General features: G+C 68.9%; 121 protein-coding genes (1 of these 121 only partly in view). 67 read left to right on the top strand and 54 right to left on the bottom strand.

Features of this window, described 5'->3' with window-relative positions:
* Both HYZ11_09185 and HYZ11_09180 read right to left on the bottom strand, forming a co-directional pair.
* A protein-coding gene (locus HYZ11_09185; GenBank protein ID MBI3127763.1) for a HAMP domain-containing protein crosses the window boundary here: on the bottom strand, positions 1-1,253 show its 5' portion. 559 nt of this gene lie to the left of the window's left edge; only the first 1,253 of its 1,812 coding nucleotides appear in the window; the start codon lies at positions 1,251-1,253; its stop codon lies beyond the left edge, outside the window.
* A 252-nt stretch (positions 1,254-1,505) separates the two neighbouring features.
* Entirely contained in the window at positions 1,506-2,384 is an 879-nt protein-coding gene (locus tag HYZ11_09180; protein MBI3127762.1) for a carbon-nitrogen hydrolase, read from the bottom strand.
* A 148-nt stretch (positions 2,385-2,532) separates the two neighbouring features.
* On the opposite strand from HYZ11_09180, the gene HYZ11_09175 reads away from it, so the two are divergent.
* Positions 2,533-3,483, top strand: coding sequence for a DUF3800 domain-containing protein (locus tag HYZ11_09175; protein ID MBI3127761.1), 951 nt, complete (start codon positions 2,533-2,535; stop codon positions 3,481-3,483).
* 136 nt (positions 3,484-3,619) lie between these two features.
* On the opposite strand, the gene HYZ11_09170 is transcribed toward HYZ11_09175, so the two are convergent.
* From HYZ11_09170 to mnmG, 7 genes are all read right to left on the bottom strand, one after another.
* The gene (locus tag HYZ11_09170) at positions 3,620-4,495 is read right to left on the bottom strand and encodes an SUMF1/EgtB/PvdO family nonheme iron enzyme (GenBank protein ID MBI3127760.1); all 876 of its coding nucleotides are present in this window, start codon (positions 4,493-4,495) and stop codon (positions 3,620-3,622) included.
* Positions 4,492-4,722 (bottom strand): hypothetical protein, encoded by a 231-nt coding sequence (locus HYZ11_09165; protein ID MBI3127759.1) that lies wholly within the window; start codon positions 4,720-4,722, stop codon positions 4,492-4,494. The genes HYZ11_09170 and HYZ11_09165 overlap by 4 nt, the downstream gene beginning before the upstream one ends.
* Positions 4,723-4,734: 12 nt before the next feature.
* The gene (locus HYZ11_09160) at positions 4,735-5,313 is read right to left on the bottom strand and encodes a hypothetical protein (protein ID MBI3127758.1); all 579 of its coding nucleotides are present in this window, start codon (positions 5,311-5,313) and stop codon (positions 4,735-4,737) included.
* Between the two features lie 2 nt (positions 5,314-5,315).
* Positions 5,316-5,708 carry a polymer-forming cytoskeletal protein gene (locus HYZ11_09155; GenBank protein ID MBI3127757.1) on the bottom strand — a complete coding sequence of 131 codons (393 nt, stop codon included), beginning with the start codon at positions 5,706-5,708 and terminating at the stop codon, positions 5,316-5,318.
* Between the two features lie 44 nt (positions 5,709-5,752).
* Complete coding sequence (locus HYZ11_09150) at positions 5,753-6,676, bottom strand: ParB/RepB/Spo0J family partition protein (protein ID MBI3127756.1); 924 nt, start codon at positions 6,674-6,676, stop codon at positions 5,753-5,755.
* A 3-nt stretch (positions 6,677-6,679) separates the two neighbouring features.
* Positions 6,680-7,525 (bottom strand): ParA family protein, encoded by an 846-nt coding sequence (locus tag HYZ11_09145; protein ID MBI3127755.1) that lies wholly within the window; start codon positions 7,523-7,525, stop codon positions 6,680-6,682.
* A gap of 181 nt (positions 7,526-7,706) precedes the next feature.
* Positions 7,707-9,620 (bottom strand): tRNA uridine-5-carboxymethylaminomethyl(34) synthesis enzyme MnmG, encoded by a 1,914-nt coding sequence (mnmG, locus tag HYZ11_09140; protein ID MBI3127754.1) that lies wholly within the window; start codon positions 9,618-9,620, stop codon positions 7,707-7,709.
* A gap of 152 nt (positions 9,621-9,772) precedes the next feature.
* On the opposite strand from mnmG, the gene HYZ11_09135 reads away from it, so the two are divergent.
* A complete protein-coding gene (locus HYZ11_09135; GenBank protein MBI3127753.1) occupies positions 9,773-10,198 on the top strand; it encodes a VOC family protein in 426 nt (141 codons plus the stop codon).
* 49 nt (positions 10,199-10,247) lie between these two features.
* On the opposite strand, the gene HYZ11_09130 is transcribed toward HYZ11_09135, so the two are convergent.
* Both HYZ11_09130 and mnmE read right to left on the bottom strand, forming a co-directional pair.
* Positions 10,248-11,393 (bottom strand): Fic family protein, encoded by a 1,146-nt coding sequence (locus tag HYZ11_09130; protein ID MBI3127752.1) that lies wholly within the window; start codon positions 11,391-11,393, stop codon positions 10,248-10,250.
* Between the two features lie 344 nt (positions 11,394-11,737).
* Entirely contained in the window at positions 11,738-13,129 is a 1,392-nt protein-coding gene (gene mnmE / locus HYZ11_09125; protein ID MBI3127751.1) for a tRNA uridine-5-carboxymethylaminomethyl(34) synthesis GTPase MnmE, read from the bottom strand.
* Between the two features lie 43 nt (positions 13,130-13,172).
* Between mnmE and HYZ11_09120 the strand changes: the two genes are divergently transcribed.
* Positions 13,173-14,171 carry a hypothetical protein gene (locus HYZ11_09120; GenBank protein MBI3127750.1) on the top strand — a complete coding sequence of 333 codons (999 nt, stop codon included), beginning with the start codon at positions 13,173-13,175 and terminating at the stop codon, positions 14,169-14,171.
* Positions 14,172-14,232: 61 nt separating this feature from the next.
* Here the strand turns inward: HYZ11_09120 and HYZ11_09115 are convergent, their stop codons facing one another.
* From HYZ11_09115 to rpmH, 10 genes are all read right to left on the bottom strand, one after another.
* On the bottom strand, positions 14,233-14,994 hold the full coding sequence (locus HYZ11_09115; protein ID MBI3127749.1) for an SDR family oxidoreductase: 762 nt from the start codon (positions 14,992-14,994) through the stop codon (positions 14,233-14,235).
* A gap of 135 nt (positions 14,995-15,129) precedes the next feature.
* Positions 15,130-15,891, bottom strand: coding sequence for an SDR family oxidoreductase (locus HYZ11_09110; GenBank protein ID MBI3127748.1), 762 nt, complete (start codon positions 15,889-15,891; stop codon positions 15,130-15,132).
* A 93-nt stretch (positions 15,892-15,984) separates the two neighbouring features.
* Positions 15,985-17,079 carry a hypothetical protein gene (locus tag HYZ11_09105; protein ID MBI3127747.1) on the bottom strand — a complete coding sequence of 365 codons (1,095 nt, stop codon included), beginning with the start codon at positions 17,077-17,079 and terminating at the stop codon, positions 15,985-15,987.
* Between the two features lies 1 nt (position 17,080).
* The gene (locus HYZ11_09100; GenBank protein MBI3127746.1) at positions 17,081-17,560 is read right to left on the bottom strand and encodes a DoxX family membrane protein; all 480 of its coding nucleotides are present in this window, start codon (positions 17,558-17,560) and stop codon (positions 17,081-17,083) included.
* Positions 17,557-17,994, bottom strand: coding sequence for a thioredoxin domain-containing protein (locus HYZ11_09095; GenBank protein MBI3127745.1), 438 nt, complete (start codon positions 17,992-17,994; stop codon positions 17,557-17,559). The genes HYZ11_09100 and HYZ11_09095 overlap by 4 nt, the downstream gene beginning before the upstream one ends.
* Positions 17,995-18,009: 15 nt before the next feature.
* Positions 18,010-18,225 (bottom strand): hypothetical protein, encoded by a 216-nt coding sequence (locus HYZ11_09090; GenBank protein MBI3127744.1) that lies wholly within the window; start codon positions 18,223-18,225, stop codon positions 18,010-18,012.
* Positions 18,226-18,229: 4 nt separating this feature from the next.
* Positions 18,230-19,846, bottom strand: coding sequence for a membrane protein insertase YidC (gene yidC, locus HYZ11_09085; GenBank protein ID MBI3127743.1), 1,617 nt, complete (start codon positions 19,844-19,846; stop codon positions 18,230-18,232).
* Between the two features lie 23 nt (positions 19,847-19,869).
* A complete protein-coding gene (gene yidD / locus HYZ11_09080) occupies positions 19,870-20,154 on the bottom strand; it encodes a membrane protein insertion efficiency factor YidD (GenBank protein MBI3127742.1) in 285 nt (94 codons plus the stop codon).
* Positions 20,108-20,449, bottom strand: coding sequence for a ribonuclease P protein component (rnpA, locus tag HYZ11_09075; GenBank protein MBI3127741.1), 342 nt, complete (start codon positions 20,447-20,449; stop codon positions 20,108-20,110). Before rnpA ends, yidD begins: the two co-directional genes overlap by 47 nt.
* A gap of 32 nt (positions 20,450-20,481) precedes the next feature.
* Positions 20,482-20,622: a 50S ribosomal protein L34 gene (rpmH, locus tag HYZ11_09070; GenBank protein ID MBI3127740.1), complete on the bottom strand. Its 141-nt coding sequence runs from the start codon at positions 20,620-20,622 to the stop codon at positions 20,482-20,484.
* A 364-nt stretch (positions 20,623-20,986) separates the two neighbouring features.
* On the opposite strand from rpmH, the gene dnaA reads away from it, so the two are divergent.
* From dnaA to HYZ11_09050, 4 genes are all read left to right on the top strand, one after another.
* On the top strand, positions 20,987-22,330 hold the full coding sequence (gene dnaA / locus HYZ11_09065) for a chromosomal replication initiator protein DnaA (protein MBI3127739.1): 1,344 nt from the start codon (positions 20,987-20,989) through the stop codon (positions 22,328-22,330).
* A 227-nt stretch (positions 22,331-22,557) separates the two neighbouring features.
* Positions 22,558-23,703 (top strand): DNA replication and repair protein RecF, encoded by a 1,146-nt coding sequence (recF, locus tag HYZ11_09060; GenBank protein ID MBI3127738.1) that lies wholly within the window; start codon positions 22,558-22,560, stop codon positions 23,701-23,703.
* Between the two features lie 32 nt (positions 23,704-23,735).
* Complete coding sequence (gene gyrB, locus HYZ11_09055; protein ID MBI3127737.1) at positions 23,736-26,282, top strand: DNA topoisomerase (ATP-hydrolyzing) subunit B; 2,547 nt, start codon at positions 23,736-23,738, stop codon at positions 26,280-26,282.
* Positions 26,283-26,384: 102 nt separating this feature from the next.
* Positions 26,385-27,095 carry a cytidylate kinase-like family protein gene (locus HYZ11_09050; protein MBI3127736.1) on the top strand — a complete coding sequence of 237 codons (711 nt, stop codon included), beginning with the start codon at positions 26,385-26,387 and terminating at the stop codon, positions 27,093-27,095.
* A gap of 175 nt (positions 27,096-27,270) precedes the next feature.
* On the opposite strand, the gene HYZ11_09045 is transcribed toward HYZ11_09050, so the two are convergent.
* A complete protein-coding gene (locus HYZ11_09045) occupies positions 27,271-27,702 on the bottom strand; it encodes a cytochrome c (GenBank protein ID MBI3127735.1) in 432 nt (143 codons plus the stop codon).
* A 196-nt stretch (positions 27,703-27,898) separates the two neighbouring features.
* On the opposite strand from HYZ11_09045, the gene gyrA reads away from it, so the two are divergent.
* The 4 genes from gyrA (at position 27,899) to HYZ11_09025 (ending at position 33,577) form a co-directional block, all read left to right on the top strand.
* Positions 27,899-30,343 carry a DNA gyrase subunit A gene (gene gyrA, locus HYZ11_09040; GenBank protein MBI3127734.1) on the top strand — a complete coding sequence of 815 codons (2,445 nt, stop codon included), beginning with the start codon at positions 27,899-27,901 and terminating at the stop codon, positions 30,341-30,343.
* A gap of 3 nt (positions 30,344-30,346) precedes the next feature.
* Positions 30,347-31,669 carry an SUMF1/EgtB/PvdO family nonheme iron enzyme gene (locus HYZ11_09035; protein ID MBI3127733.1) on the top strand — a complete coding sequence of 441 codons (1,323 nt, stop codon included), beginning with the start codon at positions 30,347-30,349 and terminating at the stop codon, positions 31,667-31,669.
* Positions 31,670-31,934: 265 nt separating this feature from the next.
* Positions 31,935-32,828, top strand: coding sequence for a sulfurtransferase (locus HYZ11_09030; protein ID MBI3127732.1), 894 nt, complete (start codon positions 31,935-31,937; stop codon positions 32,826-32,828).
* Positions 32,829-32,836: 8 nt separating this feature from the next.
* A complete protein-coding gene (locus tag HYZ11_09025) occupies positions 32,837-33,577 on the top strand; it encodes a DUF3800 domain-containing protein (GenBank protein MBI3127731.1) in 741 nt (246 codons plus the stop codon).
* A 150-nt stretch (positions 33,578-33,727) separates the two neighbouring features.
* Here HYZ11_09025 and HYZ11_09020 read toward each other — a convergent pair whose 3' ends face one another.
* The 3 genes from HYZ11_09020 to HYZ11_09010 are packed head-to-tail and all read right to left on the bottom strand — an operon-like array spanning position 33,728 to position 35,548.
* On the bottom strand, positions 33,728-34,351 hold the full coding sequence (locus tag HYZ11_09020; GenBank protein MBI3127730.1) for a hypothetical protein: 624 nt from the start codon (positions 34,349-34,351) through the stop codon (positions 33,728-33,730).
* A gap of 39 nt (positions 34,352-34,390) precedes the next feature.
* Positions 34,391-35,008 carry a hypothetical protein gene (locus HYZ11_09015; GenBank protein MBI3127729.1) on the bottom strand — a complete coding sequence of 206 codons (618 nt, stop codon included), beginning with the start codon at positions 35,006-35,008 and terminating at the stop codon, positions 34,391-34,393.
* A gap of 27 nt (positions 35,009-35,035) precedes the next feature.
* A complete protein-coding gene (locus HYZ11_09010) occupies positions 35,036-35,548 on the bottom strand; it encodes a hypothetical protein (GenBank protein ID MBI3127728.1) in 513 nt (170 codons plus the stop codon).
* A gap of 203 nt (positions 35,549-35,751) precedes the next feature.
* Between HYZ11_09010 and truD the strand changes: the two genes are divergently transcribed.
* The 4 genes from truD to HYZ11_08990 all read left to right on the top strand — a co-directional run bounded on the left by truD (position 35,752) and on the right by HYZ11_08990 (position 39,988).
* Positions 35,752-37,086 carry a tRNA pseudouridine(13) synthase TruD gene (truD, locus tag HYZ11_09005; GenBank protein ID MBI3127727.1) on the top strand — a complete coding sequence of 445 codons (1,335 nt, stop codon included), beginning with the start codon at positions 35,752-35,754 and terminating at the stop codon, positions 37,084-37,086.
* A complete protein-coding gene (locus tag HYZ11_09000) occupies positions 37,083-37,988 on the top strand; it encodes a complex I NDUFA9 subunit family protein (protein ID MBI3127726.1) in 906 nt (301 codons plus the stop codon). Before truD ends, HYZ11_09000 begins: the two co-directional genes overlap by 4 nt.
* Before the next feature lie 191 nt (positions 37,989-38,179).
* A complete protein-coding gene (locus tag HYZ11_08995) occupies positions 38,180-38,605 on the top strand; it encodes an arsenate reductase ArsC (protein ID MBI3127725.1) in 426 nt (141 codons plus the stop codon).
* Positions 38,606-38,707: 102 nt separating this feature from the next.
* A complete protein-coding gene (locus tag HYZ11_08990) occupies positions 38,708-39,988 on the top strand; it encodes a GAF domain-containing protein (GenBank protein MBI3127724.1) in 1,281 nt (426 codons plus the stop codon).
* Here HYZ11_08990 and HYZ11_08985 read toward each other — a convergent pair.
* Complete coding sequence (locus tag HYZ11_08985; protein ID MBI3127723.1) at positions 39,985-41,070, bottom strand: A/G-specific adenine glycosylase; 1,086 nt, start codon at positions 41,068-41,070, stop codon at positions 39,985-39,987. The genes HYZ11_08990 and HYZ11_08985 overlap by 4 nt on opposite strands.
* A 165-nt stretch (positions 41,071-41,235) precedes the next feature.
* On the opposite strand from HYZ11_08985, the gene HYZ11_08980 reads away from it, so the two are divergent.
* The 11 genes from HYZ11_08980 (at position 41,236) to HYZ11_08930 (ending at position 49,908) form a co-directional block, all read left to right on the top strand.
* On the top strand, positions 41,236-42,432 hold the full coding sequence (locus tag HYZ11_08980) for an ABC transporter substrate-binding protein (GenBank protein MBI3127722.1): 1,197 nt from the start codon (positions 41,236-41,238) through the stop codon (positions 42,430-42,432).
* Positions 42,433-42,641: 209 nt separating this feature from the next.
* Complete coding sequence (locus tag HYZ11_08975; GenBank protein ID MBI3127721.1) at positions 42,642-43,088, top strand: Rrf2 family transcriptional regulator; 447 nt, start codon at positions 42,642-42,644, stop codon at positions 43,086-43,088.
* Between the two features lie 2 nt (positions 43,089-43,090).
* The gene (locus HYZ11_08970) at positions 43,091-44,305 is read left to right on the top strand and encodes an IscS subfamily cysteine desulfurase (protein ID MBI3127720.1); all 1,215 of its coding nucleotides are present in this window, start codon (positions 43,091-43,093) and stop codon (positions 44,303-44,305) included.
* Between the two features lie 76 nt (positions 44,306-44,381).
* Complete coding sequence (iscU, locus tag HYZ11_08965) at positions 44,382-44,789, top strand: Fe-S cluster assembly scaffold IscU (GenBank protein MBI3127719.1); 408 nt, start codon at positions 44,382-44,384, stop codon at positions 44,787-44,789.
* A gap of 16 nt (positions 44,790-44,805) precedes the next feature.
* Positions 44,806-45,171 carry an iron-sulfur cluster assembly accessory protein gene (locus HYZ11_08960; GenBank protein MBI3127718.1) on the top strand — a complete coding sequence of 122 codons (366 nt, stop codon included), beginning with the start codon at positions 44,806-44,808 and terminating at the stop codon, positions 45,169-45,171.
* Positions 45,172-45,247: 76 nt separating this feature from the next.
* Complete coding sequence (hscB, locus tag HYZ11_08955; GenBank protein MBI3127717.1) at positions 45,248-45,904, top strand: Fe-S protein assembly co-chaperone HscB; 657 nt, start codon at positions 45,248-45,250, stop codon at positions 45,902-45,904.
* Entirely contained in the window at positions 45,901-47,736 is a 1,836-nt protein-coding gene (gene hscA, locus HYZ11_08950; protein MBI3127716.1) for a Fe-S protein assembly chaperone HscA, read from the top strand. The genes hscB and hscA overlap by 4 nt, the downstream gene beginning before the upstream one ends.
* Positions 47,737-48,176: 440 nt before the next feature.
* Entirely contained in the window at positions 48,177-48,524 is a 348-nt protein-coding gene (locus HYZ11_08945; protein ID MBI3127715.1) for a 2Fe-2S iron-sulfur cluster binding domain-containing protein, read from the top strand.
* Positions 48,525-48,558: 34 nt separating this feature from the next.
* A complete protein-coding gene (gene iscX, locus HYZ11_08940) occupies positions 48,559-48,777 on the top strand; it encodes a Fe-S cluster assembly protein IscX (protein MBI3127714.1) in 219 nt (72 codons plus the stop codon).
* Between the two features lie 2 nt (positions 48,778-48,779).
* A complete protein-coding gene (locus tag HYZ11_08935; protein ID MBI3127713.1) occupies positions 48,780-49,301 on the top strand; it encodes a response regulator in 522 nt (173 codons plus the stop codon).
* 91 nt (positions 49,302-49,392) lie between these two features.
* Positions 49,393-49,908: a response regulator gene (locus HYZ11_08930; GenBank protein ID MBI3127712.1), complete on the top strand. Its 516-nt coding sequence runs from the start codon at positions 49,393-49,395 to the stop codon at positions 49,906-49,908.
* 365 nt (positions 49,909-50,273) lie between these two features.
* On the opposite strand, the gene HYZ11_08925 is transcribed toward HYZ11_08930, so the two are convergent.
* The 6 genes from HYZ11_08925 to HYZ11_08900 all read right to left on the bottom strand — a co-directional run bounded on the left by HYZ11_08925 (position 50,274) and on the right by HYZ11_08900 (position 55,903).
* A complete protein-coding gene (locus HYZ11_08925; GenBank protein ID MBI3127711.1) occupies positions 50,274-51,287 on the bottom strand; it encodes a TIM barrel protein in 1,014 nt (337 codons plus the stop codon).
* Between the two features lie 319 nt (positions 51,288-51,606).
* A complete protein-coding gene (locus HYZ11_08920; GenBank protein ID MBI3127710.1) occupies positions 51,607-52,233 on the bottom strand; it encodes a YihA family ribosome biogenesis GTP-binding protein in 627 nt (208 codons plus the stop codon).
* 4 nt (positions 52,234-52,237) lie between these two features.
* The gene (locus tag HYZ11_08915; GenBank protein ID MBI3127709.1) at positions 52,238-53,539 is read right to left on the bottom strand and encodes a DUF1015 domain-containing protein; all 1,302 of its coding nucleotides are present in this window, start codon (positions 53,537-53,539) and stop codon (positions 52,238-52,240) included.
* 171 nt (positions 53,540-53,710) lie between these two features.
* A complete protein-coding gene (locus HYZ11_08910) occupies positions 53,711-55,234 on the bottom strand; it encodes a hypothetical protein (GenBank protein MBI3127708.1) in 1,524 nt (507 codons plus the stop codon).
* Between the two features lie 78 nt (positions 55,235-55,312).
* The gene (locus HYZ11_08905; protein MBI3127707.1) at positions 55,313-55,546 is read right to left on the bottom strand and encodes a hypothetical protein; all 234 of its coding nucleotides are present in this window, start codon (positions 55,544-55,546) and stop codon (positions 55,313-55,315) included.
* Between the two features lie 93 nt (positions 55,547-55,639).
* Entirely contained in the window at positions 55,640-55,903 is a 264-nt protein-coding gene (locus HYZ11_08900; protein ID MBI3127706.1) for a hypothetical protein, read from the bottom strand.
* A 229-nt stretch (positions 55,904-56,132) separates the two neighbouring features.
* Between HYZ11_08900 and HYZ11_08895 the strand changes: the two genes are divergently transcribed.
* Positions 56,133-57,092: an LLM class flavin-dependent oxidoreductase gene (locus HYZ11_08895; protein ID MBI3127705.1), complete on the top strand. Its 960-nt coding sequence runs from the start codon at positions 56,133-56,135 to the stop codon at positions 57,090-57,092.
* Entirely contained in the window at positions 57,089-57,463 is a 375-nt protein-coding gene (locus HYZ11_08890) for a hypothetical protein (protein ID MBI3127704.1), read from the top strand. The genes HYZ11_08895 and HYZ11_08890 overlap by 4 nt, the downstream gene beginning before the upstream one ends.
* On the opposite strand, the gene HYZ11_08885 is transcribed toward HYZ11_08890, so the two are convergent.
* A complete protein-coding gene (locus tag HYZ11_08885; GenBank protein ID MBI3127703.1) occupies positions 57,460-58,098 on the bottom strand; it encodes a hypothetical protein in 639 nt (212 codons plus the stop codon). The two genes, HYZ11_08890 and HYZ11_08885, sit on opposite strands and share 4 nt — an antisense overlap.
* A 9-nt stretch (positions 58,099-58,107) precedes the next feature.
* A complete protein-coding gene (locus HYZ11_08880; GenBank protein ID MBI3127702.1) occupies positions 58,108-59,175 on the bottom strand; it encodes a Tim44 domain-containing protein in 1,068 nt (355 codons plus the stop codon).
* Positions 59,176-59,356: 181 nt separating this feature from the next.
* Between HYZ11_08880 and HYZ11_08875 the strand changes: the two genes are divergently transcribed.
* The 4 genes from HYZ11_08875 to HYZ11_08860 all read left to right on the top strand — a co-directional run bounded on the left by HYZ11_08875 (position 59,357) and on the right by HYZ11_08860 (position 63,632).
* Entirely contained in the window at positions 59,357-60,511 is a 1,155-nt protein-coding gene (locus tag HYZ11_08875; protein ID MBI3127701.1) for a transporter, read from the top strand.
* An 86-nt stretch (positions 60,512-60,597) separates the two neighbouring features.
* The gene (locus tag HYZ11_08870) at positions 60,598-61,797 is read left to right on the top strand and encodes a CoA transferase (protein ID MBI3127700.1); all 1,200 of its coding nucleotides are present in this window, start codon (positions 60,598-60,600) and stop codon (positions 61,795-61,797) included.
* A gap of 186 nt (positions 61,798-61,983) precedes the next feature.
* Positions 61,984-62,892: a histone deacetylase gene (locus HYZ11_08865; protein MBI3127699.1), complete on the top strand. Its 909-nt coding sequence runs from the start codon at positions 61,984-61,986 to the stop codon at positions 62,890-62,892.
* A gap of 128 nt (positions 62,893-63,020) precedes the next feature.
* Positions 63,021-63,632: a GAF domain-containing protein gene (locus HYZ11_08860; GenBank protein MBI3127698.1), complete on the top strand. Its 612-nt coding sequence runs from the start codon at positions 63,021-63,023 to the stop codon at positions 63,630-63,632.
* 116 nt (positions 63,633-63,748) lie between these two features.
* On the opposite strand, the gene HYZ11_08855 is transcribed toward HYZ11_08860, so the two are convergent.
* Positions 63,749-64,501: an SDR family oxidoreductase gene (locus HYZ11_08855; GenBank protein MBI3127697.1), complete on the bottom strand. Its 753-nt coding sequence runs from the start codon at positions 64,499-64,501 to the stop codon at positions 63,749-63,751.
* Positions 64,502-64,742: 241 nt separating this feature from the next.
* Between HYZ11_08855 and HYZ11_08850 the strand changes: the two genes are divergently transcribed.
* Positions 64,743-66,044, top strand: coding sequence for an MFS transporter (locus HYZ11_08850; GenBank protein ID MBI3127696.1), 1,302 nt, complete (start codon positions 64,743-64,745; stop codon positions 66,042-66,044).
* Between the two features lie 99 nt (positions 66,045-66,143).
* Here the strand turns inward: HYZ11_08850 and rsmI are convergent, their stop codons facing one another.
* From rsmI to HYZ11_08830, 4 genes are all read right to left on the bottom strand, one after another.
* The gene (gene rsmI, locus HYZ11_08845) at positions 66,144-66,890 is read right to left on the bottom strand and encodes a 16S rRNA (cytidine(1402)-2'-O)-methyltransferase (protein MBI3127695.1); all 747 of its coding nucleotides are present in this window, start codon (positions 66,888-66,890) and stop codon (positions 66,144-66,146) included.
* A 279-nt stretch (positions 66,891-67,169) separates the two neighbouring features.
* Positions 67,170-68,372: a CoA transferase gene (locus HYZ11_08840; protein ID MBI3127694.1), complete on the bottom strand. Its 1,203-nt coding sequence runs from the start codon at positions 68,370-68,372 to the stop codon at positions 67,170-67,172.
* 150 nt (positions 68,373-68,522) lie between these two features.
* The gene (locus HYZ11_08835; GenBank protein MBI3127693.1) at positions 68,523-69,242 is read right to left on the bottom strand and encodes an enoyl-CoA hydratase/isomerase family protein; all 720 of its coding nucleotides are present in this window, start codon (positions 69,240-69,242) and stop codon (positions 68,523-68,525) included.
* Positions 69,243-69,816: 574 nt separating this feature from the next.
* Entirely contained in the window at positions 69,817-71,040 is a 1,224-nt protein-coding gene (locus tag HYZ11_08830; protein ID MBI3127692.1) for a Fic family protein, read from the bottom strand.
* 238 nt (positions 71,041-71,278) lie between these two features.
* Between HYZ11_08830 and HYZ11_08825 the strand changes: the two genes are divergently transcribed.
* From HYZ11_08825 to HYZ11_08745, 17 genes are all read left to right on the top strand, one after another.
* Entirely contained in the window at positions 71,279-72,646 is a 1,368-nt protein-coding gene (locus HYZ11_08825) for an MmgE/PrpD family protein (protein ID MBI3127691.1), read from the top strand.
* A gap of 312 nt (positions 72,647-72,958) precedes the next feature.
* Positions 72,959-73,285, top strand: a complete 327-nt coding sequence (locus HYZ11_08820) for a YnfA family protein (GenBank protein MBI3127690.1) — start codon at positions 72,959-72,961, stop codon at positions 73,283-73,285.
* Between the two features lie 196 nt (positions 73,286-73,481).
* Entirely contained in the window at positions 73,482-73,643 is a 162-nt protein-coding gene (locus HYZ11_08815) for a glutaredoxin family protein (GenBank protein ID MBI3127689.1), read from the top strand.
* The gene (locus tag HYZ11_08810) at positions 73,640-73,930 is read left to right on the top strand and encodes a hypothetical protein (GenBank protein ID MBI3127688.1); all 291 of its coding nucleotides are present in this window, start codon (positions 73,640-73,642) and stop codon (positions 73,928-73,930) included. Before HYZ11_08815 ends, HYZ11_08810 begins: the two co-directional genes overlap by 4 nt.
* The gene (merF, locus tag HYZ11_08805; GenBank protein MBI3127687.1) at positions 73,927-74,175 is read left to right on the top strand and encodes a mercury resistance system transport protein MerF; all 249 of its coding nucleotides are present in this window, start codon (positions 73,927-73,929) and stop codon (positions 74,173-74,175) included. Before HYZ11_08810 ends, merF begins: the two co-directional genes overlap by 4 nt.
* On the top strand, positions 74,172-74,630 hold the full coding sequence (locus HYZ11_08800) for a (2Fe-2S)-binding protein (protein ID MBI3127686.1): 459 nt from the start codon (positions 74,172-74,174) through the stop codon (positions 74,628-74,630). Before merF ends, HYZ11_08800 begins: the two co-directional genes overlap by 4 nt.
* Before the next feature lie 21 nt (positions 74,631-74,651).
* Entirely contained in the window at positions 74,652-75,086 is a 435-nt protein-coding gene (locus HYZ11_08795) for a hypothetical protein (protein MBI3127685.1), read from the top strand.
* 51 nt (positions 75,087-75,137) lie between these two features.
* Positions 75,138-75,275 carry a hypothetical protein gene (locus HYZ11_08790; protein ID MBI3127684.1) on the top strand — a complete coding sequence of 46 codons (138 nt, stop codon included), beginning with the start codon at positions 75,138-75,140 and terminating at the stop codon, positions 75,273-75,275.
* Positions 75,272-75,487 (top strand): mercury resistance protein, encoded by a 216-nt coding sequence (locus tag HYZ11_08785; protein MBI3127683.1) that lies wholly within the window; start codon positions 75,272-75,274, stop codon positions 75,485-75,487. Before HYZ11_08790 ends, HYZ11_08785 begins: the two co-directional genes overlap by 4 nt.
* 200 nt (positions 75,488-75,687) lie before the next feature.
* Positions 75,688-75,825, top strand: coding sequence for a hypothetical protein (locus HYZ11_08780; protein ID MBI3127682.1), 138 nt, complete (start codon positions 75,688-75,690; stop codon positions 75,823-75,825).
* Positions 75,826-75,894: 69 nt separating this feature from the next.
* The gene (locus HYZ11_08775) at positions 75,895-77,241 is read left to right on the top strand and encodes an NAD(P)/FAD-dependent oxidoreductase (protein MBI3127681.1); all 1,347 of its coding nucleotides are present in this window, start codon (positions 75,895-75,897) and stop codon (positions 77,239-77,241) included.
* A gap of 158 nt (positions 77,242-77,399) precedes the next feature.
* A complete protein-coding gene (locus HYZ11_08770; GenBank protein ID MBI3127680.1) occupies positions 77,400-77,828 on the top strand; it encodes a heavy metal-responsive transcriptional regulator in 429 nt (142 codons plus the stop codon).
* A gap of 98 nt (positions 77,829-77,926) precedes the next feature.
* Positions 77,927-78,247: an SHOCT domain-containing protein gene (locus HYZ11_08765; GenBank protein ID MBI3127679.1), complete on the top strand. Its 321-nt coding sequence runs from the start codon at positions 77,927-77,929 to the stop codon at positions 78,245-78,247.
* Positions 78,248-78,347: 100 nt separating this feature from the next.
* Positions 78,348-79,316 carry a thioredoxin-disulfide reductase gene (gene trxB, locus HYZ11_08760; GenBank protein ID MBI3127678.1) on the top strand — a complete coding sequence of 323 codons (969 nt, stop codon included), beginning with the start codon at positions 78,348-78,350 and terminating at the stop codon, positions 79,314-79,316.
* A gap of 60 nt (positions 79,317-79,376) precedes the next feature.
* Positions 79,377-79,922: an NADH-quinone oxidoreductase subunit I gene (locus HYZ11_08755; GenBank protein ID MBI3127677.1), complete on the top strand. Its 546-nt coding sequence runs from the start codon at positions 79,377-79,379 to the stop codon at positions 79,920-79,922.
* A gap of 26 nt (positions 79,923-79,948) precedes the next feature.
* Positions 79,949-81,121 carry a nicotinate phosphoribosyltransferase gene (locus HYZ11_08750; GenBank protein MBI3127676.1) on the top strand — a complete coding sequence of 391 codons (1,173 nt, stop codon included), beginning with the start codon at positions 79,949-79,951 and terminating at the stop codon, positions 81,119-81,121.
* On the top strand, positions 81,118-82,140 hold the full coding sequence (locus HYZ11_08745) for a DHH family phosphoesterase (GenBank protein ID MBI3127675.1): 1,023 nt from the start codon (positions 81,118-81,120) through the stop codon (positions 82,138-82,140). The genes HYZ11_08750 and HYZ11_08745 overlap by 4 nt, the downstream gene beginning before the upstream one ends.
* A 263-nt stretch (positions 82,141-82,403) precedes the next feature.
* Here the strand turns inward: HYZ11_08745 and HYZ11_08740 are convergent, their stop codons facing one another.
* Together HYZ11_08740 and HYZ11_08735 are read right to left on the bottom strand one after the other, a co-directional pair.
* On the bottom strand, positions 82,404-82,781 hold the full coding sequence (locus HYZ11_08740; GenBank protein ID MBI3127674.1) for a carboxymuconolactone decarboxylase family protein: 378 nt from the start codon (positions 82,779-82,781) through the stop codon (positions 82,404-82,406).
* A 308-nt stretch (positions 82,782-83,089) separates the two neighbouring features.
* The gene (locus HYZ11_08735) at positions 83,090-83,467 is read right to left on the bottom strand and encodes a carboxymuconolactone decarboxylase family protein (protein MBI3127673.1); all 378 of its coding nucleotides are present in this window, start codon (positions 83,465-83,467) and stop codon (positions 83,090-83,092) included.
* A gap of 171 nt (positions 83,468-83,638) precedes the next feature.
* On the opposite strand from HYZ11_08735, the gene HYZ11_08730 reads away from it, so the two are divergent.
* On the top strand, positions 83,639-83,890 hold the full coding sequence (locus tag HYZ11_08730; GenBank protein ID MBI3127672.1) for a hypothetical protein: 252 nt from the start codon (positions 83,639-83,641) through the stop codon (positions 83,888-83,890).
* Positions 83,891-83,899: 9 nt separating this feature from the next.
* Complete coding sequence (locus HYZ11_08725; protein ID MBI3127671.1) at positions 83,900-84,154, top strand: hypothetical protein; 255 nt, start codon at positions 83,900-83,902, stop codon at positions 84,152-84,154.
* Here HYZ11_08725 and HYZ11_08720 read toward each other — a convergent pair.
* Complete coding sequence (locus tag HYZ11_08720; protein ID MBI3127670.1) at positions 84,147-84,611, bottom strand: hypothetical protein; 465 nt, start codon at positions 84,609-84,611, stop codon at positions 84,147-84,149. The two genes, HYZ11_08725 and HYZ11_08720, sit on opposite strands and share 8 nt — an antisense overlap.
* A 62-nt stretch (positions 84,612-84,673) precedes the next feature.
* On the opposite strand from HYZ11_08720, the gene HYZ11_08715 reads away from it, so the two are divergent.
* Positions 84,674-85,819 carry an endonuclease/exonuclease/phosphatase family protein gene (locus tag HYZ11_08715; protein MBI3127669.1) on the top strand — a complete coding sequence of 382 codons (1,146 nt, stop codon included), beginning with the start codon at positions 84,674-84,676 and terminating at the stop codon, positions 85,817-85,819.
* A 95-nt stretch (positions 85,820-85,914) separates the two neighbouring features.
* Entirely contained in the window at positions 85,915-86,742 is an 828-nt protein-coding gene (locus HYZ11_08710; protein MBI3127668.1) for an SUMF1/EgtB/PvdO family nonheme iron enzyme, read from the top strand.
* On the opposite strand, the gene HYZ11_08705 is transcribed toward HYZ11_08710, so the two are convergent.
* Both HYZ11_08705 and HYZ11_08700 read right to left on the bottom strand, forming a co-directional pair.
* Positions 86,717-87,079 (bottom strand): hypothetical protein, encoded by a 363-nt coding sequence (locus HYZ11_08705; GenBank protein MBI3127667.1) that lies wholly within the window; start codon positions 87,077-87,079, stop codon positions 86,717-86,719. The two genes, HYZ11_08710 and HYZ11_08705, sit on opposite strands and share 26 nt — an antisense overlap.
* Before the next feature lie 14 nt (positions 87,080-87,093).
* Positions 87,094-87,501 (bottom strand): VOC family protein, encoded by a 408-nt coding sequence (locus HYZ11_08700; GenBank protein ID MBI3127666.1) that lies wholly within the window; start codon positions 87,499-87,501, stop codon positions 87,094-87,096.
* A gap of 108 nt (positions 87,502-87,609) precedes the next feature.
* Here HYZ11_08700 and HYZ11_08695 point away from each other — a divergent pair, with 108 nt between their 5' ends.
* Positions 87,610-88,026, top strand: coding sequence for a hypothetical protein (locus HYZ11_08695; GenBank protein MBI3127665.1), 417 nt, complete (start codon positions 87,610-87,612; stop codon positions 88,024-88,026).
* Between the two features lie 19 nt (positions 88,027-88,045).
* Here the strand turns inward: HYZ11_08695 and HYZ11_08690 are convergent, their stop codons facing one another.
* The 3 genes from HYZ11_08690 to HYZ11_08680 form a co-directional block, all read right to left on the bottom strand.
* Entirely contained in the window at positions 88,046-89,314 is a 1,269-nt protein-coding gene (locus HYZ11_08690) for a Glu/Leu/Phe/Val dehydrogenase (protein ID MBI3127664.1), read from the bottom strand.
* Positions 89,315-89,334: 20 nt separating this feature from the next.
* Positions 89,335-90,120, bottom strand: coding sequence for an enoyl-CoA hydratase/isomerase family protein (locus tag HYZ11_08685; GenBank protein ID MBI3127663.1), 786 nt, complete (start codon positions 90,118-90,120; stop codon positions 89,335-89,337).
* A 261-nt stretch (positions 90,121-90,381) separates the two neighbouring features.
* The gene (locus HYZ11_08680) at positions 90,382-90,546 is read right to left on the bottom strand and encodes a hypothetical protein (GenBank protein MBI3127662.1); all 165 of its coding nucleotides are present in this window, start codon (positions 90,544-90,546) and stop codon (positions 90,382-90,384) included.
* Between the two features lie 116 nt (positions 90,547-90,662).
* Between HYZ11_08680 and HYZ11_08675 the strand changes: the two genes are divergently transcribed.
* The 4 genes from HYZ11_08675 (at position 90,663) to HYZ11_08660 (ending at position 93,376) form a co-directional block, all read left to right on the top strand.
* The gene (locus HYZ11_08675; GenBank protein ID MBI3127661.1) at positions 90,663-91,220 is read left to right on the top strand and encodes a DUF1643 domain-containing protein; all 558 of its coding nucleotides are present in this window, start codon (positions 90,663-90,665) and stop codon (positions 91,218-91,220) included.
* A 72-nt stretch (positions 91,221-91,292) separates the two neighbouring features.
* Entirely contained in the window at positions 91,293-92,048 is a 756-nt protein-coding gene (locus HYZ11_08670) for a phage Gp37/Gp68 family protein (GenBank protein MBI3127660.1), read from the top strand.
* A complete protein-coding gene (tcmP, locus tag HYZ11_08665; protein MBI3127659.1) occupies positions 92,038-93,165 on the top strand; it encodes a three-Cys-motif partner protein TcmP in 1,128 nt (375 codons plus the stop codon). The genes HYZ11_08670 and tcmP overlap by 11 nt, the downstream gene beginning before the upstream one ends.
* Before the next feature lie 4 nt (positions 93,166-93,169).
* Positions 93,170-93,376: a hypothetical protein gene (locus HYZ11_08660; GenBank protein ID MBI3127658.1), complete on the top strand. Its 207-nt coding sequence runs from the start codon at positions 93,170-93,172 to the stop codon at positions 93,374-93,376.
* A 13-nt stretch (positions 93,377-93,389) separates the two neighbouring features.
* Here HYZ11_08660 and HYZ11_08655 read toward each other — a convergent pair whose 3' ends face one another.
* Together HYZ11_08655 and HYZ11_08650 are read right to left on the bottom strand one after the other, a co-directional pair.
* Positions 93,390-94,622 (bottom strand): aminopeptidase P family protein, encoded by a 1,233-nt coding sequence (locus HYZ11_08655; protein ID MBI3127657.1) that lies wholly within the window; start codon positions 94,620-94,622, stop codon positions 93,390-93,392.
* A gap of 279 nt (positions 94,623-94,901) precedes the next feature.
* Positions 94,902-95,900, bottom strand: coding sequence for a fumarylacetoacetate hydrolase family protein (locus HYZ11_08650; protein ID MBI3127656.1), 999 nt, complete (start codon positions 95,898-95,900; stop codon positions 94,902-94,904).
* Positions 95,901-96,646: 746 nt separating this feature from the next.
* Here HYZ11_08650 and HYZ11_08645 point away from each other — a divergent pair.
* The 8 genes from HYZ11_08645 (at position 96,647) to HYZ11_08610 (ending at position 103,418) form a co-directional block, all read left to right on the top strand.
* The gene (locus tag HYZ11_08645; protein ID MBI3127655.1) at positions 96,647-97,219 is read left to right on the top strand and encodes a hypothetical protein; all 573 of its coding nucleotides are present in this window, start codon (positions 96,647-96,649) and stop codon (positions 97,217-97,219) included.
* Positions 97,219-97,830 (top strand): ATP synthase F0 subunit B, encoded by a 612-nt coding sequence (locus HYZ11_08640; protein MBI3127654.1) that lies wholly within the window; start codon positions 97,219-97,221, stop codon positions 97,828-97,830. The genes HYZ11_08645 and HYZ11_08640 overlap by 1 nt, the downstream gene beginning before the upstream one ends.
* Positions 97,827-98,369 carry an ATP synthase F1 subunit delta gene (gene atpH / locus HYZ11_08635; GenBank protein ID MBI3127653.1) on the top strand — a complete coding sequence of 181 codons (543 nt, stop codon included), beginning with the start codon at positions 97,827-97,829 and terminating at the stop codon, positions 98,367-98,369. Before HYZ11_08640 ends, atpH begins: the two co-directional genes overlap by 4 nt.
* Positions 98,370-98,402: 33 nt before the next feature.
* On the top strand, positions 98,403-99,941 hold the full coding sequence (locus HYZ11_08630) for a F0F1 ATP synthase subunit alpha (GenBank protein MBI3127652.1): 1,539 nt from the start codon (positions 98,403-98,405) through the stop codon (positions 99,939-99,941).
* A 9-nt stretch (positions 99,942-99,950) separates the two neighbouring features.
* On the top strand, positions 99,951-100,841 hold the full coding sequence (gene atpG / locus HYZ11_08625; GenBank protein MBI3127651.1) for an ATP synthase F1 subunit gamma: 891 nt from the start codon (positions 99,951-99,953) through the stop codon (positions 100,839-100,841).
* Positions 100,842-100,915: 74 nt separating this feature from the next.
* Positions 100,916-102,337, top strand: a complete 1,422-nt coding sequence (gene atpD / locus HYZ11_08620) for a F0F1 ATP synthase subunit beta (GenBank protein ID MBI3127650.1) — start codon at positions 100,916-100,918, stop codon at positions 102,335-102,337.
* A gap of 4 nt (positions 102,338-102,341) precedes the next feature.
* Positions 102,342-102,761: a F0F1 ATP synthase subunit epsilon gene (locus HYZ11_08615; protein MBI3127649.1), complete on the top strand. Its 420-nt coding sequence runs from the start codon at positions 102,342-102,344 to the stop codon at positions 102,759-102,761.
* Positions 102,762-102,971: 210 nt separating this feature from the next.
* Entirely contained in the window at positions 102,972-103,418 is a 447-nt protein-coding gene (locus HYZ11_08610; protein MBI3127648.1) for a tetratricopeptide repeat protein, read from the top strand.
* Between the two features lie 108 nt (positions 103,419-103,526).
* Here HYZ11_08610 and HYZ11_08605 read toward each other — a convergent pair whose 3' ends face one another.
* The 5 genes from HYZ11_08605 to HYZ11_08585 all read right to left on the bottom strand — a co-directional run.
* The gene (locus tag HYZ11_08605) at positions 103,527-103,817 is read right to left on the bottom strand and encodes a hypothetical protein (GenBank protein MBI3127647.1); all 291 of its coding nucleotides are present in this window, start codon (positions 103,815-103,817) and stop codon (positions 103,527-103,529) included.
* Between the two features lie 17 nt (positions 103,818-103,834).
* Positions 103,835-104,011 (bottom strand): hypothetical protein, encoded by a 177-nt coding sequence (locus tag HYZ11_08600; protein ID MBI3127646.1) that lies wholly within the window; start codon positions 104,009-104,011, stop codon positions 103,835-103,837.
* Positions 104,012-104,350: 339 nt separating this feature from the next.
* Entirely contained in the window at positions 104,351-105,541 is a 1,191-nt protein-coding gene (locus tag HYZ11_08595; GenBank protein ID MBI3127645.1) for an aminopeptidase P family protein, read from the bottom strand.
* A gap of 126 nt (positions 105,542-105,667) precedes the next feature.
* Complete coding sequence (locus HYZ11_08590) at positions 105,668-107,203, bottom strand: hypothetical protein (protein ID MBI3127644.1); 1,536 nt, start codon at positions 107,201-107,203, stop codon at positions 105,668-105,670.
* A gap of 223 nt (positions 107,204-107,426) precedes the next feature.
* Positions 107,427-108,798 (bottom strand): hypothetical protein (locus tag HYZ11_08585; GenBank protein MBI3127643.1); only part of this gene is annotated, 1,372 nt, incomplete at its 5' end.

The following is a 108,798-nucleotide window of genomic DNA, read 5'->3' as shown; positions in this document are numbered from 1 at the left end:
TCCATGCTTCCCTCCGCGTTGTCCCGGATGAGCCGCTGGGCGTGCAGGCCGATGATGTTCGCCGGGTTCAGTATCTCATGGGTCGCCCCCGCCAGCAGCACCCCCATGGTGGAGAGTTTTTCGGATCGGAAGACGATATCCTGGTTCCGCTGGTTCTCCTTTGCCGACGCCTCAAGGGAATCAGCCATGCGGTCGAAGGCCCCGGCCAGGCGGTTCAGCTCGGTGCCCTCGTGGGGGAGCCCGGTGCGCGCCTTCAGGTCGCCCGCCGCCATGCGGCGGGCGCCGGCGAGGAGGCTGCCGATCGGCCGGCGGACGAACCACTCCCCTCCGGCCCAAGCGGCCGCGAAGGCGAGGAGGGCGATGAAGCCCAGGGCCAGGAGGCTGCGCAGGAAGACCCGGTTCGCCTCCTCCAGCGCGGCGGGCAGCGGGATGTCCACCACAGCGTAGATTCCGTCGATCCGCGCCCCCGTCCTCGCGAGGGCGGTGAGCCAGCGGACGCCGTCTTTGCCCGTCCGCTCGGCGACGGTCCTTCCCTCCGCCGCCATCCGCTGGATGAAGGGAGCGTGGGCGAGCCTCTCGCCGACCTGGGTTTCGGGGATGCGCGCCAGGGCCCGCCCCTCCCGATCCACCAGGGCGAACTGGCCGCCCGGAGGAAGGAGCACCCGGTCCGCCGCCCCCGCCAGCCACGCCAGATCCAGGGCGGCGAACATCACGCCCTCGATGCCCGGCGAGGCGCCGTAGTACGCCTGGCCGAAATTGATGGAGGGCCTCTGCGTGATGGTGCCGATCTGGTATCCCCCGGAGGCGAAGCCTCCCGTAGCCATGGCCCTGCGGAAATACTCCCGGTGGGAGGCGTCCACCGGCTGCGCCATCGGGAGGCCGCTGCACCAGATGAGGCCGTCCGGCCCGGCCACGCCGAGGTTGAGGTAGCGGGGGAAGCGCTTGATGAGGCCGGCGAAGAGGGCGGAGCAGGCCGGGGCGTCCTTGCCTCGGACCTCGGGGAGCCGGGACAGCATGTCCAGGAGAAGGCGGGTTTGGAGGATCGCCTCCTCGTGTCCGGCGGAAACCGCCCGGACGAGGTGGCTGGCGCGCTCCCGGGCGCCGGCGATCTCGGTGGCGCGGTGCTTGAGCCCGCTGTAGAGGATGACGCCCAGGGCCGGGACGAGGGCGGCCCCCACCAGCATCAGGAGGCGGGCGCGGAGGCCTAGGCGGGCGAACCGCTGCGTCGCCCGCTCCCCCAGCAATGGTGGCACCCCTCCGTCCCTCCGATCCGGCCGCGGCCCTGCCGGGCAAGGCCAAATCAGACTGCCCGGTCCTCGAACTTGCATCCGCTTTTTTGTCTAGCAAAGATAACGTAACATTAAATCTATGCCGGGCGGAGCCTCCGAAATGTGATCCAGATCACATTTCGTGAAAAAATCACGCACATTCTCAATTTGATTGAGGCGGATTAATAAATAAACAAATAATCCTGCCTGAGCCGGCGGTTTCTACCGGGCGCGGAGCTACTCTTTTCGGGCTTCGATGCGGCGGAGCTCGCGGAGGACGAGGATCGGGTTCTCGTCGCGCAGGGTGGGGGAGGCGACGCGGGAGCGGCGCACCTCGGCCGTGTCCACCCCTGCGAGGAGGAGGTGGGGCTTCCCGAGGGGGGCCGAGGCGGCGGCCTCGCCCGAGGGGGCGATGACCTCCGAGCCCCCCCAGAAGTGGATGCCGTCCTCGTAGCCCACCCGGTTGGCGAAGAAGACGTACTGGTTGAAGGCGGTCGCGTAGGCGCGGGTGAGGGACTGCCAGGTGCGCTGGATGGAGAGGGTGGCCCCCTTGCCCGGGGCCGGGCCCGCCCCCTTCCGGCGGTGGGGGCCCCGCGCCGGGCTGGCCGAGGGCACGAAGAGGAGGTCCGCCCCGTCCAGCGCGGCGACGTAGGCCAGGCTGGGGTGCCAGGCGTCCTCGCAGACCAGGATGGCCGCCCGCCCGAAGCGCGTCTCGAAGGCGCGCATCTGGCTCCCCGCCCCCACGTAGCGGTGCTCGTCGAAGAGGCCGTAGGTGGGGAGGTAGATCTTGCGGTGGAGATGGACGAGCTTGCCGCCCTCGAAGTAGGCCGCCGCGTTGTAGAAGGCGTGGCGCGCCGACTCCTCGACGAAGCCCACCACGAGCGCCACCTCCTCGCTCAGCGCGGCCACGCGCTTGAGGAGCTCCCCGCCCGGCCGCTCGGCCACGTCGGGCACCATGTCCTTCAGGAAATACCCCGTCAGGGAGAGCTCCGGGAAGACGAGCAGCTCCGCCCCCTTGCGCCTCGCGCTCCGGACGGACGCCTCGAACATCGCGAAGTTCGCCTCGAGGTTCCCGAGGGTGGGGCCGATCTGGGCCAGCGCGGCCAGGAACTTCATGCGGGTCTCCCGTCGGATTGGAGCCGCCCGAATCGCGGAAGGGAAATCTCTAGCACATCCGGGGTGAAGATTGAAGCGTCGGCGGCCCGGCGGAGATCAATTGCCGGATTCAAGGAAAATAGATAACTTCCTCTCAAAGGAGGAAACGATGCTTTTCTTCGTGGACGAAAGCCTCTCGGGCGTCGGCCCTGATGGTACGCCGTATAATGTCCTATGCGGCGTGGCCATCAAGGAATTGCAGCTGTGGAACCTTATACAGGCTATTCGATCCGCCGAAAAAGAATACTTTGGAATGCCCCTGAAGAGCACCGACGACGAATTCAAGGGAAAGAAACTTCTCAAGCGGAAAACCTTCCGGTTGGCCACATCCGCAGAGCCCATTGCCCTTGATGAACGAACCAAACTCGTCCTGTCATTTCTGGAAAAAGGGCAGCGCAAGGAAAACAAGGGCTCCCGGATGGAGTTTGCTGCCTATGGACAAGCGAAGATTGCTTTTGTCCACAAGGTCTTCGATCTTTGCCAAGCCCACCAGGTCGTCGCATTTGCCTCCATTGTGTCGCGGGATGCAAAGGTTCCCTCCGGGAATTTTTTGAGGAAGGACTATTCATATTTATTCCAGAGATTTTTCTATTTTCTTGAAACGCAACAACCAGACGAACGCGGAATCGTCGTGTTTGATGAATTCGAAAAGACCAAATGCAAACTTCTCGGCGACCAGATGAGTCATTATTTCTCTGAAACCATCAGAGGCCGTGCGCGAAGTTCCCGTATTATCCCCGAGCCGTTCTTTGTTATGTCCGATCTGACTACAGCGACCCAAATCGCCGATATCTGCGCCTACTGTTTGAATTGGGGTCTGAGAATTCCGGGCATGAGAGAACCGACCCGGCCCGAGATGGAACCCTATGGCAAGAGAGTGGAAGAGATGAGATTCTTTGCCCGGCGCTATTCCGAAGAGGATGGCCGGGAATGGCCGATATTTGGATTCAGCTATATTGATGATCTAAGGCCAAAAGAGGAAAAGGTTCAGGACTTCATCGAAGGGTTGCGAAAAAAACCTCAGCAGGGGGATCTGCCTCTAGGAAAAGAAAAAGGCTAAGGCGCGCCTTTTGGCACCACCAAAGCCTCCGTTACTAAAAATAGTCCCGGGAGGTCAGGGAGTCAAGTATATAATCCCTGCCTGTTTGCCGGGTTCGACCGCTAAAAGTGAGTGAATTGCACGTCATTTCGGCAGTCTATTCCACCGATCGCGCGCAGCGAAAGCCCACGCCGCCGTGCTTCTGGGCGGGGGGGAGGCGCCAGCGGCGGTGCGCCGTGATCCGCTCCGCCGGATCGCGCCAGAAGCCCCCGCGCACGGCCCGCGCAACGCCCCGCCCGGGCCCCCGGGGATCGCGCTCCGGGGCCTCGCGGTAGTAGCCGGGGGCGTGGTAGTCCGCCACCCACTCGGCGGCGTTCCCTGCCATGTCCAGCGCGCCATAGGGGCTGGCCCCGCCGGGGAAGGTGCCGGCGGGGAGCGGCCCCGGGTGGGCGCCCCCGAAGTTCGCCCGGCCCCCGGGGGGGTCTCCCCCCCAGGGATAGCGGCGCCCGTCCGTCCCCCGGGCGGCCTTCTCCCACTCGGCCTCGGTGGGGAGGCGCTTGCCGGCCCAGGCGCAGTAGGCCTCGGCGTCGAACCAGGTGACGAGGGTGACGGGGAGATCCCCGGTCCCCGGCTGGGGGCGGCCTCCGTCCCAGCCGAAGCGGCTCCAGTCCGGGGCGGAGGCCTCCCCCGGCCGGCGGGCGCGCCGGGCGTCCTCGGCGCCCCACTGGGGCGGGCGGCGCCCGGTGGCCTCGACGAAGCGCGCGTAGGCGGCGTTGGTGACCTCGGCCCGGTCGACGCGGAAGGCGCCGAGCTGGATGGGGCGGGCGGGGGCGTCGTCCTTCTCCGGCGGGGTGGGCGCCGGGGAACCGCGCAGGAAGGGCCCGGCCGGGACCAGGACCATCGGCGCCGGGTCGCGGATCACCCCGGCCGGGGCCGTGGGCAGGGAGGGTTCGGGGCGGGCGCCGCCGCATCCCCACGCCGCCAGCAAGGCGAGCGCCAGCGCGGCCGGCGCGGGGAAGCCCCGCGCTCTCACTCGAAGTCCTTGGGCGTCACGTTGTCGAACTTGAAGTCGGGGAGGTCCGACTTGGGGCGCGGGGTGCGCCTAGGGCGGCGGCGCATCCAGCTATAGACGGCCACCGCCGCCACGAACGAAAGGGCGAGCACGATGGCCCCGCCCAGGTCCTGCACGTAGTAGAAATAGGCGAGCCCGACCCAGAAGAGAAAGCCCGCGCAGACCGCGAGCGCCGAACGGCCTCCCATGATCCCGATGCCTCAGGGCCTCGCGGGGGGAAGCGGGGCGAGCGCCCTCTCTATCATGTCGCGCACGGCGGCCTCGAACCGGTTGCGCCCTCCGATCGCGTAGCCGGAATAGTCGGCCTTGGCCGTCCAGAGGGTCTTCAGCGTCCTGAGGTCGATCCACGACAGGCTGAGCCGGGCCCGCAGCGGCTCGAGCTGGGAAACCTCCAGCGTGCCCGCGACCGCGGCCTCCTCCTTGAAGATCTGGGAGGCCTTGCGGAGGGCCTCCGGGTCCAGCGAGCGGCTGTGCAGGAGCCCGGCCTTGGTCAGCTCGTCGAGGGTCGCCGAATAATTTCGCACCAGGTATCCCCTGGACACGAGGGCCTGGGAAACGCTCTCCATGTTGGAACGCACATCATCGCCGTCGATCTTGAGCACCACGATGGAGGGCGTCTTCTCGAGCGCCAGCCCCCGGAAGGCGGCGCTCCCGGCGGGGGGCTGGTGCTCAACGCTCATGTCGCGGCCGCTCATGGCCTGGCGGGGCGAGAAGGAGCCGCAGCCCGCCGCAAGCGAGGCGGCGAGGAGGGCGGCGGCAAGAGAGAAGTGGGAGCGCAAAATCAGCCTTCCTTCGGGGCGGCGGCGGCCAGCCGCTTGGCGGCCTCGCCCTCCCCCGTCATGTGGCAGACGCCCTCGAAGACGGCGCCCTCCTCGATGTAGATGCTCGGGGTGTGGACCTCTCCCTTCACGTGGCTGCCGGCTCGGATCTCGCACCGTTCCTTGGCCTCGATCCGGCCCTCGGTCTTCCCCATGATGATCACGACGCCCGCCCGCACCGTGGCCTTCACCCGCGCGGCCGCGCCGATGATGAAGGTGTCCTCCGTTATCACCTCGCCCTCGAGCACGCCGTCCACCCGCACCGTGCCCTCGAAGGTGATCACGCCCTTGAACTCGGTGCCCTCCCCGAGGAAGGCCCGGATGGTCTTCTCGTAGTTCTTCGAGTTGCGGCTCATCCACCATCCTCCTGCGCCCATGGAAGCCCCCCTCGGCGCCCGGCTCAGGAGAGCCGGTCGGCCAGCCCCTCGAGGACCTCGGAAGAGTAGTACTCGATGAGGATCCGGCCGCGCTTCTCGTCGCCCTGGATCGTCACCTTCGTCCCCAGGGAGGCGCGGAGGCGGGCGGCGATGTCGCGGATGAAGACCGCCTGCGGCCCGTCCGGCCCTTCGTCCGCGGGGGGACGCTCGTATTGTGCTCTCGCGGCGGGAGGCCCCGCAAGCAGCTTGCGGATCCGCCCCTCGAGCTGGCGCACCGAAAGCCCGCTGCGCGCGGCCGCCCGTGCGAAGGCCGTCATCTCCTCCTCCGTGCGCAGCGAGAGCAGCGCGCGGGCGTGGCCCATCGACAGGTCCCCCGCCGCCACGATCTCCTGTACCGCCGCGGGCAGGCGCAGCAGGCGGATGTAGTTCGCCACCGTGGAGCGCTCCTTCCCGACGCGCGCGGCCACCTCCTCCTGGGTAAGGCCGAGGCGCTCCACCATGCTCTGGAAGGCGGAGGCCTCCTCCATCGGGTTGAGGTCGGAGCGCTGCACGTTCTCGATGATGGCGATCTCGAGCGCCCGTCCGCCCGCCGCCTCGATGGCGAGGACGGGCACCTCGGCCAGGCCCGCGAGGCGCGCCGCGCGCCATCGCCGCTCGCCCGCCACGATCTCGAAGTCCCCGTTCGGCAGCCGCCGCACGAGGATGGGCTGGAGGATGCCGTGGGCGCGCACCGACTCGGCCAGCTCGGCCAGGTCCTCCTCGTCGAAGTCGGTGCGGGGCTGGTGGACGCCGGGCCGGAGGCGGTCCGGGGAGATGGCGAAGAGCTTCCCTTCGCCCGGCTCGGATGCGGGGACGGGCGCCTCCTCCGCGGCGGCGGGGGCGGCGGACTCCTCGGCGAGCAGGGCGTCCAGGCCGCGGCCCAAGGCCTTCTTGCGCGCGAGCGCCATGGCTTATCCCCTCGGCTTTCGGCCGCAGCGGGCCAGGAACTCCCCGGCCAGGGCGAGGTAGGCCTGCGCCCCCGGGGAGGAGATGTCGTAGGAGATGATGGGCTTGCCGTGGCTGGGGGCCTCGGCCAGCCGCACGCTCCGGGGGATGGCCACCCGGTAGACGAGGTCCGGCAGGTGGCTGCGCAGTTCCTCCGCCACCTGGCGCGAGAGATTGGTGCGCGCGTCGTACATGGTGAGGACGATCCCGCCCGTCTTGAGGCCCGGATGGACGCCGGCCCGGATGCGCTCGACCGTCTTCATCAGCCGGGCCAGGCCCTCGAGGGCGAAATACTCGGCCTGGAGGGGAATGAGGATCTCGTCCGCCGCGCGCAGCCCGTTCAGGGTGAGGAAACCGAGCGAGGGTGGGCAGTCGATGAGGATGAAGCGGAACCGGCTCCGGAGGGGGGCGATGGCCTCCCGCAGGCGGTTCGCCCGGTCGGACAGGTCCGCCAGCTCCACCTCCGCCCCGGCCAAGTCCATGGAGGACGGGAGCAATTTAAGTCCTTTTATATCAATATGTTGAATCGACCCCTCCCGCAGCGGCTCCCGAAGGACGAGGGCGCGGTAAAGGGCGGGTCCAGGCGAATGAAATCCGAAAGCACTCGTAGCGTTCGACTGGGGGTCCAGGTCCACCAGGAGGGTGGGCTCCTCCGCCACGGCCAGGCAGGCGGCCAGGTTCACCGCTGTGGTGGTCTTCCCCACCCCGCCCTTCTGGTTCACGATGGCCACCACCCGGCACCCGTCCGAGGGCTCGGCCGGGGCAGGCGCCGAATGAATCGGAGGGGCGGGTGCCGAGACAGGGTCATTCATGGCCGAGGGATCGCCTTAAAGGAATGCCGAAACGTTTCGGAGAGACTGGCACAGCCCGGAGGGAAATTCAAGGCGGGTTCCACGTGGAACGCTGGATTTTACGGAAAAGGGAGGATTTTGTTTCACGTGGAACGGAAAACGCCGGGAAATTCGACCCGTAGGGGCGCACGGCCGTGCGCCCCTACACGGCGGCGGAACCCCCATTCTTGTCCTGCCCCCGCCGCAGATGAACCTCCAGGACGGCGATGGCGGCGGGGGTCACCCCCGAGATGCGGCTGGCCTGGCCCAGGGTCCGGGGACGGACTTCTTCCAGGCGCTGGCGGACCTCCGCGGTGAGATGGGAAACCTCGGCGTAGCGGAGCTCCTCCGGGATGCGAACCCGGTCCGCCGCCCGCAGAACGGCCACCTGCTGGGCCTCCCGCTCGAGGTATTCCTTGTATTTCACCTCGGCCAGGACGAACCGGCGCGACTCCCGATCCAGTCCCTCCCAAAGCTCCCCGAATCGTCCCCCCTGGAGGGCGTCCAGCCGGGCGGCGAGGGCGGGATCGGCATCCGGGCGGCGCAGGAAGCTTCCCAGGGTGAGGGGCTTCCGGGGAGAGGGGGCTCCAATGGTCTCCAGCGCGGCCAGGACTTCAGGCTTGAGGACGAGCGGGCGGGATTCGACGTAATCCAGAAACTCTTTTGATTTCAATTGTCTATCGCCAAATCTCCGCCAAGTCTCTGCGTCCGCCGAACCTAACCTGTGGCCCAGCGGGAGGAGCCTGTGGTCGGCGTTGTCGTGGCGGAGGAGGAGGCGGTGCTCGGCCCGGCTGGTGAACATCCGGTAGGGCTCCGTGGTCCCCTTGGTCACGAGGTCGTCGATCAGCACCCCGATGTAGGCCTCCTCCCGGCCGAGCACGACGGGCTCCTCCCCCCGGCCGAAGCGGACCGCGTTGATCCCCGCCATCAGGCCCTGGGCGGCGGCCTCCTCGTAGCCGGTGGTGCCGTTCATCTGGCCGGCGTGGAAGAGCCCCGGCGCCCGCTTGGTCATGAGGCTGGGATGGAGCTCGGTCGGGTCCACGAAGTCGTACTCCACGGCGTAGCCCGCCCGCATCATCTCGGCCCGCTCCAGGCCCTTGATGGTGCGCACCAGCTGGAGCTGCACCTCGGCCGGGAGGCTGGTCGAGATGCCGTTCACGTAGATCTCGCAGGTCTCGCGGCCCTCGGGCTCGAGGAAGATCTGGTGCGCCTCCTTGGCCGCGAAGCGCATCACCTTGTCCTCGATGCTCGGGCAGTAGCGCACCCCCGTGCCCTCGATCTGGCCGTTGTACATGGGGGCCCGGTCCAGGTTGGCCCGGATGACGGCGTGGGTCTCGGGGTTCGTCCAGGTGATCCAGCAGGGCATCTGGGGCTGGGTAAGGGCCTCGGTCCGGTAGGAGAAGGGGATGGGCGGCTCGTCCCCAAGCTGGATCGCAAGCTCTGAATAATCAATGGTTTTCCCGTCCAAGCGGGGAGGCGTGCCGGTCTTCAGGCGCCCCACCCGGAAGCCCATCCCGGTGAGCTGTTCGGTCAGGCCGTGGCTCGCGCCCTCCCCGGCCCGGCCCCCCTCGACCTTGCGGTCCCCGTAGTGGAGGAGCCCCCGGGTGAAGGTGCCGGGCGTCAGCACCACCGCCCGGGCCCGGAACTCTTCGCGCAGGAGGGTCTCTACGCCCACAACTCGGCCATTTTCAATGAGAAGCCGCCGGAGCATCCCCTGCTTCAGGTGGAGCCCCGGCTGCTGCTCCACCGCGCGCTTCATGTAGAGGCGGTAGGCCTGCTTGTCGGCCTGGGCCCGGAGGGCCTGGACGGCCGGACCCTTGCTCGTGTTCAGCATCCGGAACTGGATGCCCGTCGCGTCGATGGCACGCGCCATCTCCCCGCCCAGGGCGTCCACCTCGCGCACCAGGACGCCCTTGGCCAGCCCCCCGATGGCCGGGTTGCAGGACATGAGGCCCACCGTGTCCAGGTTCATGGTGAGGAGAAGGGTCCGCGCCCCCATGCGGGCGGAGGCGAGCGCCGCCTCGCACCCGGCGTGCCCCGCCCCCACCACGATGACGTCGTAACCCGCGCTCACTATCCGCTCCAGGATTTTTCCATCATGCGAATTTCATCCTGGGCGCGTTTTCCCCCAAGGGCCTCCGCCCTGTCAATGCGCGCCTTTGGATAAAGGACCTCGCCCCCGCACCGGCGCGATATACTGGCGTCTCCTTGTCACGGAAGGAGTGAGAGATGGAGCAGCGGCTCAGCTTGATCACCCTGGGCGTGGCCGATCTGGAGAGGAGCCGGGCGTTCTACGAGCGGCTGGGGTGGAAGCGATCCATGAAGGGCGCCGAGGGCGTCGTCTTCTTCCAGGCGGGCGGGATGGCCCTGGCCCTCTTCCCGCGCGGCGAGCTGGCCAAGGACGCGCGGGTATCTCCCGAGGGGGGCGGCTTCCGCGGGGTCTCGCTCGCCTACAACGCCCGGACGGAGGAAGAGGTGGACGCCGTCCTGGACGAGGCCGTGGCGGCCGGCGCCACGCTCCTCAAGCCCGCGCAGACGGCCTTCTGGGGCGGTTACTCCGGCTATTTCGCCGACCCGGACGGCTTTCCGTGGGAGGTGGCCTGGAACCCGGGCTTCGGGATGAAGGAGGACGGGAGCATCGTGCTGCCGGAGTGAGGGGGGGGGAGCACCAACACCTGGCAACCAGAACGGTTGCCTCGATGCTCTAGGGGCTGTCCTCCGCCTGCAAGATTTCGAGAATCTCCGTGGCGACCCAAACGCGGTTTTTCTGCCTGCCCGTGATCTCCCTCAATATCCCCGCCCGCTCCAGCGTATCAATCGCCCGGAGAGCTGTCGGCATGGTGATATCCAGCTTCTCCATGGCTTTCTTCGTATGGCAAGCGGGCTGGGCGATCAATTCATCCACCAAACGAAGTGCCGTCGTCGAACCCTTGATCTGCGCCCTCTGACGGTATTCTTCTTTTTTGTCCATAAGCTTCTTCGCGCGCCTAGCGGCGTCTTTTGCCTGCACTTCCACGGCATGCAAGAAAAATTTCAGCCAGCCGGGCCATTCTCCGCGCTGGCTTACCGCTGACAGCAAATCGTAATACTGGCTGCGGTGCCTCTCGAAGTAGGCGCTCAAATAAAGCAACGGAAGCGGAAGTATCTGCCATCTGCATAACAGAAGCGGGAGCAGCAGCCTTCCAATCCGTCCGTTCCCGTCGACGAACGGATGGATCGCCTCGAACTGATAATGGATCATTGCCAAGCGCATCAACGGCGACAAGGAGGATTCCGCATGCAGGAATTTCTCCCAATCCGAGATGCAACTCTCCATTTCGGGAACGGGCGGGGGAACATATTTCGCATCAAGGTTCGAGGTGCCGCCGATTCGATTCTGGACGCGGCGGAAATCTCCTGGCGCTTTGTTCTGGCCTCTCACTCCCTCCATCAAGACGGAATGCATTTCCTTCACGAGCCGAAGGCTCACGGGCAGATCGCTGCTCAAGCCCGCTTCGAGAGCCCTGACGTAATTCAGCACTTCTCTCCGGATGTCCGCGCGCTCTGGTCGGCGGGCAGGATCCACCTCGTGGACAAACAATTCGCCGAGATCGGTTTCCGTGCCTTCAATCCGGCTCGAGGCTTCCGCTTCCTTCCTAGAGAACGGCTGAATGAGAAGATGAGGATTAGGCAGGGAACGTCCCACCCCCGCCAACTCGCCCAGCGCCCCTCGCGCCTCCCCCACCGCTGTCATAAGCTCAAGGGAAAGGTCAATCTTTGGGGGGAGTGGGGCGGGAACAAACGCCCAGGCTCCGTCCAGCGTCTTCACCAAGCGCCCAGGAGCTCCCTGCCTGAAATCTTCCGGATTCATCGTTGAGCCTTTCGTTTTCCACCGCAGGGATTGTCTTTGGCCTGGAAGATGGCCGCGAGGCTTGCGAGGGGAAGCGGGAGATATCCGAGCCGCAATTTCGGCTGCTTTACTAATACGCTATCATAATTAAATTTTAAAGAAAAACTTTATTATGCGGTCCCGACAATTAAGTCTGTGTGAATATTCAAATATCTTGGAGGATTTATCTCAGTGAACCCCTACATCTGGTAGGAGCTGTCAGGTATCGATAGCCGCCACCCAAATAATCTCCACCGATTGTTTCCTCCATGACAGTGTCCGGGCCCTATTAATAATCCATTAATTATAATACTATAAATACCCATTCACTTCCCCACACAAAACGTCTCAAAAATCCGATCCAGTAGCGCCTCGCCGTAGTTTCTCCCCAGAAGCTCTGCGAGGGCGGCCTGGGCCTCGTTGAGATGCACGGCCACGAGCTCGGGCGAGACGCCCCCGAGCGCCGCCTCCCTCGCCCGGCCCACGGCGGCCCGGCACCTGGCGACGAGGTCCCGGTGGCGCTCCCGGGTGAGGAGGCTCTGGCCCGAACCGGCCTCCCCCGCCTCCCCGGCCAGGGCCTGGGCGATGGCCTCGCGCAGCCCCTCCATCCCGTCCCCCTTGAGGGCGGATACCGCCAGGGCGCCTTCCGGCAGAACCGCCCCCGGGAGGTCCATCTTGTTCGCCACGAGGAAGGAGGGGCCCTCCAGCCTCGCGCGCTCGGCGAGCGCCCACCCGGCTTCTTCCTCCCCCGCCGACGCATCCAGGAGGAGGAGGCGGAGGTCCGCCCCCGCCGCCGCCCGCCGGGCCCGCTCCGCCCCCTCGCGCTCGATGGCGTCCCCCGTCTCCCGGAGGCCCGCCGTGTCGATGAGGCGCACCGGCACCCCGCCGATGTCGCACACCTCCTCCACCGTGTCCCGGGTGGTGCCGGGGAGGGGGCTCACGATGGCCCGCTCCATCCCGAGCAGGCGGTTGATGAGGGTGGATTTTCCCGCGTTCGGCCGCCCGAGGATGGCCACCCGCGCCCCCTCGCGCAGCGCCCGCCCCGCGCGGTAGCTCGCCTCCAGCTTTTGGAGATCGCCCTCGATGCGCCCGAAGAGCGCCCCGAGCTCCGCCTGGCCCATGGGGGCGCCCGAGACCGAGGGCCCCGCCCCCGGCTCGAACTCCTCCGGGAAGTCGATGGCGGCTTCCAGGTGCGCCCCCGCCTCCACGATGCGCTCCCAGATGCTTTCGAGCTCCCGCGAGAGCCCGCCCTCCAGGTGATGGAGCGCCGCCCGGGCCGCCCGGCGCGTCTCGGCGCAGATGAGGTCCGCCACCGCCTCGGACTGCACGAGGTCCACCTTCCCGGCCAGGAAGGCGCGCTTGGTGAACTCCCCCGGCGCGGCCGGGCGCGCCCCCGCCGTTCGCGCCGCCTCGATCAGCGCCTCCAGGATCGCCGGCCCCCCGTGGCAGTAGAGCTCCGCCAGGTCCTCCCCGGTGAAGGAGCCGGGCGCGGGCATGAAGGCGGCCATCCCCTCGTCGAAGGCCCGGCCCTCCGCGTCCACGAAGCGGCCGAGCACGAGCCTGCGCGCGGGGAGCGCCTTCTTGGTCTTCGGCTTCGGGAGGAAAACCTTGGAGAGCACGCCCCGCGTCCCCGGGCCGCTCAGGCGCACCACGGCGATGGCCCCGCGCCCCGGGCCCGAGGAGAGCGCCACGATGGTGTCCCGCCCCTGTGCTACCATCCCATCCCCCGCGCCGGCCCCTGGGAGAAAAGGAGAGGAGCCCATGCCCGAGCTCAGGCACGACCCCCTCTCGGGGGCCTGGGTGCTCCTCGCCCCCGAGCGCATCCGGAGGCCCGGGCGCCACCGGAGGGGCCGCGCCACCCCGGGCGCGCCCGATCCGGGGTGCCCCTTTTGCCCGGGCCGGGAGGGCATGACGCCCCCCGAGACGGACGCCCTCCGCGAGGATGGAACTTCCCCGGACTCCCCCGGCTGGCGGCTGCGCTGCGTCCCCAACAAGTTCCAGGCGATCGCGCCCGGCCCCCTGCAAGAGCGGGGCGCGGCGCCCTTCGAGGCCCTCGCGGGGGGAGGATATCACGAGGTCCTCGTGGACTCGCCCGGGCACACGATGGGCCTGGCCGACCTCCCGGACGGCCAGAGCATCCAGGCCCTGCGCACGATCCGACGGCGCGCCCGGGCCTTCCTCCGGGACCCCTCGGTGCGCGCCGTGGCCCTGTTCAAGAACCACGGGGCCGAGGCCGGGGCCTCGATGGGCCACTCCCACATCCAGCTCCTGGGCCTGCCCGTCCTCCCGCCCCACATCGAGCGCCGCCGCGCGAACGAGGCCCGCTTCTTCAAGGAGCGGGGCGAGCCCCTGCTCGCGCATCTGGCCGAGGAGGAATTGAGACACGGCGCGCGCGTGGTCGAGGCGGGGGAGGGCGCCCTCGTCCTCTGCCCCTTCGCCTCGCGCCTCCCCTACCAGTCCCTCGTCCTCCCCTGGCCCGCGCAAGCCTCCTGCCTCGAGGCCCCGGAGGAGGCCCTCGCCGCGGCGGGCGCCGCCCTCGCGCGCCAGCTCCGCCGCCTCAAGGCCCTGCTGGACGACCCGCCCCTGAACGTCCTCTTCCACATCGAGTGCCGGGACGGCTCCGACCCCCGGGCGCACCCCTGGCATATCGAGATCCTCCCCCGCCTCACCCACATCGCGGGGCTGGAGCTCGGCGCGGGCGCGCACATCCTGGAGGTGAGCCCGGAGGAAGCGGCGGAGAAATTAAGAGGGGCGGGATAAACCGCCCCTCATTCCTGCGCATTCACATCCTGCCGTGTTTGTCTTTAGGCTATTTCCCCCCTCAACACATGAACCTCCCGCCGTTCACGTCGATGGTCACGCCGGTGATGTAGGAGGCGCCGGGGGAGGCGAGGTACCAGATCGCGTCCGCCACCTCCTCGGCCTCGGCGGTGCGGCCCATCGGGATGGCCGCCAGGACCTTCTCCATCCGGTGGCGGTGGACCTCCACCGCCCGCCGGCTGAGGACGACGCCCGGGGCCACGGCGTTCACGGTGACCCCGTGGGGGGCGAGCTCGGCGGCGAGCCTGCGCGTGAGGCCCTGCATCGCCGCCTTGGCGGCGCTGTAGGCCAGGGAGGCCTCGAGGACGCCCTCCCGCCCGGCGACGGAGGAGACGTTGACGATGCGCCCGTAGCCCGCCTTTTTCATGGTGGGGGCGGCCTGCTGGGCGCAGAGGTAGGCGCTCTTGAGGTTCCAGTCCACGATGCGGTCCCACTCCGCCTCGGCGAGGCCCTCCAAGGGGTCGGCCCGGGTGAAGCCCCCGGCGCAGTTCACCAGAATGTCCAGCCTCGGCCACCGGGCCGTGATCTGGCCGAAGGCCGCCTGGACGTCTTCCCGGCTGGCCGCGTCCGCCCGGAGGAAGAGGGCGTCCGGAGAGGACCGCCGGACCCGCTCCTCGGCCGCGGCGCCCCGCTCGGGGTCGCGGCCCAGCATGGCGACCCGGGCCCCCTCTCCGGCGAGGCGTTCCGCGGCGGCCAGGCCGATGCCCGCGGTGCCCCCCGACACCACCGCCACCTGTCCGAGGAGGGAGGCTGGGCGATTCATGTCCGATCTCCCGGAACGGACTCGCGGGGCGGAAGGGACGGGCCGCCGCCCCGCTCGAGCTGCCCGGGGCTCAGCTGGAAACCGGCCATGCCGCCGCCCTTTCCGCTTCGCCGCCGCGGGATGCGGCGGCGCCCCTCAGCACATGAACCTGCCCCCGTTCACGTCGATGGTGACGCCGGTGATGTAGGAGGCGCCGGGGGTGGAGAGGTACCAGACGGCGTCGGCGATCTCGGCGGCCTCGCCGGCCCGCCGCATGGGGATCTGGGCGTAGATCATGGGCAGGCGGTCCTTGTGCAGCTCGGCCACGCGGGGGGAGAGCACGAGGCCCGGCGCCACCGCGTTCACGGTGACCCCGTGGGGGGCGAGCTCGACGGCGAGCCGGCGCGTGAGGCCCAGCACCCCCGCCTTGGCCGAGCTGTAGGGGAGCGAGGTCTCGAGGACGCCCTCGCGCCCGGCCTGGGAGGAGATGTTCACGATGCGGCCGTAGCCCTGCCTCTTCATGGCGGGGGCGGCCTGTTGAGAGCACAGGTAGGCGCTCTTCAGGTTCCAGTCCACGATGCGGTCCCACTCCGCCTCGGCGAGGTCTTCGAGCGTATCGGTGTGGGTGAAGCCCCCCGCGCAGTTCACCAGGATGTCGATCCGCCCCCACCGGGAGAGCACTTCCCGGGCGGCCCGCTCGGCGTCGGCCCGGGAGCCCGCGTCGGCCTGGAGGGAGAGGGCCTCGGCGCCCGCCTCCTTCGCCCTCTCCGCGGCGGCGGCCCCGCGCCCGGGGTCGAAGTCCAGGACGGCGATCTTGGCGCCCTCCGAGGCGAAGCGCTCCACCACGGCCAGGCCGATGCCCGCGCCGCCCCCCGTCACCACCGCCACCTGCCCCCGGATGGAGGACCGATCGGTCATCGCGTTCCCTCTGAAATGATCGCGCAGATGCGAATGTAGGGGCGGCTCGCGAACCGCCCCTACAGAAAATTTTCGCCTGTTCCCGGCGGCTCCCTACGCCTTCTCTTCCAGGAACCCTTCCAGCGCCTCGCGGATGTAGGCGGGGTCGCGGCCCTCGCGGAGGAGGAGGATCCCCTCCAGCAGGGTCTCGAGCTTCCGCCGCTCGCGCTCGACGCGGCTGCGGCTGCGCCGCCGGAGCATGCGCTCGATCTCGTCGAGGTCGTTCCCGTCGAGGGCCAGCCGGACGCCCCGGGCCAGCAGGGGATGCGGGAGCTCCTCAAGGCGATCCTCGAGGGCGCCGAGGCCCTCGCGGCGGGCCAGGGCGGCCAGGTCGCAGCTCGCGCGGATGATGTCGTTCGCCGCCTGGGCCGAGGGGGGGAGCCTCACCTCGGGCATGCGCTGGAAGTCGGCCTCGCCCTCGGGCAGGAAGGCGACCAGCCGCTGGCGGGTGCGCTCCTGGTCCTCGCCCTCGACGATGGAGAGCGCGCCCTCCACCGCGATCTCGGAGTTGCGCTCCATGGCGTAGACCGCGGCGTCGATCTGCCGCCCGAGGACGGTCTCGATCTCCTCGACGGCGAGCTGGTCCACCGCCATGCGCAGGCCGGCGGCCAGCACCCCCTCGGGCAGCCGCTCCAGGGCGGGCTCCAGGGAGACGAGGCCGTGCTCGCGCCCGCGCCCCGAGAGGCCCGCCACGAGGGCGATGACGTCCGGGGCGCCAGCCTCGGCGAGGCTGAAGGCCACGATGCGGCGCTCGAGCTCGCGGTCGAGCGGGGGCAGGGCGTCGTCCGCCGGGCCCTCGAAGGAGATCTCGCCGCGCTCCTCGAGGTCGTGCGCCACGTCCAGCAGCACCTGCTGGGCCTCGACGCAGTCCTCGGGGGCGGCCGAGGGGCCGTCCTCCATCTCCACGCGAAGGGCGGCGGCCGTCCGGGCGGAGACGTTCCGCAGGACGCGCTGCACCAGCGCCTCCTCCGCGTAGCGGAGGGCGAGGCTCAGGGTGTCCATGTCCACCCGCTCGATCAGCCGCCGGAGGGCCCGCCCCGACATCCGCGCCAGGGGGCCCAAGTCGGGCCGCTCCCGGCGGGATTCGCTGCGGCGCTCGCCGTCTCCCCCGTGCTCGTCCCAATCGCGCTTGCGGCGGCCACTCATCACGCTAATCCTCCTTCTTCTCTGCGCCGGACATCCACCCGTCCAGCGACAGCCTTCCGGGCAGCCCCGGGGCGGCCAGGGCGGCCCATGCAAGCATCGCAACGTCCCGCGCCAGCGCCTGCCCCGGGGACTCCGAGAGGCCCGGCAGGCAGCCGCAGTCCTCGGGGGCCTTCCCCGCGGCGAGCGCGATCCCCAGCACGGCCGAGAAGAGCCCGAGCTGGACCGCCACCGCCGCCGCCGCGGCCCCCGTGAAGAGCCCCGCGATCAGGAGCCCTCCGGAGAGGAGCTCGGCCCACGGCAGGACGCGGGCCAGCGGCAGCGCCCACGCCTCGGGCACGAGCCCGAACGAGCGGATCTGGGCGGCGAAGAGCTCCGCCGGCCGGGCCAGCTTGCCCAGGCCAGCCGCCGCGAAGAAGCCGCCCACGGCCAGCCGGAACGCCAGCGCCGGCCAGGGCCGCGCCAGGGCGCCCAGGAGCCCGCTCAACGCCCCGCCGGCGCTCCCTGCAGCCCGGCCCGCACCGCCTCGGCGAGCGTCTCGAAGGGCACCGCCCCGTCGATCTTGCGCCCGCCGATGAAGATCGTCGGGGTCGCGCTCACGCCCATGCGGACCCCCAGCTCGTGGTCCGCCTCGATGGCGGAGCGGTGCCGCTCGGAGCGCACGCAGCTCCCCCACTTCTCCGGGTCCAGGTTGAGGCCCCGCGCGTAGCCCGTCCAGACCGAATCCGGGCTCGGGCTCGTGGCCCAGGCCGGCTGGCCCGAGAAGACCATGCCGCGCATCTCCTCCCCCTTGCCCTGGTCCCCCGCGCAGCGGACCGCCTCCGCGGCGCGGAAGGTGAGGGGCCGCAGGGGGAAGTCCCGCGCCTGGAACTCAATCTTGCCCGCGAACTCCAGCTTCAGCCTTCCCAGTGCACCCTGCACCTGAGCGCAGAAAGGTCAGCCATAGTCCGAGAACTCCAGCACCGTCACCCTCCCGTCCGCCGTCCGGGGGGGCGGGAGGGGCGGGGCCTCCTTGCCGCCGAACTGAGCCCAGAGCCCGGCCAGGAGAAGCGCGGCCAGGACGGCGGCCACGGCGATCCCCCGGCGGGAGAAGCCGGCCCTCTTCGCCGGCGGCTGCGGCCGCCTCGCGCGCTGCTGCGGTTTCTTGGCCACTTCCTTACCCCTTCTCCTCGGCCAGCCTCGGGGGCTTCACGCTCCGGTTCACATAATACTGCTGGGCGATGGAAAGAATGTTGTTCACCAGCCAATAAATCACAAGCCCCGCCGGCACCGGATAATAAACGAACATGCCCGTGAAGATGACGGGCATGAACATCATCATCTTGGCCTGGGCGGGGTCGGCGGGGGCGGGCGACATCTTCTGCTGGAGGTACATCGAGAGCCCCATCAGTACCGTATAGACGGGCCAGGGTTCCGGCGCCGAGAGGTCCTGCACCCAGGCGAAGAAGGGCGCGTGCCGCAGCTCGATCGAGACCAGAAGGGCCTCGTAAAGCCCGAAGAAGACCGGGATCTGGATGATCATGGGCAGGCACCCCATCATGGGGTTCACCTTACGTTCGCGGTACAGCGCCATGACCTGCTCGTTCAGCCTCGCCCGGTCGTCCTTGTAGAGCTCGCGGAGCTGCTCCATGCGCGGCTGGAGCTTCTGCATCTCCTTCATGTTCCTCATGCTCATGTGGGTGAGGGGGTAGAAGATGATCTTCACCAGCACGGTGAGCAGGATGATGGCCACCCCCCAGTTGCCCGAGACCGTGTGGAACGCCCGGAGCACCATCATGAGCGGCTTGGCGATGAAGGAGAAGATGCCGTAGTCGAGGGAGTCCTCCAGGCTCACGTTCAGGGCGGCCATCCGCTCCGGCTCCTTGGGGCCGGCGTAGAAGTCGAACCGCGCCTCCTGGCCCGCGAGCGGGAGCACGACCGCGTACTCGTTCTTCCCGTCCTTCTGGCCCAGCAGGAGCGCCTCGACGTCCTGGGCCCCGGCGCGCGGCACAAGAGCCATGAGGAAATGCTTGGACTGGAGCGCCGCCCAGCGCACCTCCCCCTTGTGGGCGGCGGGCTTGCCGGCCTCGGGATAGTCGTAGTGGAGCTTCTTCCCCACGTAGCTCATGGGGCCCTCGATCACCCCGCCGTAGGTGTTCCCGTCGCTCCCCCCGATGTCGGGGCCGAGGGCCACCCCGATGGGGCCCTGCGCCCCCTCCACCCTCACCCGCAGCTCGGCGTGGTAGCGCCCGTGGTGGAAAGTGAGCGTCTTGACGGCCGAGAGGCCATCCTCCGCGCGGTAGACGAAGCGGATCTCGCCGGACGGATTCCCCGGGCCGAGCCGGAGGCCTTCTCCCTCCACGCGGAAGGTGGCGGCGTTCAGCCGCTCGGCCGCCTGGCCGCCCCAGAAGTAGAGGGGCCGCAGGCGGGGGCTCCCGCCCGGCGCGAGCTCGACGGGCTTGTTCTCCTTCGTCGGATAGTCCTTCAGCGCGGCCGAGGTCAGGCCCGCGCCCCGGCTCGTGAACTCGTAGACGGCCACCCCCACGTCCACCCGGACGCGCCGCTCCTTCTCCGCGGCGGCGAGGGGCTCGCCCGGCTTGGCCCCGGCCGGGGGCTGGGGCGCGGCCGGGACGGGCGGCTCCGGCCGCGGCGCCTCCTTGGGCTTCTGGACCGCCTGCTGCTGGGCCTGGCGCTCGCGGGCGCGCTGGTCCTCGGCGGGCCGCAGGACGAGGTACTGCCAGACGAGAAGCACCGCGAGCGAGAGCGCGGCGGCGATGATTGCGTTGCGTTCCATTCAGGTTCTCCGCCTGCGCGAAATCAGGGGACGGGGTCGACCCCGCCCGGGTGGAACGGATGGCAGCGGCCGATCCGGCGAAGGGCCAGCCAGAGGGCCCGGTGGGGCGGATGGCGCCGGAAGGCCTCCATGGCGTACCGGGAGCACGTGGGCTCGAAGCGGCAATGCCCGGGCAGAAGAGGGGATATCAGCAGCTGATAGCCACGGATCAGGATGATGGCGGCGCCACCGACGAGGCCGGCGACGGAGCCGCGCCACGCCTCACCGTCCGTGCCGGCCCAGCGCGTCCCGCAAGGCTCCTTCCACATCGCTCAGGTCCGCCTCCGCCAGGGGCTTCTTCGCCACGGCCACCAAGTCCAGGCCGGGCGGCAGCCCGGCGCGCATCCGCCGGAACGCCTCGCGCAACAGGCGCTTGGCGCGGTTGCGCCTCACCGCGTCCCCGGCGCTGCGCGAGGCGATAATCCCCAGGCGGACGCCGATTCCGCCGGTCGGAAGAAGATGGAGGGTGAACAGGGTATTGCGCCGCTTCCGGCCTTTGCGCAGGATCAGCGCGAAGTCCGCGCCCCGGCAGATCCGCATCTGCGGCCGGAACTTCTGGCTCAACGGCCCGCCCCCCCGGAGGGACGAAGGCGGCCTCAGCCCGAGACGCTCAGGCGCTTGCGCCCCTTGGCGCGGCGGCGCCGGATCACGTTTTGGCCGGCGGCGGTCTTCATCCTCCGGCGGAAACCGTGGGTCTTCACCCTTTTGTTCCGATTCGGCTGATATGTCCGTTTCACTGCGCGTGGGCCTCATTTCCCCGCCGGGCCGAGGCCCCGGGGCGCAAAAACCGGCCGTTTCTGGCCGCCGAAAAACGCGCCTACCTTAGCCCCGAGCCTCCCCCCTGTCAAGAACCGGGGCCATTCGGGCCGGAGCCCCTCCCCGGCCGCTCCCGGGCCACTTACCCACAGCAAAATCAGTCGCCTTCAAAGTTTCTGCGTGCGCGCTGTGGAAAAAGCTTGCCAAAGGCATCTGGGTTGTGGAAATCTTTCCCCGCCCGATATCCAATCTCGTCCTCGGATCGCCCGGCCGAAGGGGCTTCGCGCGCGGGGCGATTTCAATCAGTCGCCGGTTTGGCTTCTTTCCCTGGTGGTGGCCGCTTACATGCAGGATCTGTGGAGCAAGTGCCTGGCGCGCGTGCGGGAAGAGGTTTCGCCCCAGGCCTTCCAGCGCTGGTTCTCGGGCACCCGGCCCGTCCGCATCGAGGACGGCGCCCTCGTCGTCGAGGCGCCCGACCTGTTCTCCCTCGACAACCTCAAGTCGCGCTTCAGCGGCCTCGTGGAATCCATCCTCCACCAGGAAGGGAGCGGAGCCCTGGGCCTGCGCTGGGTGGCCGCGATGAACGGGGGCCACCCGGCGGCCGCGCGGCCCGCCCCGGCGCCCTTGCCCGTTCCGCCGGCCGCCGCCCCGCCTCCGGCCAAGCCGGACTTCCTTAATCCGAAGTACACCTTCGGCACCTTCGTCATCGGCGGCTCGAACGAGTTCGCCCACGCCTGCGCGCTGCGGGTGGCCGAGGCCCCGGGGCGCGGCCTCAACCCGCTCTTCCTCTACGGGGGCGTCGGGCTGGGCAAGACCCACCTCCTCCACGCCATCGCCCACCGCGTCCTCGAGGCCCGGCCCGAGGCGCGGGTGCACTACACCTCCTCCGAGAACTTCATCAACGAGCTCATCTCCTCGCTGCAGCACAACCGCATGGCGGAATTCCGCAGCAAGTACCGGAAAATCGACGTTTTCCTGGTGGACGACGTGCAGTTCATCGCCGGCAAGGAGCGCACCCAGGAGGAATTCTTCTTCACCTTCAACGCGCTCTACGAGTCGGGCAAGCAGATCATCATCACCAGCGACAAGATGCCCAAGGACACGCCCGGGCTCGAGGAGCGGCTCAAGACGCGCTTCGTCTGGGGCATGACGGCCGACATCGGCGCGCCGGATTTCGAGACCAAGGTGGCCATCCTCCAGAAGAAGGCGGCCGAGCAGAACTTCAACCTGCCCTCCGAGGTGGCCCACTACATCGCCGAGCGCGCCCGCTCCAACGTCCGCGAGCTCGAGGGCTGCCTCATTAAGATCATCTTCCACGCCTCGCTCCACGGCGCGGACATCGACGTCGCCATGGCCCAGGAGGTGCTCAAGGGCATCATCCGCGAGCCCTCGCGCTCGGCGAGCATCGACCAGATCCAGCGCATCGTGTCGGAGCACTTCCAGGTGCGCGTGATGGACATCAAGTCCAAGAACCGCTCCCAGTCCTTCGCCCTCCCGCGCCAGATCGCCATGTACCTCGCCCGCGAGCTCTCCCGGGCCTCCACGACCGAGATCGGCCGCCGCTTCGGCGGGAAGGACCATTCCACCGTCATCCACTCCACCAACAAGATCCGGGAGATGACGCGCCGCGACCCCGAGTTCGCGGCCACCGTGCAGCTCCTCAAGGAGAAGGCGGAGGCCGCGGTATGACGCCGGGAAAGGCTGTGGAAAACCCATGACCCACGCCTTGCGGCTGGGGATTGCCGGCGGCCCCCTCCCCGCCCCCCACGAATCCCTGCCGGGGTTTGCACAGGCGGGATTCTTCCAATACAATAAAAATCAATATCTTGAGCCTGACTCCACATTTCCACAGGCTCTTCTACTTCTACCTGATCTTGATCTTCATATACAAAACCTTAAGGACTAAGGAAGGCCCCGTGCGGTTGAGGTCGCTGGCCCTGCGCCACTTCCGGAACTACGCCTCCCTCGCTTTCGAGCCGGCCCCGGCGTTCAATTACCTGTACGGGCCGAACGGCTCGGGCAAGACGAACCTGCTCGAGGCCATCCACTTTCTCACCCGGTTGCGCTCGTTCCGACGGGCGTCGCGGCGGGGGATGATCGAGGAGGGCCAGCCGGGGATGTACCTCCGGGGGGAGTTCCACCGCGAGGCCGGGGAGGCGGGGCCGGTGAGCCTCGAGGCGGCGGTCCAGGGCGGGGAGCGAAAATACAAGGTGAACGGGAAGGAGGAAGCCGATCTCCTGCACTACCTCGATCGGGTCCACACGGCGGTCTTCTTTCCGGAGAGCCTTCAGATCGTCAAGGAAGGGCCGGCGATCCGGAGGGCCTTTTTCGACCGCGCCCTGGCCTCCGAGGCGCCCGCCCATCTGGCCGCTTCCCGGGAGTACAACCGCCTCCTCGCCGAGCGGAACCGGCTTTTGAAAGGGGGCGGAAACTCTGATATATTGCCGGTTTGGGATCGCCGGTTTCTGCAGTCCGCCGCTCGGATCATTGCCCGCAGGCAGCGCTATTTGGGTACTCTCCGCGGACACTTGGCCGCCCTCGAGCCGAGCCTGGCCTCCTCGCTGGGCCGGACGATCGAGGTGGATTACATGGCCGAGGGGGCGGGCCTTCCCGGCGAAACCTGGGAGGGCCTGACGAAGGCGGGGGGGAGCCCAGAGGAAGCGGCCGAGGCGGTGCTCCGCGAGAGCGCGGCGCGCCTCGGGCCGGAGGACCGGCGCCGGGGGACGACCCAGTGGGGGCCGCACCTCGATGACTTCCGCATCCGGCTGGGCTCCCGGCGGGCCCGGGACGCGGCCTCCCAGGGGGAGCAGCGCCTGCTGACCCTGGCCCTGGTCCTCGCGGCCGCCGAGAGCTTCCGCCGGGCGCGGGGGGAGGAGCCCATCGTCCTCCTGGACGACCTCAGCTCCGAGCTGGACGAGCGGCGGCGCGAGGGCGTCCTCGGCCACCTGGAAACCATGGGCGCCCAGGTATTCATCACTTCGACCGAACGGCCCGGCGCGCGCGCGAGCGCCGCCGGCGCCGCGTGCTTCTACATCGAGAGGGGCGCCGTCAGCCCCCGCTAGGGCCCTGCCCGCGGAAAGGACGCAGGAGAGGAATGGCAGCGAAAACGAAGGCCGAAAACTCCCGCACGAGCGCCGACTACGCGGCGAAGGACATCCGCGTCCTGGAGGGCCTCGAGGCCGTCCGGAAGCGCCCCGCCATGTACATCGGCAGCACCGGCCCCTCGGGGCTGCACCACCTGGTATACGAGGTGGTGGACAACAGCGTCGACGAGGCGATGGCGGGGCACTGCGACGCCATCGAGGTCACCATCAACGAGGACGGCTCCGTCACCGTCCGCGACAACGGGCGCGGCATCCCGGTGGACATCCATCCCACCGAGAAGGTCTCGGCGGCCGAGGTGGTGCTCACCAAGCTGCACGCGGGCGGCAAGTTCGAGCACAGCGCCTACAAGGTCTCGGGCGGCCTCCACGGCGTAGGCGTTTCGTGCGTGAACGCCCTCTCCGAGTGGCTGCACTGCGAGATCCGCCGGGACGGCCACGTCCACAAGATCTCCTTCGCCCGCGGCGTGCCGAAGGCCCCGCTCAAGCGCGAGGGCAAGATCCAGTCGCGCGGCACCACGGTCATCTTCAAGCCGGACCCCCAGATCTTCGAGACGCTCGAGTTCAGCTTCGACGTGCTCTCGACCCGGCTGCGCGAGCTGGCCTACCTGAACAGCGGCCTCAGGATCGCCCTGGAGGACACCCGCTCCGGTAAGAAGGAGGAGTACCAATACAAGGGCGGCATCGTCTCGTTCGTCGAGCACCTGAACCGCTCGCGCGAGGCCATCCACAAGAAGCCCGTCTACGTCCGCGGCGAGCGCAACGGCACCATCATCGAAGTGGCGCTCCAGTACAACGACGGCTACAACGAGACGCTCTTCGCCTTCGCCAACAACATCAACACCGTCGAGGGGGGCACGCACCTCATCGGCTTCCGCAGCGCCCTCACGCGCAGCATCAACCGCTACGCCCAGGCGAACAACCTCCTCAAGAACAACCCCGCGCCCAGCGGCGAGGACGTGCGCGAGGGCCTCACCGCCATCCTGAGCGTCAAGCTGCCCGACCCGCAGTTCGAGGGCCAGACCAAGGCCAAGCTGGGCAACTCCGAGATGAAGGGCCTGGTCGAGCAGGTGGTGAATGAGGGCCTGAGCTCCTACTTCGAGGAGAACCCGCCCGTCGCCCGGCGGATCGTCGAGAAGGCCGTCAACGCGGCCCAGGCGCGCGAGGCGGCCCGCAAGGCGCGCGACCTCACTCGGCGCAAGGGCGCGCTCGACAGCGCCTCCCTCCCGGGCAAGCTGGCCGACTGCTCCGAGCGCGACCCCTCGCGCTGCGAGCTCTTCCTGGTTGAGGGCGAGTCCGCCGGCGGCTCGGCCAAGCAGGGCCGCGACCGGAACTTCCAGGCCATCCTCCCGCTGAAGGGAAAGATCCTCAACGTGGAGAAAGCGCGGCTCGACAAGATGCTCACGCACGAGGAAATCCGCACCATGATCACGGCCATCGGCGCGGGCATCAAGGAGGACTTCGATCTCAAGAAGCTCCGCTACCACAAGATTGTGATCATGACGGACGCGGACGTGGACGGCTCCCACATCCGCACCCTGCTCCTCACCTTTTTCTTCCGCCACATGCGGGAGTTGGTCGATCAGGGCCACCTCTACATCGCCCAGCCGCCCCTCTACAAGGTGAAGCGCGGGAAGTCCGAGCTCTACCTGCGCGACGACCGCTCCTACGAGGACTTCGTCATCTCGGCCGCAATCGAGGAGGCCGAGGTGGCCGCCTCGCGGAACGGCGTCCCGCACAAGAGGGCCGTCAAGAAGAGCCAGAAGGCCGACAGGGCGAAAGTGGCGCCCAAGGCGAAGAAGGACTCCCCCTCCGCCGGGGTGAAGGGCGAGGCCCTGCGCCAGCTTCTCCTCCACTTGGCGGGCGCCGAGGCCGCCATGGCGCATTACTCCCGGCGCGGCATGGACGGGCGCATCGTGCGCCTGCTGGCGGACGAGAGCGGCATCGTCCCCAACGGCCTCTCGCCCGCCGTACTCTCCGACGAAAAGGGCCTCAAGGAAATCGAGCAGATGGTGAAGCGCTACTTCAAGGAGGAGCACCCCGGCGACGGCGAGCCCTCTTCCCAGATCCGCAAGGACGAGGAGACGGGCGAGCTGCGCGGTGTCCTCTTCCGCACCCGCCAGGCCGACCGGGAGCTCGTCACCCGGGTGGACGCCTTCCTGCTCGAGTCCCCCGAGTTCAAGAGCATCCGCGCGGCCAACGTGGCGCTCTCCAGCCTGGGCGAGCCGCCCTTCACCATCAAGGCGGGCGAGGAGGAGGCGGACGTGAACCGGGGCGAGGACCTCCTCGAGCGCTTCCGCGCCCTGGGGCAGAAGGGGCTCGCCGTGCAGCGCTACAAGGGCCTGGGGGAGATGAACCCGGAGCAGCTCTGGGAGACGACGATGGACCCGGCCAAGCGCATCCTCCTCCAGGTGTCCGCCGAGGATGCCGGCCTGATCGGCGGCGTCGACATCTTTTCCACCCTGATGGGCGACGCCGTCGAGCCCCGCAAGGAGTACATCGAGCGGCACGCCCCGGAGGTCAAGAACCTCGACGTCTAGCCCGGGCGCCGCGCCCTCGCGCCGGCCCGGCCTTCCGCGTCACCCCACTCGGCCCACGGTCAGGCCCGCCCGTCCGCGAGGACGGCACAGAGGAGCAGCGCCATGGCCTTTGGCCCCCTCCCCTCGAGCATCGAGAATTTTCTCACCTGGCAGGCCCGCGCCCACGCGGCCAGCCCCCGCGAGGAGAAGGCGGTCCAGCCCGGGCCCTTCGTCACCGTCTCCCGGGCCTACGGGTGCGAGGGCGCCCCCCTGGCCGAGGCGCTGGCCGCGCGGCTGAACGCCGCCTCGGCCCGGCCCACTCCCTGGGTGGTCATGGGGAAGGACATCATCGAGGCCGTCGCCGCCCAGAAGGGCGCCTCCGCCGAGTTCGTCGAGGCGCTGGCGCGGGAGCGGCGCGGCTTCATCGAGCAGACGGTGGGCGTCCTCCTCGGCAACCGGCCCACGGAGTACCAGGCCTACCAGACCCTGGTCCGGGCGCTCCTCGCGCTGGCCCATGCCGGCCGGGTCATCCTGCTCGGCCGGGGCGGCGTCATCGCCTGCGCGGAGGCGCCCCGGGGCTACCACGTGCGGCTGGTGGCGCCCCTCGGCTGGCGCGCCGGCAAGATCGCGCGCACCCGGGGGATCGGCCTCCCCCAGGCCGAGGCCGTCGCGCTGCGCGAGGAGGAGGCGCGGGAGGCCTTCGTCCGGGACTTCACGGGCAAGGACGCGGCCGCCCCCGAGCACTACGACCTGGTGCTCAACAACGGCCGCAACACGGTCGGGGAGATGGCCGGCCTCATCGCGGCCGCCCTCAAGGAGAAAGGATACGCCTAGGCGCGGGCGCGCCTGGATGCGAAGCCTGAACAGGCCGTTCACCCAGGCGCCTGTTCTTCGGCAGGTTCTGCTCCCCTCTCCCCGTCTTTTCGGATCCCCGAACCGGCCCGCCGGTTCGGAAGGAGGGAGAGGGGAAGGCCGTCCCACGGAGCGAACAGCGCGCTTGGATTCCGCGCTAGAACCTGAAGTCCTTGTGGCAGGCGGCGCAGGCGCCGTGCAGCCTGAGAAGGGCCGCGGCCGCGCCGGCCAGATGCTTCTCCCGGGCGGCCGCCTCCGCCTCCCGGGCCGCGGCCCGGGCCTCCTCCGCCCGCTTGAGGAAGCCCTGGTCGCCCGGGAAGGCGTTGGACTTGGCGACCCCGTCCGCGATCTGGGCGATGCGGGCCGCCGTCTGGGCCGCGTCGGCGAAGGGGGGGTCGCCCAGGTTCTGGATCGGCAGGACGAGGACCTGCTGGATCAGGGCCAGGTAGGCCTTTTCCATCTGGCTCATCAGATCGATCACGTCCTGGGCCCGGGCGGGCCGGGCCGGGGCGGACAGCCCGAGGAAGAGGGCGAGCAGGACGGCGAGCGCCCGCGCGCGGGGGCGGCCGGAGCGGGGTTTCGGCGGCATGGTCCCTCCCGGGCGGCGGGGCCGCGCGGAGGCGCCCCGGGCCGCATTTAAGTGGTTGTTTTTCATGGCATTTTTGGGCGATTTCATAGTAAAATAAAGGTCTGGCGGCATCCCGCCCGAAGCTCCCACAGCCGGAGCGCAAGCGCCTAGCCGGCGGTCCCCCGATCCGGGCCGCCCCATGGAGAATCGCGAGAGCATGGCGGACAATCTCCGTTCGGTCAGCATCGAGCAAGAGATGAGCACGTCGTTCATGGACTATGCCATGAGCGTCATCATCTCGCGCGCCCTTCCCGACGTGCGCGACGGCCTGAAGCCCGTGCAGCGGCGCATCCTCACCACCCTGCACGACTTGGGCCTCACGCACACCAAGGCCTTCCGCAAGTGCGCCAAGATCTGCGGCGACGTGAGCGGCAACTACCATCCGCACGGCGAGGCCGTGGTCTACCCGGCGCTCGCGCGGCTCGCGCAGGACTTCTCCCTGCGCGCCCTGCTCGTGGACGGCCAGGGCAACTTCGGCTCGGTGGACGGCGACCCGCCCGCGGCCATGCGCTACACCGAGGCGCGCATGACCGAGCTGGCCGAGAACCTCCTCGTCGACATCGACAAGGAGACGGTCGACTTCGTCCCCAACTACGACAACACGCGGACGGAGCCCGCCGTTCTGCCCGCGCGCGTGCCGAACCTCCTGCTGAACGGCTCGACCGGCATCGCCGTCGGCATGGCCACCAACATCCCGCCCCACAACCTGGGCGAGCTGGTCGACGCCCTCATCCTCCTCCTGGACGACGAGAAGACGCCCCCCGAGAAAATCCTAAGGGCCATGCCCGGGCCGGACTTCCCGACGGGGGGCATCATCTACGGGAAGAAGGGCATCCGCGACTACTACGCCACGGGGCGCGGCCAGCTCCAGCTCCGCGCCAAGGCGGTGCTCGAGGTGGACGCCCGCACCGGCCGGCAGACCATCGTCGTCACCGAGATCCCCTACGCGCTCAACAAGGCGCGCCTCATCGAGCGCATCGCCGAGCTGGTGCGCGACCAGAAGATCCGCGAGATCTCCGACATCCGCGACGAGAGCGACCGCAAGGGCATGCGCATCGTCATGGAGCTCAAGCGCGACGCGGTGGGCGGGGCCGTGCTCAACCAGCTCTACAAGCACACCCAGATGCAGATGACCTTCGGCGTCATCCTCCTCGCGCTGGTGAACAACCAGCCGCGCGTAATGGGCATCCAGGACATGATGGTGCACTTCCTGCGCTTCCGGCGCGAGGTGGTGCTCCGGCGCAGCCGCTACGAGCTGCGCAAGGCCGAGGAGCGGGCCCACATCCTCGAGGGCTACCGCATCGCCCTCGACAAGATCGACCGCGTCATCGCCCTCATCCGAAAGAGCCGCACCGCCGAGGCCGCGCGCGACGGGCTGATGGCGAACTTCGGCCTCTCCCAGATCCAGGCCCAGGCCATCCTCGAGATGCGCCTCCAGCGCCTCACGGGCCTCGAGCGCGAGAAGATCGAGGAGGAGTACGCCGAGCTCCAGAAGGCCATCGCCCACCTGCGGCGCGTGCTGGTGGAGCGGGCCCTCCAGACCCAGATCATCAAGGACGAGATCCTGGAGATCAAGAAGAAGTTCGCCGATCCGCGGCGCACCGAGATCGTGGACGAGACCGGCGAGATCTCCCTCGAGGACATGATCGTCGAGGAGGACATGGCGGTCACGATCTCGAACACCGGCTACATCAAGCGCAACGCCATCAGCCTCTACCGCTCCCAGCGCCGGGGGGGCAAGGGCGTCATCGGCATGGGGACGAAGGAGGAGGACTTCGTGGAGGCGCTCTTCATCGCCTCGACGCACGACTACCTCCTCATCTTCACCAGCAAGGGCCGGTGCCACTGGCTCAAGGTCCACGAGATCCCGCAGGCCGGCCGCGCCGCGCGCGGCAAGGCCATCGTGAACCTCCTCCAGATCGGGCCGGGCGAGAGCGTCTCGGCCGTGCTGGCCGTGCGGAAGTTCGAGCCCGATCGCTACATCGTGATGGCCACCCGGCAGGGCGTCCTCAAGAAGGTCGAGCTCACCTCCTTCAGCCACCCGAGGGCCGGGGGCATCATCGCCATCTCCCTCGACCAGGGCGACGAGCTCATCGGCGTCGGCCAGACCGACGGCACGCGCGAGGTCTTCATCGGCACGCGCCTGGGCAAGGCCCTGCGCTTCCCCGAGGCCAAGGTGCGGCCCATGGGCCGCACGGCGCGGGGCGTGCGCGGCATCTCGCTGGGCAAGGGCGACTACGTCGTGGGCATGGAGATCGTCGCCCCGGGCGAGGTCATCCTGACCGCCACCGAGATGGGCTTCGGCAAGCGCAGCCCGGTCGACGACTACCGGGTCACGAACCGGGGCGGCAAGGGCGTCATCAACATGAAGGTGACCCAGAAGAACGGCCCCGTCGTGGGGGTGCGCCGGGTCGCGGACGAGGACGAGATCATGCTCGTCACCACGAAGGGCCAGATGATCCGCCTCCCGGCCAAGGGCGTGCGCCTCATCGGGCGCGCGACCCAGGGGGTGCGCCTCATCGACCTCCACGAGGGAGACAAGGTGGCCGCCCTCGGCCGCATCGAGGAGAACGGGAACGGCGCCGTGCCGGAGGGGAAGTAGGCCGTGGGCCGCCGCCTCGCCCTCCTCCTGCTCGCCGGGCTCCTGCTCGCCGGCTGCGCCGCCGCCCCGCCGGAGGAGCGGCGGGCCGCCGCCCGCGCCCCCCGGGCCGCCGAGCCCCTCCGCGCGCCCGAGGGCCAGGAGGCGCCGGCGGCGGAGGTCCCCCTCCAGGCCGTGGAGCTCAGCGACCGGGGCGAGCGCGCCTACCGCACCGAGAACTTCGCGGCCGCCGAGCGCGACTTCCTCGCCGCGCTGCGCCTCGCGCCGGGCTACCTTCACGCCCTGACCGGCCTCGGCTGGACCCTCTACGACACCGACCGGCCCGACCAGGCCTTCCCCCTTTTCCTGCGCGCCCACGAGCTCTTCCCCGGGGACGGCAGCGCCCGGCGCGGGTTGGGCTATCTCTACTACCGCTACGGCGACCGGGTGAGGGCCCGCGAGCTCCTGGGCTCGCTCGACCGGCGCCGCTGGCCCGAGCTCGCGAACATCGACGACCGGCTGCGCGAGCTCGCCCGGCGCGGGCTCCCCGCGCCCCGGCCCGCTGCAGCCGGGCGGCCGGGCGAGGCCTCCTTCTGGGAGCCCTCGCTCCAGGCGCGCGTCCCGGGCTCGGGCGAGGGGCCCGAGGAGAAGCCCGAGGCGCCGCCCGCGGCCGCCCCGGCGGACAACACCGGCAACATGGCCCTCATCCCGGGAGGGGAGTTCGAGATGGGCGCCCCCCCGGGCCGCCGGGGCGGGCCCAAGACGAAGGTGAAGAGCTTCTACCTCGACAAGCTCGAGGTGACGAACGCCCAGTACGGCGACTTCGTGCGGGCCACCCCCGCCGGGGAGCCCCCCTTCTGGAACGCCCCGCGCTTCGCGGGCCACGCCCTGCCCGTCGTGGGGGTGACCTGGGAGGAGGCGCGCGCCTTCTGCCGGTGGGCGGGCAAGCGCCTCCCCACCGAGGCCGAGTGGGAGTACGCCGCCCGGGCGGGCGCCGAGGGCCGGCTCTATCCCTGGGGCAACAAGTTCGAGGACCGCAACGTGGTCTTCGGCCTCGTGCCCAACGCGGGCGGGCCCAAGTCGGTGGGGCGCCGGCCCGACGGCGCGAGCCTCCACGGGGTGGAGGACCTCGCGGGCAACGTCTGGGAATGGGTGGAGGACCCCTTCCACCGCGCCCCCGGCGAGGGGCGGCCCGTCGCCCGGAACGGCAAGACCTACCGCACCCTGCGGGGCGGCTCCTGGGTGAACGGCCGGTGGGCCATGTCCGCCACCAGCCGCACCGGCGACCTCCCGGACCGCAGGCTCCCCGCTTACGGCTTCCGCTGCGCCAAGGACGCGCCCAAGGGATAGAATTCTCCTTGTCGCGTTTTGCTCCCTCTCCCCCTTGGGAGAGGGCTGGGGTGAGGGGGAAATCTCTTTGCCCGGTGGTTCTTGCCCTCACCCTACCCTCTCCCAGAGGGAGAGGGTGGCGTAGCGTTTTTCCCCGGGGCGAGAGATTCTGTAGGGGCGGGTTTCAAACCCGCCCCTCGTGTTTGTTCACTGGAGGTATCGAAATGTTTCCGCAGGGGCGACCGGCCGGTCGCCCCTACAACGGCCCCCACCGGAGGCGCTCGAAATGGCGGACAAAAGCTACGCCAACCCCGATCTGGCCTGGACCCCCGAGCGGCTGCGCGAGCGCATCGGCGCCCGGAAGGGCCCCGGCCTCGTCCTCATCGACACCCGCCCCGCGCCCGACTTCTGCGCCGGGCACATCGAGGGCGCGGCCCACCTCGACATCTACGGCATCTCGCTCAACGACACCCGGCCCGGGCCCCTCGCCGCCTTCACCTGGATGCTCGCCTACCTGATGGAGATCCGCGGGGTGGACTACGGCAAGACAGTCGTCTTCTACCAGGAGAACACGGGCTTCCGCTCGGCGAGGGGCTTCTGGTTCCTCGAGTACCTGGGCCACGAGGACGTGCACGTGCTGGACGGGGGCCTGGACGCCTGGAAGGCCGCCGGCCATCCCCTCACCCGGGACGCCTGGCCCATGGCCCAGACCGCCTTCGACGCCCCCTCGGGCGAGCGGGCCATCCTCCGCACCAGCTTCGCCAGCCACCTCAAGCCCCCCGTCGAGGGCCGCCTGGCGAGCGCCCAGTACATCTTGGAGCACCTGGGCGACACGGGGGTGCGCGTCCACGACACCCGCTCGGACGGCGAGTGGTACGCCGAGAACGTGCGCGCCAAGCGGGGCGGCGCCATCCCCGGCTCCGGGCACCTGGAGTGGACCCAGTTCATCGCCAAGGACGGCGCCCTGAAGCCCGCCGCCGAGCTGCGCGCCCTCCTCGAGCCCCGGGGTTTCACCCCCGACAAGGAGATCGTTCCCCTCTGCCAGGGCGGCTACCGCTCCGCCCACGCCTACTTGGTCTACCGGCTCCTGGGCTACCCCCGGGTGCGCAACTACCTCGGCTCCTGGAAGGAGTGGGGGGACAGGGAGGATCTGCCGATTGTGGTGCCGAAGAGGGGGTGAGGGGGGGCATGATGAACTTTGGCGAGTTCATCATTTATGCGGACGAGAGCGGCGACCATAGCTTGGATGCTGTCGACCGGGATTTTCCCATATTCGTTTTGGATTTCTGCATTTTCCGGAAAGACCATTACCTCACGGCTGTCGTGCCGGCGGTGCAGAAATTCAAGTTCCAGCATTTCGGACATGATCTGGTCGTCTTGCACGAGCATGACATGCGGAAGCAGAAACCCCCATTTGTTTTTCTGAAAAGCGAAAGCAAACGAGTTGTTTTTATGGACGGGCTCAACGAAATTATTCGTTCGGCGGACTTCACCATCATCGCGGCCGTGATTGACAAGCAGAGACTGACAGGCCGGTACCGACATCCCGACAATCCATACGAAATCGCCCTCAAATTCTGCATGGAACGGGCGTATGCATTTTTGAGAGACAGGGGCCAGCACCTCAAGAAAACACACATTGTCGTGGAAAAGCGAGGCCACGGCGAAGACGACGCCCTGGAATTGGCTTTTCGGCGCGTTCGTGACGATGACAACCAATGGGGTGCGATGCCAGGCTTTGAGATTGTCTTTGCTGACAAGCGGGTTAACTCAACAGGCCTGCAATTGGCAGACCTAACGGTCCGGCCCATTGGGCGCCACGTGCTGAACCGTGCGCAAGCTAATCGGGCCTACGAAATTATCGAAACCAAATTTCGCCGGAGTCCAAGCGGGGTTGTGAATGGATGGGGCCTAAAAGTGTTCCCCTAAGAAAGCGAAAGGCCCCGATTTACACCGGAGCCAGCCGCCGACCGGGAACAGCCCCCAGTCCCATATGCAATATGAACAGTGGTCGAAATTTTGTCAATATGATTGGTTTCGCCCAATAAATGAACGGCCGAAAGTGTAGGGATATACAGTTTACCCCACCCCCTCCGCTCTTTCCGCCAGCCGGGCCAGCCGCTCGAGGAGGGGGCGCACCTCTGCCTCGGTCCGGGCGGGGAGCCGGGTGATGTAGGCGGCGAGGAGGGCGCGCTCCTTGAGGTCGCGGCTCTCGCGCAGGGCGAGGAAGACGGCATCCCCGCCGAGGAGCCAGCCGGTGACGAGGGCCCGGACCTCGGGCTCGCCGAGCCATTTCGCGAGGGCGCCGGGGGTGTCGGAGTGGAAGGCGAGCTTGCCCTTGAGTTCGGGGTCGCCGGGGTCCGCCTCCCGGCCGGCGCCGCTGTACCAGCCGGCGATCTTCTCCCGGAGGAGGGTGCGGGCGTAGAAGCCCCAGGGGGCGCGGCAGGCGACCTCGATGTCGAAGTTGCCGGGCCGGCCCCAGCCCGGGGGGTCGAAGGAGAGGACGGCCCGCCGGCCGCGGAAGCGGCCGATGTAGCGGGTGGCGATGATCCCGGTCCCCTTGCGCTCGTACCGGCCGCCGTCGAAGAGGCCGCGCAGGCGCCGCATCTTGCGGTTCGTGTTCCAGGCGCGGAAGAAGATCAAGGCGATCATCAGGCCGAGGAAGAGGAGAAGGTCCTCGGGCGAGGTCCAGTCCCAGCCCATCGAGTCCGCTCCCGCCGGGAAGAAAGCCCGCACTCTCGCCTACCCCGCCGCCTCGGCCTTCAGGGCGAGCCATTCGAGCCGGTTGAGGAGGAGGCGCATGTTCTCCTCGGTGCGCAGCGGGATCATGTAGGAGTACTGGACGACGAGGGCGCGCTCCTTGAGATCGTTGCTCTCGCGCTGGGCGATGAAGACGGCGTCCTCCTCGGTGATCCAGCGGGCGACGAGGGCCTTCACCTCGGGGTCGTTGAACCAGCGCAGCGCGGGCCCGGGGGTGTCGGAGTGGAGGGCGAGCCGGGCATCGAGGGCGGGGTCGTTCAGCTCGAGCTTCTGGCCGCTCTTGGCCATCCAGCCCATGAGGCGCTGCTTTTTCAAAACGCGGACGTAGAAGCTCCAGGGGATGCGGCAGGCGAGCTCGAGGGAGAGCATCCCCTCCTTGCCGGGGGAAGGAGGATCGTAGTTGATGACGGCGCGGCGGCCGTTGTAGCGGCCGACGTAGCGGGTCTCGCCCAGCCCGATGCCCTTGCGCTCGTACTGGCCCCCGTCGAACACCGCGCGCAGGGGCTTCATCTTCCGGTCGGTGTTCCAGCGCCGGAAGAGGGCGGCGACGGCGACGAAGCCGGCGATGGCGGCGATTCCGGCCCACGAGTTCCAGTCCATAGCGTTCCGCTCCTAAGCGAGAATGGGTCAGCGCACGAAGCGCGCCAGCCCCTGGGCGAGGTAGCCCGCCACCGGGGGCATCCAGAAGACGCACAGCAGCCGCAGGGCGAAGAACCCGCCCCCCAGGATGGGCAGCTCGAAGGTGATGACCCGGATGGGGCCGAAGAGCGCCGAGGCGGTCAGGAAGGTGACGATGGGCCCCACCCCCGCGCCCCCCGCCATGAGCCCCGCCGCGAGAGGGTAGAGGACGTAGGGCATCCCGATGGGGGCCACGATCCCGGCCGTCCAGCCGATGGCGTGGCCGCGCCAGCCCGAGCGATCCGAGAGCCAGCCCTCGATCACCTCCCGCGGGAGGAGTTCCGCCACCGCCACCCCCACCAGGATGCCGAGCACCATCCGGGGGAGGAGGGCCGCCATGAGCTGGGCGCCCTTCCCGGCCGTCCCCAGGGGAAAGAAGCCCGTCCGGCGGTAGAGCAGGAAGTAGAGGACCGCCGCGATGGCGGCCAGCCCGAGGGTGGTCCGGTCGAACAGGCCGCCCATGGGTTCGCTCCTCGGCTCGCGCGCGGGAAAAGAGGCGCCTGAAAGCTAGCGCCGATCCCCCAAATCCGCAATCGAAACCCGGGATTCAGGAAGGGCGCGTTTGCATCCGCGGGGGCGGTTCGCGAACCGCCCCTGCGAAGGCCCATGCCGTCCGCGCCCCCCCCCGGCTGGCCTCCAATCCCCCGCCCGGTATAATGCCCGCGATGCGCGAGAGCGAGCATGAGGTCCGCGGCGCCTACCTCACCCCGGGAATCCCCGGCTGCGGGGGCGTCCCGGAGGGCGGCCGGCCGGCGCCCGGGGACTTCGAGGTCGAGGAGATCCCCCTCGCCCCGCCCGGGGGCGCGGGCGACCATCTGTATCTGTGGATAGAGAAGCGGGGCCTGCCGACGCTCGAGGCCGTGCGCCGCCTGGCCCGCCTGGCCGGGGTCCCCGAGGGCGAGGCGGGCTACGCCGGCCTCAAGGACGCCCGCGCCGTGGCGCGCCAGTGGATCTCGCTCCGCTGCGGGAGCGACGCCGAGGCGCGCCTGGCCGGGGCGGAGCCGGGGGAGGGCCTTCGCGTCCTCCAGGCGGCCCGGGGCCGCGCCAAGCTCAGGCGGGGGGCGCTCCGGGGCAACCGCTTCTCCATCCGGCTGGTGAGCGTCACGCCCGAGGGCGAGCAAAGCGCGCGCGAGTGCCTCGCCCTCCTCGCGGCGCGGGGGGTGCCGAACGGCTTCGGCCCCCAGCGCTTCGGGGCCCACGGCCACTCGGCCGAGGCGGGCCTCGCCCTCGCCATGGGGGATCACGAGGCCGCCCTCGCGGTCCTGCTCGGCTCCGCGCGGTTCCGGGGCGAGGGAATGGAGGGGCCCGACGCCCGGCTCCTCGAGGCCGCCCGCCGGTTCGAGGCGGGGGACCACGCCGGGGCGCTCGCGCTCTATCCCTCCTCGTGGGAGGCCGAGCGGCGGCTCCTCGCCCGCCTGGCCGGGGGCGCCAAGCCCGGGCAGGCGGTGCGGGCCATCCCCGCGAGGGAGCGGGCGCTCTACGGCTCGGCCCTCCAGGCGGCCTGGTTCAACGCCTGCCTGGCCCTGCGCCTCGGGCGCGGCCTGCACGACCGGCTCCTGCCGGGGGACGTGGCGGTGAGCCATCTCCCGGGGGGCTCGGGCAAGGCCCGCCGGGTGGGCGATCCCGCCCAGGAGGCGGAGGTCCTCCTGAGCTTCGAGCTGAGCCCGGCCGGGCCGCTGGCGGGGGAGAAGATGCTCGAGGCGCGCGGGGAGCCCGCCGCCATCGAGGCGGAGGCGGCCCGGCGGCTGGGCTTCGACCCGGCGGGGGCCGCGGCGGGGCTGGCGCGGATGGGCCTTCGCGGGGCGCGGCGGGCCTACCGCGCCAGGCTGAGCGAGCTCGACATCCGGCGCGAGGGGGAGGACCTCCGGCTCCGCTTCGTCCTCCCCCCCGGCGCCTACGCGACCGAGGTGCTGCGCGAGGCGGCGAAGCACGAGCCGCCCCTCGGCGCGCGCCTCGGCTGGACCCGGGGAACCATCGGCCAAGGAGACACCGGCGCATGAAAGTGTTCGTCACCGGCGGTTCGGGCTACGTGGGGGGGGCCGTCCTCCGCCATCTCTCGCTCTCGGGGCACGAGTGCCGGGTGCTCTCGCGCGACGCGGAGGCCCACCGGCGGCGGCTCACCGCCCTGGAGGGCGTCTACCCCGTGCGCGGGGACATCACCGCGAGCAGCCCGGACCAGCTCGCCGAGCTCATGTCGAAGTGCGAGGCGGTGGTCCACCTGGTCGGCGTCATCGTGGAGAAGGGGACGCCCGGCTACGAGGCCATCCACGTCGAGGGCACGAGGCGCGTCCTGGCCGCGGCGGAGCGGGCCAAGGTCAAGCGCTACCTCCACATGAGCGCCCTCGGGGCCCGCCCGGGCGCCCCCGCCCACTACCAGCAGACGAAGTGGGCGGCCGAGGAGCTCGTGCGCGGGAACCCCATCCCATGGACCATCTTCCGGCCTTCGATCATCTTCGGGGAGAACGACGAGTTCCTGAACGTCTTCGCCGGCATCGCCCGCCGCTCCCCCGCCGTGCCCGTCATCGGGGCGGGGCGGGGACGGCTCCAGCCCATCTGGGTGGAGGACGTGGCCCGCTGCTTCGCCGGGGCCCTGACGAAGGCCGAGACCGCCGGCCAGGCCTTCGAGCTGGGGGGCGAGCGCGCCTACTCCCTGGAGGAGCTCCTGCGCATGGTGGCGGGGGCGATGGGCAAGCGGCGGTTCTTCCCCCACATCCCCGAGCCCGTGGCCCGGCTCCAGGCCAAGCTCTTCAACCTCCTGCCGGTGAAGCCCCCCTTCACCGAGGACCAGATCACCATGCTGGCCGAAGACAACGTCTGCGACCCCGGGCCCATGAAGCGCGCCTTCGGCTTCGAGCCCCGAGCGCTGGAGGACTATTTGAGGGAGCGGTTCGGGAGGGGGTGAGGCCGCGCCAGGCTGGAGACGTGCCGGAACAAGGACTTCGTAGGGGCGGTTCGCGAACCGCCCCTACAGAGGGGCCCGGCGCAGATTCCGTAGGGGCCGCATTTCTCATCGAGGCGGATGGCCGGTTACGCAGGGTCGGGGCGTGCCTCGCCCCTACAAATTCACGGCGGCGCACGCGAGGATCGATCCCCATGAAATCCCGCGTCCTCTTCCTCTGCACGGGCAACTCCTGCCGGAGCCAGATGGCGGAGGGCTTCGCCCGGGTGTTCAAGGGCGAGGCCATCGAGCCTTTTTCGGCGGGCCTGCTCGCTAAAGGGCTCGACCCCCGGGCGGTGCGGGTGATGCGCGAGGCCGGGGTGGACATCTCGGGCCAGCGCTCGAAGACCCTGGACGATCTCGCCGGGGAGCGCTTCGACTGGGTGGTGACGGTGTGCGGCCACGCCCACGAAACCTGCCCCGTCTTCCCGGCCGGGGCGCGCGTCCTGCACCGGGGCTTCGACGACCCGCCCCGCCTCGCCGAGGGCGCCCGGTCGGAGGAGGAGGCCCTCGCCCACTACCGCCGGGTGCGGGACGAGATCCGCCGCTTCGTCGAGAGCCTGCCGGAGGGGCTGGGGTAGGGAGTGCGCGTAAGAGCGGAAAGGGGGCCGGGCGCGGCGCCGCCGGCCCCCGCCCTTCAGAGGAGGCCGGGTCTTGGTAAGCTGCCGGCCATGCGTGTTTCAATGAGCCAGGGCGACCCGCCGGGATTCGACGCGCCGGACCTGCGCCATTTCGCCTCCCTGATCAACCTCTTCCACGGCCTGCTGTCCACCCTCGACCTGGACGAGGCCCTGTCCCGCATCGCCCGCTCCGCGGCGGAACTCCTGGAGCTGCCCTATGTGGCGCTCTGGCTCCGAGAGGGCGAGTTCCTGGAGATGCGCGCCGAGAGCAGCCGGTGGATCGAGGCCCAGAACCAGATCCGGAGGCTGAGGGTGGGGGAGGGGGTCGGAGGCCGGGCCGCCGAGGCCCGGGAGCCCCTCTACATCGAGGACATCCGGAGCGACCCCCGGTGGGTGAACGCGGCGTGGGCGCGCCAGCACAATCTGGGGTCCTGCCTCTCGGTTCCCCTCATGGGGAGGAAGGACGTGGTCGGCGTCCTCAGCTGCGTGAGCCGCGGCGTGCGGCACTTCTCGCGGCAGGAAACTTACCTGGCCACCACCTTCGCCAACTCGGCGGCCTTCGCCGTCGAGAACGCCCGGGCCTTCGCCGACCTGGAGCGCTCCTATGCCGAGCTGAAGGAGCGGCAGCAGATGCTCGTCCGGGCCGAGAAGCTCACCACCCTGGGCACGCTGGCGTCGGGCCTCGCCCACGAGATCCTCAACCCGGCGAACATCATCGGCCTCCACGGCCAGCGGCTCCAGATGGGGGGCTCGTCCGAGGCCGAGGCGGCCCAGAGCGCGGAGGTGATCCTTCGTAACGTGAAGCGCATCGACGACATCTGCCAGACCTTCCGGCAGTATTCCCGCGAGGAGAAGCTAAAGGCCGCGCCGCTCGACCCCGACTCGCTCATCACCGATACGCTGCCCCTCGTCCAGCACGAGTACCGCACGGCGGGGATCGAGATCGCGCTTGACCTCGGCGGGGGCGGCCTCCGGGTGATGGGCGACCGCTCCTCCCTCCAGCAGGTCTTCGTGAACCTCTACACCAACGCCCGCGACGCCATGGCCTCGGGCGGGCGGCTCCGGATATCGACCCAGGCCGCCGAGACGGCGGGCCGGCCCTGCTGGGAGGCCCGGCTCCAGGACACGGGGCCGGGCATCCCGCCCGGGATCATCGGCCGCATCTTCGACCCCTTCTTCACCACCAAGCCCCAGGAGAAGGGGACGGGCCTCGGCCTCTTCATCACCCACGGCATCGTTGCCCAGCACGGGGGCGCCCTTCTGGCCGAAAGTTCGCCCGGCCAGGGCGCCACCTTCATCATCCAGCTGCCGCTCGTGGAGGGGGAGGGAGCGGGCGCCCCCTAGGGCGCGAGCCTCCCCCGCCTCTTTTCCATCCCCCGCCTCCCCGCCTCGATGGCCGCGCGCTGCGCGTTGGAGAGCGGCAGCGCCTTGAGCGTCTCCGCGTCCGCCCAGATGGCGCCGTCTTCCTCCTTGAGGACGGGGCGCGCGCCGTTCAGGGGAAGGGCGCGGCGGAGGACAAAGAGGATCCGCCGGTGGGTCAGGGCGCGCTCCGCCCGGGCGATCTCCTCCCCCGCCGTCCAGCCGGGGCCGAGGCTTTCGGCGCAGGCGGCGCTCCATTCGGCCTCGCCGGGCTCGGGCCTTCCCTCCGCCATCCAGCCCGGGAGCTCCCAGAGGCCGCCGAAGAGGCCGTCCTCTTTCCGGCGCACGAGGCGGAGCCTCCCGCCCCGCTCGGCCCAGAGCTGGAAGACGGTGGCCTCGCGCGGGGGACGCTTGGGGGATTTGACGGGCCGCTTCGAGACCGTGCCCGCCTTCTTCGCCGCGCAGAGATTCCCTAAGGGGCACTCGCCGCAGCGGGGGCCGCGGGGGAGGCAGAGGCCCGCCCCCAGGTCCATGAGGGCCTGGTTGAAGTCCCCGGGCCGCGAGGAGGGGAGGAGGGCGCGCGCCTCCGCCTCGACGGCGGCGCGGCCCCCGGGCTTGTCCACCGGGAGGGGGAGGTCGAGGAGCCGGCTCAGGACGCGCAGGACGTTCCCGTCCACGGCGGGCTCGCGCAGGCCGAAGGCGATGCTCGCCACGGCCCCCGCCATGTAGGGCCCGAAGCCGGGGAGGGACCGGAGCGCCTCTGGGTCGGAGGGGAGCCGGCCGCCGAAGCGCCCGGCCACCTCGCGGGCGGCGCGGTGGAGGCTGCGGGCGCGGCCGTAGTAGCCGAGCCCCTGCCACTCGGCCAGGACGGCCTCGAGCGGGGCGTCGGCCAGGGCCCGGAGGGTGGGGAAACGCGAGAGGAAGCGGGCGTAGCGGGGGGCGGCCGTCCCGGCCCGGGTCTGCTGGAGCATGGCCTCGGACACCCAAACGCGGTAAGGTTCCCTCTCCCCCCGCCAGGGAAGCGCGCGCTTCTCCTGGCCGTACCAGCCGAGCAGCCGCTCCCGCACGCGCCTGCGCCAGACGGAGCTTGGGCCCTTGGCGCCCGGGGGGCGGCCGGGGACCGGGGACGCCCCGGGAGGGGCGGGATTGCGCCGGTTTGACATGGCCAAGGCTCGGCCGCTAGCTAGCGGCAATCCGGGCGGATCGAGATTCACGCACAGGGACGGACGCCATTGTACGCCATGCCCGCGCGCAAGCGCCTCCCGCGGATGCTCCTCGCCCCCGCGCTTCTCGCCGCGGCCCTCCTGGCCCCGGCCGGGCCGGCGCGCGCCGCCGAGGCCCCCGCTCCGGTGGTGGCGGGGGCGGTGCTCGATCTCTCGGGCCCGGGGTCGAAAGCCGGCCGGGAGGCCCGTGACGCCCTCCTGCTCGAGCTCGACCAGGCCAACCGCTCGGGCGGGGGGGTGGCCGGCCGGGCGCTCGTCCTCTTGATCGTGGACTCGGGCGGGAGCCCCGCCCGCGCCGCCGGGGCCGTGCGGGAGCTGGCGCGGGAGAAGGAGGCGGTGGCGGTCCTCGGCCCGGCCGGGCTCGAGGAGGTCCGGGCCGCCGCCCGGGAGGCGGACCGGCAGCGGATTCCTCTCTTCACCCTCGCCGCCCCGGAGGATGTCTTCGATCCGCCGCGGCCCTGGGTGTTCTCGACGGCCTTGCCCGCCTCGCTGGGCGCCCGGGCCATCCTCTCCCACATGGTGGCGGTGGGCGTCACTCGCATCTCCTTGCTGGGGGAGGGGGACGCGCGGGGGGCCGAGGGCCGCGCCCAGCTCAGCGCGCTCGCGCCCCAGGCGGGCATCTCCCTCCTGATGAACGAGGCCTACCGCCCCGACGAGCATAACTTCCTGCCCTTCCTGCACCGGGCGCGCGTCCGGGGGATGGAGGCCTTCGTCCACTGGGGAGGGCCGGCGGCCCAGCTCGACCTCGTGCGGGCCCGCATGGCGCTGGACCTGGAGGTGCCGGTCTACTTCGGGACGGCGCTGGGGCCTGAGCTCGACCTCAAGGAGGCGGGGCGGGCGGCCGAGGGGGTGGTGTTCCCCGCCGCCCGGGTGCCCGCGGCCGGCATCCTCCCCGCGGACGCCGCGGGCCTGCGCGAGCTCCAGGAGTTCCGCGAGGTCTTCCTCCTCCGCCACCGCCGCCCCCCGGACGGGGTGGCCGGCTTCGCCGCCGACGCCTTCCGGCTCCTCCTGGGGGCCCTGCGGGCGGCGGGGGCCAGCCGGGCCCGGGTCCCCAAGTACCTGGTGGACACCCGCCAGTACGTCGGCCTGACGGGGCGCTTCAACTTCTCCGAGAGCAACCACAACGGCCTGGGGCCGGACGCCCTCGTCATGGTACGGATCAAGGGGGGAAAGTGGACCCTGGTGACCACGCCGGGGGAGAAATAACAATAATTAAAGAGACTTCTGCCCCTGAACGTGAAGATTCGCCAGTGCCCCGGTTTCGTTGTTAAATCCCCTGGATTTGATTGGGCTTGGCGGGTTGACAGGGCCGAAAACCGGCCGTATATATGCGAGTAGATTCATCGGCGACCGATTTTGTCGCCTTAAGAAACGGCGCCGGAGCGCCGTATGCCAAAGCTCCGGCGGCCGCCCGGATGCCCAGATGGAGGCAGCCCATGTTCACCCTCTCCAAGCGGACCGACTACGGCCTGATGGCGCTGGCGTATCTGGCCGAGCAGGGGGAGGGGGAAGCCACCAACGCCAAGGCGATCGCGGCGGCCTACTGCATCCCGGCCGAGCTTCTGGCGAAAACGATGCAGATCCTGGCCCGGAGCGGCATCGTGGAGTCGCGGAACGGCCCCAAGGGAGGCTACGTGCTCTCGCGCCGGCCCGACTCGATCACGGTGGCCGAGGTTATCCGCGCGATCGAGGGCCCCATCGCCATGGCCATCTGCCAGGCGGGCGAAACCTCGGACTGCGAGCAGTTCCGCCACTGCCCCATCGTGCGGCCGATGGAGCGCATCCAGCAGAAGGTCACGCACCTGCTTGAGGGAATGACCCTACTCGATATGATCGGCACTTCCGTGGGAGAGCCTCGATGAGCCTGAAATTCCCGATCTACATGGACTACCAAGCCACCACCCCGGCCGACCCCCGGGTGGTGGAGGCGATGCTGCCGTACTTCAAGGATAAGTTCGGCAACGCCGCCAGCCGCAACCACTCCTACGGCTGGGAGGCGGAGAAGGCGGTCGATACGGCCCGCGAGCAGATCGCCTCGGTCATCGGCGCCGACCCGCGCGAGATCATCTTCACGAGCGGGGCCACCGAGTCCGACAACATGGCCCTCAAGGGCGTGGCCGAGATGTACAAGAGCAAGGGCAAGCACATCATCACCTCGGCCATCGAGCACAAGGCCATCATCGACTCGGCCAAGCGGCTCGAGACGTGGGGCTTCGACGTGAGCTACATCGAGCCCCCGACGGATGGCATCACCACGGCCGGGATGGTGAAGGAGCGCCTGCGCGACGACACCATCCTCGTCTCCATCATGACGGCCAACAACGAGGTGGGGGTGCTGAACGAGGCGAAGGAGATCGGGCAGCTCTGCCGCGAGCGGGGCGTCCTCTTCCACACCGACGCCACCCAGGGCTACGGCAAGGTGCCCATCAACGTGGACGACATGTGCATCGACCTCCTCTCGATGTCGGCCCACAAGATCTACGGCCCGAAGGGGATCGGCGCCCTCTACGTCCGGCGGCGCAAGCCGCGCGTGCGGCTCGCGGCCCTCATCGACGGCGGCGGCCACGAGCGCGGCATGCGGTCGGGCACCCTGAACGTGACGGGCATCGTGGGCTTCGGGAAGGCGGCCGAGCTGTGCGCCCGGGAGATGGAGGAGGAGAGCGTCCGCCTCGTCAACCTGCGCGAGAAGTTCAAGAGCATCATCTTCGAGAGCCTCGACGAGGTGTACGTCAACGGCCACGAGACGAAGCGCCTGCCGGGCAACCTCAACGTGAGCTTCCCCTACGTCGAGGGCGAGTCCCTCATCATGGGGCTCAAGGACGTGGCGGTCTCATCGGGCTCGGCCTGCACCTCGGCGAGCCTCGAGCCCAGCTACGTGCTCAAGGCCATGGGCCGGGGCGACGAGCTGGCCCACTCCTCCATCCGTTTCGGCTTCGGCCGCTTCACGACCGAGGAGGAGATCGAGTACGTGGCCGAGAAGACGACGGAGATCGTCAAGCGGCTCCGCGAGATGAGCCCCCTCTACGAGATGGTGAAGGAGGGGGTCGACCTCTCGAAGGTGGAGTGGCAGGCCCACTAACGCGAACCGAGTGCCGGGCGCCCGCGGGGACCCGGCTTTCAAGGACGGCCCGAGGGCCATCCAGGGAGAGCAACCGATGCCGTACAGCGAGAAGGTGGTGGATCACTACAACAACCCCCGCAACGTGGGGTCCCTCGACAAGAAGGACCCCAGCGTGGGGACGGGCATCGTCGGCGCCCCCGAGTGCGGCGACGTGATGAAGCTGCAGATCAAGGTCAACGAGGAGGGCGTCATCGAGGACGCCAAGTTCAAGACCTTCGGCTGCGGCAGCGCCATCGCGTCGAGCTCGCTCGCCACCGAATGGCTCAAGGGCAAGACCGTCGACGAGGCCGAGCAGATCAAGAACACCCAGATTGTCGAGGAGCTGAACCTTCCCCCGGTGAAGATCCACTGCTCCGTCCTGGCGGAGGACGCCATCAAGACGGCGCTGAACGACTACCGGTCGAAGAAGGGCATGCCCCTCGCCGAGCGCAAGAAGCACTAGGGGAAAGGGAGAGATCATGACGGACGCCGCGGCGGCCAGGAAGCCCGCCTCGCTCGAGGTGACGGACGGGGCCTTCGCCCACATGAAGCGCCTCATGGAGAAGGATGGGAAGGCCGGCTCCATCGTCCGGGTGGGCGTGAAGGGCGGGGGATGCTCGGGGCTCTCCTACGTGCTCCAGTTCGAGCCGGCGGAGAAGCTCAACCCGATGACGGACACGGTCGTCGAGCGCGACGGCGTGCGCCTGGCCGTGGACCGCAAGAGCGCCCTCTTCCTCGCCGGGACCGTCCTCGACTACGAGGAGGGCCTGATGGGGAAGGGCTTCACGTTCAAGAATCCGAACGCCCGGCAGACCTGCGGCTGCGGATCGAGCTTCTCCGCGTAGGTCAGCGAAAAGACGCGCGCCCGGCCGAAATCCGCGGCGCGCTTTTTTCTGGCGGAGCCCTTCGTGGCGCAAGCGCATGGGTGAGACGATGCACGAGGCCCTGACGGACGAGAAGGAGTTCGCCCTCCTCGGGGAGGGCGGCGAGGTCCGCCGCATCCCGGCGGAGGTGAGCCACTTCGGCCTCTTCGGCCTCCCTCCCAAGGTCTCGCTCGACGAGCGCGCGCTCGAGGCTCGCTACCACGCCCTGAGCCGCCGCCTCCACCCCGACTTCTTCATGAACGCCCCGGTCGGGGAGCGCATCCGCAGCTTGGAGGCCTCGGCCCGCCTGAACGAGGCCTACAAGATACTCAGGGACCCCGTCCGCCGCGCCGTCTACCTGGTCGAGCGCGCGAGCGGCAAGCTGGCCGAGAACGACGCCCGGCCCCCGGCCGATCTCCTCGAGCAGATCCTCGAGGCCCAGGAGGCCGCCGCCGAGTTGCGCTGCGGCTGCGAGGGGGAGGAGGCCGAGGAGCTGCGCGGGCGCATCCAGGCGGCGCGGGAGTGCTTCGAGGCCCTGCGCGCCGGCCAGCGGAAGGCGCTCGAGGACCTGGGGGCGCAGTGGGACCGCGCCGTGGACGAGGGGCGGACGGTGCCCGAGGATGCCCTCCGGCGCCTGCGCTCCGTCCTCAGCCAGCGCAACTACATCGAGAACACCCTCCGCAGCCTGCGGGAAGCCCTGGAAACGGCATCGTGACCGAGATCGTCGGAATCGACCTGGGAACCACCAACAGCCTGGTCGCCGCCATGCGGGACGGCAGGCCCCGCGTGCTGGCGCCCCCGGAAGAGCGCGCCCTCGTGCCCTCGGTGGTGAGCTTCCGGCCGGACCGCGTCCTCGTGGGGGACCGGGCCCAGGCCGACCGCGTCTCGAACAGCCGGCACACCGTCTTCTCCATCAAGCGCTTCATGGGCCGGGGCTACCGCGACATCGAGGAAGACCTCCGCCACATGCCCTTCGAGGTGGACCCCGCGCACCAGGAGGTGGCCCACGTGAGGGCGCGCGGGCGCTCCTACAGCCCGCCCGAGATCAGCGCCCTGATCCTTCGCGAGCTCAAGGCGCGGGCCGAGCGCGCGCTGGGCCGGCCCGTGACGCGGGCGGTCGTCACCGTCCCCGCCTACTTCAACGACGCCCAGCGCCAAGCCACCAAGGACGCCGGCCGGCTCGCGGGCCTCGATGTCCTCCGCATCGTGAACGAGCCCACGGCCGCCTCCCTCGCCTACGGGCTCCACGACCGCGACCGGGGCGTCATCGCGGTCTACGACCTGGGCGGGGGCACCTTCGACATCTCCATCCTGCGGGTGAAGGACGGCATCTTCGAGGTCCTCGCGACCGGGGGCGACACCCGCCTGGGCGGGGACGACTTCGACCGGGCCCTCGCGGACTGGGCGCGCGCCCGGGCGCGGGAGGAGGCGGGCCTGGACCTCGGCGCGAGCCCCGAGCGGGTGGGGGAGCTGACCGTTCTCTGCGAGGCGGCGAAGCGGGGGCTCTCCGAGCGCGCGTCGGCCCTCTTCGCCCTCGAGATCGGAGGCCCCGAGCCCCTCTCCTGGCGGCGGGAGATCACGCGGGCCGAGTTCGAGGAGATCATCCGGCCCATCGCGGCCCGCACCCTTCCGCCCTGCCGTCGAGCCCTCGAGGACGCCGGGCTCCGGGCCCAGGACGTGGACGAGGTGGTGCTCGTCGGGGGCTCGACGCGCATCCCGCTCGTGCGGCGCATGGTGCGGGAGCTCTTCGGGCAGGAGCCCCGCTGCGAGATCAACCCCGACGAGGTGGTGGCCCTGGGGGCGGCCGTCCAGGCGGACATCCTGGCCGGGGGCACCCGGGACATGCTCCTCCTCGACGTGACGCCCCTCTCCCTCGGCATCGAGACGGTGGGGGGCGCGATGGCGTGGATCCTCCCGCGCAACACCACCATCCCCGCCACCGCGCGGGAGGCGTTCACCACCTTCAAGGACAACCAGACCGGGGTGGACATCCACGTGCTCCAGGGCGAGCGCGAGCTGGTGAAGGACAACCGCTCCCTCGCGCGCTTCCGGCTCCGCATCGAGCCCGCCCCCGCCGGGGTGGCGCGGGTCGAGGTGACGTTCCTCATCGACGCGAACGGCATCCTCAACGTCACAGCGCGCGACCTGCGCACCGGCAAGGCCGCCTCGGTCGAGGTGCAGCCCTCCTACGGCCTCACCGACGAGGAGGTGGAGCGCATGCTCATGGAGTCGTTCGAGCACGCCGAGGAGGACGTTCGGGCCCGCCAGCTCCTCGAGGCGCGCAACGAGGCCGAAGCCATCCTGGGCGCCACCCACCGGGCGCTCGGGGAGTACGGCGAGGACGGGGTGCCGGAGCCCGAGCGCGCCGCCATCGCCCGGGCCGTGGCCGAGCTCGAGGGGGCCGTCCGGGGGGAGGATCACCTGAGGATCCGCGAGCGGGTGGACGCCCTGAACGAGGTGACCATGCCCCTCGCCGAGCGGATGATGGACGGCGTCCTCAAGGCGGCGCTCCAGAACAAGCGCGTCAGCGAGGCGATGAAGGAGTAGCTTTCTAATCCCCCCATGGACCTCCCCCCAAAGGGGGGCGGCCCAGGCCTTGCCCTTCCCCCCTCAGGGGGGAGGTATTGGGGGAAACGGAGCAGAGAGAGGCATACCCCTCACCGCTCCAGCGACGGGCGGCGCGGTTTTCTCCTTCCCCCCTCAGGGGGGGAGGTATTGGGGGGGTGGTGTAAAGGTAGAATTCCTTTCCCCCCATCGCGCCTCCGGCGCTCCCTCCCCCCAAGGGGGGCGGAATCTTCCTTCCCCCCTCAGGGGGGGAGGTATTGGGGGGGTGGGGTAAAAGTAGAATTCTTTTCCCCCCATCGCGCCTCCGGCGCTCCCTCCCCCCAAGGAGGGGCGGAATCTTCCTTCCCCCCTCAGGGGGGGAGGTATTGGGGGGGGTGGTGTAAAGGTAGAACATACGCACCCGCTCCAAGGGAGCATCGACAATGGCCAAGATCGAATTCATCGACGAGGGCAAGACGGTCGACATCGCCGCCGGCCAGAGCATCCTCGAGGTCGCGATGGACAAAGGGGTCGACCTCGACCACGCCTGCGGCGGCGTGTGCGCCTGCTCCACCTGCCACGTCAAGATCCGGCAGGGCCGGGAGCTCTTCACCGAGTCCACCGAGGAGGAGGAGGACCAGCTCGACGAGGCCCGCGACATCGAGCTGTGCAGCCGCCTCGGCTGCCAGGCCCGCCTCCTCAAGGACTCGGACGAAACCATCCGCGTCCAGATCCCCTTCTGGAACGTGAACCTCGTCCAGGAGGGCCCCGACGCGGCCCACGCGCACTAGGCGCGTTCCCTTTACGGAAGATGAGAGGACGGACGTGCAGAAATTCACCTGGGAGGACGCCGAGGACATCGGCATCGCGCTGGCCGAGAAGTTCCCGGAGATCGACCCCCTCTCCGTGCGCTTCACGGACCTGCACGAGTGGGTCTGCGGGCTCGAGGAGTTCGGCGACGACCCCATGAAATCCACCGAGGGCAAGCTCGAGGCCATCCAGATGGCCTGGCTCGACGAGTACAAGGCCGGGCAGGAGAGCTAGCCGTGCCCCCGGGGAGCGGCGGCGCGGCGCCCCCGCGGGGCCGCATCTTCCTCCTGGACGACAACCCCCTCACCGTCAACATGATCGAGCAGTTCCTCCTGCGCGAGGGCTTCGCGGTGGCCAAGGCCACCGACCCGGTCGAGGCGCTCCAGGCCGAGCTCCCCTTCGCGCCCGAGGTGGCCATCCTCGACGCCATGATGCCCGGCATGTCGGGCTTCGAGTTCGCCCAGGCCCTCAAGAAGGCCTTGGGGTCCGGCGTCCGCATCGTCATGCTCACCGCCCTCCGGCGCGAGGCCGACCGCCAGCGCGGCCTCGCCTCGGGCGCCGACGCCTACCTCACCAAGCCCGTCCGCCCGGCCGAGCTCCTCGCGGCCGTCGAGGCGCAGCTCGCCGCCGCCCGGGGCGGCCGCGCCGCGGCCGCCGTCGAGGACCTCGCGCGCATCCTCGCCGGGGCCGGCACCCCCGAGGAGAAGGTCCGCGCCGCCGCCGAGCGCCTCGCCCGTGAAGGGTCCCTCCCCGGCTGAACCCCCGCCCCGCCGCTCAAGGCCCCCCCATTTCTCCGCCCGGGCCTTTGGGGTAACATGAGAGAGGTTCGGCCGCCGGGGAGGGAGGGACATGGCCGTCCGGGAGCCCGCAGCCGTCCCCATGAGCCGGGGCGACGTCTTTCTCATCGACGACGACGCGCACACCGCCGCGCTCCTCCTCAAGGTGCTCGCCCGCGAGGGCTACCGCGCCGAGGCCTGCACCGAGCCCGAGCACGCCCTCGACAAGGACCTCCCCTTCCTCCCCGAGGTCGTCCTCCTCGACATCATGATGCCCGGCCTCTCCGGCCTCGATCTCGCCCGCACCCTCAAGCAGGGCTTCCAGAACCATCCCATCCGCATCGTCATGCTCACCGCCCGCACCGAGGCGGAGTTCGTCGAGCAGGCCGCCCGCGCCGGGGCCGACGACTACCTCACCAAGCCCATCAAGCGCCGCGAGCTCATCGGGCGCCTCGACCGCCAGGTGCGGGCGCTCCGCGCCGAGCGCGCCATCGGCCGCATCCGCCGCGTCCTCCTCGAGGGCGGCGAGCCCTCCGCCCAGCTCGAGGCCGTCCTCGGCGCGCTGCGCGAGATGCGGGTGATCCAGTAGGAAGGAGTCTCCCTCTCCCTCCGGGAGAGGGTTGGGGTGAGGGAACCCTATCGCCGGAAGCGCCGCTTGATTCCCAAAAAAATCCCCCCGACCACGAACGTGCGCGAAAATGGACGAAATTGGGGTAAGTGGCTTTTGCCGTCCGGGCCGTATCTTGTCCGAGGGACGGCCTTGCGCCTTCTTTCCGAGGGGGCGGATTGAAATCTACCCCGGAAAAAAGAGGGTCAAAAATGAAGGATTTCGATCGTTTTCCGGCGCATTTTGGAGGAAATCGAGGGGATTTTGGCGTTTTTTTTCATGGGGCGCTTCGGGGGCTAGTTCCTCTGAGTTGCCGATAATACCGGGTACTTCCCCAATAAAATGCGTCAGCCCCCGTTCAGCTCGCGGTAGGCGCGCTGGAGGATGAGAGCGTCGAACTCGAGCCCGGGGCTCTCGCAGACGACGCGGCCCTCGCAGCCCATGTCGATGAGGGCGCGCAAGAGGTCGCGGTAGTTCATGTCGCTCTCGTCCACGTCGAGGTGGTGCTTCTCCCCCTTCTCGCCGTAGGCGATGCCGGAGAGATGGATGTGCATGTTCTGGAGGGCGGTCTTCCCGTTGCGCTCCCGGATGGTTTCGAGGATGCGGCCGAATTCCTCGTAGGTGTTGAAGCCCCCGTTCGACCGGGCGTGGATGTGGCTGAAGTCCACGGTGATGCCGAGGTTCCCGCGCCCGGCCTCGCGGGCGAGGCGGGTGAGCTCGTCCAGGGAGCCGAACTGGCTCTCCTTGCCCGTGGTCTCGGGGTCGATGCGCACATTGCAGCCCTCGGCCCGGAGGGCGTCGGCCAGGGCGGAGAGCTCCCGCTTCATGTGGGCGTAGACCTCGTCCCGCCCCCGGCCCTGGTAGAAGCCCGCGTGGAAGCAGGCGCCGTCCCCGCCGCAGCGGGCGAGCGCCCGGGCGGTATCGAGGACGCGGGTGCGGCTCGCGGCGAGCTTCTCCTCCTCCAGCGAGAAGAGGTTGATGTAGTAGGGCCCGTGGGCGGTGACCTGGATGCCCGTCTCGCGCCGGAGGCGGTCCACCTCCTCGCAGGTCTCGGGGCGGATGCGCACCCCGTGGACGAACTCCATCTCGTAGACTCCGAGGCCCAGCTCCCCGAGGCGGCGCACCGCGCCCGGGTGGTCGCGCGGCAGGGCGGTGTGGGGGGTGCCCCCCGTGCCGAAGAGGAGGCGGTCGGGTTTTCCCGGCGCGGGGTTGGGCTTGGGGACGCCGGTGTAGGTGCGCTCGCCCGGCTCCCCCCCGGCGGAGGCGGCCCGCCCGCGCCGGGGGGCCTTCTTCTTGGGGACGAGGGCCTTGGGGCCCGCCTTCTGGAGGGCCTTCTTTGGGGCGGGTTTTTTCTCGGGCACGGGGCGCCTCCGTCGCGGCGGAATCTTTTCAGACTGTACCAGAGGGGGGCGGGGAGGTGAACGCGGCCCGTGCCTCGCGGGGCCTTGCTTGCGTAGGGGCGTATTGCAATACGCCCCTGCTTCCATTGATGCGCGATTACGAATGTACAAATGGCGGAAAGGTGCACGGCCGGCTTTCGCACGCTCTGGCCAAGAAAGGCTGCCGTGTTATTTCCCCCTCCCGCCGGGAGGGGGCAGGGGGAGGGAAAAACTCAAGGCATGCGGTTCTTTGGAACACGGCCGGGGAACGATCTTCTCTCTCGCCGCTTCGGTTCTTTCCCTACGCCGCCGGCGTGAGGCGGGGCGGGCCCGCGATCCAGTCCTGGAGCTGGGCGAGGAGCTCCCGGCGGCCCAGGTTCTCCTGGGCGCTGGTGAGGATGGGCCCCGACCAGCGCCCGAAGAGCCCGCCCCCCTGGAGGAGCCGGGCCGAGACGGACTCCGAGGCGGCGCGGCGCTCGGCGCGCTTGAGCTTGTCGGTCTTGGTCAGGGCGATGCAGGCTGGCACCTCCACCTTCCCGAGCCACTCGAGGAGCTGGAGGTCCATGTCCCCCGCGCCGCGGCGGCTGTCGATGAGTACCACCACCCCCCGCAGGGTCTCCCGGGCGCCCAGGTACGCCTCGATCATGGGCTGCCACTTCCCCCGCACGGCGAGGGGCACCTTGGCGTAGCCGTAGCCGGGGAGGTCCACCAGGATGAAGCGCCCGTCGATCTCGAAGAAGTTGAGGAGCTGGGTCTTCCCCGGGGTGGTGCTCGTGCGGGCGAGGTCCCGGCGCCCCACCAGGGCGTTGATGAGGGAGGATTTCCCCACGTTGCTCCGCCCCGCGAAGGCCACCTCCGGGAGTGAGGGCGCGGGCCAGCCCCCGCGGGAGGCCGCGCTCTTGATCAGCTCGGCCCGCTGGAAGCGCACCGCCTCAGTCCCGGGCGGGCGGGGCGAAGGCGTGCATCACCAGCCCCGTGCGGAGCTTGGGGTAGAAGTAGGTGGACTTGTGGGGCATCCGGCCCCCGGCCCGGGCGATGCGGGAGACGGCCTCGATGGGGGTCGGGTTCAGGAGCAGGGCGGCGGCGCACTCCCCGCGCCGGGCGGCGGCCAGGGCGGCCTCCGGGTCGGGCGTGAAGCCCATGTCGGCCTCCTCGTGGGAGGCGCGGAAGGCGCCCTCGATCACGTCCTCGTGCAGGCGGCGCACGTCGAGCGAGGCGATGGCCGCCTCGACCGATCCCCCGCCCCCGCCCGCTTCCTTCCGCACGAGGTAGCGCACCGGGCCCTCCCCGTCGTAGAGGGCGAAGGCCGCCCGCCCGCCCGCGCCGAGGGCCTCGAGGCGCCGGGAGACCTTCGCGCCCTCGCCCGGGGCGGGCGCGGGCTCCTCGGTCACCTCGTAGCGCTCCCGGATGCGGCTCAGGGCCTCCCCGGTCCCCGCGCCCACCTTCTTCAGGAGGCGGTGGGTGGGGAGGATGACCATGCCCGGGTCGGCGGCGTTGGCCAGGCACATGAGGGTGAAGTCGGCCTCCCCGCCCGCGGGGCTTTTCGCGCGCTCGGCCTCGCGCAGGTTGAGGGAGGTCTCGTAGCGGTGGTGGCCGTCGGCGATGAAGACTTCCCGGGAGAGGAGGGCCTTCTGGACGGCTTGGAGGGCGGCCGGATCGTCGCAGCGCCAGAGGGCGTGGCGCACCCCCTCGTCCTCGAAGTCGGCCAGGGGCGCTCCCTTCATGGAGCCCGCCAGGGCGCGCTGGGCGGCGTCGCCCGGGTCCTCGTAGAAGCCGAAGATGGGCTCCAGGTGGGCCCCGGCCTTCCCCCACAGCTCGAGGAGGTAGCTCTTGGGCTTGGGGAAGGTCTGCTCGTGGGGGTGGATGTGCCCCTCCTCGTACCTGGCCAGGCGGATGACGCCGAAGAACCCCCGCCGCTCAACGCGCCTCCCGTCCGGCAGGGCGAAAGCCTGGCGGTAGGGGTAGAAGGCCGGCCGGGCGTCGAAGGAGAGGACGCCCTCCTTCCGCCAGCGCGCCAGATAGCCGATGGCGCGGCCGATGCGGGGGCCGTCGCCCGTCTCGTGCGGGAGGGATTCCCCCTGGATGAGGCGCACGATGTTGTGCGGGTGCCGCGCGTGATAGGCGCGCTGGAGCTCCGGGGTGAAGACGTCGTAGGGCGGCGAGCTCACCTCGCCCATCTTCTCGGGCGGAATCTCGGCGTAGCGAAGGGCCGCGAACGGCCGGACATCCACCAAGGGGATTCCTCCAGGCTGCGCAGGGGACCGGGGGGCAGACGGCCCCTCCGGCCGCTCTTATATCCCCCCAAACGTGTTTCGGGGCAACCGGCGCGGCGGGATGCTCCGGGGGAGCCGGGCGAAAGGCGCAGGGGAGCGGGGAGGCGGAGCGCCTCCCCGCCAACGGCTCCGTCAGAAGGCGAGGCGCAGGAAGGTCATCGCCGAGGCGCCCTCGTTGGAGCGGCTGGGGAAGGCGTGGTCCTCGTACCAGGTCCAGCTCACCTCGAAGGAGAGGGCGGCCTGGCCCGGCGCGCCGGGAAGCCGGCGGGAGAGGCGGATGGAGGCGTCCGCGAGGGTGGCGTCCACGGCGGAGTCGCCGGAGGTCATCCGCGCGTAGGAGGTCCACAGCGTGACGTCGAAGGGCGGCAGCAGCTCGCGGAAGCTCAGGGACAAGGACGCGAAGGGGTAGTCGATCTCGCCGCCGGTCCGCTCGTTGCGGATCTTCCCGAGGGCCAAGGCGGGCTTGAGGGTGACCCCGCTGGCCGGGTGGATCGAGACCCCCGCCTCGTGCCAGACGGAGCTCCCCGGGTCCCCGCTCTGGGTGAGGTCGCCGGCGGTCGAGTACCCGGTCGAGATGTAGGCGTCCCACCGGCCGCCCGGGAAATAGGAGAGGGAGGCGTTGTAGGTGTTCCACGACCGGGGGGAGAAGGGCTCCCGGCCGTTCGGCTCGCGGCTGGCGCGGGACGCGCCTTGGGAGCCGCTCACGGTCAGGTAGAGCGGAGACTTCGCGAGGCGCTGGCTCACCGAGACGCCGGCGTTCTGGCTGTCGATGCTGTAGCGGGACGGGTTCGCGTCCAGGTTGTTCCGGAACTCCGCCAGGAAGGCCCTCACCTGGGTGTCCCCGAAGCGCTGGATGAACCACGCCTCGGCGCTCTCCTGGTCGTGCTTCCATTTCACGTCCGACTGCACCCAGCCAGGGTACTTGCGCCCGCTGCGGCGGCCGGGGCCGTCGTAGCGGTAGGCGGCGCCGTAGCGGCTGTTCCCGATCCGCTGCTCGGCGTCCACGAGGAGAAGCTGGGGGCGGGTTTGCGGGGCCAGGGCGTCCTCCGGCGCGGACGGGGACGGAAAAGCCAGGGCGGACTCCCCTTCCCCGAGGAGCCGGAGCCGGGAGGTCCCGCCCTCGGGGCCGTTCGACTTGGCCTGGAGCCGCCACAGGGTATCCAGGGCCTCCGCGGAGGAGGGCGCCTCTTCCGCGAAGACGTTGACGCGGGTGTCGGGCAGCCAGTCGCGGCGGGTTTCGGGCTCGAGGGTGTAGAGGAACAGGAGGTGCGCCTCGGCGGCGCCGGCGAACTCGGAGGCATCGGAGGAGGCGGCGGCCGGACCGTCTCCGTCCTCATCCGCGGCGGCGCCCGCGGGCTGTTCCCAGTAGATGCGGGTGCCCGAAGGAGTCACGGGCAGGGGAAGGCGCGCGGGCGCGTCCCTCTTCGGGGAGGGGAGCTTGGCCGGGGGCGGCGGGAAGGGCTTCGTCTGGACCCTGGCCTGCTGAACCGGAGCCGGGGCGGCCGCCGCCGCGGCTTCGACGAGGCTTTCCACATCCGCGGGGCGAGGCGGCGGCGTTTGGGCACGGGCGGGGGAGAGACAGGCGGCCAGCGCGAGGAGGGAACCTCCGGCCATGGCGGCCACCCGCCGGCGAATGCGGCGCAGGCGAGGTGTCAATGGGCCATCCTTTCAGCGAAAACGGCGCGCTTCTTCCCCGAGCAATCCCTCCGCGGCGAATCCGCCGCAGGCGCGAGATTAGATGACGAGGTTCACGCTTCCGCCCCGGGCGTCGCCGCCCAGGGTGCTCAAGTCCTGTCCCGCGAAATTCCCGGCCGGGATCGCCGTCCGCCCCTGCGGCGCCTCCGCCGGGGGCCGCCCGAGGTCCTTCGCCAGGCCGCTCCCGGCCAGGCGGCGCAGCAGGGCGGAAGCCTCGGGGGTGAAGCCCCGCCTTCCTGCGCCGGGAACGGGCGGAATGACCGGCTCGGCCATCTTCATCCCCTCCCTCCATGGCGCCTCAGGCAAAGGCATTATATGGATGTGAGGGGTTCAGTCAAAGGTTTTTCAGGGAGTTACCTTAATTTATCATGCATGTATATCTAAGTTTGCCCCCCGGGTCCGGCCTGAGGCGGCCTTCGGGGATTCCCCCGGCTGGGCGGCCTGCCGGGCCTGCATCGCGTGCCGGGCGAAAATCCGCGCGAGCTGCATCTCCAGGTTCTCTGCGGGCCGGGCCACGGCCGGCGCCTGAACGGAGGCGGGGCGGGCGAGGGCCTCGCGGGCGGGCTTGGCCGCCGGAGCGGGGGCGGAAGGGGAGGGGACGGGCTGGGGGCGGATGGGCGAGGTCGCCACGGCGGTCTCCTGCAAAAGGGCCGAAGGTTGGAACGCCAAGCCTCTCCGGCTGTCGAGCAGGAACCGTGCCAAGGGCTGGGAGGAGGGAAAGCGATGGGTGTATAAGGGTTTTCCGGGCCGGGCGGCACCGCAGGCCCGTCAGCGGGGGCGCCGCCCCGGCCCTCCGCCGCCGGAACCTTGGCGCGGAGGCCCCCGTGCCAGAATCGCCGCCGGGGCGCAAGGAGGAAGAATGCCTGAAGCGAAGGTCCGGTTCGGCGTGAGCGGGGGGATGCACCCCGAGCGCGCCACCCCGCCCGGGGAGATGTACGCACACGCCGAGCTGGCCGAGCGGCTGGGCTACGACTCCTTCTGGCTCGGGGACCACGTCGCCTTCCACGGCCCCTATCCCGAGAGCCTGACGGCCCTCGCCGCCTTCGCCGCCCGCACGAAGCGCATCACGCTCGGGACCTGCGTCTATCTCCTCCCGCTCCGGCGCCCGGCCATCGCCGCCAAGGCGGCCGCCACGGTGGACTTCCTCTCGGGCGGCGGGCGCTTCGTCTTCGGCGTGGGCGTGGGCGGGGAGGGCAAGGCCGAGTTCGAGCTCTGCGGCGTGCCTCTCGATGAGCGCGGCGCGCGGATGGACGAGTCCCTCGAGATCGTCCGCAAGCTCTGGACCGGCGGGACGGTGAGCCACCGGGGGCGCTTCTGGGCGTTCGAGGGCGCGCGGCAGAGCCCGCCCCCAGCCACGCCCGGGGGGCCGCCCATCTGGGTCGGGGGGCGCAGCGAGGCCGCCCAGCGCCGGGCCGCGCGCTCGGGGGACGGCTGGGTCTCCTACCTCTTCACCGCCCGGCGCTACGCCGAGGCCCTGGAGAAGATGCGGGGCTGGGCGGCCGAGGCCGGCCGCGCGCTCGATATCGACGGGGGCCGCTGGACCCCGGCCCACCACGCCTTCTTCTACATGCACGGGGACGCGGAGACCGCCCTGCGCCGGGGCACCGAGAACCTCTCGTGCCGCTACGCCATGGACTTTGACGGCATCGCCGAGCGGTATCTCCTCTACGGGCCGCCGGAGCGCGTCGCCGGGCAGATCGAGGGCTACAAGCAGGCCGGGGTACGCCACTTCATCTTCAAGTACGCGGGGCCCCCCGAGGAGGAGATGGACCAGCTCGCGCGGCTCGCCGGGGAAGTTCTCGCGGGGTCGCGGGCATGAGCGCCGCCCCTCCCTCCCGCAGGGCCATCGCCCTGTCCTTCTACATCCTCCTGCTCGCCGCGGGCACCGGCGCCCTGGTCTGGCACGGCTACGGCAAGTGGCAGGAGGAGCAGGCGCTGCGCCAGGCCCGCCAGCTCCAGGCCCAGGCGGCCCGGCCGGCGGCGCCCGCCCCGCAGCAGGCGGCCCCGCAGGCCCGCCCCTCGCCCGGGGAGGGCTACCGCGGCCTCCCCGCCTACTTCATCGCGGGCTTCGGCGCCGTGATGGCCCTCATCCTCGGCGTCATCCTCTACCTCTGGTGGTCGCTGAAGGATCTGGAGGGAGGGAGGAGGTATGGGGAGGGGGAAGAGGAAAAACCACCACATAATAATTAGGCGGCCTCGAAACCTTCTAGAGCCTCGCGCGCGGGTGATTCGGTGAGAAACGTCGCCCACGCTTTTATGAAACGGAAAAATTCCTTCTCTGTCGTTTTGATAGCATCCCATGGATAGCGGTTATTTTTTGAACGATAAAACAAGAGATATTGAATCCTATCCTTTTGCTGGAACAGCGAGTCTGTTGTGGCAATATTCCAATGAGCAAGAGAGTCTCTTAGGCATTCCCAAACAAAATTAACCTGCAGTGTGCTCATGCCTTTCCAGAAACTCTCGTCAGGGCAAGAGTGGCCTTTCTCGTCTGCCCATAGGTCAGGTTGACCGATATTTGTGGCGATTTTCCCATATTTCCAGCTCCCATCTTGAGCATCAGCCATGAAGGGAGCATCTTCGAATTTTCCTTCCATCAACTTGTCGAATTCTTCTTTGGCTTTTTTGAATCGATCAAAATCTCTTTGAGGATTAATCCGTTTGCCAGGAAAGGTTTGAAGCCGCTCATATGGGGCAATTAGCAAAGAAGGAGCGACCATAAGGGAAAATGTACTGAGACGATTTTGGATATTTTTCTCAAACTGGCCAATTAGTCTGAGGCAACGATCAGGAAAGTCTTCATGCCAATTTGTGAAATTGCTCATGGAGCAATCTCACCCCTGTTCGATCGCCGACAGGAACCACTTGTTCGGCCCCGTCTTGCGCGCCCAGGTCCAGAGCTCGGCGAAGGTGACGGGCTCGGTGCGGCTGCCGCCCAGGAGTTCGCCCGAGGTTTCGGAGACGAGGTAGTCGAGGAGGCTGGCCTCGACCCGCACGGTGGCGAAGTCGAAGCCCTCCTCCTGCCAGGCCTCGGCGAGGTCGAGCCGGCGGACCTGGATGTCGTCGAGCCGGTTGACCCGCCCCTCGCGCCGGAGCTCGTCCAGATCGCTTTGGGACTTCTCGTAGATGTCGCGGTCCACCGCGTCGCGGATGGGGGCGAGGTCGCGCGCCACCCAGGCCTCCTGGAAGCGCAGGAAGCCGCGCCGGGCGTCGAGGAGGAAGTTCTCCCTGGAGAAGGAGGGGTCGGAGGCCCGGATGGCGCTGAGGCCCTCCTCCAGGCCCGGGTCGGGCGCGGCGCCGGCCGAGGGCCTCGCCGAGGGCCCCGGCGACGCGGCCGGGCCCGAGGCGCCCCGGGCGGCGATGTCGGGGCCGGTGTAGACCGAGCCCCGGGCGCGCTCCGCCGGGGCCGGGCCGCCCCCCACGCCGTAAGGATCGGCTTCCGCGGTGGCGAGGCGCCCGGTGTAGGTGCCGCCGCCCTGCGGCGCCTCCCGCCTGCGGCCGCCGAACATGCGGAAGAGAAGGAAGAGGCCGCCGCCGATGAGGAGGATCTCCAAGAGCCCGATGCCCCCCATGCCCATGCGGCCGAAGAGGAGGCTCCCGATGAGACCGCCCAGGAGAAGGCCGCCGAGCCCGGCGAAGAGCCCGCCCCCGAAGCCGCCGAAGGGGCGGCGGGTCTGGTCGTAGCCCGGCTGGGCGAGGCCCGAGCGCGGGCTGGCCGGCGAGGGCCGGGCGAAGCCGCGCGAACCCCGGAAGCCGAAGGAGCGGCCCCCGCCGAAGCGGGCGGCCTCGGCCTCGCTCCGGACGAGGATTAGCCCGCCGGGGCCGGGCGCGGGGACGCCCATGTGAACGGGCCAGGTGAGGAAGAAGATGAAGAAGGCGGACAGGATGGCGATGCGCCTCATTTCGGTGTCGTCCTCCTAGTCTATTTCGTTAATTGTTTCCGGCTTCCATGCGGCCGCCCCCATTATCGCAACTGCGCGCGCCTTCGTCCACGTCCGCCGCGGGCCTCGGGCGTGGTAGGCTTGCCGCTTGCGGAAGGACGGTCTTGTCGCGAGACGCGGGAGGAGCGGGCGCTTGACCTGGATGCAGGCCCTTCGGGCGCGGGTACGCTTCAACCGGAACGAGCTCTCGGGCGCATTCGGGGACATCGGGACCGACCTGCCCCTGATCGTGGGGCTCATCCAGGCCGCGGGCCTGGACAGCGCGAGCGTCCTTATTATGTTCGGCCTGATGCAGGCCGGGACGGGGCTCATCTACGGGCTGCCGATGCCCGTCCAGCCCCTCAAGGCCATGGCGGTCCTGGTCATCGCCCAGCGGCTGAGCGGGGAGGTGCTGCTCGGCGCGGGGCTGGCCATCGGCGTTGTGATGCTGGTCCTGAGCCTCACGGGCCTGCTCGACTGGCTGGGGCGCGTGGTCCCCCTGTGCGCCGTGCGGGGGGTCCAGTTCGGCCTGGGACTCTCCCTGGCTTCCCTGGCGCTCAAGCAGTACGTGCCCGCCCTGGGCGCCGAGGGCTACGCCCTCGCGGCGGCGGGCTTCGCCCTGATCCTCGCCGTCTCGGGGAGCAGCCGCTTCCCGGCGGGGCTGGCGGTGATCGGGCTGGGGGTCCTGTACGCGGCCCTCACCCGGATGGACTTCGCCGCCGCCGCGGCCGGCGCCGGCTTCGCGCTGCCGAAGCTCCACGCGCCCCGCTGGGAGGATGTCCTCACCGGCTTTCTCGTGCTGGCCCTGCCGCAGATCCCGCTCTCGCTGTCGAACTCCCTGATCGCCACCCGGCAGACGGTGGCGGATTTGTTCCCCGGCCGGGAGATGAGCCTCCGCCGCATCGGGACGACCTACTCCGCCATGAACCTCGTCGCCCCCTTCTTCGGGGGCCTCCCGGTGTGCCACGGCTGCGGCGGGCTGGCGGGGCACCACTACTTCGGGGCGCGGACGGGAGGCTCGGTCGTGATCTACGGCTCCATGTACCTCGCCCTGGGGCTGTTCCTGGGCGGCGCCTTCCGGCACGTGGTGGAGATCTTCCCCCAGCCGATCCTGGGCGTGGTCCTGACCTTCGAGGCCCTGGCGCTGATGCTGTTCATCCGCGATCAGGCGGGGTCGAGGCGCGACCTGGGGATTGCCCTCCTGACCGCCGTGTGCGCCTTCGGCCTCCCCTACGGCTTCCTGATCGGGCTCCTCATCGGCACCGGCCTCTACCACATCTCCGAGCGCTGGCCGGGCCGGGCGCGCCTGCACCTGTAGGAGGGCCCGCCCACGATTGAAGGAGCGTCCCGCCCCCTGCTACCATCGCCCCGCCTTCCTTCCGGGCCGCGAGAGGAACCTTCGTGATGGCCGAGCCCACGCGCATGCCCCTCGAGGGGATCCGGGTCATCGACGCCGGCACGCTCTTCGCGGGGCCGTGGATCGCCACCTACATGGGGGACTTCGGGGCCGAGGTCATCAAGATCGAGCACCCGAAGGGGGACAGCCTCCGCAACTTCGCCTCCATGAAGGACGGCGTCTCGCTGTGGTGGAAGCTCACCTCCCGGAACAAGAAGTCCGTCACCTGCGACATCTCGGCGCCGGAGGGGCAGGAGATCGCCCGGCGGCTGTGCCGGGAGGCGGACGTGCTCATCGAGAACTTCCGCCCCGGCACGATGGAGCGCTGGGGCCTCGGGTGGGAAGCGCTCCACGCCCTGAACCCCCGCTTGGTCATGGTGCGCACGAGCGGCTTCGGGCAGGAGGGCCCTTACGCCAAGCGGCCCGGCTTCGGCACCCTGGCCGAGGCCATGAGCGGCTTCGCTCACATCACCGGCCAGCCCGACGGCCCGCCGACGCTGCCGCCCTTCGCGCTGGCGGACGGCATCAGCGCGCTCTGCGGCACCTACGCCGCCATGATGGCCCTCTACCACCGCGACGTGCACGGCGCCCCGGGGCAGGAGATCGACGTCGCCATCTACGAGCCCATCGCCACGGTGCTGGGGCCCCAGGTGCTGGAGTACGACCAGCTCGGCTACGTCCAGGGCCGCACCGGGAACGCCATCCCCTTCGCCGCGCCGCGCAACGCCTACCGGTGCAAGGACGGCCGCTGGGTCGTCATCTCGGCGAGCGCCGAGAGCATCTTCAGGCGGGTCATGGAGGCGGTCGGGCGGCCCGATCTGGCGGAGGACCCCCGCATGGCGAGCCAGGCCGGCCGCGTCCGGCACATGAAGGAGCTGGACGACGCCATCCAGGCCTGGATCGGGGGGCATACGCTCGAGGAGACGGTGCGCCACTTCGAGCGCTACGAGGGAGCCCTCGGCCCCATCTACGACGCGGCGCAGTACGCCGAGGACCCCCACGTCCGGGCGCGGGGCTCCGTCGTCCGGGTGGAGGACGAGGAGCTGGGCCCCCTGCGCATGCAGAACGTCATGCCCCGACTGAAGGAGACCCCGGGCCGCATCCGCTGGGCGGGACCCCCCAAGGGGAAGCACACGGAAGAGGTGCTGGCCTCCCTCGGCTACACCGCCGGGGAGGTGGCCGAGCTGCGCGGGAAGGGGATCATCTAGGAAAAAATCTTGACGACAAGCGAAAGGGGCGCTTTTCCTTCTCCCTTTGGGAGAGGGCAGGGTGAGGGAGGATTTCCGGCGCGTGGCTTTCCCTCACCCCCTTCCCCCTCTTCCGGAGGGAGAGGGGGGCAAGTTCGTCCTCTTTGGCACTTGCTCGCGGGCGACGCCTATGGAGGTGTGCTTCCCATGTGCGTCTTCATCTACCACCCCGGCTACTGGGCCGACATCGGCCCCCACGTCCTCCAGCAGGGGAAGTACCGGGCCACCTACGAGCGCCTGCGCGCGGCGGGCCTGCCCGAGGGCGCCTTCCGGGAGCCCGCGCCGGCCACGGTGGAGGAGGTGCGCCGCGTCCACACGAAGGAGTACGTGGACGATCTCCTCGGCGGCGTTCACACCGAGCGGACCTGCACGAGCGAGCTTCCCCTCACGCCGGAGATCGTGCGGGCGGCCTTCCTCGCGGTCGGGGGCACCCTCCTGGCGGCTCGCGAGGCGCTGGCCCGGGGCAGGGCGCTCAACCTGACGGGGGGCTTCCACCACGCCTTCGCGGGGCAGGCCGAGGGCTTCTGCTACATGAACGACCTAGCGGTGGCGGTCCGCGTCCTCCAGCATGAGGGCGCCATCGCCCGGGCCGCCGTCATCGACTGCGACCTCCACCAGGGGAATGGCACCGCCGTCATCTTCCGGGGCGACCCGGCCGTCTTCACCTTCTCCATCCACCAGCAGAACATCTACCCGGCTAAGCGCAGGAGCGACCTCGACGTGGGCCTCTACGATCTGGCGGGGGACGCGGAGTACCTCGCCCACATGCGCACGCACGTCCCCGAGATCCTCGACGGTCACCGGCCGGACATCGTTCTCTACCAGGCGGGCGCCGACCCCTTCGCCGGCGACCAGCTCGGCACCCTCAAGCTCACCAAGGCGGGCCTGCGGGAGCGGGACGATCTTGTGATATCAGAATGCGAAAGGCGCGGAATCCCCGTGGCCGGGACCCTGGGCGGGGGCTACGCCGCGGACCCCTCGGACACCGTGGACATCCACGCCGGGACGGCCATGGCCTTCTGGGAAACCCGGGCGAAAGCAATATTACTTTCCTAGTAATTGATTTCGGGCGGGAAAAATTTCATAATGCGGCATTCTTCCGCCTAATGGGTGCCATTCCTACAAGGGCCTCTCAGATGAAGCCATAGCCCCGGCATCTTCCAGCTCGCCGTGGAGATCCTCCCATGCAAAAGCCCGCGCCGAAGCCCACTCCCAGCAGCAAGTCCTACCTCGAGGCCATCCGCAAAGTGACCGGGGAGCTCACCTCCACCTTGGACGTGGCGGACGTGTTCAAGGACGTGGTGCGCCTGACGGCCGAGGCCACGAAAGCCAAGGGGAGCGCCCTGCGCCTCCTGGACGAGCGGACGCGCCGGCTGGAGCTATCGGCTTCGTGGGGGTTGAGCGCGGGCTACCTGGCGAAGGGCCCCATCGACGGAGGGAGCAGCCTCTCCGCCTGCATGAACGGGGACATCGTCCACATCCGGGACGTGCGGACCGATCCGCGCGTGCAGTACCCCGGGGAGGCGGCGGCCGAGGGCATCGCCTCCATGCTCTCGGTGCCCATGGTGCTGCGCGGGCGGGTGATCGGCGTGGTGCGGCTCTACTCGGCCGAGTCGCGGGACTACTCCGAAGAGGAGATGGAGTTCCTCCGCGCCCTGGCCGACCTCGGGGCGCTCGCCATCGAGCACGCCCGCCTCTACTCGAGCCTCAAGGCCGACCACGAGTCCCTCATCGGGGAGTTCCACGCCTGGTTCGAGTCGAGCGTCTACCCGCCCGAGAGCGTGCCGAGGCTGTAGGACGACCGGCACGGACGAACACCGCATCATGGGAGGGGCGTTCAATTGAACGCCCCTACTTGCGTCGCGCCTCATCTCAAAAGCGAAGGGCTGCGATGACGGCTTCGCGGCCTGTCCTACACCGCCAGATAGCCCCCGTCCACGACCATGTTGTGCCCATGCATGTAGCCTGAGCGCGGCGAGGCCAGGAACAGGATGGCCTCGGCGATCTCCTCGGGCTCCCCGAATCGCGGGAGCGGCATGCCGGCCGTCCGGTGCTTCTCGATGGAGGGGTCGTTCCGGATGAGCTCGCGCATGCCCTCCGTCATGATGGGCCCGGGCGCCACCGCGTTCACGTTGATGTTCTCTCGAGCCAGGTCGTGGGCGAGTGCCCGCGCCATGTTCACTACCGCCCCCTTGCAGGTGCAGTAGACCGAGAAGTTGGGCGCCCCGGCGAACCCGAAGGTGCTCGAGATGAGCACCACCTTCCCGCCTCCCCGCTTGCGGAACTCGGGCACCGCCCGCTGGACCGAGAGGAAGTAGCCCTTGATGTTCACCTGCCAGGCGAGGTCGAGGTCGGCCTCGGTCACCTCGAGGAAGGGCTTGGTGGGCCGGTAGATGGCCCCGCAGACCAGGATGTCCAGCCCGCCGTGGCCCTCGACGGCGGCCGAGATCATCCTCTCGATCCCTTCCTTCTTGCCGCAGTCGGCCGTTATCCCCCGCACCCGGCCGCCCGTGCGAGCGATCTCCGCCTCTAGCTTCCCGAGGCGCGCCGCGTCCAGGTCCGCCACCACGACCGATGCGCCCTCGCCGGCGAAGCGCCGCGCCGTGGCGGCCCCGATGCCCTGCGCCCCACCCGTGATCAAGGCCACCTTCCCCTCGAACTCCATCGCTCGTCCCCTCCCGGTTCGCGCCCGGATTCCGCGCCTCGGCTCTTGCCGTTAGGATGCCGCTCCAATCTCGCACGCGGCGCGCCCGTTTCCAAGGGGTGGGCGGCATCGCCCGGGCACTGTGAAAGCGCGGGGCGCTTTGCTACGATTGGCCGTCCGCTGGCTTTTTCAAGAAACCGGCATACTTCCCCATGGAAAGGACCCGGATGTTCTGTGCGCTTGCGCGACGGAAGGCGGTGTCATGATCGTTGATGCGGACCGGCTGCCGGCGAGGGCGCCCTCGTTCTACTACGGCTGGGCGATCATCGGCCTCGCCCACCTCACCCTGGCCTTCCAGGTCACGACGCGGTTCGGGTTCGGCATCTTCCAGGTGCCCCTCATCGAGGAGTTCGGCTGGAGCCGGGGCGCGCTGGGCGGCGCCTTCGCCCTGGGGCTGGGGGCGTACGCCGTAGCCGTCCCCTACGCGGGCTCCCTCCTGGAGCGCTACGGCCCGCGGAGGGTCATGCCCTGGGGCTGCGTCATCGCCGGGGCTGGGATGACGGCGAGCTTCCTCGTCTCCTCCCTGTGGCAGGTATACCTGCTGTCGGGCATTCTGACCGGCCTGGGCCTGGCCCTGAGCGGCTTCGGGACCCACAGCGCGATCATGCCGCGCTGGTTCGTCCGCATGCGCGGCCGGGCGACGGGCCTGGCGCTGGCGGGGATCGGGGTGGGCACCCTCGTCCTCTCCCCGGCCATCGAGCGCGCCATCGCCTACTGGGGCTGGCGCTACGCCTACCTCCTCTTCGGGCTCTCCATCGTCGCCGTCATCGCCCCGCTCAACTTCCTCCTGATGCGCGACTACCCCGAGGAGAAGGGCCAGGGGCCCGACGGCGGCCCGCCCCGCCCGCCCGAGGTGCTCTCCGCGGTGCGCGGCGGCCACTCGGGCAAGGGGATCCGCCAGGTCTTTCTCGCGGTCCGGGGGGACATCCGCTTCTGGGCCATCGTGCTGCTGGCCTTCTTCATCGGTTTGAACGCCAACACCATCATGAGCCAGCTCCAGCTCTACCTGGTGGACACGGGCTACCCGACCGCCACGGCGGCCCTCATCTTCGGCGCCGTGGGCTTCATCCGCATGCTGGGGAGCGTGGTGGGCGGCTGGATGGGGGACGGGATCGGGCGGGGGCGCGGGGTGGCCGCCGCCGGGGGTGTCGTCGTCCTGGGGCTCGCGTTTCTCCTCCTGCTGCCCGCGATCGGAGGAGGCGTCGCCAACGGCCTGCTCTACGCCCTCATCTACGGGATCGGCTTCGGGGCGATAAGCACCTGCTACTCGGCCCTGGCCGGAGACTGCTTCGAGGGCCCCACCTACGGGGTGATCGTCGGCTTCCTCGAGATCTGCTACGGCCTGGGCGGGGTGGTGGGGCCGCCCCTGGCGGGGCTGATGTTCGACCTCACCGGGAGCTACGCCATCCCCTTCACCGTCATCGCCGCCGGCATGGGGGGGAGCATCCTCATCGGCTTCTTCTTGCAGTGGGAGATCGACCGGCGGAAGAGGGGTCCATCCTAAGCGGCCCTTCCTCGTGTTTCGCTCGGTCCTTGCGGGGTGGACCTGTAGGGGCAGGCCCCTGTGCCTGCCCCGGGACAGGGCGGCCACAGGGGGCCGCCCCTACGGATTCCCTTCCTTCTCCTCTTCCTCCTCCTCCATCCGTTTCGGCCCGATCAGGAAGACGCACTCGCCCCTGACCGTTCTCTTCCCGAGCTCCTCCGCCACCTCCTGGGCCGTCCCCCGCACGAACTCCTCGTGCAGCTTGGTCAGCTCCCGGGCGAGGGCCACCGGCCGGCCGGGGGCCAGGGCCGCCACCTCCGCCGCGAGCCGCGCCGCCCGGTGGGGCGACTCGTAGAGCACCACCGTCCGTTCCTCCTCCAGGAGCGCCTCGAGGCGCCTGCGGCGCTTTTCCCCCTTCTGGGGGAGGAAGCCCTCGAAGGCGAAGCGATCCGTCGGGAGCCCCGAGGCCGAGAGCGCCGCGACCACCGCCGAGGGGCCGGGGACAGGCACGACCGCCACCCCCCGCTCCACGGCGGCCCGCACCACCCGGTAGGCCGGGTCCGAGATGCCCGGCGTCCCCGCGTCCGTTACCACGGCCACGCGCCCGCCCTCCGCCGCCCGGGCCGCGAGCTGCTCCGCCCGGGCCGCCTCGTTGTGCTCGTGGTAGCTCACGAGGGGCCGCCTGATGCCCAGGCGGGAGAGGAGGAGCCCCGTGTGGCGGGTGTCCTCGCAGGCGACCACGTCGCACTCCCGGAGCACCCGCGCCTGGCGCGCCGAGACGTCCTCCAGGTTCCCGATGGGGGTGGCGACCAGGTAGACGCCGGGGGGAAGGGGGGCGCGGGTTTCGTCGGGGCGGGGATCGGTCATGGGGATTCCTTGCGAGAGGCCTGGGGCAAGGGTTTAGGTGTAGGGGCGGTTCGCGAACCTCCCCTACGGAATCACGGGTGACCGGCACGTCAGGCCAGGGGGCCGGGATGAGGAGCGCGCGAGAGAGGCACCCTCACCCTACCCCCTCCTACAGGGAGAGGGAATGGCCTTGGCAAAAGAAAGAAGAAAGGGGCGAGGCCTTGTGTAGGGGCGGTTCGCGAACCGCCCCTACGGAAATCACAGGCGGCGGCTCCGGCCCATGCGCGCCAGGTTGCCCCCCTACGCCACCACCCCCGCCTCGCGCAGGCGCCGGATCTCCTCATCGGACTTCCCGAACTCGCGCAGCACCTCATCCGTGTGCTGGCCGAGAAGGGGCGCGGGGCGGCGGATTTTCCCCGGCGTGGCGGAGAGCTTGGGGGGGATGCCCAGCACCTTGACCCGGCCCGCCCTGGGGTGATCCACCTCCACCGCCATCTCGCGGGCTTGAATCTGGGGATGCGCGAAGGCCTCGGCCATGTCCAGGATGGGCCCGCAGGGCACCTTGGCCGCGTCGAGGATGGCGATCCACTCGTCGCGGGTCTTTTGGGCGAACTCCTTCTCCAGCTCCGCGGCGAGCTGCTGGTAATGCTCCCTCCGCTTCCCGTCGGTGGCGTACTCGGGCCTTGAGAGCAGGTCCTCCCGGCCGATGGCCCGGCAGGTGTAGGTCCAGGTGTTCTGGTTGGCCGCGCCGAGGATGATGTAGCCGTCCTTGCAGCGGACGGCCTGGTAGGGGGCCGTCATCTCGTGGGCCGAGCCCAGGGGCCGGGGCGGCTCTCCCGAGGGGAAGAACTGCGACGCCTGCCAGAAGGTGTAGCCCAGCCCCGCGTCGGTGAGCGAGGTGTCGATGTACTGGCCCTCTCCCGTGCGCAGCTTGTGGATGTAGGCGCCGAGCACGGCGAAGGCGGTGTAGATGCCCGCGTTCAGGTCGCACAGCGGCACCGGGATCTTGGCGGGCGGACGGTCCGGCTCCCCGGTGAAGCTCATCAGGCTCGAGAGCCCCTGGGAGACGAGGTCGAAGCCCCCCCGGTCCTTGTAGGGGCCGGTCTGGCCGTAGCCCGAGATGGAGGCGTAGACGAGACCCGGGTTCACCCTTTTCAGGTCCTCGTAGCCCAGGCCGATCTTCTTGAGGGTGCCGGGGCGGAGGTTCTCGATCAGGGCGTCGGCCTTCCCGGCCATCTCCTTGAGGAGCGCCCGGCCCGCCGGCTCCTTCAGGTTGAGCGCCAGGCTCCGCTTGTTGCGGTTCAGGTTCATGAAGCCGTGCCCCTCGCCTCCGGCGAAGTGGCGCCCGAGGTGGCGGGCCTGGTCCCCGCCGTCCGGGTTCTCGATCTTGACGACGTCCGCCCCCATGTCGGCCAGGAGCGCCCCGCAGAAGGGCCCGGCCATCACCTGGCAGACCTCGAGGACGCGCAGCCCCTCCAGCGCGCGCGGGGTGTCCGGGCTCATGCTTCTTTTGTCCCCCGTATGCAATGTCTTATCCGTGGACTCGGTTTGTCATTCCGAGGGAGCGCAGCGACCGAGGAATCTGCTTCTCGTGCCCCAAAGCAGATTCCTCGCTGCGCTCGGAATGACAAGAAAATCTCCCCTGCGAGGATACTACCTCCCCTTGAACCGGGGCGTGCGCTTGGCGAGGAAGGCCGCGACCCCTTCCCGGAAATCCTCGGTGTCGAAGCAGGCGAACTGGCTCTCGAACTCCGCCTCCGTGAGCGAGGAGAGCCCCGGGTCGCGGAGGATCTTCTTGACGAAGCCCTTGTGCCAGGCGTGCACCTTGGGCGCGAGGGAGGCGATGCGCTCCGCCATCTCGTAGGCCGTCTTCTCCACCTCCCCGTCCGGCACCACCCGGGCCAAGAAGCCCGCCTCGCGCATCTCCTCGGCGGTGAAGAGGCGCGCCGTGAGGAGCATGTCCAGGGTGCGGGCGGGGCCGATGCTCTGCACGAAGCGCCTGAGCTCCGCGTAGCCCGCCACGAGCCCCAGCTTGGCCACGGGGACGCCGAAGCGGCTCGTCTCCCCCGCCACACGCAGGTCGGCCGCCGCCGCGAGCTCCACCCCTCCCCCCACGCAGGCCCCCCGGATGAGGCAGAGGGCGGGCTTCGAGAAGGCGTCCACCGCGTCCAGCCCGGCGAAAAAATGCCCCGCGTACTCCCGCGCCTGCCGGGTGTTCGCGCGCTCCTCGGCGAAGCGCGAGATGTCCGCCCCGGCCGAGAAGGCCCGCTCCCCCGCCCCCCGGAAGACCAGGACGCGCACCGAGGGGTCTCGGTCCAGCTCGGGCATGATCCGGGCCAGCTCCCCCCACATCTCGAGCTCGATGGCGTTCATCTTCTCCGGGTGGTTCAAGACGACGGTGGCCACCGCCCCCTCCCGGCGGAGGAGAATCTTGCCCCCGGCGCGCGCCTCCTCGCTCAAATGGCCGTCCTCCAAGGGATTTCGCGGATTCTCGTTCCGGACCGCCCATCCTAGCCCAGGGGCGGGGGAGGTGCCAGTTGGGGGGTGGCCGCCGGAAAAACGGGGAACTATCCGGTATTGGCGGCAACTAGGCGCAACTTCGGGCAATTATCTTCAACCAGCGCGGGCGCCCCGGCCCCGCCGCCGAAAAAGCCGGAATTCCCCGTAATTTCCCGGAAAAGGCCGGAATCTTCATTTCAGCCTCATCCGCAGCCCTCCGGACATGGACGCTTCTTAAAACATGTCTTTTTCCATCAATTCGCGTTACTTCGCGAGACAAGGCCCCAAATTTTCCTTCCGGAGTTGCGGGGAGGGCGATCCCCGCTGCGCACAGGCAGGCGCGCCGGCCCGCAGGGGGAATATAGGCCGTGGGGAGGGAAAGCCACTTACCCCAAATTCGTCCCTTTTCGCGCAGGTTCATGGTCGGCTGACAAAAGGAGATTCAGCTTTAGTCTTCCAAAGGAAGAGTCGGCCGAACATCCGAATTCTCTTGGATGTTTTCGCGTTTCCGCACGGGAAGAAAGGCCAGGATGGTTTCTTTCCTTGCCCGATAACCCATGGCCTCCCTAACCACCAGATTTTTCTCGTGCAAATTGTTTAGGTCCCGGGCAATCGTCTTTGTTGTCTTGTCTTTGTATTCCTCGGCCAACTCCGGGCTGAGCTTGCGGATTTCACCTATGGGCACCGGCCCAACGTGCGACGAAAGGGCCAAGGCCAATTTGCGCCTTCGAATCTCCGCACGGGACCTGCCGGAAAGAGTTTCGTGGATGTAGTTCGTCCATGAAATTTCCCACTGTTGGGTTTTGACGAAACTGATCTGCTCCCTTAGCTGGTCTACGAAACCTTGGATGGCATATTCGATAAATGGAATAATATCCCCCCCCGATCCACTCGCCCTGTCTAGCTGGCGGTAGTATTCCATCCGAGTTTGATTGTAATGGTTGCTGAGCAAGTGAGCGGCCACGGATGGAACGCCAGCCTCCAGCAAGAACTTTACTTCCAAGAGACGCGCGGTCCGGCCGTTTCCATCCCCGAACGGATGAATCCAAACCAAGTACAAGTGCGCAACAACCGCCTTGATCAGGCCGTGAATGATCTCGTATCCATCTTGAGCCTGAAAGTCCGGGCTGTTTAGCCATTCGCAAAATCGCTCAACCAGAAATTCGCAATCTTCGGGAGGTGCTCCTCTGTACCTTCCAACCCCGATAGGATGCTGGGTATATTCCCCCGGGACTACCCCCTCGCTTACTTCCAGGCCTTTTAGGATCGCTTTATTGAAATCCTTGACCAGGCCTGGACTTAGTTTCCGTTCTTCGCCTCTGGTTATGTCGCCGAGAATGCCATTGCAGGCTTCTATGATGTTGTCTATCTCATTTCCAAGATATTCCCTGGAAGGAGGAAGCTCCTTCTTGCCTTCGAGGCGATCCAACACCTCCTTCTCGGATAGTGTATTTCCTTCGATAGCCGCGCTGGCGAGAATGCCCTTCGCCAGATATATCTTGTGCAGCTCTTGGTCGTAGAGAGGTTTCAGGGGGACTCCCGCCAGATGCTCGCATTTCGATTGCGCTTCCCCTAAGGCAACCCATAGTTTCTGGCCTGCCCTTCGGAGATCGAGCTGAAAAGTCAGCCAGGGATGTGTCTTGAGGTATGTCCTAGAAAATGTCCTCTTCATTGTCCCGCCTTTTGTCCCGTTAACTTATTGAATTTAAAATGATTAAATATATTTTGCCCGAAGTTATGGACATAATCATGTCCACTATATCGTCCCAGCGCTTGGGTTGCAATAAAGGGTGCGGAGGGGATTGCGATTCCGCCATCGGAAATTTCGTGCGCCTTTCTGTGAAACCTTCCGCCAAGACCCTCCCGTGCTAGGATTGCCCTCATCAACCCCTCTCCCCGGAGCCCCTCCCATGACCATGGCCGAAGACCTCGCCGCGTTCGCCTCCAGCGTTTCCTGCGAGGGGATGTCCGAGGCGGCGCGGAAGCAGGTGAAGCTCCTGGTGCTCGACGCCCTGGGCTGCGCCATCGGCTCGCTGGGGGCGGAGCCCATCGAGCATCTGCGGAAGCACGCGGAGGAGTTCGGGGGCGCCCCGCTCTCGACCCTCATCGGAGGCGGGCAGACCGCCCCCGACCGGGCGGCCTTCTACAACACCGCGCTCGTGCGCGACCTCGACTTCAACGACAGCTACATGGGGAAGAAGGGCACCGTCCACCCGAGCGACAACCTGGGGGCGGTGCTCGCCGCGGCGGAGTACGCCGGGGCCTCGGGCACGGACTTCATCCCGGCGCTGGCCCTCGCCTACCAGGTGCAGTGCCGCCTGGCGGACGTGGCGGGGTCCGAGGCGCGGGGCTTCGACCAGGGGGTGGCCGGGGCCTACGGCTCGGCGGCGGGGGCGGCGCGGGCGCTGGGGCTGCACGCGAAGCGGGCGGCGCACGCCATCGCCATCGCCGGGGCCTCGAACAATCCCCTGTTCGTGACGCGCACGGGCCACATCTCCCACTGGAAGGGCTTCGCCATGGCCGCGGCGGGGATGAACGCGGCGCACGCCGCCTTCCTCGCCATGCGGGGGGTGACGGGCCCCCTGGCCGTCTTCGAGGGGACGGGCGGGATGATGGAGGCCGTCTCGGGGCCCTTCGAGATCGACTGGTCCCGGGAGAAGCTCGACCGGGTGCTCGGGGTGGCCATCAAGAAGTACAACGCGGGCGTCCACTCCCAGACGGCCCTCGAGGCCGCGCTGGAGCTCCGGGAGAAGCACGGCTTCAAGGGGGAAGAGATCGAAGCGGTCGAGGTGGGCCTCTACGAGCGCGCCTACAACATCATGGGCGGGGGGAAGTACGGCGGGAAGCACGACATCCGCAACAAGGAGACGGCCGACCACAGCCTGCCCTACGTCCTGGCGGCGGCCCTCCTCGACGGCCAGCTCCTGCCCGCCCAGTACGCGCCGGCGCGCATCGCGGCCCCGGACGTCCAGGCCCTGCTCCGGAAGGTGAAGGTCGTCCTGGCGGAGGACCTCACCGCCCGCTACCCGGCCCACTCCTGCGCGCGGGTGAAGATCACCCTCAAGGACGGCCGCTCCTTCGCGGACGAGCACGAGGACTACGAGGGCTTCCCCACCCGGCCCATGCGCTGGGAGACGGTGGCCGCCAAGTTCCACGCGCTCGCCGCGCCCCGCGCCCCCGAGCCGCTGCGGCGGGACATCGAGGAGGCCTGCGCCCGGCTCGACTCGATCCGGGTGCGCGACCTCACGGCGCTGCTCGGGCGGGTGGGGAGGGGGTAGGGGAAACCCCCCAGCCCGTCATTCTGAGCGAGCCCGCTCAGGCGGCTCGCCGCCTGGGGACCCGGAAAGACGGCGAGCGAAGAATCTGCTTTTGGTTTCAAAGGCAGAAGCAGATCCTTCGCGGAGCCTGTCCTGAGCGCGAGCGAAGGGCTCCGTTCCGAATGACAACCTTGGCCGCCGTCTCTCCCTCTCCCTTTGGGAGAGGGCGGGGTGAGGGCTTCCACCGGCGGTTTTCCCTCACCCTAACCCTCTCCCGGAGGGAGAGGGGATTCTCCGCCGCTTTCGCCCCCCATCCATCCGGAGGCCCTCATGATCCCTGTGGCGAAGTCCATCCTCCTCTTCCTGGCGGCGGGGCTGTGCGAGATCGGCGGGGGCTGGCTCGTCTGGCAGTGGTGGCGGAACGGGCGGAGCGCGGCGGTGGGGGCGGCCGGGGCGCTCGCCCTCTTCCTCTACGGCGTCGTGCCCACCTACCAGCCGGCGCACTTCGGCCGGGTGTACGCGGCCTACGGGGGCTGGTTCGTCGTCCTCTCCTTGGCCTGGGGCTGGGCGCTGGACGGGACCCGCCCCGACCGCTTCGATCTCCTGGGCGGCCTCCTCTGCCTCGCCGGGGTGGCCGTCGTCATGTACGCGCCCCGGTAGGGGGCCTCTCCCGGCCGGGAATAAGGGCCTTGACCCCGTACTTAGGTACGGAGTGTAGGCTGCTTTCCTGAAGGGGCGCATGGGGCGCCCCCCTCACGCACTGGAGAGCGGCCCCGTGGCGCGCGAAGTGACCGTCTATTCGTCCAGCACCTGAATCCCCTGCAAGGCGGTGAAAGAGTTTCTTTCACATCATGGCGTGGCCTTTGAAGAAAAGCTGGTGGACCAGGATCCCGGGGCAATGCGGGAGATCGAGGAACGCACGGGGCGCCGGGCCAGCCCCGTCATCCTGGTGGGGGATGAGATGGTGGTGGGCTTCGACCGGGGGCGCCTGGAGGCCCTCCTGGGGCTGGGCAAGTGACGCGCCGCCTGCCCTGCCCGGGCTGCGGCCAGGAGATCCTCGTCCCCCCGGGGGCCCGCCCGGGCGACCTGATCGAGTGCGAGAACTGCGCGGGGGTGAAGTTCCGCCTCTGCGCCGAGGGCGGAAGGGAGATCCTCAAGCTCGTCCACCTGATCCGCTGCCCGGCCTGCGGGGAGCCCATCCCGGTGGACGACGAGACCCCCGAGGGCTCCACCGTGGAGCACGACGGGAGAACCTTCCGCCTGGCCCGGGAGTTCGGCGCGTTCTCGCTGGAGGAGGCGGGATGAATTGCAGGTCCCAGTTGAAATGCGGCGCGGCGGGCAGCGTCCTCGCGGCCATCTGCTGCTTCACGCCCGTCCTCGCGATCTTGCTTCCCGCCGTGGGGCTCGCGGCCTGGCTCGGCTGGGCCGACTATGTGCTGCTGCCCCTGCTCGTCCTCTTTCTTGCGCTCGCGGCCCACGGCTACCGGCGCATGAGGAGGGAGCGCGCGCGGGAGGACGCCCCGCGCGGGCCGTCGGAGGCTGAGCGATGACGGAGGGCAAGCCATCCGGCCCTGTTTGCCCCTCCTGCCGGAAGGAGGGCATCGAGTGCCTGGGAACCCGGAAGGTGCCCAACCCCCGAGTGACATTGGCCAGCCTCGTGAGGGAGGAGGGCCGGGGAGCGCTCTCGCCCGATGGGCCGGTGTATTTTTGCGTGCAGCGGGATTGCGTGACGGTCTACTTCGATCGGAAAGGCCATGAGATCGCCAAGGACAAGCTCGCCGTCCCCGTGTGGCAGAAGGAGGACGCGAGCGATATCCCGGTCTGCTACTGCTTCGGCCACACGGCGCGGGCCATCATGGACGACGCGGCGCTCCACTCCCCTCCCCGCATCCCCGCCGCCATATGGGAGAAGGTGAAGGAGGGCCAGTGTCAATGCGACGTGAAGAATCCTCAAGGGGCCTGCTGCCTCGGGAATGTGGCCTACTGGGTGAAGCGAAGGGGCTGAGCCGCCGGTGAGGGTCCGCCCATGAACAAGCCGAACAAGGGCTTCCTCGCGGGGACGCTCGGGGCCTCGTGCTGCGTTTTGCCCTTGGTGCTGATCGCCGTGGGGCTCGGCGGGAGCGTCCTGACGGTGTTCCTCGTCCGCTACAAGACCTACCTCATGGCGCTGGCCGTGGTGGCTCTTGGGTACGCCTGGTACGCCTACCGGCGCGACGTGATGGCCTGCGAACTGGGGCTCTGCGAGATCGGAGGTGGAAAAGCGCGCAAGTGGCTGCTGTGGGCGAACACCGCGGCCGTGGCGTTCTTCTTCGCGATCACCTACACCCCGGCGGGGGCGTATCTCGGGGTGGACGTGAACAACACCGCCCCAGGCGGCGAGCCCCCGGCGCGAGTGGCGGCGTCTTCTCCCGCGCGGACCCGGATGGAGCGCCTCGCGCTTCGCGTGGAAGGCATGACCTGACCCTTCACCTGACCGAAGCTGGTCGCGGGGGCCCTGGAGGGGCTCCCCGGGGTGAAGGTGGAAGAAGTGAGCTTCGCCCGGAAGCGCGCCGACCTTCTCTACGATCCCAGCAAAGTTGGCTTTGCCGAGATGAAGAAGGCCCTGGAGAAGTATGGTTTTACCGCATCCCGGCTGGATGAGGGCAAATGAGGACGGTGCTTGGCAAGATCATGCTTGGAGTAGCCTTCCTGACCTGCCCGTGCCACCTGCCCATCTATCTTGTCCTGCTGGGCGGGACCGCGCTGGGCGCGGCGGTTTCGGGGAGCCCGGGCGTGACTTTCGCCCTGATGGGTGTAGTCTTCCTCGGGGCGCTGGGCGCGTGGAACCTGCTCTCCCGGTCGCCCGCGCCGCCGTCCCGGTAAGGAGCCTCCCATGCCGCGCGCCCAGACTTCTTCCAAGCGCCCCCTCACCATCGGCGCCCTGGCCCGGTGCGCCGGCGGCGATGGGGGCGTCTTCCCCCGCGCAGACCCGGATGGAGCGGCTGGCACTGCGCGTGGACGGGATGACCTGACCCTTCACCTGACCCCAGGTGGTCGCAGGGGCCCTGGAGGGGCTCCCGGGGGTGAAGGTGGAAGGAGTGAGCTTTGCCAAGAAACGGGCTGATGTGCTCTACGATCCCAAGAAGGCCAGCTTCGCCGGCATGAAGAAGGCGCTCGAGCGATACGGCTTCCAAGCTTCCCCGCTGGACGAGGAGAAATGAAGGCCGCCTCTTGGGTCATCCGGGAATTCATATACCCGAAAGGCCTGTGATGGCCGGGGGGAGGGCAAAATGGCCAAGAACTATGACCTGGTTGTCATCGGCACCGGCAGCGCCGCCTCCTCTGCGGCGGCGATGTGCCGCTCCGCCGGCTGGAGCGTCGCGGTGGTCGATTCGCGGCCCTTCGGCGGAACGTGCGCCTTGCGGGGATGCGACCCCAAGAAGGTCCTGGTGGGAGCGGCCGAGGCAGCGGACCATGCCCGGCGGCTCCACGGCAAAGGTTTCACGGCGGAAAGGATCGGCATCCATTGGCAGGACCTCATCCGGTTCAAGCGCTCCTTCACAGAACCGATGCCGGGAAAGATGGAAAAAAACTACAACGACAAAGGCATCGAGACCTACCACGGACGCGCCCGTTTCACTGGAAAGCAATCGCTCCAGGTGGAAAACGAAGCCCTTGAGGCACGGCATGTCGTCATCGCGACGGGGGCGCGGCCGGCCACCCTCGGCATCCCCGGCGAAGAGCACCTGACGACGAGCGAACAATTCCTGGATCTGGAAGAACTGCCCCGGCGCATGCTGCTGGTCGGGGGAGGCTACATCGCGTTCGAATTTGCCCATGTCGCAAGCCGCGCCGGAAGCCAAGTGACGGTTCTCCACCGAGGGAAAAGGGTGCTGGGCGGTTTTGATCCGGATCTGACCGGGCAGCTTCTGGAAAAATCCCGGCGCCTAGGAATCGTGGTGCACCTGGAGACCGAAGTCTCTCGGATTGAAAAGCAGGGAAGCGCTTTTCTGGCAACTGCCAAAACGAATGGATCAACCAAGGATTTCGGGGCGGACTTGGTGGTGCATGCCGCCGGGAGGGTCCCCGAGATTGACGATCTGAATCTCGGCGCAGCCCACGTGGAGCATGAGCGCGGCGTCAAAGTGAACGACTACCTCCAGAGCGTCTCGAATCCGGCCGTGTACGCGGCGGGCGACGCGGCGGAGAGCGGCCCCCCGCTGACCCCGGTGGCGGCCCATGAGGGAACCATCGTCGCCCGTAATTTGCTGGAGGGAAACAAGCACAAGCCCAATCACCGGGGGGTGCCGAGCGTGGTCTTCACCATCCCGCCCCTCGCCGGCGTGGGGTTGCAGGAAGGTGAAGCGAACCGCAGGGGCCTCAAGTTCCGCGTCAGCCGGGGGGATTCCTCGGGCTGGTATACGTCCCGCCGAATCGGAGAAGACTGCGCCGGGTACAAGATTTTGATAGAAGAAGGCACCGAGCGGATTCTGGGGGCGCATCTCCTGGGACCAGGCGCCGAGGAAACCATCAACCTCTTCGCTCTGGCCATTCGAAACGGCCTGACCTCTCGAATCCTGAAGGACATGATTTTCGCTTACCCGACGGCGACATCGGATATCGCTTATATGCTCTGATTGGGTTCGAGTTCTTCCGCTGGCGGGAATCGACCTGGGGAGAACGCTCCCGGCGGGATGATTTTCATGCTCATGGGTGTAATCTTCATCGGGCAGTTGGATATATGGGGTCCGGGCCTCATCCTCGCCCGCGCCGCCGTCCCGGTAAGGAGCCTCCCATGCCGCGCGCCCAGACTTCTTCCAAGCGCCCCCTCACCATCGGCGCCCTGGCCCGGTGCGCCGGGGTTCACGTGGAGACCGTGCGCTACTACGAGCGCAGGGGCCTCATCGAGCGTCCGGGGGAGCGGCGCGGCGCCTTCCGGGTGTATCCTCCCGAGGCCGTGGGGAGGCTGAGCGCCATCAAGCGGGCCCAGGCCCTCGGCTTCTCGCTGGAGGAGATTCGCGGCCTCCTGGAGCTCCGTTTGAGGGACCGCGCGCGCTGCGGGGACGTCCTGGGCCGGGCCGAGCGCAAGGTGGCCGAGATCGACGAAAAAATCCGCGCCCTCCAGCGCGTCCGCCGCGAGCTGCGGGCCCTGGCCGACGCCTGCCGGAAGGATGCCCCCGCCTCCCTGTGCCCGGTCCTCGCGGCGTTCGAAGGAGCGGTTTGAGGGCCCGCCCGGGCCCTGCTAGGATGACGGAGCCCTCCCGCGACTGCCTTCCCGCGGTCCCGCGCCTTTTCGGTATAAGCCCGATGAAGGAGGCCGCCATGCGCGCCATCGCCGGGGCTTCGTTCGCGTTCTTTGCCTCCGCCGCTCCCGCCGCCGCCCAGCCCGGGGGGGACTGGGGCGGCTATGGCCCCTGGCACATGTGGGGGTGGGGGATGATGGGGACGGGGATGGGGATCATCATGATCCTCTTCTGGGTGGCGATCCTCGTCCTCGCCATCGCGGCGGCGCGCTGGCTGCTCGCCGCCGCCCCGGGCCGCCCCACGGGGGAGGCCGCCGAGGACATCCTCAAGAAGCGCTACGCGCGGGGCGAGATCCAGAAGGAGGAGTACGAGGCGAAGCTCCGCGACCTGCGGAATTGACCGCCCCCGCCCCCGGGTTGGCAGGAGAAGGGGCGGATGCTAAGATTTCCCTTCCGTTTCCGGGCGATTCCGCGCCCGGGGCACCTCAAAGGAGCGTCGCTTGGCGGACCGTGATTATGACATCATCATCGTGGGCGGGGGGCCGGCGGGCCTGACGGCGGGCCTCTACGCCTCGCGCTCGAAGCTGAACGTCGTCTGCTACGAGAAGCTCGCCCCCGGGGGCGAGATCCTCAACACCGAGTTCGTGGAGGACTACCCGGGCTTCGAGCTCATTGGGGGCCAGGAGCTGGCGGCCAAGTTCGCCGAGCACGCCCAGAAGTTCGGCCTCAAGATCGAGCTGGAGGAGGTCACCGAGATCCGCAGGGACGGCGACGACTTCGTCGTCCGGACCACCGAGGGCGAGCGCCGCTGCGGCGCCGTCATCTACACCCCGGGCGGCACCCCCCGGAAGCTCGGCATCCCGGGCGAGCAGAAGTACGCCGGCAAGGGCGTGAGCTACTGCGCGCTCTGCGACGGGGCCTTCTTCCAGGACGAGGTCATCACCGTCGTCGGGGGCGGCAACAGCGCCGTCGAGGAGGGGATGTTCCTCACCAAGTACGGCACGAAGGTCTACCTCATCCACCGGCGCGACCAGTTCCGGGCGCACGCCGTCGCGGTGGACCGGCTGAAGGAGAACCCCAAGGCCGAGATCATCCTCGACACCGTGCCCGAGGAGGTCATCGGGGACGAGAAGGAGATGAAGAAGCTCCGCGTCCGCAACGTGAAGACGGGCGAGGTGCGGGAGATCGAGGCCCAGGGCCTTTTCGTCTTCGTCGGCTTCGTGCCGAACACCGGCCTCATCAAGGAGCCGGTGAAGAAGGACGAGGCCGGCTTCATCATCACCGACCAGAACATGGCGACGAACATCCCCGGCCTGTTCGTGGCGGGGGACTGCCGCAGCCAGCTCATCCGCCAGATCACCAACGCGGTCGGGGACGCCACCACCGCCGCCGTCGCGGCCGAGAAATACCTCGAGGCCCAGGCGGAGGGGAAGAAGCTCCGGGCGAAAGCCCCCGCCGCGGCCTTGTAGGCGCTCCGCCAGCGGATTCAGGAGGCCCGGCCCCGCGGGGGCGCCGGGCGGGAGAGAGGGATGGAGATTTCACGGGCGCTCAAGCGGTTCTTCCTCTGGGACATCGCCCAGGGGATGAGCCTCACCTTCAAGCACATGTTCAAGAAGCCGGTCACGCTCCAGTACCCCACGGAGCGCTGGGAGGCGCCCGAGCGCTTCCGGGGCTTCCTGGGCCTCACCCGCGATTTCAAGACGGGCGAGGAGAACTGCATCGGCTGCCTGAACTGCGAGAAGGCCTGCCCGGTCGACTGCATCACCATCGTGACGGCGGGCAAGGGCCGCGAGATGTACGCCAAGGAGTTCTACATCGACTACATGCGCTGCATGTACTGCGGCCTGTGCAGCGAGGCCTGCCCCACCACCCCCAAGTCCATCGTCCACACCCACCAGTACGAGACGCCGGGCTTCTACCGCGACGACCTGGTGTACGAGAAGGATCGCCTCTACGACGTGTGGGAGAAGGAAGTGAACTACCGCGGCCCCCGGCCCTGGGGGAAGCTCTTCGGCCTGCGCAACGCCGAGACGGCGAGGCGCCCCAAGGCCGAGCCCGCCGCCGCAGCGGAGTAGCCCCACCCTAGCCCGGACGCCCTCCATTGGACCTGTTCATCTCCGGCTACGATGAAATCCGGTCGGGCAAGGTGACGGACGTCTACTTCGACCGCACCCGCCGCATCCTCGAGGCCAAGGGGATCCGCAAGCGCGTGCGGGCGGAGTTCATGGCCAAGAGCCTGCCCTCCGGCTGGGGGGTGTTCGTCGGCCTGACGGAGATCCTCTCCCTCCTCAAGGGCTTCCCGGTGGACGTGCGGGCCGTCCCCGAGGGGACGCTCTTCCGGCCCTTTCAGCCCGTCCTCGAGATCGAGGGCGTCTACAACGACTTCGCCCTGCTCGAGACCCCCGTGCTGGGCCTGATGTGCCAGGCGAGCGGGGTGGCCACCCGCGCCGCCCGCTGCCGCATCGCCGCGGGGGGCCGCCAGCTCGTGAGCTTCGGCGCCCGGCGGATGCATCCCGCCGTCGCCCCCATGATCGAGCGCGCCGCCTACCTCGGCGGCTGCGACGGCGTGGCCCTGGTGAAGGGCGCCGAGCTGCTGGGCCTCCCCCCCATCGGCACCATGCCCCACGCCCTCGTCATCGTGATGGGGGGGCTCGTCCCCGCCCTCAAGGCGTTCGACGAGGTGATCGGGCCCGAGGTCCCCCGCGTGGCGCTGGTGGACACCTTCGGGGACGAGAAGTTCGAGGCACTGGCCGCCGCCAAGGCCCTGGCCGACCGCCTCTCCGCCGTCCGGCTCGACACCCCGGGTTCCCGCCGGGGCGACATGGTACAGCTCCTCCGGGAGGTGCGCTGGGAGCTCGACCGCGCCGGCCACCGCCACGTCAAGCTCTTCGTGAGCGGGGGGCTCGACGAGCGGAAGATCCTCGAGCTCAACCCGGCCGTGGACGGGGGCTACGGCGTGGGGACCGCCATCAGCTCCGCCTCCACCGTCGACTTCTCCATGGACATCGTCGAGATCGAGGGCGAGGCCGTGGCCAAGCGCGGCAAGCTCTCGGGGGCCAAGCACTTACTGCGGTGCCGGGCCTGCGGCGCCGAGCGCGTCATCCCCATGGACCGCCCCTACGGCGACTGCGAGGCCTGCGGAGGGCCCATGGACCAGCTCCTCGCCCCCGTCATGCGGGCGGGCGAGGCCCTGGCGCCCGCCCCCCCGGCCCGGGAGATCCGCGAGCGCGTCCTCGGCCAGCTCCACCGCGTGCGCCTGGACGCCTCGGAATGAGCGCCGGGGGCCGCTTCGAGGGCGTGCGCGCGTTCATCGCCGCGCGCCGCCGCTTCCTCCTCCTCACCCACGTCGGCCCGGACGGGGACGGCCTCCTCTCCTGCATCGCCCTGAGCCGCTACCTGCGCTCGCTCGGCAAGGAGGCCACCGCCGTGACGGAGGGCCCCGTCCCCGGCTTCACCGCCTCCTACGACCCCGAGGGCCTGGTCCGCTCCCGCGAGGAGCTGCTCGCCGTCCAGGACTGGCCCTCGCGCTTCGACGGCATCCTCGTTCTCGACACGGGCAAGCCCAGCCGCCTCGGCAAGCTCGATGGCCCCGTGCGGGAGAGCGGCCTGCCCGTCGCCGTCATCGACCACCACATCGCCGAGCCCGACAACTTCGACTGCCCCTCCGCCATCGACACCCATGCGGCCGCCGTGGGGGAGATGGTCGCCGACTTCCTCGACGAGGAGGGCTACGCCTTCGGGGACCCGCTCATCGTGCGCTGCCTCCACGCCGCCCTCGTGTACGACACCGGCCAGTTCCGCTACACGAACACCTCCGCCAAGACCATGCGCTGGGGCGCCCGGCTGGTGGAGCTTGGGGCCAATCCGGGCGAGGCCTACTCCATCTTCTGGGAGTCGCACGGGGCGGGCTCGGTGCGCCTCATGGGGCTCCTCATGGGCCGCATGAAGCTCGAGTGCGGCGGGCGGCTCGCCTGGTTCACCCTGGGCCAGGAGGAGTTGGACCGCTACGGCGTGCGGCGGGACGAGACGGACGAATACATCTCCCTCCCCCGGGGCATCCAGTCGGTCGAGGTGGTCGCGTTCATGTCCGAGATCGAGGGGGGCCGGGTGCGCATCAGCCTGCGCTCGAAGGGCCGGGTCGAGGTGCACGGCGTCGCCACCCAGTTCGGCGGCGGCGGGCACGCCTTCGCCGCGGGCGCCCGCAAACGCGGCACCCTCGAGGAGGTCTCCCGCCTGGTGGTGGACGCCCTCGCCGGGCAGATCCGCAAGACCCTGGGGCCGGACGGGAAATAGGAAGGGCCTCGCTTTTCGGTGATCTTTTCTTCGGGATTTTCCCCGCAAATCACACAGGGGCGTTCAATTGAACGCCCCTGAAGCGTCGGCCGCCGGCGGGCGCGTCTTTCCGTAGGGGCAAATGTTGTATTCGCCCCTTATGGCACCTGTGGATTGGGCGAACACGAGGTTCGCCCCTACATAAAAAATCGGCTGACAGAGGGTTCGTTTGTGTAGGGGCGGCCGGCCGGTCGCCCCTACGGGTAGGCAGGGAAACGCTCTCTTCACACCCCCCGCTCCCGGAACGCCTCGAGCGAGGCGTGGGTGGCGGCCACGGCGTGAGGGGCCCCCGCGTAGTAGGCGCACACCATGACGATCTCCTGGATCTCCCGCTTCGTCATCCCCAGGTTCATGGCGGCGTGGACGTGGTGGTTGAACTCGCGGCCCATCCCCCGGGCGCACAGGATGCCGAGGATCACCGCCTCGCGCGTCTTGTCGTCGATGCCCGGGCGCTCGTAGAGGCCGCCGTAGATCTCCTCGGTGACGAAGCGGGCGAAGTCCGGGCTGGCCTCCTCGAAGGCCCTCCGCCGCGCCTCGCCCTCCCCGCCGAACACCTTGGCCCGGTTGGCGAGGCCCTTCCGGTAGCGCGTCTCGTCCGGCATGGAGGTCTCCTTCAGGTGTTGAGGGAACGGCGGATTTAAACGGGCTCCCCCAGCGAGAGGGCGGGACCCTTGCAGGGGCGTTCGACCGAAGGGCCAGGCTCGCGACCTGTAGGGGCGGTTCGCGAACCGCCCCTACGAAAGGGAACCGCAGGCCGGCCGGGGAGAAATCGCGGTGGATGGCCCGCGCCTACAGACGCGGACGCCAATATCTGCAGGGGCGAATCTTGCATTCTCCCCCTGGCCGTCTCCCTAAACGGGGCGAACACGAGGTTCGCCCCTACGGCATCGCATGCGTCATCTGGCCCCCCTCAAATCCCCCTTTTCTTGAACACGTTGAGCGAGGCGTGGACGGCCGCGACGGCGTGGGGGCCGCCCGCGTAGTAGGCGCAGACCATGATGATCTCCTCGATGTCCTTCCGGGTCATCCCCACGTTCAGGGCCGCGTCCACGTGGTACTCGATCTCCTTGGTCATCCCGCGGGCGATGAGGATGCCCAGGATGACCGCCTCGCGCGTCTTGTCGTCGATGCCCTTGCGCTCGTAGAGGCCGCCGTAGATGTCCTCGGTGACGAAGCGGGCGAAGTCGGGGCTCGCCTGCTCGAAGGTCTTGCGGCGCTCCTCCCCCTCGGTCCCGAACACCCTCGCCCGGTTGGCGAGCCCTCTCTGGTAGAGCGTGTCGTCCGCCATGCGCGCCCTCTCCTCGGAAAAGGATGGATGGATGTCCGGGGATGGGACCACGTTCCCCCCCGCCGAGGCAACCGCGCGGGGGTTGGCGGCCCGGGCGGGAGGGGGGCTATATTAAAAAGAACGATTTCCGGAGCCGGGCCGCCAGGCCGCCAGGCCGGAGAGGAGGCCGCCATGAAGCTCGACGCCGCCAGGTTCGGGCTCGCCATGGGCGCCGTATACGCCCTGGTGTTCTTCGTCCTCACCTTGGTCTCGGCCCTGACCGGCTGGGGAAACGAGTGGATGCGGCTCATCGGGGGGATCTACGCCGGCATGGGCCCCTCCCTGGGGGGCGCGGTGATCGGGGCCCTCTGGGGGTTCGGGATCGGCCTCGTCTTCTTCGGGCTGGGCGCTTGGATCTACAACCGGCTCCTCGGGAGCCGCTGAGGCGGAAAGATGGAGATCCACGCGAAGGAGATGGGGAGCCCCGAGGAGGAGCTCCTCCTCTGCCCGCGCTGCGGCTCCTCGCGCCTGGAGCCCCTGCCGGCGGGCGGGGCGGCGGGGGTGCCCTCGTGGAGCCTCATGACACGCTTCGCCGCCAAGTGCCTGGCCTGCGGGCGGGAGCTCCACCGCTCCTGGGAGGGACGGGTGCGGTTCCGGTATGTGCGGAGCGGGGCGGAGGCTCCCCTCCCGGAGGTGCAGCCTACTTGAGCGTCTTGGCGAGCCGCTCCCCCCGGGCGCGCAGCGCGGGCGTCAGCGTCTCGCCGTGGGGCAGGAAGGCCATGGCCACGAAGACGTCGTCCGTGTTCTGGCCGTGGACGAGGTTGCGGTAGAGGGGCTGGGGATAGAAGGGGCGCTCCGCCTCGGCGGAGGCCCGTTTCCGGCCCTGGCGCATGTAGTGGTAGGCCACGGCGGCGCGCGGGGGCACCCAGCGCTCGCGGGGCCGGCCGTCCGGCCCGAGGTCGCGCACCACGCCCCCGAAGCCCGAGGTGTGGCCGTCGCCGAAGAGGAAGGAGGCTGCTTGGCACTGCTCGCAGCCGTGCTGCTCCGCGAGCCGCACGTAGGGCGTCTCCCGGGGGGACCAGCCCTCCGGGAGGGGCAGCTCGGCCTCCCCGCAGGCGGGGCAGATGAACGTGGTCTGGGTCAGTGCCTCGGTGCCTTGGGCCATGTCCGGTTCCCTGGTCGTCCGGGGGGCGCGATCGAGGCGCCATCCTGCCAGAGGGCGCGCGGATGATCAATCGCGTGTACCGCCCCCGCGCGTGGTTCCCGCCCCGGGGCGTCATGGGCTGGGTGGCCTTCCTGGCCCTGGTGGCCCTCATCCTCGCGGCCCTCATCGACGCCGGCCTGTGGTGGTTCCGGATCAACGGGCGCTTCGGCTCGAAGGCCAGCTTCCTCTCCCACTTCTGGCCCTACTTCAGCCTGGGCGGCGCCCTGGTGGGGCTGCTCGCGCGGGGGGTGTCGAACGTCCTGCGCTCGGTGCCTACGATCTGGCTGCTGGCCTCGCTCGCCATGCAGCACGCGAGCATGCTCTTTCCGCGCGGCGCGCTCCCGCCCCTCTCGGGGCAGATGGTCCGGGTGATGACGCTGAACCTGGGCCCCGACGAGAGCCGCCGCCCGGCCGCCTACGCCTACCTGCGGGAGCGCCGGGACATCGACGTGCTCTTCCTCCAGGAGGTCCACGGGGACGAGCGGAGCGGCGACCGGCCCCGTCTCGCGGAAGCGCTGCGCGGCCGCTACCCCCACGGCGCCTGGCGCGAGGGCCCCGCCTCGACCGGCCGGCGCTTCGGCCTGGGCATCCTGAGCCGGTTCCCGCTGCGCGAGCCTGAGATCATCCCGCTCCCGCCGGGCCCGGTGCCCGGCGGCGTCTGCGCCGAGGCCGACGCCCTGGTGGCCAGGGCCCTGGCGGGGGAGCGCCTCCTCCGCCTCGTGAACGCCCACCTGTGTCCGCCCCGGGTGCCCTGGAAGGACATCTGGAGCCGCGACGTGGGGCTCTCCTTCGGGAGCGTGCTGGACTGGCTCACCACCCTGCGGCTCTACGAGTACGCCCGGCGGGCCCAGCTCATCCACCTGCGGCTCATCGCCGAGGGCGGGCTGGATCCCTTCATCCTGGCCGGCACCCTCAACACCACCCCAAAGAGCCTGGACGTCCTGCGCCTCGCCCAGCGCCTGCGGAACGCCTTCGAGGAGAGCGGCTCGGGCTTCGGCTACACCTACTACGCCGGGCCCTTCGGGGCCATGGTCGACCACGTCTACCACTCCGAGGGCCTGCTCGCCCGCGGCGCCTCCGTCCCCGACCCCGGCGTCTCGGACCACCGGCCCGTCGAGGCCGCGCTGGAGATCCTCCCGCCGGAGCCGAAGGCCAGGCCGAGGTTCTAGGCCTCCGGGGGGCGCCGGGGAACATCCGGACCCGGGAGGGCGTTGATCCCGGAGAGGCGGGGCATCTGCCCCGCCCGAAAGAGAAAGGCGGCGCCATGCGAATCTGGGGGATCGCTCTGGCGGGGTGGCTGGCGGGGGCCGCCGCCGCGCTCGCCGCCCCGCTCCCGCCGGAGATCACCGGCGCGGACGGCACCCCCATGGTCCTCGTCCCCAAGGGGGAATTCATCATGGGCTCCCCGCCGGGGGGTTATATCTTCGGCGACAACGAGCAGCCCCAGCGCCGGGTCTGGCTGGCGGACTTCTACATCGACAAATTCGAGGTCACCAACCAGCGCTTCGGGCGGCATTTCACCCCGCTCGAATCCTACATGGGCACCTTCACGCTCCCCAGCCAGCCGGTGGTGGGAGTGAGCTGGTTCCAGGCCCGCGACTACTGCGCCCGCGCCGGCAAGCGCCTGCCCACCGAGGCGGAGTGGGAAAAGGCCGCCCGTGGGACGGACGGGCGCCTCTATCCCTGGGGGAACGAACCGGCGAACTGCGACTATGCCGTCATGGGGATGGAGCTTCCCGCCTGCTTCCGGGGCTACACCACGTGGGCGGTGGGCAGCCACCCCCGGGGCGCGAGCCCCTACGGCGCGCAGGACATGGCGGGGAACGTGATGGAGTGGGTGGCCGACTGGTACGACGGCGGCTACTACCGCACCGCCCCCCTCCGCGATCCGAAGGGCCCCGCGACGGGCGCCCTGCGCGTGCTGCGCGGGGGGGCTTGGTTCAACAGCGAGGTGCTCCTGCGGGCCGCCTTCCGCACGGGCTTCGATCCACGCAGCGCCAGCCACGGCGTGGGCTTCCGCTGCGCCCGCTCGGCCCCTGCGGGGGTGGTCCGGCGGCCCGGCGGCGTCAGGCTGGCGGGGCGGCGCCCGTAGGGGCCCCCTTCTCCCGCTCGCGCCAGAGCTTGAGCAGGATGCGCGTCTTGAAGCGGGTGAAGCGCTTGTACTGGTGGAACATGTAGAGCCCCCCCGCCAGGGCGATGGCGAGGGACGCCCACCACCAGGGCAGGAACTTAATCAGAGCGAAGAAGGCGAGGATGACCGCCGCCGCGATGAGGTAGCTCCGCGCCTGGCCCGCTTTTTCATCTTTCTCGTACTTCTGGGCGATGCGGGCGAGGAAGCGCTTCTCGTGCTCCAGGAGCCCGCCGCCTTCCGATGCCGCCCCCGGCGCCGCCCCGTGCGGATGCCCGCCGGGATGCCCTCCGCCCGCCATGCCCGAACCTCCTCTCAGATCTCCTCCAGCCGCCAGATGCGCGGGGAGGCCAGCTCCAGGCTGTTCCCCGCCGGGTCCCGGAAGTAGATGGAGCGCCCCCCGCCCGGCCAGTCGATCTCTTTCTCGATTGCGATCTTGAGCCCCCGCAGGCGCGCCCGCCAGCCCTCCAGCTCCTCCTCGCGGACGGCGAAGCACGCGTGGCCCGGCCCCTCCGCCCCGTGGGAGGGGACGCCCAGCTTGAGATCCGGCTCGCGCGTCTTGCGCGGGTTGAAGAGGAGGAGGACGGCCCTCTCCCCGCAGCGGAAGAAGACGTGCCGCCCCGGGGCCCGCTGGAAGGCCTCGAGCCCCAGCGTCTCGGCGTAGAAGCGCTCGGCCTCCTCCAGGTCCTCCGCGTAGAGGCAGGTCTCCAGCACCCCGCGCACGCGGAGGCCCCCCCCGCTCACCGCCGGAGCCTGCCGGAAAAGCCGGAGCGAGGCGCGCCGGCTGCGGTATGATTCCCTTCACGCGCCTCACAGGAGGAGGGGGGAGCCATGGGGTTCATCAAGCGCCTCGCTATCGCCACCGCCGTATTCATCGGGATGATCATCCTGACCGGCTTCGTGTCCGGCATCTTCCGCGCCGCCGTGGGCGAGGAGGCCCGCGAGATCGCCATCCTCGCCGGGGTGCTGGCCGCCGCCGCGGCGGGTCTCCTCTACCTGGTCAGGCCGGGCCTCTTCAGGCCCTTCGCGCCGCCGGGGGGAGGGGCCTGGGCCTTTTTCAAGCGTCTCGCGGGAGCCCTCGCCCTCTTCCTCGCGGTAGTGATCGTGACCGCCCTCCTCGCCGGAATCTTGCGCGCCTCCGCCGGAGGAGCGGGCCAGGAGGCCGTCGCCGTCATCGGCGTGCTGGCCGCCCTCGCGGCCGGGGTCTTCCACCTGATCCGGCCCGGCCTCCGGCGGACGGGGGGCTGAGCCGGCTCTCCTCGACCCGCTAGGGGTAGAGCCCCCGGAGGCGCTTGCCCTCGGCCACCCGCGAGACCCCGAGCATGAGGCTCGCGAGGCGCATCGAGACCCGCTTCTCCCGGGAGAGCGCCATCGCGGCGTCGAAGGCGCGCGCCATGATCTTGCGCAGGCGAGCCTCCACCTCGTCCGCCTCCCAGAAGTAGTGCTCGGTGTCCTGCACCCACTCGAAGTAGGAGACGGTGACGCCTCCCGCGTTCACCAGGACGTCCGGCAGCACCTCGATCCCGCGCTCCGCCAGGATGGCGTCCGCCTCGGGCGAGGTGGGGCCGTTCGCGCACTCGAGCACCACCTGGCACGGGAGCTTCCCGGCGTTCCCGGCCGTGATGACGTTGCCGAGCGCCGCGGGCACCAGCACCTCGCAGGGCTGGAGGAGGATCTCCTCCGGGGGGAAGGGCTCCCCGCCGGGGAAGTCCCGGACCGCGCCGCCGTTCTCCCGGGCGTGGGCCGCGAGGGCCGGGACGTCGAGCCCCCGCCCGTTGAACACCGCCCCCGTCCGGTCCCCCACCGCCACCACCTTCACGCCCAGCGCCGCCAGGGCCTCGGCCGCGACCGAGCCCACGTTCCCGAAGCCCTGGACCGCCGCCCGCATGCCCCCGGGGTCCCGCCGCCAGGCCTTGCATGCCCGCTCGAAGACGTGGACCGCCCCGCGCCCGGTCGCCTCCCGCCGGAAGAGGGAGCCCCCCAGCAGGAGGGGCTTGCTCGTCACGACGCCGTGCACGGTGTAGCCCCGGAGGATGGAGTAGGTGTCCATCATCCAGGCCATCACCTGCTCGTCGGTGCCCATGTCGGGGGCGGGGATGTCCATGTCGGGGCCGATGAAGGGGGCGATCTCGCTCGTGTAGCGGCGGGTCATGTTCTCGAGCTCGCTCCGCGAGAGCTCCCAGGGCCGCACCGCGACGCCCCCCTTGGCGCCCCCGTAGGGGAGCCCCATCAGGGCGCACTTCCAGCTCATCCACATGGCGAGGGCCGCCACCTCCCCGAGGGAGACCTCCTCGTGGTAGCGCACCCCGCCCTTGCAGGGGCCCAGCGTCAGGTTGTGCTGCACCCGGTAGCCCGTGAAGACGCGCGTCGTGCCGTCGTCCATCGCCGTGGGGACCGAGACGATGAGGGCGCGCTTCGGGTGGCGCAGGCGCTCATGGAGGCCCGGGTCCAGGTTCAGGAGCCTCGCCGTCTCGTCGAGCTGGGCGAGGGCGGAGCGGTAGAGGGGGGAGTCGTACTCGGCGGGGGCGGCCTCGATCGCGACGGCGGCCACGGGGGCTACCTCCCCTTCCAGCGCGGCTCGCGCTTCTCGAGGAAGGCGCGGATGCCCTCGGCCTTGTCCTCGGTCTCGCAGAGGGCCGCCTGGGCGATCTTCTCCAGCGCGAGGCCCGCCTGGAGGCTCCCCTCCATCCCGTTGTGGACCATCGCCTTCATGAAGGGGGGGACGAGGGGCGCGTAGGAGGCCAGCCGCTCCGCCATCCGCCGCACCGTGGGCAGGAGCGCCTCGGGCGCCACCACCCTTGTCACGAGCCCGATGCGGAGCGCCTCCTCGGCGTCCAGCGTCTCCCCCATCAGGAGCATCTCCAGCGCCCAGCCCCGGCCCACGAGGCGCGGGAGCCGCTGGGTCGCGCCCCCGCCCGGGATGATGCCCAGCTTCCCCTCGGGGGTGGCGAAGCGCGCCGCCGTCGAGGCCACCCGCAGGTCGCAGCCCAGGGCCACCTCCAGCCCTCCCCCCATGCAGACCCCGTTCACCGCCGCGATGGTGGCCTTCGGGGTGCGCTCCAGGCGCTCGGCCAGGCCCTGCACCAGGGGGACGAAAGAGGTCCGGATGTTCCGGGCCTGCACCTCCTCCAGGTCCGAGCCCGAGGCGAAGGCCTTCTCCCCCGCCCCCGTGACGGCGATGGCGCGCACCCGCTCGTCCCCCGCCGCCCGCTCCACGGCCCGGCCGAGCTCCTCCAGCGTCCCCAGCGAGATGGCGTTCATGCGCCCGGGCCGGTTGATGGTGATGAGGGCCAGCGGCCCCTCGGTCTCGTAGAGGAGGTTCTCGTAGGCCTCGACGGGCATGGGGGAGTCCTCGCGGGGGGGATCGTTGTTCGGGAAGGACGAGGCCCCTGGATTTTTCTCCCTCCCCCTGAGTTCTTTGGGGCGTGGGGGAGGGCAGGGTGGGGGAGACCCTTCGTGGATTTTCCCTCCCCCCGCCCCCTCCCGGGGGGAGGGGGAGCAGCGACAACCCAAAGCATTCTATGCGCAGCGCCGCACCGGCCACCAGCCGGCCGGAGCGGGCGGCCGTTCGGGGAATTCCGTGCTTCGGGGTTCCCCGTCCTTCTAGTTTTCCGACTGGAGCAGCAGGACCGTGTTGATCTGACCCACGGTGATCCCCATGACCTCGGCCATCTTCTCCTTGGTCACCCCCATCCGGAGGCCCTTCATGATCGTGTAGTGCAGCCCTATCGGCTTTTCCTTCGGCGGCTGGCTGTCTCGGGGCGTCACCTTCTTCCTCCTCGCTGGACGGGGGCCCGCGGCCGGGCCCGTCCCACATGCTATAACCGATCCGTCCCCTTTTTCCAGGGTTCGCCTGATCTCCTTTCTTTCGGGGAATGCACGCAATGCGCAACCCCTCCTCCACCCCACCCGCCGTAACTTCAGCGAAGGCGGGCCGCCGCGTCCTGCGCTGCGAGCCCGAAGCGGGGGAGTACCGCTGCCTCCTCGAAGTCGCGCTGTCGGAAGAAGCCTTGGCCGGAGCCCCGGGGGGCGGCCCGGTTCTCTTGGTCATCGGCAAGAACCCCTCCACAGCCTCGGCCACCCGCAGCGACCCCACCCTCGGCAAGCTCGAGGCCTGGGCGAGGCGCGCGGGCTTCGCCCGGCTCCGCCTCGCCAACCTCTTCGGCCTGCGCAGCCCCTACCCCAAGGCCCTGAACGCGGTCCCCTACGAAGACGCCGTGGGGGAAGACAATGACCGTTTCATCCTCCAGGCCGCCCAAGGGGCCGATATCATCCTCGCCGCCTGGGGCAACCCCAACGGGGTCGAGCCCGGGCGCTACGCGAGGCGGATTTCGGAGGCGATGGGGCTGCTAGAGGGAAAAAGCGTGGGAGTGGTGGGGATGACGAGGATGGGGTTTCCCAGGCATGGGTTGGGGTGGAATGGGGGGTGGACGAAAAAATAACGAAATACGATTAAAAGTATGCTAGAATTAGGGAGTGGTTCCGGTTGCCGTTTTGCATGAAAGGATGTGCCGATGGCGATGAATTCATCCATCGAATGGACTAACGCAACCTGGAATCCTGTGACTGGTTGCACCAAGATCAGTCCTGGTTGCAAGAACTGTTACGCAGAACGGTTGGCCCATCGACTTCAGGCAATGGGAAACCCTCGGTACAGGAATGGATTTGCACTGACTCTCCATGATGACCTTTTGACCCTACCGCTCAAATGGTCGAAGCCGCGACAAATTTTTGTAAACAGCATGAGCGACCTCTTCCATGAAAAAATTCCCTTCGATTTCATAGCAAGGGTTTTTGAAACCATGTCTAAGGCACATTGGCATACCTTTCAGGTGTTGACCAAACGAGCTGAAAATTTAGAGAAACTCTCATGTCGTCTTCCTTGGCCTGAGAACGTATGGATGGGTGTATCCATTGAAAGCGTTGAATATACATGGCGGTTGTCTCATCTAAAAAAGGTTCCAGCTTTTGTTCGGTTCGTTTCCGCGGAGCCTCTACTTGGGGCAATCCCGAAGTTACCTCTAGATGGAATTCATTGGGTCATTGTCGGTGGTGAAAGTGGCCCGAGTCATCGGGATATCAAACGAGAATGGGTTCGTGACATTCGCCGCCAATGTGTCAAGGCACGTGTGCCATTTTTCTTCAAGCAATGGGGTGGGACTACGCCTAAGGCAGGCGGGAGATTGTTGGATGGAAAAGTCTGGGATGAATATCCAGTGATTGCCTCAGAGATAAATGAGTGGCGGGGAGAAACGAGAATTGCCCTCTGACGATCTTTGGGAAATTCAACCCCATACCCGAATCAAGCACTACATCCTTCGGCGGTATTTAAATGCATGGTTCCCGATCATGGCGCGGTATAACGATAGGATCGTTTATATAGACGGCTTCGCGGGACGAGGGCGATATAGTAGAGGAGAGGACGGCTCCCCGATAATTGCGCTTAAAGCTGTCTTAGAACACCCATATTTTAGGACTCTAAGGCATGAATGTGAAATTGTTTTTAAATTCATTGAGAGAGATTCTGCCAACAAGGACAATCTAAATTCAGAAATATCACAACTTGAGAGTCAATATGCCATTCCAGATTGGGTGAAGATTGACGTCGAACAAGGAGAATTTGAAAGGGTATTGACACGTCTTTTAGATGGCATAGAGAGCCGAGGTCGAAACCTAGCGCCAACCCTTGCATTTATAGATCCTTATGGGTTTTCTGGTCTTCCCATGAGGCTCATATCCCGGATTTGCCAAAACCCCAAATGCGAGTGCCTTGTTACGTTTATGTATGAGTACATAAATAGGTTCATTCAACATCCGGACGAAAATATTCGTCGACACTTTGACGACTTGTTTGGCGCAAACGATTGGCAAGAAATTATCACTGAAGCAAACCCTATGACTCGTTTGAATGAAATTACTCAGTTGTATCGTCGTCAATTGGTGAACATGGGAGGCTTAAGTTACGTGCGCTCGTTTCAAATGATTAACGAAGGCAATAGGACAGAATACTTTCTGTTTTTTGGAACCAATGACCTGACCGGCCTTAGCAGAATGAAAGAAGCTATGTGGAAAGCGGACCCCATGTGGGGAGAGCGCTTTTCGGATATTAGCAATCCTGCCCAAATGGTTCTTTTTAGTGAAGGTGAAACGGGACTTTTAAAAACGCTCTTGCGGGAAAAATATCGAGGAGAGGAGCCTGTCCTGATAGGTGATATCGAAAGGTTTGTGCTGGTGGATACTCCTTACTCGGAGAAAATACATCTGAGGCGACGGACTCTAATGGAAATGGAAAGAGAATCGCCTCCAACGATTATTGTGAATAGGCCCCCGGGGAGAAGGAACAGGCCGGGAGAGTACCCTGCTGGAACAACCGTAAGGTTTTTATAATGCTATGATTACTTCACGTTATCTCCGCCTGATCGAGCGCATCGAGGACCAGATCGACATCGAGGAGGGCCGGAAGGCGCTGGAGGCGTTGCGCTCCGGGAGGGAGAAGACCGTCCCGTTCGAGAAGGTGGCCGAGCGCCTGGGCCTGAAGCCCAAGGCGAAACCAAGAAGCGCCCCGGCGAAGAAGGGCAAAGGATCGAAGAAGCGTTAGGCGCATCCCCCCCTCACACCCCCATCGCCCCCACCGGGCAGGCGATCAATTTCTCGGACGGGAATTTGCTGAGCATCCGCACGCCGTCCGAGGTGACCACGAACTGCTCCTCGATGCGGGCGCCGTCGTTGCCGTGGCCGCAGTAGGTCTCGAAGGCGAGCACCATCCCCTCCTGGAGCTCCTCGGGGTGCTCGAAGGAGAAGAAACGGCTCACCACGGGCTTGCCCCAGTGGGTGATGCCGATGCCGTGCCCCACCTGGAGCGCGAAGGCCTCGGCCTCGCTGGACAGGCCCAGCTCCTCGGCCGGGGGCCACAGCGCCGCGATCTCGGCCGTGCTGACCCCGGGTTTCACTTTCTCGATCGCCGTGAAGAGCCAGTCCCAGCACCGCTTGTGGACCTCGAGCTGCTTCTTGGAGGGCCGGCCGATGCAGAAGGTCTGGTAGTAGCAGGTCTTGTAGCCGTTGAAGACGCTCACCACATCGATGAAGAGCATGTCCCCCATGCGGAGCATGCGGTCGGAGAAGTCGTGCGGGTGGGGGTGGGAGCGGTTGCCCGAGATGACGTTGATGTTCTGCATCTCCTCGGCCCCGAGGCGGTACATGGTCTCGCGCATGAAGGCGGCGATGTCCTGCTCGCGGACGCCGGGCTTGGCGCGCTCGGCCACCTCCCAGAAGGCGGCCTCCACGATGGAGATGGAGGTCTCGATGAGCTCGACCTCCTCGGGCGTCTTGATCTTGGAGGCATCGAGCATGCACTGCTGGCCGTCCGCCACGGTGAGCCCCTCGGCCTCCAGGGCGCGCAGGATGGGCATCTCGGTGATGTCCACCCCGACCGGGCCGTCCGCCGCCTCCATGTCCTCCAGGTGGCCGCGCACCATGCGGGCGAATTTCTTGGCGTTCCCCTCCACCACGGGGCGGGGGAAGGCCCCGCGCCAGGTGCCGATGGAGGGGTGCATGCGGTCCGCGATCCAGGGGCAGAGGGCGCGCTTGGCCTCGATGGCGCTCCCCAGCTCGTAGAGCAGCGGCTCTTGGCCCTCGGCCAGGAGGGCGCTGCGGAGGAGCTTGTTGTTGGCCCAGTCGTTCGCCTTGGTGCTGGTGATGTAGCGGATCCAGTCCGGGTCGAAGACGAGGAGGGCCGCGAGGCCCTCCCGCTTCATCTGGGCGCGGGTCTTCTCCAGGCGGTCCCGCCGGAGCTTGCCGTAGTCCACGCGGATCTCGCAGTCCTTCGCCATCAGGCCGAGCGTCATGGGGAACCTCCTCGGGAGGGGGGAGCCAGTGGATGGGGTGGGGGGATTGTACGGGAAAAAAGAGAAGAAGCGGATTCTTCGCTGCGGACGGAACGGCGCAGGGGCTTTCCCCCTCTCCCTCCGGGAGAGGGTTGGGGTGAGGGCGCGCGCGATGGCAGGCTCCCTCACCCTGCCCTCTCCCAAGGGGAGAGGGAAAATCATCGCCCCAGGAAGAGCGCCCGGAAGAGGTAGGCCCCCGCCGCCCCCGCGGATCGATCAAGGAAAGACGTTTTGGAATCCCTACCGGCTCCCCACGATCTTGTTCCTGAGCACCCCGATCCCCTCGATCTCCAATTCCACCACGTCCCCCACCTTGAGCCACTTGTCGAGGTCCGCGCCGCAGCCGGTGCCGACGGTGCCCGAGCCGAACATCTCGCCCGGCGCGAGTTCCTCCTCGGCCGAGGCCCACTCTACGACCTTGCCCCAGGAGAAGTGCATGTCGCCCGCGTTCCCCCGGCTCCATTCCTCCCCGTTCACCCGGGCCACCATGACGGCGTCCCGGGAGTTGAAGTCCTCAAGCGTCGCGACGCAGGGGCCGATGGCGGTGCCGAAGTCCTTGCCCTTGTGGGGGCCGAGCCAGAGCTTCATCTCCTCCATCTGGATGTCGCGGGCGCTGAAGTCGTTCAGGACGGTGAAGCCGAAGATGTGGCCCAGGCCCCCGGCCTCGGGGATGTCGCGGCCCCGCCGGCCGATGAACATGGCGAGCTCGAGCTCGTAGTCGAGCTTCTGGGTGTAGCGGGGCCAGGGGAGGTCGTCGCCCGGCCCGATGAGGGTGAGCCGGTTGCCCTTGTAGCAGGAGGGGATCTCGTACCAGAGGGGGTCGATGGCGGTGCCCCGCCTCCTCGCGCCGGCGGCCTTGTGGCCCTCGAAGGTCAAGAAGTCCCGGAAGCTCACGGGCCGGGGGACGGGGGGGAGGAGGCGGACCTCGGCGAGGGGGTGGATGAGCCGCTCGCCGTCCACGCCCCGGGGGTCGGGCCCCTCCCAGTTGGCGTACTCCAGGGCCTCCCGGGCGGCCTCGAGCGAGGGCTCGCCCCCTTCCATGACGCCCACCATGTCCTGGGGAAGCCGGAAGGCGGCGTACTCCCGGAAGCGGGGCTCCCGGCCCTCGGCCCGGAGGCGGGCGGCGAAGGCGGCGGAGAGGTCCACGGCGCGGTCCTCCCGGCCGGGCGTCCCGGCCAGGGCCCCCGCCCGGCGGAGGGGGCCGGCGGGGGTCGCGATCTCGAAGGTGACGAATTTCATCGAGGGCTCCTTGCCCCGCGCATACCGGGGGAAAAGGCGGGAAAATAGGGGAAAATGGGTGAAGATCGGGAGGAAAGATAGCATTTCCGGGCGGGTAGGGGCAGGCGGGGGGAGGCTCGGAAGGCGGCTTTGCCTCACCCCCTCCCCCTCCGGGGAGGACCCCAGAACCGGTGGAGTAAAGTGTCACCCATGTCCCAGGTCTGATGTGTTACCCATGTACCCGGTTTCACAGTGGGGGAGGCCACTTGGCGGTTTCCCTCCCCCCCTCCCGCCTACGCGGGCCGAAGCCGCTCCCGCTTGCGCGAAAATCCGCTCCCGCCTTCGCGAAGCCCGCTTCGGCGGGTGAAGGAAGGTCGGCGGGCGAAGGCCCGGAGGGAGGGGGAGAATCGAATACCCATGGAGACGCGATCCGTATGGGCGAATCCCGTATTCGCCCATATCCCGGGAACCGGGCGAACGCGAGGTTCACCCCTGCGGAGGTGGATGTCTCAGGTCCGCTTTCCCGCGGGATTTCCTCCCCGAGATCGGCCCCTTCATCCCCCCTGCGGGGGCTTGACTTCACCGGGGGGGTGCGGTTAGCTTAGGGCGTTTTCGCGGGCCGCGGCGCCTGGGGAACCCCCGTCGGCGGCCCGATTTTTCTTGCCCTGCCATCACTTTGGCCCCTCCTGCGCATGGCATCCGGCCCTCCCGGGGATCGGTTCGCCCGCCCGGGGCGGGGCCTCGCGGCGGGGCGGCGGAGGGGCTTCATGCCCGCGCGAAAGACGCTCCGGTTCCTCCCCTGGCTCGCCCTGGCCCTCCTGCTGTGGGCGGGGCCCGCGTGGGCCGCGGCGGCCGCGCCCAAGGGCGGCTTCGACGCCTGGGTCCACCAGTTCAACTTCGGGAGCGGGGCGCTCATCCTCAACCCGATCGTCATCCTCATCCAGTGGGCCAACTTCCTCATCCTCCTCCTCATCCTGAACAGGATCCTCTACCGGCCCCTCGGGCGCCTCATGGAGGAGCGCGAGGGCAAGATCAAGGGCGACCTCCATTCCGCCGAGCGCGACCGCAAGGAGGCCCAGGGCTACGTGAGCCAGTACGAGGACTCCCTGGCCGAGATCCAGCGGGAGAACACCGATGCGCTGGTCGCCCTCCAGCAGGAGATGACCGAGGCGGGCCGCAAGCGCATGGAGGAGATCCGGCGCCAGACCTCGGCCCAGATCGAGGAGGCCCGGAAAACCATCGCCTCCGAGGCCGGCCAGGCGCGCCGGGAGCTCGAGGGGAAGGCCCGGGCCATCGCGGCCCAGATCGCCAACCGGCTCGCCGGGCGGAAGGTGGCCTGATGGGCGGGCGGGCGCGCGCGGCCATGTTCCTCCTCGCGGGGCTCGCCCTCGCGGCGCTCCCCCTCCTCGCGCCGGGGCTCGCTTTCGCGGCCGAGGCCGGGGAGGCCCACCACAAGTCCTTCAACCTCACGGAGGAGCTCTTCAAGCTCCTCAACACCCTCATCGTCGTCGGCATCCTCTATAAGCTCGCGGCGCGCCCCCTGCGCAACTTCCTGGCCGAGCGCCGGGAGGGCATCCGCAAGGCGCTGGCCGAGGCCGAGCGCGCCCGGCAGGAGGCCGAGCGCCAGCTCGAGGTCCAGCGGACCCGCGTGGCGGGCCTCGAGGCCGAGCTGGGCCAGGTGCGCGAGACGGGCCGGAAGGAGCGAGATCTCCTCCGCGAGCGGCTCCAGGCGGACCAGGAGGCGCAGGCCAAGCGGCTCCTCGAGCAGGCGAAGAGCACCATCGCGCTCGAGGCGACGAAGGCGCGCGCGGATCTCCAGAACCAAGCCGCCCTCCTGGCGCTGGGGCTGGCGGAGGACATGCTCGCCAAGAACCTGGGCCCCGAGGACCAGAAGCGGTTCGTCGAGGACTACGTGGCCAAGCTGGATAAGCGAAACGGAGGCGCCCGATGATCACGAGCGAGGCCGCCCGCCGCTACGCGCGCGCGCTGGTGGCGGTGGCCGAGCGGGAGGGCGCCGTCGATCCGGTGGGGGAGGAGCTATCCGCCCTCGCCGACATGGTCGCCGGCCACCGGGAGCTCCGGCGGGTGCTCATGAACCCCCGCTTCCCGCGCCCGGACCGCATCCGGATGATCGAGGGCATCCTGGAGTCTGGCGGGGCGCGCCCCCTGTTGCGGAAGTTCGCGCGGCTGGTCCTCGAGAAGGACCGCCTCGCCGACCTCCCCGCCATGGCGGTGATCTACCGCGAGCTCGCCGACGAGAAGGCGGGCCGGGCGCGGGCCCAGGTCAGGAGCGCATACCCGCTCGACGAGGCCCTGGCCGCCCGCCTCAAGGCCAAGCTCGGGGCGATGACGGGAAAGGAAGTGCTGCTCGAGGTCGAGCGCGACCCCGGCCTCATCGGCGGCCTCGTGTGCCAGGTGGGCGGGGTGGTGATGGACGGGAGCATCCGCAACCAGCTCAAGAACCTCCGGGAGACGCTGACGGTTAAGTAGCCGTCCGGGCCCGGCGGACCGAGGGGATCGTTCATGCAGATTCGCGCCGAGGAAATCAGCCAGATCATCCAGAAGCAGATCGAGGGCTTCGACGCCTCCGTGGAGCTGGCCGAGACGGGGACGGTCATCTCGGTGGGAGACGGCATCGCCCGCATCTACGGCCTGGAGAAGTGCATGGCCGGCGAGCTGCTCGCCTTCCCGGGGGAGCTCTTCGGGATGGCCCTGAACCTGGAGACGGACAACGTCGGCTCCGTGCTCCTGGGGGACGACCAGCACATCAAGGAAGGCGACGAGGTGCGGCGCACCGGGCGCATCGTGCAGGTGCCCGTGGGCAAGGAGCTCCTAGGCCGGGTGGTGGACCCGCTGGGCCGCCCCCTCGACGGTAAGGGGCCCATCAACTCCAAGGAGACGCGCAACATCGAGGTCATCGCCCCGGGCGTGATCCAGCGCCAGCCGGTCAAGGAGCCCCTCCAGACGGGCGTCAAGGCCATCGACGGCATGATCCCCATCGGGCGCGGCCAGCGCGAGCTCATCATCGGCGACCGCCAGACGGGCAAGACCGCCATCGCCATCGACGCCATCATGAACCAGAAAGAAACCGACGTTCACTGCATCTACGTGTGCATCGGGCAGAAGCGCTCCACCTTGGCCCAGGTCATCCGCTCCCTCGATGAGCACGGGGCCATGGAGTACTCGATCGTCGTGGCCGCCACGGCCTCCGACCCGGCCCCCCTCCAGTACATCGCCCCCTACTCCGGCTGCGCCATGGGCGAGTACTTCCGCGACAACTCGATGCACGCCCTCATCATCTACGATGACCTCTCGAAGCAGGCGGTGGCCTACCGCCAGCTCTCGCTCATGCTCCGGCGCCCGCCCGGCCGCGAGGCGTATCCGGGCGACGTCTTCTACCTCCACTCGCGCCTGCTCGAGCGGGCCGCGAAGCTGAGCTCGGAGCTGGGCGGCGGCTCCCTGACGGCGCTGCCGGTCATCGAGACCCAGGCGGGCGACGTCTCCGCCTACATCCCGACGAACGTCATCTCGATCACCGACGGCCAGATCTACCTCGAATCCAACCTCTTCTACTCGGGCATCCGGCCCGCCATCAACGTGGGCCTCTCGGTCTCGCGGGTGGGCGGCTCGGCCCAGAACAAGGCCATGAAGAAGGTGGCCGGCACGCTGCGCCTCGACCTCGCGCAGTACCGCGAGATGGCCGCCTTCGCGCAGTTCGGCTCCGAGCTGGACGCCGCCACCCAGGCCCAGCTCAACCGGGGCGCCCGGCTCACCGAGCTGCTCAAGCAGCCCCAGTTCAAGCCGGTCCCGGTCCACAAGCAGGTCATGTCGATCTTCCTGGGCACCCAGGGCTTCCTCGACCAGGTGGCCATCGACCAGATCCAGAAGGTGGAGGCGGACTTCCAGGTGTTCATGGAGAGCCGCCATCCCCAGGTCGTGCGCGACATCTCCGATAAGCGCGAGCTGACCGAGGACATCACCAAGCGCCTGCGCGCCGCCTGCGAGGAGTTCTCCAAGACCATCAAGGAGAAGGCCCCCGCGGCGGCGGGCGCCGCGGGCTAGGGAGAACCGATGCCCTCCCTGCGGGACTACCGGCGGCGCATCCGGAGCGTCAAGAACACCCAGCAGATCACCCGCGCCATGAAACTCGTGGCCGCGTCCAAGGTGCGCCGGGCGCAGGAGCGCATCGAGGGGGTGCGTCCCTACAGCGAGAAGATGGGCGAGCTGGTCAATTCCCTGGCCCAGAAGGTGGACCCGGCCCTCCACCCCCTGCTCCACGACGAGATGAAGGACGACAAGGTCCTCCTCCTCGTCATCACCTCGGACAAGGGCCTCTGCGGCGGCTACAACGCGGCCGTGAACCGGCTGGCGTTCCAGTTCCTCCGCCGGCGCGAGGAGCAGGGCAAGGAGACGGGCCTCGTCATCGTGGGCCGCAAGGGGCGCGCCTTCTTCGCCCGGCGGGGCTACGCCTTCAAGCGGGAGTTCACCGAGGTGTACGGGAAGATCAACTTCCGCCTCGGCCAGGACATCGCGGCCCTGCTCATGCAGTCCTATCTGGAGGAAGGCTACGACGAGGTGCACGTCCTGACGACGGAGTTCTTCTCCATCCTCCGGCAGGCGCCCCGCCTCTCGCGGCTCCTGCCGCTCGCGCCGCCCGTGCCCGCCGCGGTGAACGCCCAGGGCGAGCCGGTGCCGGGCGGGGTGGACTACCTCTATGAGCCTTCGGTGCTGGGCGTGCTGACCGACATCCTGCCGCGCCACATCACCGTCCAGGTGTACCGGGCCCTCCTCGACGCCGAGGCGAGCGAGTTCGGCGCCCGGATGCGGGCCATGGACAGCGCCACAAACAACGCGGCGGAGATGATCCGCACGCTCACCCTGAGGATGAACCGCGTCCGCCAGGCCACGATCACCAAAGAGATCCTCGAGGTGGTCTCCGGGGCGGACGCCCTGAAAGGATAGCGAACCCTCTCCCGGGGAAGCGCCAGCCCCCGGCCCGGGCCGCACCGGCGGCCGCGAGGATGAAGGAGCCCAGGATGAACGAAGGCCGCGTCACCCAGATCATCGGGCCTGTCATCGACGCCGAGTTCAGCGTCGGCAAGCTGCCCGCCCTGAAGAACGCCCTCATCGTCCGGAAGGACCCCCGGATGGTGCAGGCCGGCGAGCGCCCGGAGATCGTGGCCGAGGTGGCCCTCCATCTGGGCGAGTCCACCGTGCGCGCCGTCGCCATGGAGCCGACCGACGGCCTCATCCGGGGCCTCAAGGCCGTCGACACCGGAGCCCCCATCTCGGTGCCCGTGGGGCGCGAGGTGCTGGGCCGCATCCTGAACGTGATCGGCCACCCGGTGGACGGGAGGGGGGACGTAAAGGCCACCCAGAAGAGCCCCATCCACCGGTCGGCCCCCACCCTTGAGGATCAGAGCACCTCGACCGAGATGCTGGAGACAGGCCTCAAGGTCATCGACCTGCTCGAGCCCTACACCCGGGGCGGAAAGACGGGCCTCTTCGGCGGCGCCGGCGTGGGCAAGACGGTGCTCATCATGGAGCTCATCCACAACATCGCGAAGGAGCACTCGGGCACGAGCGTCTTCGCCGGCGTGGGCGAGCGCACCCGCGAGGGGAACGACCTCTACCTCGAGATGAAGGAGTCCGGCGTCCTGGACAGCGTCGGCCTCATCTACGGCCAGATGACCGAGCCGCCCGGCGCCCGCCTGCGCGTGGGCCTCACCGGCCTCACCGTGGCCGAGTACTTCCGCGACGTCGAGGGGCAGGACGTGCTCCTCTTCATCGACAACATCTTCCGCTTCACCCAGGCGGGCTCCGAGGTGTCGGCGCTTCTGGGCCGCATGCCGAGCGCCGTCGGCTACCAGCCGAACCTGGCCATCGAGATGGGCGAGCTGCAGGAGCGCATCACCTCGACCAAGAAGGGCTCCATCACCTCGGTGCAGGCCATCTACGTGCCCGCCGACGACCTGACCGACCCGGCGCCGGCCACGGCCTTCGCCCACCTGGACGCCACCACCGTCCTCTCGCGGCAGATCGCCGAGCTGGGCATCTACCCCGCCGTGGACCCGCTGGACTCGACCAGCCGCATCCTGGACCCGCGCGTCCTCGGCGAGGAGCACTACCGCGTCGCCCGGGGTGTGCAGCAGGTCCTCCAGCGCTACAAGGAGCTCCAGGACATCATCGCCATCCTGGGCATGGACGAGCTCTCCGAGGACGACAAGCTCACCGTCTCCCGCGCCCGCAAGATTCAGCGCTTCCTGAGCCAGCCCTTCCACGTGGCCGAGCAGTTCACCGGGACGCCCGGCGTCTACGTGCGGCTGGAGAGCACCATCAAGGACTTCAATGAGCTGGTCGTCGGCAACGTCGACCACCTGCCCGAGCAGGCCTTCTACATGGTGGGCAACCTGGATTCCGCCAAGGAGAAGGCCAAGTCCCTCGGGGTGAAGGTCTGAGGCGATGGCCGACGGGACGCTGCGCCTGGAGATCGTGACCCCTCACCGCCGGCTGATTTCGGCCGAGGCGGACGAGGTGACCGCGCCCGGGTTCCATGGCGAGTTCGGGGTGCTGCCCGGCCACACGCCCTATCTCGTCCAGCTGGGCGTCGGCATCCTCTCCTACCGGTCGGGGAGCGCCCGGTACTTCCTCTCCATCATCGGGGGATACGCCGAGGTCGGTCCGGACCGGGTGACCATCCTCACCGAGGTCGCAGAGCGCGCCGAGGACATCAACACCCAGCGCGCCCGGGCGGCGCTCCACCGGGCCGAGGAGCGGATGATGGGCCGCAGCCAGGACTCCATCGATTTCGAGCGGGCCGAGCTCGCCCTCAAGCGCGCCGTCACCCGGCTCGGGGTGGCGCGCCAGAGCGGGATGGCCTGAGTTTCTCCCGGCCCCGCCAGGCGAATTCCCCGCGGCCGGACGAAAGCCGCCCTTCCGGCCCGGCCGGGCGGGAACGCCCCCGGAACCCTTTTCCGCCGCCGCTTGTTCTCAAGCCAGAGACCCAGGCCGCCCACGGGGCGGCTCGTTGCGCCGCGGCTCCGGCCCGTGCCGGCTGGCGCTGCGGCATGCCTTTCAAGGAGGAATGCGAATATGAAACCCCGCTTGTGGATCGCCTGGGCCCTCGCCCTGGCGCTCGTTCTCCCGACGGCCGCCTTTCCGGACGCCGACCCGAAGCCGATGGCGCCGATCGGTTCGCCCTATGACCGGGGGCGCCAGGCGGTGAGCGAGGGCCAGTGGGAGACGGCGGTGGGCCTGTTCCAAGAGGCCGTCCAGGAGAACCCCCGGGATCACGCCGCCTACAACATGCTCGGCTACGCGCTGCGCAAGACCGAAAAGCCCCAGGAGGCGCTCGAGGCATACAACCGCGCTCTCGCCCTCAAGCCGGACTACGCCCCCGCGCTCGAGTACCGGGCGGAGGCTTATCTCATGCTGAAGAACCGGCAGGCCGCGATGACGGACTACCAGGCGCTGGTGAAGCTGAACTCCCCCCTGGCGCAGGACCTCAAGCAGAAGATCGACAGCGCCCCCGCGAATTGAGCGGCCGGCGGAAACGTTCAGGGGCGGCCAGCTTGGCCGCCCCTGATTTTTCCGCGCGGCTTCCCGCGCTTCTTGGCGCCGGGCTCAACCCGTCCGCCCTGCCCCGCCTCAGATGGGGGGAATGGACCCTGGCGGCGAGGGGGTCCGGCTACCGGCGCCGAAGAGGAGGTTGATATTCTCCGCCGTCAACTGAACGCGGTACCGGTCGGCCCCGATCCGGCGGAACACCGGGAGGCCCGTCTCGCAGGCCCCCCCGTCGCTCCGGTGCAGGTGGGAGAAGATCACCCTTTGGAGGTCGGCCTCGGGCGTCCGCCGGAAGCGCAGCTTGAGTTCGCGCAGGCTGAATTCGTGGCCGGACGGATATTCGACGAGAATTTTCTTGAGGATCTCATCGTCCATGATCCCCCTCGTCCATTCTAGACGGCGGCTTCCGAAAGCCGGCAGCGGATCGGGGCCTTACACCTTTTCCCGATCAGCCTGACGGCCCGCTGCACCAGCACCGGCAGGTTGAAGGGCTTGATGATGAAGTCCTTCGACCCGGCGTTCAGGCATTCGCGCACCCGCTCGTGCGACACCTTCGAACTCGGGATCATGGACGGCGGGGCATTCTCCGTCGTCGCCGGCTATGAGTATTTTGGCCAGGGCCGGGTCCTCCCTTGCGCGTGGAGGCTGGGAATTTTCCCGATTCCCCGTGGGACCGCCAATTCGGCTTCGCGAGCGACGGAACAGATTGTATAGAATTAATTTTTAAGTGTCAGTCCGGAAAAGCACGAATTTGGCACGGGGGAAATTCCCTAGGGGATTTGCCTGTCCGGCTCTTGCCCGGTCCGCCTCGGATCGGGCGCGGCGCGCAGCCTCCATGCACGGCCCAGCGCCGGGCCGCACCCCTCCCGCCGGACGGCCAAGAAGCCGCCTGGTCCGCGGACTTTTCTTTAAATCCGCATGAACTTGAGCGGGTACTTCTGGAGCGGCCGGGCGCCGGTGCGGGTGATCTCGACCAGATTGCCCACCTGGAGGCCCCGCTTCGCGTCCGGGGTGACGACGTTGGGCTGGACCACCATGAGCATCCCCTCCTGGAAGACGATCTGGTTCTGGGGGCGCTTGATGAGCGTGGCCTCGATGTCCACGCGGGGGTCCTCGATGAGGAGGCCCCAGCCGTGGAAGGTGCTGTCGAAGGTGGTGAACCCCTCCTCCTGGATGATCGAGGCGGCGCGCCGCACGTCCTCGTGGGTGGCGCCCGGCCTGATGCAGGCGAGGATGCGCCTGTAGGCCTCGGCCGCCACGTCGAAGAGCTTCTGGTAGATGGGGGTGGGCTTGGCGCCCACGGCGATGGGCCGGTGGGCCTGGCCGCCGTGCATCTCGTGGTCCGAGGAGAGCTCGGTGAGGACGATGTCGCCTTTTCTTGTCCTGCGGTGGGCGGGGAACTGGTTGGGGAAGATGAGGTGGGGGCGCGCCATGGAGGTCGAGCCGACGAAGATGAGCTGGGGGCCTCCCCCGCGCGGCATGTAGGCGCCCGCGATGAGGGCGGCCAGCTCGTGCTCGGTCATGCCGGGCCGGGCCTTTTTCTCCAGCGCCTCGAACGCCAGGTCGGTGAAGGCGGCGCCCTTGCGGAACCAGCGCAGCTCCTCCTTGCTCTTGACCGCGCGCACCGAGGCCAGGAGGTCGGTCGCCTCGTGGAAGGAGGCGCCCGGGAAGGCCTTCTCCCAATGGACGACGTGCCCGTGCGGGAGCGAGCCCTGGAGGATGCCCCGAAGCCCCACGAGGCCGATGGCCCCCCTCTCCAGGCCGAGCTCCCGCAGGCGGCGCTCCACCTTGGAGGCGGGGTCGTAGTCCACGGCGTCGGTCTCCGCGATGACGCTCATCTGGCGGGCGTAGGGCAGGTAGAGGCGGTTCGACATGTAGAGGGCGGGCTCTCCCTTCAGGGGAAAGACCACGTAGCTGCTGATGGGGTCCTGGTAGTTGGAGAGGTACTTGACGTTGGCGTGGTTGCCGCCGTGGGAGCCCGAATCGCCGTACACGACGAGGGCGTCCAGCCCCCGCTCCCGCATTCTCCCGCGGACCTCTTCGCAGCGCCGCGCGTATTCCTGCTTCGAGAAGCGGGGGTACTCCTTCGCCATGGCCATCGGGGCTCCTCCGGGCGGAAAAGACGACGTTATGAATCGCCCGCCGAGTATAAAGCCGGGCCCGCTCATAAAAAAAGCGCGGGGGGCGCAAGCCCCCCGCGCCTTCGAGCTTCGAGGTCGCGCGCTTTACTTGATCGAGATCTCCCAGGGATGAAGGTTCTCGTCGTGGCTGGGCTTGAACGACACCCGCTTCGTGTTGCCGAACACCTCGTGGATCTTCAGGACGGGCCTGTGGGTCGCGTTCTCGCGCATCCACATCTGGACCTTCTCGAACGCCTCCTGCTGATCCTCGACATCCTCGGTGGCGATCGCCTTGTCCACCATGGCGTCGAATTCCTTGTAGCAATGGGGGCTCCATGCGCCGTTGCAGGCGCTGAAACCGCGCAGCGAAACCGAGGTGTACCCCGCGCCGTTCCCGAATCCCTGATAAAACATGGCGGGGTCCTTCTTGTTGCCCTTCTGGTAAGCCGTGAACGTCCGCCGGTAGAGCGGGAAGACCAGGGACTGGCAAGGGGCCTCGATGCCGATCTGCTGGACCATGCCGGTGATGGACTCGCAGGCCTCCTTGTCGGCCGGGTAGCGGCCCAGGGTGGTGAAGAGGGTGGCCTTGAAGCCCTTCTCGAAGCCGGCCTCCTTCATGAGCTGCTTGGCCTTGCCCAGGTCGTAGGGGTACCACGATGTCATCTTCTTGCTGTAGCCCGAATACACCCAGGGGTGAAGCATCTGATGGTAGGAGTCGGCGTAGCCGCCCAGGAAGGTCTTGCGGATGGATTCCGTGTTGATCGCGTGGTTCACCGCCTGGCGCACCCGCTTGTCGGCGAAGGGGCCGCCGTGCTTCGTGAAGAACCCCATGTAAAGGATGCGGACGCTTGGGATCGCGACCGTCTCCACGTTCGGGTTCGCTTTCACCTCGGGGATGAAGTGGGGCATGATCCCCGTGACGATGTCCACCTCGCCGGCGAGGAGCGCCTTGACGCGGGTCGTGGACTCCTGGATGCGTCGCAGGACGAGGGTCTGGGGCCGGTTCGGGTACATCTTGTTGCCCCACCAGTTGGGATTCGCCTCGAAGACCATCTTCTGGCCCTTGGTCCACTCCTTGAGGATGTAGGGCCCGGAGCCCTGACTGCTCCGCGAAACCTCGGCCGGATCCATGTCCTTGATCTTCGGGTTGACGATGTGCCCCCACCGGTAGAGGAGCTTCAGGATGCCGTTGTCGGGCACCTTCAGGTGAAGGACCGCGGTGTACTTGTCTGGCACCTCGACCCGGTCGACAGACTTGAAGTAAGCCAGGAGACGGCTCTTGGTCTTGGGGTCGAGGATCCGATCAAGGGAATACTTGACCGCCTCGGCTGTGACCGGCGTGCCGTCGTGGAACTTGGCATCCTTGCGGATGGTGAACTTCCACTGTTTGGAGTTGATGCGCTCGAATTTCTCGGCGAGCCAGGGCTTGATCTCGCCGGTGCGCGGGGTCGACTGGACCAGGTTGTCGTAGCCCCAGGGCCAGATCATGGTGCCGATGAACTCGGACTGGAGGTGGGGATCGAAGGTTAGCGGCTCGCCCGAGAGGGCGACGGTGACGGTGCCCGGCTTGATGGCCTCGGCCCGTGGCGCGGCGGCGGCCGCGAACATCAGGGTGAGCAGAACGACAAGGCACTTTCGCATCGGATTGTCCTCCCATTCGGTTTCATAAAATGGAACTGCGGCGGAACCAATCGTGAATCCGGAGAACAGGGGGAGTCCCTGGCAACGGGATGGCATTCCCCCAGGCGGTATCATTTCAATCCGGATGATGGAGGGAGATGGTAGCCCTTCCGGCCGGAGGGGTCAATCCCATAAAAAAGGGGGGGCGCTTTCGCGCCCCCCGGGTGAATCGATAGGCCGTGGCTTACTTCACCGAGATCTCCCAGGGGTCGAGCCCCTCGTCGTGCCGGGGAATGAACCTGACCCGCTTGTTCACGCCGAAAACGTCATGGACCTTGGTCACCGGCTTGTGGGTGGCGTTGTCGCGCAGCCACATCTGGATCTTCTCGAACGCGGCCTGCTGCTCCTCGACGTCCGCGGTCCCGATGGCCTTGTCGACCATGTCGTCATACTCCTTGAAGCAGTGGGGGCTCCAGGCCCCCTTGCAGGCGCTCATGCCTCGGAGCGAGACGGCGGTGTCGCCCGCGCCGTTGCCGAAGCCCTGGTAGTAGAACCCGGGCTCCTTGCGCTTGCCCTGCTGGAAGGCGGTGAAGGTCTGGCGGTAGAGCGGGAAGTTCACCGGCCGGCAGGGGGCGTCGATGCCGATCTGCTGGACCATGCCGGTGATGGCCTCGCAGGTCTCCTTGTCGGAGGGATAGCGGCCGATGGTGGTGAAGAGATGGGCCTTGAAGCCCTTCTCGTAGCCCGCCTCCTTCATGAGCTGCTTGGCCTTGCCCGGGTCGTAGGGATTCCAGGAGGTGAACTTCTTGCTTTGGCCCGAGTACACCCAGGGGTGAAGCATCTGGAAATAGGGCTCCGCGTGCCCGGCCAGGAAGGTCTTGATGATGGCCTCGGAGTTGATGGCGTGGTTCACCGCCTGGCGCACCCGCTTGTCGGCGAAGGGCCCGCCGTGGGCGCTGAAGAAGCCGAGGTAGAGGATGCGGACGGCCGGCACGCTCGCCACTTCCAGCTTCGGGTCCGCCTGGAGCTGCGGGACGAAGTGCCCCGGGATGGCGGTGATGATGTCCACCTCGCCGGCCTGGAGCGCCTTCACGCGGGTGGCGTGCTCCTGGATGCGGCGCAGGATCAGGGTCTGGGGGCGGTTCGGGTACTTGGCGTTGTTCCACCACAGCGGGTTGGCCTCGAAGGTCATCTTCTGGCCCTTCACCCACTCCTTGAGAACGTAGGGCCCGGAGCCGTGGCTGTTGCGCGAGATCTCGGCCGGATCCATGTCCTTCGTCTTGGGGTTCACGATGTGGCCCCAGCGGCGCAGGAGGTTCGGGAGGCCGTTCATGGGCGCCTTGGTGCGGATGATGAAGGTGCGGTCGTCGATGACCTCGACTTCCTTGATGTCCTTGAAATAGGGGGTCAGCCGGCTCTTGACCTTGGGGTCGAAGATGCGGCCGATGGAGTACTTGACCGCCTGCGAGTTGAGCGGGGTGCCGTCGTTGAACTTGGCGCCCGCCCGGAGGGTGAACTTGAAGGCCTGGGCGTTCACCCGCTCGAACTTCTCGGCGAGCCAGGGGATGAGATTGCCGGAGCCCGTCTCGGACTGCAGCAGGTTGTCGTAGCCCCAG

The organism is Candidatus Tectomicrobia bacterium (assembly GCA_016192135.1).
In the GTDB taxonomy this organism is placed as follows: Bacteria; UBA8248; UBA8248; order UBA8248; family UBA8248; genus 2-12-FULL-69-37.
Note: the sequence above shows the minus strand (reverse complement) of the source record. Positions and strands in the feature narration are given on the sequence as shown.

Excerpts from the sequence above, each read along its gene's own strand:
- HYZ11_09180 (MBI3127762.1), bottom strand. The coding sequence starts at position 2,384 with ATGAAGTTCCTGGCCGCGCTGGCCCAGATCGGCCCCACCCTCGGGAAC.
- HYZ11_09175 (MBI3127761.1), top strand. The coding sequence starts at position 2,533 with ATGCTTTTCTTCGTGGACGAAAGCCTCTCGGGCGTCGGCCCTGATGGT.
- HYZ11_09165 (MBI3127759.1), bottom strand. The coding sequence starts at position 4,722 with ATGGGAGGCCGTTCGGCGCTCGCGGTCTGCGCGGGCTTTCTCTTCTGG.
- HYZ11_09155 (MBI3127757.1), bottom strand. The coding sequence starts at position 5,708 with ATGAGCCGCAACTCGAAGAACTACGAGAAGACCATCCGGGCCTTCCTC.
- HYZ11_09150 (MBI3127756.1), bottom strand. The coding sequence starts at position 6,676 with ATGGCGCTCGCGCGCAAGAAGGCCTTGGGCCGCGGCCTGGACGCCCTG.
- HYZ11_09145 (MBI3127755.1), bottom strand. The coding sequence starts at position 7,525 with ATGAATGACCCTGTCTCGGCACCCGCCCCTCCGATTCATTCGGCGCCT.
- HYZ11_09135 (MBI3127753.1), top strand. The coding sequence starts at position 9,773 with ATGGAGCAGCGGCTCAGCTTGATCACCCTGGGCGTGGCCGATCTGGAG.
- HYZ11_09130 (MBI3127752.1), bottom strand. The coding sequence starts at position 11,393 with ATGAATCCGGAAGATTTCAGGCAGGGAGCTCCTGGGCGCTTGGTGAAG.
- mnmE (MBI3127751.1), bottom strand. The coding sequence starts at position 13,129 with ATGGTAGCACAGGGGCGGGACACCATCGTGGCGCTCTCCTCGGGCCCG.
- HYZ11_09120 (MBI3127750.1), top strand. The coding sequence starts at position 13,173 with ATGCCCGAGCTCAGGCACGACCCCCTCTCGGGGGCCTGGGTGCTCCTC.
- HYZ11_09115 (MBI3127749.1), bottom strand. The coding sequence starts at position 14,994 with ATGAATCGCCCAGCCTCCCTCCTCGGACAGGTGGCGGTGGTGTCGGGG.
- HYZ11_09110 (MBI3127748.1), bottom strand. The coding sequence starts at position 15,891 with ATGACCGATCGGTCCTCCATCCGGGGGCAGGTGGCGGTGGTGACGGGG.
- yidC (MBI3127743.1), bottom strand. The coding sequence starts at position 19,846 with ATGGAACGCAACGCAATCATCGCCGCCGCGCTCTCGCTCGCGGTGCTT.
- yidD (MBI3127742.1), bottom strand. The coding sequence starts at position 20,154 with ATGTGGAAGGAGCCTTGCGGGACGCGCTGGGCCGGCACGGACGGTGAG.
- dnaA (MBI3127739.1), top strand. The coding sequence starts at position 20,987 with ATGCAGGATCTGTGGAGCAAGTGCCTGGCGCGCGTGCGGGAAGAGGTT.
- gyrB (MBI3127737.1), top strand. The coding sequence starts at position 23,736 with ATGGCAGCGAAAACGAAGGCCGAAAACTCCCGCACGAGCGCCGACTAC.
- HYZ11_09050 (MBI3127736.1), top strand. The coding sequence starts at position 26,385 with ATGGCCTTTGGCCCCCTCCCCTCGAGCATCGAGAATTTTCTCACCTGG.
- HYZ11_09045 (MBI3127735.1), bottom strand. The coding sequence starts at position 27,702 with ATGCCGCCGAAACCCCGCTCCGGCCGCCCCCGCGCGCGGGCGCTCGCC.
- gyrA (MBI3127734.1), top strand. The coding sequence starts at position 27,899 with ATGGCGGACAATCTCCGTTCGGTCAGCATCGAGCAAGAGATGAGCACG.
- HYZ11_09030 (MBI3127732.1), top strand. The coding sequence starts at position 31,935 with ATGGCGGACAAAAGCTACGCCAACCCCGATCTGGCCTGGACCCCCGAG.
- HYZ11_09025 (MBI3127731.1), top strand. The coding sequence starts at position 32,837 with ATGATGAACTTTGGCGAGTTCATCATTTATGCGGACGAGAGCGGCGAC.
- HYZ11_09020 (MBI3127730.1), bottom strand. The coding sequence starts at position 34,351 with ATGGGCTGGGACTGGACCTCGCCCGAGGACCTTCTCCTCTTCCTCGGC.
- HYZ11_09015 (MBI3127729.1), bottom strand. The coding sequence starts at position 35,008 with ATGGACTGGAACTCGTGGGCCGGAATCGCCGCCATCGCCGGCTTCGTC.
- HYZ11_09010 (MBI3127728.1), bottom strand. The coding sequence starts at position 35,548 with ATGGGCGGCCTGTTCGACCGGACCACCCTCGGGCTGGCCGCCATCGCG.
- truD (MBI3127727.1), top strand. The coding sequence starts at position 35,752 with ATGCGCGAGAGCGAGCATGAGGTCCGCGGCGCCTACCTCACCCCGGGA.
- HYZ11_09000 (MBI3127726.1), top strand. The coding sequence starts at position 37,083 with ATGAAAGTGTTCGTCACCGGCGGTTCGGGCTACGTGGGGGGGGCCGTC.
- HYZ11_08995 (MBI3127725.1), top strand. The coding sequence starts at position 38,180 with ATGAAATCCCGCGTCCTCTTCCTCTGCACGGGCAACTCCTGCCGGAGC.
- HYZ11_08990 (MBI3127724.1), top strand. The coding sequence starts at position 38,708 with ATGAGCCAGGGCGACCCGCCGGGATTCGACGCGCCGGACCTGCGCCAT.
- HYZ11_08975 (MBI3127721.1), top strand. The coding sequence starts at position 42,642 with ATGCCCAGATGGAGGCAGCCCATGTTCACCCTCTCCAAGCGGACCGAC.
- iscU (MBI3127719.1), top strand. The coding sequence starts at position 44,382 with ATGCCGTACAGCGAGAAGGTGGTGGATCACTACAACAACCCCCGCAAC.
- HYZ11_08960 (MBI3127718.1), top strand. The coding sequence starts at position 44,806 with ATGACGGACGCCGCGGCGGCCAGGAAGCCCGCCTCGCTCGAGGTGACG.
- hscB (MBI3127717.1), top strand. The coding sequence starts at position 45,248 with ATGGGTGAGACGATGCACGAGGCCCTGACGGACGAGAAGGAGTTCGCC.
- HYZ11_08945 (MBI3127715.1), top strand. The coding sequence starts at position 48,177 with ATGGCCAAGATCGAATTCATCGACGAGGGCAAGACGGTCGACATCGCC.
- HYZ11_08930 (MBI3127712.1), top strand. The coding sequence starts at position 49,393 with ATGGCCGTCCGGGAGCCCGCAGCCGTCCCCATGAGCCGGGGCGACGTC.
- HYZ11_08905 (MBI3127707.1), bottom strand. The coding sequence starts at position 55,546 with ATGGCCGAGCCGGTCATTCCGCCCGTTCCCGGCGCAGGAAGGCGGGGC.
- HYZ11_08895 (MBI3127705.1), top strand. The coding sequence starts at position 56,133 with ATGCCTGAAGCGAAGGTCCGGTTCGGCGTGAGCGGGGGGATGCACCCC.
- HYZ11_08890 (MBI3127704.1), top strand. The coding sequence starts at position 57,089 with ATGAGCGCCGCCCCTCCCTCCCGCAGGGCCATCGCCCTGTCCTTCTAC.
- HYZ11_08885 (MBI3127703.1), bottom strand. The coding sequence starts at position 58,098 with ATGAGCAATTTCACAAATTGGCATGAAGACTTTCCTGATCGTTGCCTC.
- HYZ11_08880 (MBI3127702.1), bottom strand. The coding sequence starts at position 59,175 with ATGAGGCGCATCGCCATCCTGTCCGCCTTCTTCATCTTCTTCCTCACC.
- HYZ11_08875 (MBI3127701.1), top strand. The coding sequence starts at position 59,357 with ATGCAGGCCCTTCGGGCGCGGGTACGCTTCAACCGGAACGAGCTCTCG.
- HYZ11_08870 (MBI3127700.1), top strand. The coding sequence starts at position 60,598 with ATGGCCGAGCCCACGCGCATGCCCCTCGAGGGGATCCGGGTCATCGAC.
- HYZ11_08865 (MBI3127699.1), top strand. The coding sequence starts at position 61,984 with ATGTGCGTCTTCATCTACCACCCCGGCTACTGGGCCGACATCGGCCCC.
- HYZ11_08860 (MBI3127698.1), top strand. The coding sequence starts at position 63,021 with ATGCAAAAGCCCGCGCCGAAGCCCACTCCCAGCAGCAAGTCCTACCTC.
- HYZ11_08855 (MBI3127697.1), bottom strand. The coding sequence starts at position 64,501 with ATGGAGTTCGAGGGGAAGGTGGCCTTGATCACGGGTGGGGCGCAGGGC.
- HYZ11_08850 (MBI3127696.1), top strand. The coding sequence starts at position 64,743 with ATGATCGTTGATGCGGACCGGCTGCCGGCGAGGGCGCCCTCGTTCTAC.
- rsmI (MBI3127695.1), bottom strand. The coding sequence starts at position 66,890 with ATGACCGATCCCCGCCCCGACGAAACCCGCGCCCCCCTTCCCCCCGGC.
- HYZ11_08840 (MBI3127694.1), bottom strand. The coding sequence starts at position 68,372 with ATGAGCCCGGACACCCCGCGCGCGCTGGAGGGGCTGCGCGTCCTCGAG.
- HYZ11_08835 (MBI3127693.1), bottom strand. The coding sequence starts at position 69,242 with ATGAACGCCATCGAGCTCGAGATGTGGGGGGAGCTGGCCCGGATCATG.
- HYZ11_08830 (MBI3127692.1), bottom strand. The coding sequence starts at position 71,040 with ATGAAGAGGACATTTTCTAGGACATACCTCAAGACACATCCCTGGCTG.
- HYZ11_08825 (MBI3127691.1), top strand. The coding sequence starts at position 71,279 with ATGACCATGGCCGAAGACCTCGCCGCGTTCGCCTCCAGCGTTTCCTGC.
- merF (MBI3127687.1), top strand. The coding sequence starts at position 73,927 with ATGAATTGCAGGTCCCAGTTGAAATGCGGCGCGGCGGGCAGCGTCCTC.
- HYZ11_08800 (MBI3127686.1), top strand. The coding sequence starts at position 74,172 with ATGACGGAGGGCAAGCCATCCGGCCCTGTTTGCCCCTCCTGCCGGAAG.
- HYZ11_08795 (MBI3127685.1), top strand. The coding sequence starts at position 74,652 with ATGAACAAGCCGAACAAGGGCTTCCTCGCGGGGACGCTCGGGGCCTCG.
- HYZ11_08785 (MBI3127683.1), top strand. The coding sequence starts at position 75,272 with ATGAGGACGGTGCTTGGCAAGATCATGCTTGGAGTAGCCTTCCTGACC.
- HYZ11_08775 (MBI3127681.1), top strand. The coding sequence starts at position 75,895 with ATGGCCAAGAACTATGACCTGGTTGTCATCGGCACCGGCAGCGCCGCC.
- HYZ11_08770 (MBI3127680.1), top strand. The coding sequence starts at position 77,400 with ATGCCGCGCGCCCAGACTTCTTCCAAGCGCCCCCTCACCATCGGCGCC.
- HYZ11_08765 (MBI3127679.1), top strand. The coding sequence starts at position 77,927 with ATGCGCGCCATCGCCGGGGCTTCGTTCGCGTTCTTTGCCTCCGCCGCT.
- HYZ11_08755 (MBI3127677.1), top strand. The coding sequence starts at position 79,377 with ATGGAGATTTCACGGGCGCTCAAGCGGTTCTTCCTCTGGGACATCGCC.
- HYZ11_08745 (MBI3127675.1), top strand. The coding sequence starts at position 81,118 with ATGAGCGCCGGGGGCCGCTTCGAGGGCGTGCGCGCGTTCATCGCCGCG.
- HYZ11_08740 (MBI3127674.1), bottom strand. The coding sequence starts at position 82,781 with ATGCCGGACGAGACGCGCTACCGGAAGGGCCTCGCCAACCGGGCCAAG.
- HYZ11_08735 (MBI3127673.1), bottom strand. The coding sequence starts at position 83,467 with ATGGCGGACGACACGCTCTACCAGAGAGGGCTCGCCAACCGGGCGAGG.
- HYZ11_08730 (MBI3127672.1), top strand. The coding sequence starts at position 83,639 with ATGAAGCTCGACGCCGCCAGGTTCGGGCTCGCCATGGGCGCCGTATAC.
- HYZ11_08725 (MBI3127671.1), top strand. The coding sequence starts at position 83,900 with ATGGAGATCCACGCGAAGGAGATGGGGAGCCCCGAGGAGGAGCTCCTC.
- HYZ11_08720 (MBI3127670.1), bottom strand. The coding sequence starts at position 84,611 with ATGGCCCAAGGCACCGAGGCACTGACCCAGACCACGTTCATCTGCCCC.
- HYZ11_08715 (MBI3127669.1), top strand. The coding sequence starts at position 84,674 with ATGATCAATCGCGTGTACCGCCCCCGCGCGTGGTTCCCGCCCCGGGGC.
- HYZ11_08710 (MBI3127668.1), top strand. The coding sequence starts at position 85,915 with ATGCGAATCTGGGGGATCGCTCTGGCGGGGTGGCTGGCGGGGGCCGCC.
- HYZ11_08705 (MBI3127667.1), bottom strand. The coding sequence starts at position 87,079 with ATGGCGGGCGGAGGGCATCCCGGCGGGCATCCGCACGGGGCGGCGCCG.
- HYZ11_08695 (MBI3127665.1), top strand. The coding sequence starts at position 87,610 with ATGGGGTTCATCAAGCGCCTCGCTATCGCCACCGCCGTATTCATCGGG.
- HYZ11_08685 (MBI3127663.1), bottom strand. The coding sequence starts at position 90,120 with ATGCCCGTCGAGGCCTACGAGAACCTCCTCTACGAGACCGAGGGGCCG.
- HYZ11_08675 (MBI3127661.1), top strand. The coding sequence starts at position 90,663 with ATGCGCAACCCCTCCTCCACCCCACCCGCCGTAACTTCAGCGAAGGCG.
- HYZ11_08670 (MBI3127660.1), top strand. The coding sequence starts at position 91,293 with ATGGCGATGAATTCATCCATCGAATGGACTAACGCAACCTGGAATCCT.
- HYZ11_08660 (MBI3127658.1), top strand. The coding sequence starts at position 93,170 with ATGATTACTTCACGTTATCTCCGCCTGATCGAGCGCATCGAGGACCAG.
- HYZ11_08655 (MBI3127657.1), bottom strand. The coding sequence starts at position 94,622 with ATGACGCTCGGCCTGATGGCGAAGGACTGCGAGATCCGCGTGGACTAC.
- HYZ11_08650 (MBI3127656.1), bottom strand. The coding sequence starts at position 95,900 with ATGAAATTCGTCACCTTCGAGATCGCGACCCCCGCCGGCCCCCTCCGC.
- HYZ11_08645 (MBI3127655.1), top strand. The coding sequence starts at position 96,647 with ATGCCCGCGCGAAAGACGCTCCGGTTCCTCCCCTGGCTCGCCCTGGCC.
- HYZ11_08640 (MBI3127654.1), top strand. The coding sequence starts at position 97,219 with ATGGGCGGGCGGGCGCGCGCGGCCATGTTCCTCCTCGCGGGGCTCGCC.
- atpH (MBI3127653.1), top strand. The coding sequence starts at position 97,827 with ATGATCACGAGCGAGGCCGCCCGCCGCTACGCGCGCGCGCTGGTGGCG.
- HYZ11_08630 (MBI3127652.1), top strand. The coding sequence starts at position 98,403 with ATGCAGATTCGCGCCGAGGAAATCAGCCAGATCATCCAGAAGCAGATC.
- atpG (MBI3127651.1), top strand. The coding sequence starts at position 99,951 with ATGCCCTCCCTGCGGGACTACCGGCGGCGCATCCGGAGCGTCAAGAAC.
- atpD (MBI3127650.1), top strand. The coding sequence starts at position 100,916 with ATGAACGAAGGCCGCGTCACCCAGATCATCGGGCCTGTCATCGACGCC.
- HYZ11_08615 (MBI3127649.1), top strand. The coding sequence starts at position 102,342 with ATGGCCGACGGGACGCTGCGCCTGGAGATCGTGACCCCTCACCGCCGG.
- HYZ11_08610 (MBI3127648.1), top strand. The coding sequence starts at position 102,972 with ATGAAACCCCGCTTGTGGATCGCCTGGGCCCTCGCCCTGGCGCTCGTT.
- HYZ11_08605 (MBI3127647.1), bottom strand. The coding sequence starts at position 103,817 with ATGGACGATGAGATCCTCAAGAAAATTCTCGTCGAATATCCGTCCGGC.
- HYZ11_08600 (MBI3127646.1), bottom strand. The coding sequence starts at position 104,011 with ATGATCCCGAGTTCGAAGGTGTCGCACGAGCGGGTGCGCGAATGCCTG.
- HYZ11_08595 (MBI3127645.1), bottom strand. The coding sequence starts at position 105,541 with ATGGCCATGGCGAAGGAGTACCCCCGCTTCTCGAAGCAGGAATACGCG.
- HYZ11_08590 (MBI3127644.1), bottom strand. The coding sequence starts at position 107,203 with ATGCGAAAGTGCCTTGTCGTTCTGCTCACCCTGATGTTCGCGGCCGCC.